Below are 114,381 nucleotides of genomic sequence, written 5' to 3'. Positions count from 1 at the left end.
AAACCGGCTTCGGAAGGGACCGGGGTCATTGCCGGCGGTCCGGTGCGGGCGGTGGTGGAAGTGGCGGGCATCAAAAACGTCCTGACCAAGTGCCTGGGTTCCCACAATCCGCACAACGCGGTGAAGGCAACCATGGTGGCCTTGGGAATGCTGTCGGCCCCGGAAGACGTGGCCGCCCGGCGCAACCGGCCTCTGGCGGAAATACTAGGATAAGGCAGTTGTCAGCTGTCAGCAGTCAGCTATCAGCTGGTTGATGTCGTCGCAGGCTCTAAGCGTGCGCACCTTATAAAGGCTAGGCAACAAGCCAAAACAATTCGTTGTAAATACTTTTGAAGCTTTTAGCTGATCGCTGAAAGCTGAAAGCTGAGAGCTAAAGCCATGTTTCTGGAAATAACCTTAAAAAAGAGTCCCATCGGCCGGCCGCCGAAGCACCGTCTGACCCTGAAGACTTTGGGGTTGACCCGCATGCAGAAAACGGTGCGGCACCGGGAAACCCCTGCCATTATGGGAATGGTGCGCCAGGTGGAGCATTTGCTCCAGGTGCGGCAGGTCCCCGAAGGAGAATAGCAGATGCGCCTTTCGGAATTGCAACCCAGCCCGGGTTCCAAGCATAAAAAGAAACGCGTCGGCCGCGGCCCCGGTTCGGGTTGGGGCAAAACCGCGGCCCGGGGCTTCAAAGGGCAGAACTCCCGCGCCGGGGGCGGCGTCAAACCGGGGTTTGAGGGCGGTCAGATGCCTCTAACCCGGCGGATCCCCAAACGGGGTTTCAACAACATTTTCCGGCAAGCCTGGACCATCGTCAATCTGCGGGACCTGAACCGGTTCCCCGCGGATACGGTGGTGGATGAAGCCGCCTTGAAGTCCGCGGGTCTGGTGAAAAACCAGGTCAAGCGGATCAAGCTGTTGGGCCAGGGCGAAGTGACCGTGCCCCTTGTGGTGAAGATCCAGGCGGTGAGCTCACAGGCTCGGAGCCGGATTGAAGCTGCCGGAGGTCGGGTGGAGGTCCTCTAAGTGTCAGCTTTCTCCAGCATCGCCAAGATCCCGGAGTTGAAGCGCCGCATCCTGTTTACCCTCTTGATACTGGCGGTATACCGGTTGGGCTGCCAGGTCCCCACCCCGGGGATCGACGCCGATGCCCTGATGCGGTTTTTTGCGGCGCAGCGGGGCACCATTTTCGGGCTGTTCGACATGTTCTCCGGTGGCGCTTTAGAGCGCCTGAGCGTCTTTGCGCTGGGGATCATGCCCTACATCAGCGCCTCCATCATCATTGAACTGCTCAAGGTGGTGATCCCCGGCATTGAAAAGCTCTATAAGGAAGGCGAGGCTGGACAGAAGAAGATCAAGCAGTACACCCGCTATGGCACTGTGGTCATCGCGGCCATCCAGGGGATCGGGATCGCCATTGGCCTGGAGTCCATGACCGGCGGGTCCAGCAATATGCCGGTGGTGCTGCACCCCGGCTGGGCCTTCCGCCTGATGACCGTGCTCACCCTGACGTCGGGCACAGCGTTCATCATGTGGCTGGGGGAAATGATTACGGAACGGGGCATCGGCAACGGCATCTCCCTGATCATCTTCGCAGGGATCGTGGCCCGCATGCCTTCCGCCCTGATCCAAACCGTCGAGTTGATCAAGACGGGTGAGATCATGCCCATCCTCATGGTCCTCCTCATGGTGGCGATGGTGGTGGTGGTGGGTTTCATCGTCTTCGTAGAGCGGGGCCAGCGACGAATCCAGGTGCAGTACGCCCGACGGGTGGTGGGGCGCCGCATGTACGGCGGCCAAAGCACCCATTTGCCCTTGAAGGTGAACACCTCAGGCGTTATCCCGCCGATTTTCGCCTCATCGCTTCTCATGTTTCCAGCGACGATTGCCGGCTTCGTCCACAATGAGTGGGTCAAGTGGGTGGCGGATGCCATGTCGCCGGGCGGCGGGGTGCATGATCTCGTCTACGTCGGTCTGATCTTCTTCTTCTGTTATTTCTACACCGCGGTGACTTTCAACCCGGTGGATGTGGCAGATAACCTAAAAAAGTGGGGGGGTTACGTGCCGGGGCTGAGGCCGGGCAAGCCCACCTCGGAATATATTGATCGAATCCTGACCCGCATTACTTTGGGAGGCGCGATCTACGTGTCGGCAGTGTGCGTACTGCCCTCCATTTTGATCCGGAAATTCAATGTGCCTTTTTACTTCGGTGGTACGGCCCTGTTGATCGTGGTGGGGGTGGCCATGGATACCATGAGCCAGATCGAATCGCATTTGCTTACCCGCCACTATGAGGGATTCATGAAAAAGCGTATGAGCCGGGTACGGCGTTGACCTAAAGAAGGAGGAAGCTATGAATCTGATCCTGTTGGGCGGCCCAGGCGCGGGCAAAGGTACACAAGCCAAAAAACTTATCGAGAAATTCCAGATCCCCCAGATCTCCACCGGCGACATCCTCCGGGCGGCAGTGAAGGAAGGGACGGAAATGGGCCGCAAGGCCAAAGAATACATGGATTCCGGGAAACTGGTGCCCGATGAAGTAGTCATCGGCATCATTAAGGATCGTCTAGCGATGGCCGACTGCAAGAAAGGCTTTATCCTGGACGGTTTTCCCCGCACGGTGCCCCAGGCCGAAGCCCTGGATAAGGTACTGGTGAGCTTAGGGACCAAGATCGACCATGTGGTCAGCATCGACGTGGACGAAGAAGCGCTGGTGACCCGGCTCACCGGGCGGCGAACCTGCAAAAGCGCAGACTGCGGCCAGATGTACCACATCAAGTTCACCCCTGCCAAGAAAGAAGGCATCTGCGACAAGTGCGGCAGCGAGCTCTACCAGCGGGACGACGACAACGAGACCACAGTACGGTCCCGGTTGAGCACATATAACCAGGCCACGGCGCCGCTGATCGGCTATTACAGCGCCAAGGGTTTGGTGCGGCCCATTAAGGGTGTGGGCGGCATTGACGACATCTTCAAACAGATTGTGAACATCGTCGCGGGATCTTCCGGCGGCTGCAGCTGCGGCTGCAAGCACTAAAGCTTCTGAGCGTGCCTGGCGCCCTGGCGGTCTCGTTCACGGCCGGGGCGCCAAGACGCAGAGGCGCAAGGGTTTATGATCCTGTTAAAGTCCCTGCAGGAGATCGCCAAGATGGAGGTGGCCAACCGCATCGTGGCCGAAGTCCTGGAGGGGGTTAAAGAAAAAGTCAAACCGGGAGTCGAGACCAGGGAATTGGATGAGGCGGCGGAAGAGATGTGCCGCCAGCGCCAGGTGCAGCCGGCCTTCAAAGGCTACCGTGGCTATCCCCGGTCCATCTGCGTCTCGGTGAACGAAGAGGTGGTCCACGGGATTCCCGGGTCTCGCCGGCTAGCGGCCGGGGACTTGGTGAGCCTGGATTTTGGGGTGAAGTACGACGGCTACTATGGGGATGCCGCTATTACGGTGCCGGTGGGGGAAGTAGACCCCAAGGCCCTGGCCCTCATGGAGGCCACGGAAAAATCCCTGTACGCCGGCATCGCCATGGTCAAAGCGGGTAACCGCCTGTCCGACATCTCCCATGCAGTGCAGGAGGTGGTGGAAGGGGCCGGCTTTGGGGTCGTCCGGGAGTTTGTGGGGCACGGTATTGGCCGGTCGCTCCACGAGGACCCGCAGATCCCCAATTATGGGCCGCCGGGGCGGGGGCCGACCCTGCAGGTGGGCATGACCATGGCCATTGAACCCATGACTTCTCTGGGTTCCTGGCGGGTGCGGATTTTGAAGGATGGCTGGACCGCAGTTACGCAGGATGGGTCTTACGCCGCCCATTTTGAACACAGTGTGGCAGTGACGGAGAATGGCGTCTTGATTTTAAGCCGACTCTAATTTATAATTTATTGTTGGGATTCAGAAATTAAGAGAAATGTCTCCTAACCCCCCCTTTTGCACAGGAGGGGAAGAGACGACGATTACTTTAAAATTGCTTCAAACGATAAAGAATGTAAGGCAATTTCGTTTATTGTAAGGAAAAGCGGACAACCAAGAACGCTCCATAAACTCACTATAAAGACACGGTAGATGCCAAAAGAAGATGCCATCGAAGTTGAAGGGACGGTGATCGAGCCTCTTCCCAATGCTATGTTCCGGGTGGAGTTGCCCAATGGTCACAAGGTGCTGGCTCATATTTCCGGGAAGATGCGGATGCACTATATTAAAATTCTCCCGGGAGACAAAGTTATCCTGGAATTGTCGCCTTACGACCTGAGTCGGGGGCGCATCGTCTACCGGGTCAGATAGGACAAAACTTATGAAGGTGAGAGCCTCAGTGAAACGCATGTGCGCCAAGTGTAAGATTATTCGCCGCAAAGGTGTGGTGCGGGTGATCTGCGAAAATCCCAAGCATAAGCAGCGTCAAGGCTAAGGGGGAGGGAAGGAATTGGCCAGAATCTCCGGGATCGATTTACCCCGAAACAAGAGAATCGAGATCGCCCTGACGTATATTTACGGTATCGGGCGCACCACCGCGACGCGGGTGCTGCAGGAAGCCAAGGTTGAACCCAGCACCAAGACGTCCGAGTTGAACGAGGGCGAAATCACCAGCATTCGGCAGGTGATCGACCAAACCTGCAAAGTGGAAGGGGACCTCCGACGCGAAGTCTCCATGAACATTAAGCGCCTCATGGACCTGGGGAGCTACCGGGGGCTCAGGCACCGCCGGAGCCTGCCAGTGAGGGGGCAGCGGACCCATACCAACGCCCGCACCCGTAAAGGCCCGCGTCGCAGCGTCGTGGGCAAACGGAAGAAGGCTTAAGGAGGGGCGATGGCTAAAGCGCAGACACGCACCAAGAAGAAAAAGGAAAAGAAGAATATCCCGGTGGGAGTTGCACACATTAAGGCCACCTTTAACAACACCCTGGTGACCATCACCGATCCCGGGGGTAATGTCATATCCTGGTCCTCGGCGGGGACCCAGGGCTTCAAGGGCTCCCGGAAGGGCACGCCTTTTGCGGCCCAGCTGGCGGCGCAAGATGCGGCCAGGAAGGCCATGGACCACGGCATGCGGAACGTGGATGTCTTTGTCAAAGGGCCGGGCGCGGGCCGGGAAGCAGCGCTCCGTGCCTTGCAGGCCGCGGGCCTGAGCGTCAACCTGATTCGGGATGTCAGCCCCATTCCCCACAATGGCTGCCGCCCCCCCAAACGTCGTCGGGTTTAAGGAGAGGTATCAACAGTGGCTAGATATGTGGGACCAGCATGCCGGCTTTGCCGCCGGGAGGGGATGCAGCTCTATCTCAAAGGGGATCGCTGTTACACGGATAAATGCGCCATCGAGCGGCGTCACTACCCGCCGGGCCAGCATGGCCAGCGCCGGAGCAAAGTTTCCGATTACGGCCTGCAGCTTCGGGAAAAGCAGAAGGTGAAACGGATTTACGGCGTGTTGGAGAAACAGTTCAGCAGCTATTTTGAAAAGGCCGAACGGCAGAAAGGGGTGACCGGGACCAATCTGTTGGTTTTTCTGGAACGGCGTTTGGACAACATCGTCTACCGGTTAGGGTTTGCCAACTCCCGGACCCAGGCCCGGCAATTGGTGCGCCATAACTATGTCATGGTCAACGGCGCCAAGGTGAATTTGCCTTCCTTCCTGGTAAAGACGGGAGATGTGATTCAAGTAACGGAAAAGGGCCGCAGCCTGCCTTTGATCAAAGATGCCATGGAAGCGGTGGCGCGGCGCGGCTGTCCTCCGTGGCTCGAGTTCAACAAGGATGAGGCCCAGGGTCGGGTGGTCATGTTCCCCACGCGGGAAGATATCACCATGCCGATTCAAGAACATCTCATCGTGGAACTTTATTCAAAATAGCATCATGACCCTTTACGTTCCCAGACTCTCCCCCGACCGCACGGTTCGTACGGGAGGCGGACTTCCGGATATGGCCGACAGGCCGCGGAAGCCCGGGACCTAAAAGGTAAGTAGTTCTCTGAGGAGCCATGATTCACAAAAATTGGACCGATATTATTAAGCCCAAACGGCTGGAAGTCGATAGTGAGACCCATAACCGCTTTTATGGCAAGTTTGCCTGCGAGCCCTTGGAGCGTGGTTTCGGCACCACCTTGGGCAACGCCCTGCGGCGGGTTTTGCTTTCCTCCCTGCGGGGATCGGCCATCACTGCGGTCCGCATCAAGGATGTCTATCACGAATTTTCTGCCATCCCCGGGGTAATGCAAGACGTCACCGAGATCCTGCTTAATTTGAAACAGGTGCGTTTGAAGATACTTTCCGAAGGCACCAAGATGCTGCATATTGAGGCCCGCGGCAAAGGGGAGATTAAAGCCGGAGACATCCAGACGGATGGCATGGTGGAAATCCTCAACCCCGAGCATCACATTGCCACCCTTGCGGCGGACGGCGAACTGGTGATGGAGATGACGGTAAAGACGGGCAAGGGTTTTGTGCCCGCCGAGGCCAATAAAGACGAAGACCAAGCCATCGGCTATGTTCCCCTGGACGCCATTTTTTCGCCCATCCGCAAGGTCAATTACGTGGTGACCCAGGCTCGGGTGGGGCAGCGGACGGACTACGACAAGCTGACGCTGGAGGTCTGGACCGACGGCAGTATCACCCCGGAAAATGCCATCGCCTATGCCGCCAAGATTCTTAAAGAACATCTTACCATGTTCATCAACTTCGAAGAGGAACCCCTGGGGGCCGAAGAGAAGTCTTTGGAAGAGCCGCCGACCTTTAACGAGAATCTTTATCGCAGTGTCAATGAACTGGAACTGTCGGTGCGGGCCGCCAACTGTTTGAGGAATGCCAATATCCGCTATATCGGCGAGCTGGTCCAGAAAACCGAGCAGGAGATGTTGAAGACCAAAAATTTTGGCCGCAAATCTCTCAACGAGATCAAAGAGATCTTGGTAGAGATGGGGCTGCACCTGGGCATGAAGCTGGAAAGCTTTACGCCCCCTGATCAGATGCCGGAAAGGAAGGAAGAGGTCGCATGAGACACTTAAAGGCTGGTCGGCGCCTGGGCCGGACTACGGAGCATCGCCAGGCCATGCTTCGGAATTTGGTGACCGCGCTGTTGGAAAGAGAGCGGGTGGAGACTACCCGGGCCAAGGCCAAGGAAGCCCGCATGTGGGCCGAGAAGGTCATTACCCTGGCCAGACGTGGCGACTTGCACGCCCGGCGCCTGACGATGGCGGTGGTGCGCTCCAAGAAGGTAGTGGCTAAGCTCTTCGGGGAGCTCAAGGAGCGTTTCCAGGACCGTCCCGGGGGGTATACCCGGATCATCCATTTGGGAGTCCGGTTGGGCGATGGCGCCGCCATGTCCATTCTCGAGCTGGTGGATCGCCCCGAAACCCTGCCCAAGGTCAAGAAGAAAAAGGCCGCGGAAGGTTAACCCTTTTCCCGTTTTTCTAGTTTCGTTTTTGGTTTTTTTGTCGGGGGGCCGAGGCGTTTGGTAAATCGTCTCTGGCCCCTTTCCCTTGTATCCAGGTCTGCTCCTTACCAGGCCGTTGGTATAAACCTGCCCTGCCTCCAAGCCCGGTTGTTCTCGCTAACCATCATAAACCCTTAGTGATGCGGCTTGATTCAATAAATTATTATCTTCTATAACATGTTAATTATGTTAAACATCTTTGGGTCGGCTCAGATTTGAGGAAAAAAAGGGGTTGACATCTTGTTTTTCATAGACTAAATTGCAGCCAATTGAATAGGTATTTCTACCTAATTTGGTCTAGGCAAAATTACCTACCCTGAAACCTTGAAAGGAATGCTCTCTATCGGACTACTCTGAGCATTGCCGGCCAAATGACCGGAGCTAAAAATGGCTTTTAGTTCCCTCCCGGATTGTCCCATAACAAAGGAGGTTCTGGATGGTGAATCGATTCTTATGGAGTGCGGCAATCACTCTGGCATTAACCTTTTCCCCTAGCCTGGCTTTTTCAACCCCTACCAAAAGCGTCAAAAAGCGATCCACGAAGACAGAGAAGGTCGCTAAGAAAAGTAAATCTAGTAAAAGTTCGAAAAGCTATAGATCCCGCTCCTCGCGGAGTCATTCCGACGAACGCGAAGTGGTTGAATCCTCCATGGTTTCCAGTCCCTCCCGGAGTGGGGTAACGGAGTCGGCTCCGCTGATGAAAGTCACGCCCCAACGGGATGGCAAATTCTTGCTGGAGCCTCTGACCGCCCCCAAAAAGACCCTTACCACCCCGCTGTCGCAGCCGCCCAAGCAGGAAGACAAGATCGATCGTGGGTCTTCGACCTCCCGTGGCTTTAATACGTTTGAACCCTGGGATTTCTCTCAGCTGGTCTTAACCAAGGCTAACGCTTACCGTCACGCCCGCTATGCCAGGGGTGCGTCCTTGGAAACCAGTTCGGCCACAGATTGCTCCGGGTTTGTGCAGTTCATTTACCATGGGTTCAAGATCGACCTGCCTCGCTCCAGTGCCGAACAGGCCCAGGTGGGAAAGGTAGTGACCCGCCAAATGGATTTTTCCAAGCTGCTGCCGGGAGATCTTCTCTTCTTCAATCGGGGTGGCCACATTGGCCATGCCGGCATCTACCTGGGTGAGGGGAAGATGATCCATGCCTCCAACCACCGCTATGGTGTAACCGTTACCAACCTCAGAGAGCCCTACTACGAAGGTACGTTTGCAGTGGCCAAGCGGGTCTTTGAGGTGAAGTACCCTCAATAGAAGATGATCCCGACGGGGTTCTCTCGAATCGCCGTGACGCGCCCACATTAGTTGCTTAGTGAACTGGTCCAGGCCGGTATGCCTCGCCCAAAGTTTAGGGGAGGGGATAAGATCGGGTCACCTGGGCCAGAATAGTTTTGCCAGTTTGTCGGGCCTGGAGCCACGTAATACCTAGGTTCAAGAAGCTATTCGGGTAATCGCAAGCTTTAGCCTGCCCTGCACAGGCGAGACGCCTGTGCCACCATTTGAATGCACACTGGTATAACCGCCTCTGAATGGCCTTCCTGCAGTAACGCTCTCCTCCCAAAGATAGCCGGCAATGAGAGCAATTCCTTGATTTGCCAATTTATTTTGGGTATAAAGAACTATGGCGGGGAAGGCGACACCGGTTTCCTGGAATCATGCGGATCGAGGAGAAGATGGAGGATAGCGCCTCACTTGCCCAAGAGGAAGTGCGTCTGAAAGAGCGCTACCCCATGCTCCGTTATTTTACGGAGCGGCCTTTCGGCGTCGAGATCGAGTTTTTTGGACTGAAGTACAGCCTCTCCGCCGGCGACCGGGAGGTCATCCCCCCTTACAAGATCAAGAACCGCTCCCCCCAGGGGGTTTTGCTCCCCCAGGTCTTTCAGCAGCGGGGCATCATCCTGAACGGGTTTTCTCCCAATGAACCACCGTACGAAGCCTGGTCCTTTGTGACGGACGACTCCGTCAAAGGGGCCGGGGGCGGCGAACTGGTGAGCCCCATTCTCACGGGAGTTCAGGGGCTGATTCGGATCTTTCAAATTTTCAAGCTGCTGCAAGAGTTTCCAGAAATCCAGGTGAATGAAACCTGCGGTTTCCACGTCCACCACGGGGTAGATCCGGCAACCTTCGGCAACCAGGAACTTTTTCAGTTGATGCGGATCGTGGCGATATTTGAGAATTATATCTATCACCTGCTCCCGGAAGAGCGTCGCCAGGCCGAAACCTGCCGGCCCCTGGAAATTGATCTCTATAAGTGGTTTCGGCACAATGGCTCCGAACGGCGGGCGCCTCTGGTGAAAAATCTCTGGTATTCCCCCGAAAACCGGGATGACGCCAAGACCTCGCGGCATCGAAAGCTCCACCCCACCCGCTACCACGGCCTCAACCTGCATTCCTATTGGTATCGGGGGACCGTGGAATTTCGCTATTATCCTTCCGTGCTGGAGCAGCCGGAAGAGCTGATGCAGTGGATTATTTTTACCCAGTTTCTTATGGAATGGGGCGCCGGGCGGCGGCCGGAACTGGAGTATGTCGCCAAGCCCAATAAATGGCTCAATACGTTATATAAGATCTATCTGGGAGCCGGGATGCTGGACCACATCCGGTTTCCCGGCGGACCGGGAGGAAAGAAGATTAAGCTATGAGCACCTCTGGAGTGCAGACCCATGACTTTTTGGTACGGCTGAAGAAGGCCGAGGAGAGCTTGCCGCCCTTGCTGCTGGACTTGGCCGTGGTGATGCAGCGGATGATCGAGGAGATCGCGCAGCCCCAATTGAAAGACATCGAGGCCTTGCAGGCAGAATTGCGCCAGTTGATCGGCGATCCCCAGCGCCTCCGGGATATTTGCGGCAGCGAGGGCCAGCTTTGCGGCCAGTGCCCCTTTGGGGCGTATCTGCCTTCCGGCTTCCCCTATGCATCGGAGCAGAAGGCCCTGTGCCTGCCCTGGATCGTTATCGTGCATCCGCAGCCTGGTGTCACCCCTGCTGCACGTCAATGAAGCAAGAGTTCAACGTTCAAAGTTCGAAGTTCAAGGTTAATGCAGCGTTGATTTTAAGCCGGCAAGACGACCGTGATTCCCAAAAAGGTGGAGAGCTCCTGGAGCGTCGGCGAGGCCGGGTCCTGCGGGAGGTCCCAGAGCACGAGGAGCATGGCCCCCATGACGCCGTCACCCCAAGAGCAACTGCATTTAACGGTGGGTTCCATGCGCGGGGTTCCCAGGATTTCGGTGAGGCGGGCAATGAAGGCCCGCCCCTGGGTAGAGGCGGGCACGTTTAAAGAGGCCTGGTCACGGTACAGGGTGAGGGAGAATTCTACGGGGTCGTCGCCGGGGGGAGAATCATCCCCGCGGGCGTGGCCTTCAACCATAGCCACTTTGCGGCGCTGCTCCAGGTTATCGATGGCAATGTGCCAGTTTTGAGGCACCGGGGTTCCCACCTATCTCGTTTTTCGTTCTTGGTTTTTCGTTTTTCGTTTTCCGGTGGATTTCTATTTTGGTCTTTAAAACTGTTATATATTAACCAAAAACGAAAAATGAGAAACGAACAACGGTATCAGACCAACTCTTTTAAGCGGGCGGCAAAGCCCGGAAGCTTAAAGGCTTCATCCACCCGACCTAACCCCAGCAGGGCAAAGCCTTTGCCCGTATTGGCCTCATCCAGATCCGGCGCCACCTTCAGAATCTTATCAAAGATCTCCAGAGCCTCGTCATAGTGCTGGAGCTCAGTTAAGGTCGTGGCTTTGTAGACCAGGGCCTCCATATTGGCGGGGTCCTGCATCAAGGTCATGTTGTAGCATTCCAGCGCCTTTTCCGGCCGGCCTGCTTCGCCCAGCATCTTGGCTGCATCCAGATAGGGCTGGCGGGGATCTTCTTCTTTGCCCTTACGGGTTTCAATGTAAGCGTTGAGCACGTGGTCGCTGCCGTCGGAGAAGGCCGGCATACCGTGTCCGGGGAGAAGAAAATCCACCGGATAGGGTACCAGGCGGGCCAGGGAAGCTATTTGCTGGTCCATATCGCCCAGTTGCTTATCGGCATCCGCCAGGATATTTTCGGTGGCGCTGCTGGGGAACACCGTATCCCCGGAAAAAAGGATGCGGTTATGGTGCTCGTAAAGACAGATGTCACCCTTGGTATGACCGGGAGTAGGGATAACCTCCAGGAGATGGGGCCCCACCTGGATGCGCTCACCCCCCCGTAACATCACCACCTGGTCGACGCGGCCGGCTTTCTCCATGATCTGCATAAAGGGCACATTGCGAAAATTGATATAGGGGAGGGTATCCATGTGGGCGTAGACCTTAGGGTTAGACCAGTCAAAGAGCTCACCCATCCCGCCCACGTGATCGAAGTGACAGTGAGTGATGAACAGGTTTTGCAAAAGAGAAATATCGAACTCCTGGCTCATCTCATGGAGCATGCCGTAGAAGTTACCGGCATCGATGAGGGTGCGGCCCTCATCCAGGACGTAGACATTGCAGCTCATGCCGGCTTCTTCCACCCACCAGATACCTTCCAGCTTGGGGTCGTAGTCTCCCAGATGGATCATTAATCCTCCTGATGCTGTTCTATCTTACGTAAAGACACATTGAGGGTTTTTATCTCACGCAAAAGCGCAAGGGGCAGAGGCGCAAAGAAAATGATGTCAATCGACCAGGGATTGCCCCAGGATGTCGCTCATGCGGCGGATCATTTCCTCCCGCCCGGCTGTAGGAAAACGCCAGTCTACCAGGAGCAAGGCGCCTTCTTCTTCGTCCTGGCGGCCGCCGACCTGAATCCGGGGCGGCTCCACCGGCTGGCCCAGCCGGGTGTAAAGGTACTCCAGCAGGCGTTCGCCATCGAAGTCCCGGCTCACTTCCAGAGAGAGATGATCCGGACCCATCACGGCGTAAAAGAAGAGAGGATCGTGATAGGGCCGCTCATAAGGGGGAGTGGCGTGACCTTCGAGAATGAGTCGGTGACGGCGGGCTTCCCGACGCAGGATGCGAAATTTCCAGGATTCAGGCACAGTTGCGGTCCTCGGCAGGGTTGTCAGGATTGTACCCGGTTTAGGCCAGGAAGTCAAACGCCTGAGCCTGTCAGAAGAGCAGGGGTTTGCTTAAATTTTACCGGCAGGTGTTGGGTATGGATGAGGGCCAGGCATGGCGAAGTTGGAGGGCGGATCAAAGTAAACAAACCACGGTCTGCGAGTCAGACCCTTACGCTCGGCTATTCTATGCGGATAGACACATAACAGATGGTGAGGTCCTCTTCCGCACCCGGCTCCTCCAGGGTCGGGAAGGGCAGGTGACTTAAGGAGTCGTGCTTGGCATAAGAGTGCGCCCCGATAGCAGCCTGGATTTCCCGGGCAGTCTTTTCCCTGACCTGGTCGTGCTGCTCCCGCCGTTTTTCGAGATAGAGTTGGATTATCCCCAGAGCCACCACCATGATCAGGGCTCCAAGCAGACAACCAACCATGAGGCCGATTTGGAACTTAGACATAGATAAACCTTATTTGGTATTAAAATACTTAAAGCAAATTATATGCCATAGCAAAAGTCTTATAAAATCAGGCTTATTTGGGAAAGCCTCAAGAAATTATGTAAGACTTTTGAAACAATATGAAAATTATGTCCACAAATTGAATGAGAGCGGACTTGTCATCTGTGCTTTGCTTCACAAATCATCGGGCCGGAGGCTTGACAGTGGGGGGAATTCCAAATAAAATTATTAATTCCACAGGCTTCTTACAAATTCCCATCGCTGCATGGCGAGGTCGTAAGGTAAGGAAGAAACGATGAAAATGTATCTCATGACCCCGGGACCGACTCCTGTCGCTCCGGAAACTCAGCTGGCTATGGCGCAGCCCATCATTCACCACCGTTCGCCCCAATTTATGGAAATCCTGGGCGAAGTGAGGGAAGGGCTGAAATACCTGTTCCAAACGGAGCAGGAAGTGTTGATCTTTACCGCCACCGGCACCGGCGCCATGGAAGGGGCGGTAGCCAACACCCTGTCGGCGGGGGATACCGCCTTAGTGATAGACGGTGGTAAATTCGGCGAACGCTGGACCGAATTGTGTAATGTCTATGGGGTCAAGGTGAATCGCCTCCCCGTGGAATGGGGCCATGCAGTGGACCCCAAGGCCGTGGCCAAGATCCTGGATGCCAACCCGGAGATCAAGGCGGTCTTGGTCCAGGCCAATGAAACCTCCACCGGCGTACAGCACCCGGTGAAAGAACTGGCCGCGGTGACCAAAAGCCGTCCGGGCACCATTTTAGTCGTTGACGCTATTTCGGCCCTGGGCGGCTATGCGCTCCCCATGGACGAATGGGGCATCGACGTGCTGGTGGCCGGGTCGCAGAAGGCCATGATGCTGCCTCCGGGCCTGGCTTTCGCGGCGTTGAGCCCCAAGGCCTGGGAGTTCGTCAAGAAATCCACCCTGCCCAAATATTATTTCGATTTTACCAAGCAGCTCAAATCCCAGGGGAAGAACCAGACACCCTACACTTCGCCGGTATCCCTGGTGTTGGGCTTGCAGGAAGTCCTGGCCAAGATTCGGAAGCTCGGGCTGGAAAAGATCTATGCCCATAACCGGCGGCTGTCCAAAGCCACCAAGGCGGCCATGGCGGCCATGGGGCTCGCCCTTTACTCCAAGGATAATCCTTCGGATGTCTTGACTGCGGTTGAGACTCCGGCCGGGGTGGACGGCCAAAAAGTGGTGAGCGAGTTGCGGAAGCAAGGCATCTGGATCGCGGGCGGCCAGGCCCAAGCCAAGGGCAAGATCATCCGGATCGCCCACATGGGCTTTATCGACACCGTAGATCTCCTGGGAACCCTCGGCGGCCTGGAAATGGTCCTCAATGGGTTGGGCTATAAGGTCGAGCCTGGCGTGGGGATTAAGGCCGCGCAAGAGATTTTGATCAAGGAGGCGGGGGCATGAAAGTCCTGATCAGCGATAACTTACACCAGGCCGGGATTGATATCCTCAAGTCCCATCCCAATATTGACGTGGTGGCCAAGCCGGGTATGAAACCGGAGGAGCTGCTGGCCGAAATTAAGGATGCCGACGCCCTGGTCATCCGGAGCGCCACCAAGGTCACCGCGGATCTCATAGCCGCCTCGCCTCGCTTGAAGGTGGTGGGCCGCGCCGGCACCGGGCTGGATAACGTGGACATCCCCGCTGCCTCCAAACGCGGCATCGTGGTGATGAACACACCCGGGGGCAACACCATCACTACAGCGGAGCATGCCTTGTCGCTCATGATGGCCATGGCCCGGAACATTCCCCAGGCAGCTATTTCCATGCGGGAAGGCAAATGGGAGAAAAAGAAGTTCCAGGGCACCGAACTATTCAATAAGACCTTGGGGATCATCGGCATGGGGCGCATCGGCACCGTGGTGGCCGAACGGGCTCTGGGCCTGCGGATGCGGGTCCTGTGCTACGACCCCTTCATCACCAAGGAATTGGCGGCCAAGATCGGGGCGGAACTGGTCTCTTTAGATGAGCTCCTGGCCCGTTCCGACTTCATCACCATCCACACCCCGAAGACCAAGGACACAGCCAAGCTTTTGAGCAAAGAAGCCATCATGAAGATGAAGCCCGGGGTGCGCCTGATCAACTGCGCCCGGGGCGGTCTCATCGATGAGGTAGCTCTTCTGGAAGCCTTAAAAAACGGTAAGGTGGCCGCTGCCGCCCTGGACGTTTACGAGACCGAACCGCCCCCGGCCGACTGGCCCCTGCGGGAGCTGCCCAATGTGGTCTGCACCCCGCACCTGGGCGCCTCAACCGAAGAGGCCCAGGCCAATGTGGCGGTGGCCGTGTGCGAGCAGATTTTGGAACTGCTCCTCTACGGCACCATCAAGAACGCGGTGAACGCCCCGTCCGTGTCCCAGGAAGCCATGGCCCAACTCAAGCCCTATCTCACGCTGGCCGAGGCGTTGGGCGCGTTTCAGGCGCAGATCTCCGAAGGTCCCGTCACCGCGGTGGCCATTGCCTATGTGGGCGAAGTGGCCCAGTTGGATACCAAGCCTTTAACCCATTCCATCCTGAAGGGCCTGCTCTACCCGGTGGTGGGCGATGAAGTGAATTACGTCAACGCCCCGGCCATGGCGGCCTCCCGGGGTATCCACATCAGCGAAGAAAAGGCGGACGCCACAGAGGATTTCTCCACGTTGATCCGCTTGACCGTCAAGGCCGGCAATGAGGAAAACGTAGTGGCCGGCACCATCTTCGGAAAATACGAGCCGCGCCTGGTGCGGATCAATAAATTCCGGATGGAGGTCGTCCCCGAGGGGCATATGCTGTTCATTTATAATACCGACCGCCCCGGGGTGATCGGGGCCATCGGCACCACCATCGGCAAGCACAGCATCAACATTGCCCGGATGACCGTGGGCCAGGAGAAGGAGCGGGGTCAGAATATTATACTGCTCGCCACCGACACTCCCGTGACCCCGGAATGTCTCGCCGATCTTCGGGCCCTGGAGCATGTGGCCATGGCCTATCAGTTGGAGCTCTAGAGTATAGGGGCAGGCGCTCGCCGGAGGCAAGCATGGGTGAACCCGAAGATAAAGGTTATACCGTCGAGGACCGGCGTTATCTCCATCTGAGCGAGGAAGAGAAGGCTAAAGCCCGGGAACAGGCGGCCAAGGACGCGGCGGCTGAGGAGGCCTTTCAGGAGGCTTCCCAGAAAGCCGCGTCTGAGGCTGGTAAAACCGAAGAGGAACAGCTCCTGCCGGAAATAACCTTCCCTTCCTTCATCTTCTCTTTAAGTTCTACCGCGTTCATCAGTCTGGGCGCGATTCCGGACCCCGAAACCGGGAAGCCGGAAAAAAATCTCCCCCTGGCCAAACAGACCATCGACCTGTTGGGCCTGCTTCGGGAAAAGACCAAGAACAACCTGACCCCGGAGGAAGACCACCTCCTCGATCATCTGCTCCATGATTTGCGGATGGCGTATGTCCGGGAGGTAGGCTGATTACGGGCTCCGGCGGGGACACGGCCCGGCTGCTGTGCCCCGCCAAAGTCAATCTTTATCTCAGGGTAGTAGGTCGCCGTGCCGACGGTTACCATGAATTGGTGACCGTGATGCAGCCCCTGACCCTGGCCGACGAACTGACCGTCACCCTGGGTGGCGAAGGCATCAGGTTGGTATGCGACGCGCCGGATCTGCCCTGCGGGCCAGAGAACCTGGTGTGGCGCGCCGCGTTGCGGTTTCAAGAGGAGACGGGGCGGCAGCAGGGAGTGCTGCTTAACCTCGCCAAGCGAATTCCCGTGGCCGCGGGCCTGGGAGGTGGGAGCAGCGACGCGGCCGGAACCCTGATGGCCTTGAATGATTTGGCAGGTTCGCCCCTTACCCAGGCTCGTCTCCACCATCTGGCCAGCCTTTTGGGGGCTGATGTGCCGTTTTTTCTCAATCGGGAACCGTCAGTGGGGCGTGGCATCGGCACCCAACTCAGCCCCGTGCCCTTGCTCCCTTATTGGTATCTGCTGGCCAACCCGGGGGTCCCCTTATCCACCCGTTGGGTCTATGAAAATCTCGATCTTGCCGGTCTGCCGGACCCGCCGCGCACAGAGACCTGGGACCCTGCGCGGCCGGAGACCTGGGTGCGGAACGATCTGGGTGCGGTGGCTCTAAAGCGCTTTCCTGAACTGGGGGCGTTCTTGGATGACCTTAAGAACGCGGGAGCCTGGACCCAGGGCATTTCCGGGAGCGGGCCCACCCTCTTTGGGCTATTTGTAAGCAAGGAGTCGGCCCAGCAGGCGGGCTTGAAGCTGCGGCGGAGCTTTAAGGGCTGGCTGGCCATAGCCCGGGGCCTCACCGGCCCGGAACCCCAAACCACGTGGGAGAACGACGCATGGACGATCTGATAATCTTTGCCGGTAATGCCAATCGTCCCCTGGCGGAAAAGATCTGCCGGCATCTCGAGATACCACTGGGGGATGCTGCGGTGGGGACCTTCTCCGACGGGGAAATTTCCGTGGAGTTCCATGAAAATGTGCGAGGCAAGGATGTCTATGTCGTGCAACCCACCTCCATGCCCTGTAACGAACATCTGCTTGAACTGCTCATCATGTGTGACGCCCTGAAAAGGGCTTCGGCTCGCTGCATCACGGCGGTGGTCACCTATTACGCCTATGCCCGCCAGGACCGCAAGACCGCGCCCCGGACCCCCATTTCCGCCAAGCTGGTGGCCGATCTCATCACCACCGCCGGGGCTAACCGCATGCTCACCATGGACCTACACACCGGGCAGATTCAGGGCTTTTTCAATATTCCGGTGGATCATCTCTATGCGGCTCCCATAACCCTGGACTATATCCGGGAGAATTTCGGCGGGGACCTGGTGGTGGTGTCGCCTGATGCCGGAGGTGTGGAGCGGGCCCGGGCCTTTGCCAAGCGCCTGAATACCTCTTTAGCCATCATTGATAAACGCCGGGACGCTACGGCCATCAAGGCCATGACCCTCATCGGCAATGTTTGGGGCAAGGAGGCCATCATCCTGGATGATATGGTCACCACCGGCGCCACGCTGACCATGGCCGCGGAGCTCTTGATGCGCCACGGAGTGCGCAAAGTCCATGCCTGTGTCACCCACCCGGTCATGTCCCGCAACGCGGTCAGCAATCTGCAGGGGTCCATGATCCAGACCCTGGCGGTCACCGATACCATTCCTCTCACCCCCGAGGCCGCGAGCCTGGAGAAGATCCGGGTCCTGTCCGTGGCTCCTCTCCTGGGGGAGGCTATCAAGCGGATTCACAACCAGGATTCGGTGAGTTCGCTATTTGTGTGAGATAGCTGTCAGCTATCAGCTATCAGCGGTCAGCTTTTTAAAATCGGTAATTCATCATATTCTTGGTGTTCTAAGGCCATTCCGGTTGATAATCATTCGAGGTGGAGAATCTCGCGTTTTTCAGCAGTAGCTGACTGCTGACCGCTGAAGGCTTCTATGCGATTACTGGTGGGATTGGGGAACCCCGGCCGGGAGTACGCCTGGACCAAACACAATTTGGGTTTCCAGGTGGTGGCCTATCTGTCGGAACTCTGGGGCATACCGCTCAACCGCACCGGTCATGCGGCGCTCTGGGGGCGGGGCCGGGTGGGGCAGGACACGGTTATCCTGGCGCAGCCCACCACCTATATGAATCTCAGCGGTCAGGCGGTATCCCGCCTCCTGTCTTATTTCAAGCTCACTCCCGAGGATTTGGTGGTCATCCATGACGATCTGGATGTGCCGCCCTGGCGCCTCAAGTTGGTGGAGCGCGGCGGTCCCGGTGGCCATAAGGGAGTTTTGGATATCATTGCCACACTCCACACCGAAGAGTTTCTCCGGGTGAAAATGGGTATTGGCCGGCCGCCTGTCCGGATGCCCACGGAAAGATATGTGCTCTGTCCCTTCCCGGCCGCGGATGCGGAAAACGTGGCGGGGTTTATAGAACGGACGGCCCAGGCGGTGGCGACCTTGCTGGCGGAAGGGTTGGCTGCGGCCCAAAATCGCTTTCATGGGGAGGCGGCTAATTCAGGAGAATAGCAGCCTATTTTCTGGTGGCATAGGCGTCTCGCCTGTGCTTATGGATTATAAAAAGAGGGTTTGTTGCAAAAATTAGAAATTCAATTCTTCATGGGAATTGACGTCCAGATAAAAAGAGGATGTCCTTTTTTAATATTGGATAACAAAGCATCATGTCTCTCTTCGGGTTGGTTAAACGGAGATTCAAACAATGAAATCTGTAAAGATTTAATCCGAGTAATTAATGAATTTGAAAAAAAAGGAATTGAAAATTTAGCTATTGGAATTGATTCCCCCAGAATTCCCCTTTCATCTCCAAGGCATCATTACTGGGATGGTAATAGAGGACATTGGAGATCAAGGAGAATGGGAGAGAAGGGTTATGGCAGGCATTGCGAGGTTATCCTTAAAGCCTTAAATCTTGCTAATCCACAATGGACTCCAACGGGGGAAAATTGTCCTGAATGGATGCAATTAGGCTTTAGCTTGTTTGATTGTTTGAGAAAAAGAGAAGGGGTGTTTGAAGTATTTCCTTCAGCTTCGTACTCTATTTTAAAAGGCCGTTCTACTCCTAAAGTAACTATTGATTTTTCTAATTTTGTTCCAGGCCCTAAGGATATGATTGATGCTTGTGTATCTGCAATTACTGTACTTGAATTTATAAAGGGGCGTGGCTGTGAGGTTGGGGGAGGAGATGATCTCGGGAAGATTATTTTGCCAGGCCTATTAGGAGTCGGAGACACACATCCTGTTTTCAGGTGGCCTGATAAATAATCGGAGTCTTAAAGCTTGACCTGCACAGGCGAGACGCCTGTGCCACCGATTCTTTGCAACTTGTCGGTTCAGTTCTGGGATCATTTGATGGTCAAGGAGGAATTGAAGTATGCCGCCCAGAAAGGATGATGACGACCGAGAGCGGCCCAGTTGGCGGGAGATCGATCAACGGCGGGACGGCTCCCGGCATCGGGCCCCGGCCGCGCCCCGGGTCCCGAAAAAACAGGCCGAGAAGGTCCGCAAACAGGTCCTGGCCCAGGCCGAGGCCTTGTTCAAAGGGAAACGCGCCCGGCCCGAATATCAAACCGACTTGAAGAAGTTGGAAGCCAGCCACGGTGGCAAGAAATTTGCGGGGCTGGCAAAAATTTTTCTGGAGGATTATGGCTTGCCGGAAGAGTGGGGTGCCCTGACTCGGTTGCTGGATTACCCTGACGCTGCCGTGGTGGTGGACGTGCTCCAGGCCATGGCGGACCAGGTGGAAAAGCGCAGCCGGGTAGAGCAACAGGGTTTTAAAGGTAAATTGCAAATTTTGGCCTTAACCGGAGCGCATGCGGACATAAGGCGGGTGGCTGAAGAAATTCTGAATAGATTTAATTAAATAATTAATAATATTGACTACTTCTAAGGGAAACCGGAAGTGTAATTTAGGAATCTCCTAATTTCCATTAATATTAATCTATGCTGTTATAATAACTATAATAATATATTTAATTATACTCATACTTTATTTAGGTTTATTGACGGCGGCACAGGAGGTGCTCCCACATGATCAGGATTGATCACCGTGTGGTTCAGGGGGACGGCGATGCGGCGGATCCTCCAATTTCCGAATTAACCAAAATCATCACCGCAGACCCTCATTTGATCGAAATTCTGGATAGGCTGCCTACTTACGCCGAGGCGGATTTACCTATTCTCATCACGGGAGAGCCTGGCACCGGCAAGGAACTGGTGGCTCGGGCCATTTGCGCGCTAGGGCCGGTCCGGCGCAAGACCTGCCAGCGTCTGAACTGCGCCGCCCTGACGGAGTCTTTAGCGTGCAGCGAGCTCTTTGGGCACGTGCAGGGGGCCTTTACGGACGCCCGCCAGGCCCGGCCAGGTAGGTTCAAGTTGGCCCATGGCGGGAACCTGTTCTTGGATGAGATCGGAGACCTGCCCTTATCTATCCAACCCCGGCTCCTCCGGGCAGTGGAGCAGGGCGAGATCGAGCCGGTGGGGGGAGACGGCCCGGTGATGGTGGATGTGCGCCTGATTGCTGCTACCAACCAGGACTTGCCCCGGCTAATTTCCCAGGGTCGCTTCCGTCAGGACCTATACGACCGGCTGGCAGTGCTGGCCATCCACCTGCCCCCTTTACGCGAACGCCTCGACGACATTCCTAAGCTTACCGACCATTTCGCCCGGGAGACGAGTCAACGCTTCGGCCGGGGTGAGCTGAAATTCGTCTACGGAGCCCGGAGCCGCCTGCAAAAACATGCCTGGCCAGGTAATGTGCGGGAACTCAAGAACGTGGTCACCCGGGCGGTGTTATTTAGTAAAGATGGAGTAGTGAGGGCCGAAGATCTGTCTTTTGCGCCGCAGCCGACCAGGGCGCCGAAAATGCCCCAGGCTGAGTCGGAGGGTGTCTTGGCGGCGCGACCGTCACCGGTTCGCTTGAAGGAGCTCCTCGAGGCTGAGAGGGGAAATATTTGCGCGGTATCGCGCCGCCTGCAGGTCTGCAGCAAGACGGTGTACCGTTGGCTCAGGAGCCATGAGATTGACCTGATGCACATCAGGGGCGCAGCGGTATTTGAGTCAGGACTGCGGGCCGGGTAGGGGAGGTGATTCAGTTATCAGTGGCCAGTGGTCAGTAGCCAGTTTTGTAGCAATAATTATAATGGCATCAATAAGTTAAATATCTGGAGGTGGCACGCTTGAAAGGGCACATGAGTTAAGCTCATTTTCTGTGGTGCACAGACCAAAAAAAACCGCCTTTCCGGATAGAAGGCGGTTTTTGGCTTTATTGGGACCCCTCACCCTAACCCTCTCCCACAAGGGGAGAAGGGAAAGAAGGAAAGAGCTTTTGGCAATCGCTATAACTTACAAGACCATTTTGGCGGCGGCCTTGGCCAGTTCCACGATGCGGTCCGGGAAGAAGCCGAAGCCGATGATGATGGCCGCCAGGGCATAGTTGAGCACCTTCATGGGCAGGGCCAGCTGGATAACCGGCAGGCCCGGATCATCGATATAATAGGCGGCGTAGATCACTTTCAAATAGTAATAAAGGGATATCGTTCCGTTAACCGCGGCGATCAACACCAGCCAGAAATAGCCGGAGTTCATGGCTGAAGTGAAGATGAGCAGTTTGCCGGTAAAACCGATGGACGGCGGCACGCCCGCCAGGGCAAAGATCCCCAAAATCAGGCTCATGGAAAGCACAGGGCTGCGGCGGTAGAGTCCGGCCAGTTCGGCGATTTTCAGATCCCGGCCGTCGGTGGCTACTTCCGAGAGCACCATGAACACGGTGAAGTTCATCACCAAGTAGGCCAGGGCATAATAGATCGCGCCGATGTAGCCCGCCTCGGTGATGGTGAGGACGCCAATCAGGAAGACCCCGCCATGGGCGATGGAGGAGTAGGCCAACATACGCTTGAAGTCTTTCTGGACGATGGCCACCAGGTTGCCCAGGGTCATGGAGAGGACGGAGAGGATGACCAGGGCGACGGTGAAGTTATAGCCGGCGGCCGTGCCGAGAACCGCCAGGCGCAGCAACAGGGCCACTGCGGCGGCTTTGGAGGCGGTGGCGATGAACGTCACGACTTGATTAGCCGCACCCTGGTAGACGTCCGGAGCCCAGAAGTGGAACGGGAACACGGAGAGCTTGAAGAAGAAGCCCGCCATGGCCAGGAGCAGCCCGATGATGCCGATGGGGCTGTGCATCAGTTGGGTCATCTTGGGCAGGATATCGACGAGATAAGTAGAGCCCGTGGCGCCGAAGATGTAGCTCAAGCCGAAGAGCATGAAGCCCGAAGACACCGCGCCGATGAAGAGATACTTGATGCCCGCTTCGACATCAATCCCGTCACCCCGCCTGAGCGGCACCAGAATGTACAGGGAATAGGAGGAAAGCTCCAGGGCCACATAGATGGTGAGGAGTTCAACCGACGACACCAGCATCATCATGCCGATGGTGGTGGTAGTGAGAAAGAGGTAGAATTCCGCCTGGTAGCGTTCCTCGATCTGGGCCAGGTTGTGGGAGATGGTCAAGACCAAAAAGAGACCCAGGGCCAGGGCGAACTTGAAGATCTGGCTGAATAGGTCCACCCGGTAGGCCTTGAAGAACAGGTCGCCTTGTTGGAACAGGCAGTAGCCGGTCACCACAACGCCGATGCCTGACAAGGCCAAGGCGATCTGGTAGTCCAACTGCACCTGCACCTGGCGCCTCAAAGTGAGGCAAAAGAACACCAGGGCCATGCCCAGATAATAGAGTTCCGGTCCGAAAAGCATCATGTTCATGGTTACATTCCCTGGAGAAACGGTATGACCGAGGATTTAATCATGCTTACCATCAGCTGCGGGAAGAACCCGAAAAGGAGCAGGGTGCCGATGAGGATCATCCGGGGCAGCGCCAGGAAGGGACTGACGTCTTCAAAGTGCACGAATTTCGGATTTGGTTCGTTAAAGAAGGTGCTCTGGACTACCCGAAGCGCGAACAGGGCGCCCACCACCAGAGCGGCGATGGCGAGCAGGCCCGCGATGGGGAAGACCTTGACGGTGGCGATGAAGACCAGCAGCTCGGCCCAGAAACTGGCCATTCCCGGCACACCGGCGCCACACAGGGCCGCGGTGATGAAGAAGGCCGAAGCCACGGGCATGATCTTGGAGAAGCCCCCCAGTTGATGAATATCCCGGGTGTGGGTGCGATCATAAATGTAGCCCACCGAGGAGAAGAAAAGGGCCGTCATGATGCCGTGGGCGAACATCTGGAAGACCGAGCCGTTGAGACCGTCCACCGTGCCGGTGGCCAATCCCAGGCAGACGATGCCCATGTGGGAGACTGAAGAATAACCGATGACGTATTTAAGATCGGTTTGGGCCAGGCCCACGAAGACGCCGTAGACGATGCCGGCAGTGGCCAAAAGCATCATGAGGTTGGCCCAGTATTGGAAGCCCGCGGGCAGCAGAAACATGGCTACTCGGAGGATGGCAAAGGAGCCCAGTTTCATCAACACGCCCGCATGGAGCATGGATACCGAGGTGGGCGCAGCCACGTGGCCAACGGGCGACCATGTGTGGAGCGGCCAGACTGCCGCCAGGACCCCGAACCCGAAGAACAGGAGGATGAAGGCGACCTTTTGGACCCAGGGGGTGAAGTGGGCCTGGTGCAGCAGAAGCATGTTGAAGGTGTTGAGCCCGGAACTGGCGTAGAGCAGCAGGATGCCGGGGATAATGAGACCACTGCCGGCCATGAGGTACAAGGTCAGCTTCATGGCGGCGTATTCTTTGCGGGTGGAGCCCCAGACCAGGATGAGGATGTACATGGGCACCACGGCGATCTCATAGAACAGGAAGAAGAAGAACAGGTCATAAGACATGAACACGCCGAAGACCCCGGTCACCAGCGCCATCATCCAGATGAAGTATTCTTTGGGGCGGTTCTCCAGTTCCCACATGGTGAGACAGCCGGTGAAGATGACGATCCCGGTGAGGAGGAGCATCGGGGCATTCAAGCCTTCGACGCCCACGAAGTAGGTGATGCCGAAGGTTTTGACCCACTCGTACTTCTCGACGAACTGGAGGCCGCCTAAGGTCTTGTCATAGGCGACAAAGATGAAGATGGCCAGGGCCAGGGAAATACCCCCCGCCACCACGGACACTGCCCGGATGAGGAACTTCTGCTCGTTTTTCAGGCACAGAAGGATGAGCAGGCCCACAAAGGGGGACAGGAGCATACAGCTCAGATACGGGAAGGAAGCAGCATGTTCGGTCATATCAGCGGCCCATCATGAGATAGATCCCGACGCCAGCCAGGACCAGTACCATAAACAGCAGGTTGTATTGTAAGAACGCGGTTTGAATGAAGGACAGAATCCGGCCGCTGCCCACCGTGGAGAAAGCCACCGCGTCCACGCCGCCGTCAACTACCCGCCGGTCGTTGTAAGTGAATATCTTGGAAAAGGTGCCATAAATGATGCGGTTCAAGAACCAGCGCCAGAAGTGGTCCATATACCACTTTTCAATGAAGAAGGTTTGCAGGGCCGGCATTTTGCTGATAAAGCCCACACACTTGGCGTCTTTCATACCCCAATCGACCCAGGCCATCGCGATGCCGCTGACGGCGCAGCCCACCGCGGCCACCAGGAGGAAGTAATCCATGGCGTGATGATGCACTTCGCCTAAGAGCAGCTTCTGCAAGTAGTCATGGCAGAAGCCCAGGATCAGGGTGAAGAAGGCGAGCACCAAAAGGGGGAAGACCATGACCCAGGGAACGCCGTGGGATTCATCGTGGCCGTGTCCATGGCCGCCATGGGCCTCGTCTTCTACATGGACGATATGGCCGGGGACCTGGCTATAGGCCTGGGGTGACTTGGGAAAGAGCATAACGAAGATCACCCGGAAGGAGTAGTACGCGGTCAGGAAGGCCCCGAAGAGGCCCAGGACGAGCCAGAGCTTGTTGTCCAGCGCCCCCAGGGTCCCCAAGATGGCCTCTTTACTGAAGAAGCCGGCAAAGGGGAAGATTCCGGCCAGGGCCAGCGCGGCAATGGTGATGCAGGCCATGGGTATATAGAGCTTGCGTCCGCCGTTGGTGGCCATGGTAAAGAAGTCGTTGGTGCCGAAATGGTGGATGAAAACACCGGAGCACAAGAACAGGAGGGCCTTAAAAGCCGCATGCGTGGTCAGGTGATAGTAGCCGGCGAACAGGGTGCCGGAGGCCAAAGCCGCGGCCGCAAGCCCCATGGCCATGAAGCCAAGCTGACTGATGGTGGAATAGGCCCAGACCTGCTTGATGTCGGTCGCCACCAAGGCGATGGTGGATGACAGGAGCAGGGTCAGAGTGGAGATGGCCAGGATCACGGTCATGGTGGTGGCGGAGGCCGCAAAGAACGGGAAGATCCTGGTCAGGAGGTAGACGCCCGCGGCCACCATGGTAGCGGAGTGCAGCAAGGCGGAAACCGGGGTGGGACCTTCCATGGCGTCAGGCAGCCAGACGTGCAGCGGGAACTGGGCGCTTTTTCCCATGATGCCGCAGAAGATCAGCAGGCCGGAGGTGGTGAGGAGCCAGGGCGGCATCTTCTGGGCCACCGCCGCGGCATTCACCGTGGCGATATCCAGGCTGCCATAGAAAAGGGTGAGGAAGACCAGGCCCATGAAAAAGCCGATGTCCCCGAAGCGGGTAACCACAAAGGCCTTCTTGCCGGCTTCCGAGGCGGAGAATTTTTCGTACCAGAAGCCGATGAGGAGATATGAGGCCAGACCCACCAGTTCCCAGGCGATGTACAACTGCAACAGGCCGCTTGAAATCACCAGGGTAAGCATGGCCAGGGCGAAGAGGGACAGGTCGGCGTAAAACCGCCCGAAGCCCGGGTCGCCGTTCATGTAGCCGATGGAGTAGATCTGCACCAGCCAACTGATGGTGGCCACGATCACGAACATCACCAGGCTGGTGGGGTCAAGCAAGAACCCGAAAGGCACCTTGACGATGTCGGAAACCAGCCAGTCGAAGTTATAGACGATGGGTGCGTGCCCCCCCAGCTTGAAGAAAAAGGTCCAGGCGATGATCACGGGGATGGTGCTGGCGATCAAGGAGATGGCCAGCGACAGCTTGGCATTATCCCGGGTAAAGATCATGATCAGGGCAAAGGCCGACAACGGCAACAGCACCGTCAGGAAACAACCCAGAAGAATCGGATCCCACGAGCACATAATCAACCCCTAAGCTCGGTGGCTTGTTCAACGTTGATGGTTTTCAACTTCCGGTACACGGCCACGATGATGCTCAAGGCGATGGCCGCTTCGGCGGCGGCCACGGCCATGATGAACAGGGTGATGACCTGTCCCACGGCGGGGTGGGGCGCCAGGAAGCGGTTGAAGGCCATGAAATTGATGCTGGCGGCGTTTAAGATCAGCTCCACGGAGATGAGGATGGCGATCAACGAACGCCTGGCCAGAACACCGTAGAGACCGATGGCAAAAAGCACCAGGGCCAGATAGAGGTAAGTCTGCAATTGATTAAACAGCAGCATCTCAAACCCTCGAGTTAAGGTTTACCGCGGCCGCCCCGGGCTGTGACGATGGCGCCCAGCATGGCCACCAGCAGCAGCAGGGAGACTAATTCAAAGATTAAGGCGTAATTGGTAAGCAGGTAATGACCGATGGTGGTGACGGACCAGTCGTTGCTGCGTTCGGCAGCCGCGGTCCAGGTGGTTTTTTTCAATAACAGGCCCAGGAAGACGAAGACCGCGCCCGCGCCCACCGCGGCGCCCAGAACTTTGATCTTGTTCCGGGGCGGACCGGGCAGATACAGGGGCTCGGAGAGCATGATGGCGAAACAGATGGCGATGCAGATAGCCCCCACATAGATGAGGATTTCCATCAGCGCCACAAAGGGACTGTTGAGAAACAGGAAGATACCGGACACACCGAAGAGTGACAGGCACAGGCCCAGGACATTGTGGAAGATGTTCCTGGCTCCCACTGCAATGAGGGCGCCCAGGATGGTGACACCGATCACCATCACAAAGGCCGCGGTGGCCGCAGTCTGGGGCGTGATCAAAGCGCTTAAGAAGCTCATTCTTTGACCTCCTTTTCCGCTTTGGCGGAGGCCTCTTTTGCCTTAGCCTCGGCTTTGGCCTTGGCTTCTTTTTCTTTGGCTTCCTTGGCGAGAGCCTCAGCCGCCACCGCCGCCTCAATGTCCGCAGCCGTGGGAACCGGCGTCACGGCCACCCCGGCGGCCTTTTGCCGCTTTTGCAGCAAGGTCAGATGGTCGATGACACAGTCTTCCCGCTGGTAGCCCGCCAAACGATAGACCTTAGAGAACTCCAGGGCCGTGGTGGGGCAGACTTCGACGCAGAGACCGCAGAGACTGCAATACTGATGCTCGTGGATGTATTTGGTGGCCCGCTTCTGCTTCTCACCCGGAAACTTGGTCCCTTCCACTGTGATCAACTGGGACGGGCAGATACGGGAGCACATTTCGCAGGCGATGCACCGATGCGTCTGGGTCTCGGGGTCGAGGATAAACTGGGGATAGCCCCGGTAATTCGGGGACATCTGGATCTTTGCCCTCGGATACTGGACGGTGACGATGGGTTTGACAAAATAGCGGATGGTGACCGCCATGCCCGCCAGCAGACTCCAAAAACCCACCGCAATTTCTTTGAAGTAACTCATCATCGCTTAGTAACCTTTATTCCGGCAGCTAGACTGGTTGCCAAAGTTTGTTCTTATGCACCCCTCACTGACCTTTTCCCTCAGGGGGCGAGGGAAATAAAGGCAAGCCCGCCTCATCTGAGTTTTAGTACAAAGGCGGTTATGAGTAGATTGACAAAGGCCAGAGGAATCAAAATCTTCCAGGCGAAGGTGATCAACTGGTCGAACCGCACCCGGGGAAAGGTCCAGCGGAACCACATGAACATGAAGACCAGGGCATAGACCTTGATCAGGAACCAAACCGGGCCGGGAAGAATCGGCCCATGCCAACCGCCCAGGAAGAGCACGGTGGCTACGGCCGCGGCGATGAACAAGTTGGTGTATTCCGCCAGGAAGAAGAGGGCGAACCGCATCCCGCTATATTCGGTATGGAAGCCGGCCACCAGTTCCGATTCGGCTTCCGGCAGGTCGAAAGGCGCCCGGTTGGTCTCGGCGGTGGCGCAGATGATATAGAGGATAAAGGCCAGGGGCTGCATCACGATGAACCAGGTGCCGCTCTGGGCCGCAACGATGTCGGAGAGCTTGAACGAACCCACCATGAGGATGATGCTCATGACGGTGACCAGCAGAGGGATTTCGTAGGCCACGTTCTGGGCGACCGACCTGATGGCGCCGAAGACCGAGTACTTATTGTTGGATGACCAGCCGGCCATGAGAATGGCCAGGACAGACAGGGTGGAGAAAGCCAGGATCAGAACGATGCCCACGTTCATGTCCCGGATGATCATGGTTTCAGAAAAGGGAATGACCAGAAAGGAGAGCAACACCGGCAGGAAGACCACGATGGGGGCCAGCCAATAGATCGGCTTGTCCACTTCCTCCGGGGTGATAAGCTCCTTACCCATGAGCTTGAGGGCATCCGCCAGAGACTGGAGGACGCCGTGGGGACCCACTTCCATGGGACCGGGGCGGAGCTGCATATGAGCCGAAACTTTCCGCTCCACCCAGATGAGAAACAAGGCGTTCACCGAGACCAGGGTGATGACCCCGATCAGACCCACGATCAACCGGGCCTCTGCACTACCCAAGAATTGCGCCGCTCGTTCCATAGTTTGCGCTCGGTTAAAAACGGTTTTCGGTTTTCGGTTTTCGGTTTTCGGTCAGATGCACGCTAATTCCACTGACCACTGACCACTGGCCACTGATCACTATTTTTTTTACCGGTCAATTTCCGGGATGACCACGTCAATGGAGCCCAGGATGGCCACCAGATCGGCCACCAGAGTATCCACGGCTAACTCCGAAAAGACGCTCATATTGGCAAAGGACGGGGTCCGGAGCTTGATGCGGTAGGGTTTGACGTCCCCCTTACTGACAATGTACATACCGAATTCACCCCGGGCGGTTTCCACGGCCTGGTAGACCTCGCCCTCCGCTGGCTTGATGCGCTTGGGCACCTTTTCCGCCATGATGGGGCCATTGGGGAGCTTGTCGCAAGCCTGCTCGATGATGCGGCAGCTCTGCTCCATCTCGGCCAAGCGCACCATATAGCGGTCAAAGATATCGCCGCGGGTCCCGGTGGGAATCTCAAAATCGAACTCGGGATAGGCGGAATACGGTTCGCTCTTGCGGATGTCGTAGGCAATGCCGCTGCCCCGGAGGATGGGGCCGGTGAGGCCGTATTTCACGCACTGATCTTTGGTGATGAGGCCGACGTCTTTGGCCCGGTTGATAAAGATGACGTTTTTGGTCACCAGGTTGTCATAGTCGCACCAACGGCTGCGCAGCCGCTTGACGAAGTCCCGGCAGCCGGCGACGAATTCGTCGTCGATATCAGTGGGCACGCCGCCGAACCGGTAGTAGCAATAGGTCAGACGTGAGCCGGTGACCCGGTCCAGAAGGTCCAGGATATGTTCCCGGTCATCAAAGCAATACATGATGGGGGTGAAGGCCCCCAGGTCCAGGAGATAGGCCCCGAACCACAACAGGTGCGATGAGATGCGGTTGAGTTCGTTGGTCATCACCCGGATGAATTCGGCCCGCTCCGGCACCACCAGGCCCAGGAGTTTCTCCACCGCCATGCAGTAGCACTGATTGTAGGCCAGGGCGTGGAGGTAATCGACGCGCCCCAGGTTAGGCAGGAATTGCGCATAATTGCGATTCTCCGCCATGTGCTCGTGGCCGCGGTGGCCGTAGCCGATGACCGGCTCCGCCTTGGTGATGAACTCGCCGTCCATCTCGAGCAGCACCCGCAAGACGCCGTGGGTGCTGGGATGCTGCGGCCCCAGGTTCAGGGTATAGGTCTTTTCTTCTATTCCTAATAGCTCAATCATTGCCCGGCCCCGCCTGGAAATCTTTCAGTAAGGGATGGAAATCGGCATCCTCCGGCAGCAAGAGCCGCTTGAGGTTGGGGTGATTGAAGAAATGGATGCCGAACAGGTCAAAGACCTCACGTTCATACCAATCAGCCCCGGGATAGATTTGGGAGATGGTGTACATGCCTTTTTTCTTGCCCAGGGGCACGTGTACCGCGGTGCGGCAGAGCTCGTCAAAACTGGCGAAGTGGTACACCAGATCGAAAGCCTCCGGAAAATCTACCGCGGTGAAGGATTCCAGGAAGCAGCCGGCGTCCAGCATGGCCTGGGCCACTTCCACCATTTGGGTCGGCTGGGCCGTAACCTCCAGGTGGCAGCCGGTTTTGGCGTAGTCGCCGTCGGCAACGTTCTCCAGACCCAAAGGGGCCAGCGCTTTTTTAAGGGTATCCTTAAGCATCTCTGAACTTCCTGAGCCGGCCCCGTTTGGTGATCTTTTCTTCCAGGAGGAGTATCCCTTCGATCAACCCCTCCGGGCGGGGCGGGCAGCCGGGAACGTAGACGTCCACGGGAATGATGAGATCGGCGCCAGGCACGATGGCGTACTGGTTCGGATAATAGAAGGGGCCGCCGGAAATGGCGCAGTTGCCCATGGCGATGACCCACTTGGGGGCGGGCATCTGCTCGTAGAGCCGGACCACCGCGGGGGCCATTTTTTTGGAGATGGTGCCGGCCACGATCATCAGGTCGCATTGCCGGGGGGAGGGCCGGAAGACCTCGGCGCCGAAACGGGCCAGATCAAACCGGGCCATACCCACGGCCATCATCTCGATGGCGCAGCACGCCAGGCCGAAAGTCATAGGCCACAGCGAGTTGGCCCGGGCCAGGTTGAGGGCCTCTTCCAGAACTCCGAAATGGATTAGGGGTTCACCTGTTTTCGTTTCCAACTGAACACTCCTCTGTTCCAGGCATAGATGATGACCAGGGACAGAATGCCGATGAAGATGGTTACTTCAATAAAGTCTCGCCAGACATAGCCTTTGCCGTAGGCCAACAGGACCGGTAAAAGAAAGAGCACATCCACGTCGAAGGCCAAGAACAACAGGGCAAAGAGATAATAGATCACTGCCACCTGAATCCAGGCGCTGCCGATGGTGGGCATGCCGCATTCGTAGATCGCGTCCCGGGCGGCGCCGTAGCTCCGTGGGGCAATCAATTTGGCAATGATCAGGGGACCCGAGGCGAATAATGCAGCCGCCACCAGGTAGACGAGAACAAACGAGAAATCGCTCAAGGCCTGCGGAATTTCCAACGCCCGACTCCTTGTGCTTTTTGGTACAACCTCGGTTTTTATACCTCAAGCGATGAAAGGTAGTCAAGGAGTTTTTTCCCACAAGGGGAAAAATCTTCTCATACCTCAAGCAATCGAAGAGCGAGAAAAAATTGGTAAACTTTAGGAAAATTTGAACATACTGGAATTTTAGAAGCGGTTCGGCCCCAAGACATGTTAATATAATCAAAAATAAGGAACGATCCGACCCCGGTATCCGGGGTTTTTATTGGGGTCGAGGAAGGGGGCGCGCCACGCCTATGGCCATATGGGAAGATTTGACCATGCCGGGTTTCGAAGCCCTGCTGCACCAGACGCAGACGGTAATTCTGCCGCTGGGGTCGCTGGAGGAGCACGGACCGCATCTGCCTTTAGGCACGGACACCTTTCATGCCATTGAGGTGGCCCGGCGGGTGGCGGAACTCACGCCCGTGGTGGTGGCCCCTCCCGTGTTTTATGGCATGTGCCGCTCCACCCGGGAGCATCCCGGCACGTTGAGCATCTCCGGGGACACCTTGCGGGCCTTGCTGGTGGACGTGGGCCGGGAATTTTACCGCATTGGCTGCCGCAACCTGGTGTTCATCAGCGGCCATGCCGGCGGAACTCATATCAGTGCTATCATTGAAGCTGGCGAACGTCTACTGGCGGAGCTCCCCGAGGTCAGGGTCGCGGTGGTCAATCTGCTGGAGTTGCTCCGGGAGGTTTTGGGTGAGCAACCGGGGTTGGTCCAAACCAAAGGGGACTCTCATGCCGGGGAAGTGGAAACCGCGGTTATGATGGCGGCCTATCCCGGCCTGATCCAGGGGACGGCCCCGGAGGAATGGCCCACTTTTCCCAAGTTTATGCTGGTACGGGATAAGCGGCGGTACTGGGCCGGTGGGGTCTGGGGCAACCCGGCTCCGGCCACCGCGGAGCAAGGGGAGGCGATCCTGCGAGCCGAGGCGGTAAGATTAAGTAAAGTTATCATAGACTTAGAAGGGATGGCTCCAGACTAGTTTTTTTCTTGACATTATTTCGGCATTATACAAAGATACAAGGGAACATAAACGCGTAACGAGACTCGAGAGGGATTATTTTTACATGATTGCGGAAACTATCGAGCATATCGCTGAACGAGTACTTGCTTATGAAGAAGCCGACCTCACTGCCCTCCTCAACCATTTTAAGACGCGCATGGAAGAATTTGAACCAGGTCCAGCCTGGGAACGGGCGGTGATTGCGTACTTCTTGATTAACGGCGTGCGGGTCAAAAATGCTCTCCGGCAAGGCAAGATGAACAGCCGGGAGTTCACCACGGATTCTCGACCAGCGTTGCGGTTGGTCAAAAAACGCTAACCTGCTTCCCCTCCTTAGTATTCAGCCCCAACTCCTGCCCTCCCCCCCGGGAAGGGTGTGGAGTTATTTTCTTGCCTTACCACTATTATCTCTTGAACTTTGGCCCCAAATGCAGGAGCTTATATCGAGCCGTCTGTCATGGCGATTCGCATATCGGCCCTCTATCAGGGCGGGCACTGGGGGCTGCCTCTTTTAAAAAATCTCTCATTTAATGCGACTCGGTATTAACTATGGGAAAAATACCTTGTTTCAAAGCTTACGACGTCCGGGGGCGGGTTCCGGAGGAACTCAATGAAGATCTCGCCTACCGAATTGGCCAGGCTTATGCCACAATGCTCTCGCCGATCCGGGTGGCGGTGGGGCGGGATGTGCGCTATTCCAGCCTGCCGCTGACCGCAGCCCTGATTGCGGGGCTCAACGATGCCGGGGTGGATGTCTGGGATTTGGGGCTCTGCGGAACCGAGCAAATCTATTTCTATACCTCGCATCTTGAGTTGGACGGCGGCATCATGGTCACCGCCAGCCACAACCCGCCCGAATATAACGGCATGAAGTTTGTCCGGGAACAATCCCGGCCCATCAGCGGCGACTGCGGTCTCAAGGAAATTGAGTTGTTGGCGGCAAGTCCGGAACGTTTGCGCACCTCTCCACCCAAAGGTGGGCGGGTGGCCTCCGACTCTCTTTCCGCCTATATCGGCCACCTCTTGAGCTACATCGACCTTAAGGCCTTAAAGCCCCTCAAGGTGGTGGTCAATGCGGGCAACGGCTGCGCCGGGCCGGTGCTGGACGCCTTGGAGCCTCATCTGCCGTTTAAGTTCATCAAGATGCATCATACCCCTGACCCGACTTTTCCTCACGGGGTGCCCAACCCCCTGTTGCCGGAGAATCGGGCCGCCACGGCCCAGGTGGTGCGCGACCACGGAGCCGCGGTGGGCCTGGCCTGGGACGGCGACTTTGACCGCTGCTTTTTCTTTGATGAAGCCGGGACGTTTATCGAGGGCTACTATTTGGTGGGATTGATTGCGCAGGCGCTCCTGCCGCGGCATCCCGGCGCCGCGATCATCCACGACCCCAGGCTTACCTGGAATACCATCGAGATGGTGCAGGAAGCAGGCGGCCGCCCGGTACTGTGTAAAACCGGACACGCCTTCATTAAGGAGCGCATGCGCCTGGAGAACGCCCTTTACGGCGGGGAGATGTCAGGGCATCACTACTTTCGGAGTTTCGCCTATTGTGACAGCGGCATGATCCCGTGGCTCTTAGTGCTGGCGCTCATGTGCCGCACGGGTCAACCCCTGTCGGCGTTGGTGGCGGAACGCATGACCCGCTACCCGGTGAGCGGCGAAATCAACCGCACCGTGGCTGATCCTGATGAGGTTATAGAGCACGTTGAGGCACGATATCAGGCCGAAGCCGGTGTCGTGGACCGCACCGACGGCCTGAGCCTGGAATTTCCCGCCTGGCGCTTCAATCTGCGCAAATCCAATACCGAGCCTGTGCTCCGCCTCAATGTGGAAACCCGGCAAGACCCGGACCTCCTGAAGGACAAGACCGGGGAGCTTCTGGCTCTGATGACCTGAGCAGATGAATTGTGGCGGCGGGTTTAAAACCCGACCCTGCATCAGGCCGGGTAGATATGATTCCCCGGCAGATCCCGGAAGGCATTGCGGGTATCGACGATGAGGCGAGCCCGAGAGGCAATCCAGGGGTAATCATAGGCGGTGTGGTCCGTTACCAGGAGCACCAGGTCGGAGTCTTGTAAGACTTTCTCGGTCAGGGGCGTCGATTTCATGTCAAAGTGGGGATAGTGGCGCAATTTCCCACACTTGGGGATATGGGGATCGTTATAAGAGACTTCGGCGCCCTCTTGTTTGAGCAGGTCTATGATCTTGAGAGACGGCGATTCCCGGCGATCATCCACGTCCTTTTTGTAGGCCAACCCCAAGACTAGGATCTTGGCGCCATTCAGGGGCTTTTGGTGGTCGCTTAAGGCCTTGATAACCCGCTCAACTACGAAATAAGGCATCCCGGTGTTCACATCACCGGCCAGTTCGATGAAGCGAGTGGAAAAATCGTACTCCCGGGCCTTCCAAGTCAGGTAAAAGGGATCAATGGGGATACAATGGCCCCCCAGGCCCGGACCGGGATAAAAGGCCTGAAACCCGAAGGGCTTGGTCTTGGAGGCCTCGATGACTTCGAAGATGTCGATTCCCATCCGCAGGCAGAGCATTTTGAGTTCATTAACCAGCGCAATGTTGACCGACCGATAGATGTTTTCCAACAACTTGCTCATTTCCGCGGCCTGGGTGGAAGATACGGGAATCACCCGTTCGATCACCTGGGAGTAAAGCGCCACCCCATGAGTAAGACAGGCGGGGGTCACGCCACCCACCACCTTGGGAATGGTGCTCACGTGGTAAGTCGGGTTGCCCGGGTCTTCCCGTTCAGGTGAGAAAACCAGGAAAAAATCCTCTCCGACCTTGAAATTGCGGCTCAGGATAGGCAGGAGCAGTTCAGCGGTGGTGCCGGGGTAAGTAGTGGATTCTAAAGAAATGAGCTGGCCCGGCCGCAGGCAGGCGGCGATATGGAGGGTGGTGCTCTCCACGTAGCGCAGGTCCGGCTCCCGCTTGGTGGTCAGGGGAGTGGGCACGCAGATGATCAAGACATCGGGTTCACCCAAACGAGTCTGGTCGTGGGTGGCGGCAAACTGTCCCTGACCCTCCTGGGGCTCAAGCAAGGCCGCCAGCCGGGGGCCCGGAATATGCTTAATATAAGACTCGCCCCGGTTGAGGAGCTCCACTTTGTGGACATCAGTGTCAAAGCCCAGGACCGAAAATCCCATCTCGCAGAAGCGCAAAACCAGGGGCAGCCCCACATAGCCCATGCCGATAATTCCGATTAACGCCTGCTTGTCCTTGATTTTTCTGAGCAAATCCATATCTTGCACCATTCCTTCGTGAGTCGGAGGCGGCCCTTAGGGGCGCGGCAGACGGTGATAATCCAGATACCATTGGATAAAGCGAGGAATCCCGATGTCGATGGGGGTAGTGGGCTCAAAACCCAACTTGGTCCGGGCCCGGGTAATATCCGCATAGGTGGCCGGGACATCGCCGGGTTGGATGGGCAGGAGCTTTTGCTCCGCGGTGACCTTAAGCTCCGACTCCAGAAGGCTGATCACCTTGGCGAGTTCCTCGGCCCGGTGATTTCCTATATTAATGATTTCATAACGGTCCAGGCCGGGAGCCATCAGCGCGGCCACCACGCCCTGGACAACGTCGTCAATATAGGTAAAATCCCGCTGCATCTTGCCGTAATTAAAGACTTTAATGGGTTTGCCCCGGAGCATGGCTGCGGTAAACAACCACATGGCCATATCCGGCCGGCCCCAGGGGCCGTACACCGTAAAGAACCTTAACCCTACGGTGTGGAGGCCGAACAGGTGGGAGTAGGCGTGGGCCATGAGCTCGTTGGCCTTTTTGGTGGCGGCATAGAGGCTGATGGGTGTGTCTACCCGCTGGGTTTCGGTAAAGGGCAGTTCGGTCAGGCCGGCATAGACGCTGGAGCTGGAGGCGTAGACCAGGCGTTCAACCCGGCACCGTTTGGCCATCTCCAGGAGATTGAGAAACCCTTCCACATTGGACTTCTGGTAGGCAAACGGGTTGACCAGGGAGTAGCGCACCCCGGCCTGGGCAGCCAGGTGACAAATCTTTTGTGGTTGGTGGGATTGAAACAGGGCCTCTAAGGCCGGGAGATCGGCCAGGTCGGCGGTGATGGAGATAAAATTAGCGTGCCGGCGCAGCTCCTGGTCCCGGTCATGTTTCAGCGCCGGAGAGTAATAATCGTTGAAGTTGTCCAGCCCCACGACCCGGGCGCCCTGGTCCAGCAAGGCCAGCGCCACGTGGAAACCGATGAACCCGGCGCTGCCGGTGACGAGAAAGGTATGGTTTTTGATCTTTGAGGTCCATTTTGTCATAGTCAAATCTTTAGGCTGCTTGGAACAGTTGCCAGTGGTCAGTTGCAAGTGGTTAGAAAAAAACCTTGAGCAAGTAGGGTGGGCACGGCCCACCAGCACAGGCTGGAAAGCCTGTGCCACCAGAGGCGGGCGGGGACGCCCGCCCTACCGGCGGCGCTACCAGTATTGGCCCCGATGTTGCCGGTAATAAGCCACGGTGCGCTCGATCCCCTCTTTTAGAGTGGTCCGGGGCAGCCAGCCCGAGGCAGCGGTGATCCGGGTGATATCGCTGAGATAATCGCCGGTTTCCACGAAATATCGATCTTTGGGCCACTCCACCTGGCGCACTTCGGTGCCGGGCACCGCGGCGGCCACCAGGTGGGCCATGTCGATTAGCGGGACCCCGGTGCCGGTGCCCAGGTTGTAGACCTGCCCCTCGTTTCCCGGGCTACCTATGAGCGCAATACAGCCTGCGGCCAAGTCTTCATTAAAGATATAATCCCGTCGCTGCAGCCCCTCGCCAAATACGGTGAGAGGATGCCCCTCCAGGGCCAGGCGGATGAACCAGTTGAGAATGCCGTATTTGCTGTGCTTCATTTGCTGCCGGGGACCGTAGGGGTTGGCGATGCGCACACTGACGGTGGCCAGCCCATGGGCTTCTTGATAGAAGCGATAATATTTTTCGCCGGCTAGCTTGTGGATGCCGTAGATGCTCAAGCAATTAAACGGATGGCCTTCATCCACGGGATTGTATTCGATGCGGCCATAGACGAACCGGGAACTGGCAAAAAGCAGTTTGGCCCGGGGGTTCTCCATCCGGCAGGCCTCCAACACCTGAAGGTGCCCCTTGCAATTGATATCCAGGTCCAGGAGGGGGTCGATGTTGCTGTCCACGTAACTCACCTGGCCCGCCAAACTGAAAATATAATCGTAGCCGGGCACCACCCGCCGCATGAGGTCCAGGTCCCGGATATCGCCGGGGATAAACCGGATCTGTTCTATAATCCCCTGGAGATTGAACATGTTGCCCCCATACAGCGGCAACATGGCGTCCAGAATACTCACCATCGCCCCCTGGGCCACGGCCTGATGGGCGATGGTGCTGCCGATCATGCCGGCGCCGCCGGTGATCAACACCCGGGCGCCTTGAAGTGTGTCTAACTGAGAAATAACTCACCCTTTGTGCTTAAGTTATGCGTGCAGCTTACTATTTTATCGGGAAAAAGAAATGGGCGTAAAGAGAAAATTGAATTCCCCGGAAGGTTCATCTCGACCTGGTAGGGGCGGGGTCTCCACGCCCTGGTTCAAAAGTGCCAGGGGATGGGCGGGGAAACCCCGCCCCTACATCCTAATAGGGGTTGCCAATGGTTAAGTGAACAGCATTGTTGTTAGCCCTTGATTTTCAACAGGCGCTGGCCCTGGAGCAGCCAGTGGGCGGGTAGTAAGGGCAGCTCGCGCACGGTCCGGCGCCAAAGATAGAGGGCCACCCAGACGAAGAGGAAATTGGAGAGCCAGGGGGCCAGCGCCGGATTGATCCGCGCGTTAACGGCCAGGCGCCAGGACGCGGTGAAAACCACGTAATAAACCAGAAACACCACCAGGCCCAGGACCAGGCCCCAGGTGCGGCCATGGCGCAGGGGACTTAAACCCAAAGGCATGGCCATCAGGCAGAGCAGCATCGCGCCCACGGGCAGGGCAAACCGCTGGTTCAGTTCCACCAGGGCGCGGTTGGAGGGGTCGGACCCCCGGGGCTTCTGAGCAATGATGGCCCACAATTCCCTTAAGGACATTTCCGACTCGGATTTGCCCCCCTTGAGGGCAAAACTGAACACCTCCAGGGGGAGTTCATAGGTCCTGAACTCCAGGGTCTGCCAGCGATTCGCCCCCTCGCCCCAGCGGATCACGCGACCGTCTTGGAGTTGCATGAGCATGGTTTCCTGCTTCGGGTCGTAGCTCAGGTCCCCGTTCTCGGCATAAATGGTCAGGGGATTTTCCGGGTCTCTGGTATCATAAACAAAAATCCCTTCCAAATGGCCGCCCTTGGCCTCCACCTGATTCACAAAGAGCATCAGGCCGTTAAAGTCGGTATTAAAGGTCTGTTCTTTGATGCCCAAATCGGCCCGCCGCTTGACCACATCCTTGAGCAAATCCTTGGTGGCCTGCTGTCCCCAGGGGGTGGCAAATACGGTGAGGCCAAGGGTCAGGAGTCCCACGGCCAGGGAAAACCCGAGAACCGGCGGCAGCAGTTGGCCGTAGCTCAACCCCGAGGTCTTCATGGCGATCATTTCCTGGTCAACCGTTAACCGGGTCATGGCCAGCAAGATGCCCACCGTGGCCGCCATCGGGAGGGTGAACACGAGCAGGTAGGGTAAGAGGAAGACGCAGGTCTTTAAGACGTCGATGAGGCCAACGCCTTTGACCACGATCATCTGGGTGACCTTCATCATGCGCCCCAAAAACACGATGGCGGTGAAGCCCAGAAGGCTCACGCCAAAGGGCGGCAGGATTTCCAGGACCAAATAGCGGTAAAGGATTTGGGGCATGGTTTAAGAGCAGGTTTCAGGTTTCAGGTTTCAGGTTAATATAAGATAAATTATCAATAAGTTATAGGTTAAGTTTGTTGGGTAAAATGCGAAAGGGACAGATTCTGGTTATCCCAGAAGCCATCCTTATATGGATGGCGACACCATAATCTTATTATTTTCCTTCATAGGCCACCAAAATACAATCCTTATGCGCGCCCACCCGCCGGAAGGCGCCTGGCAACCCCTCGGCCAGCCAGGCCAGATCGTCCTTTTTCAGGAAAAAAAAGGTCACAGGATGGGCCGCGGTGAAGGCCGGCAGTGCGGCTTTGCCGGGAAGGCAGAGGCCTTGCTCCGGGCTCAGGCGCTCGCCGAAGTCCAACTCGGTGCGACAGCCCATGAGATAAAAGATGTGGCCGCTGTAAAAGCTCAGTCCCTGGGAATAAAGCTGCACCCCCACCAGCGCGGCCCCAGGCTGCCACTCGCGTTTGAGGGCCAAACCCAGGTCCTTAAACGACCGCCCTCGGCTCACCTGGTCGATGCCGGTCGGCAGCAGGGCGGCCAGCAGCAGCGCTCCCAACAGCAGCGCCCCCAGGTGGCGCCAGAGCAAGGCGGCCAGGGGCGTTAGGGCAAAAATCAGACAGGCTAAGAGAAGATAAGGGGAGGTGAGGCCGGCTTTGCCCAGGGCTCGGGCCAAGGGCTCGGGAGGCCAGGAGTTAAGGGCCACCAGCGCCACTCCGCTCACGGCCCAGATGATCAAGCCGGTCCTGAGACCCCGGCTGTTGAAGGATAAGCGCCCAGGGCCGGTCAGTTCGACGAGACCGCGGCCAATAATGAGCGCCAGAGGCATAAGCGCCGGCAGAATGTATGGGACGAGCTTGCCCCGGGACAGGGAGAAGAAGACCACGATCACCGCGGCCCAGATGATAAGGAAGCGCTCATCCGGGTCCCTAAAGGGGCGGCCGCGGCCCAGAGCCCAGGGCAAAAGCCAGGTCCAGGGCAGCAGCAACCCCAGCAGCACGGGAATGTAATAGTACAAAGGCTCCGGGTGAATGACCGGGGTCAGGAACCGTCCAAAATGCTGCTCAATGATAAAAAATTGGAAGAACTCCGGAAACCGCCACTGCACGTACACCAACCACGGCAGCGTGATGAGGCCCAGGAGCACCCAGCCGCTGAGATTGATGAGGGGGCGCCAGGGCCAGCGGTTGGCCGCCACCCAAATGATCCAGATGAGGCCCGTGAGCAGCACCGCCACCGGCCCCTTGGTGAGGACCGCCAGGGCCAGGGCCAGATAAGCCCAAAGCCAAATCCGGGGATGTTCTCGGCTCAGGGCCAGGTATCCCAGGCCGATGGCCAGGTTTAAAAAGAGGGCAAAAGGCATGTCCAGGGTAAGGATGCGGCCGAGGACACCGTAGCCGACGCTGGTAGCCAGGACCAGGGCGCTCAGGACCCCCGCCATCGGCCCCCAGAAGGCCCGGCCCAGACCGTAGGCCAGGAACAACCCGGCCAAGGCGCTTAACGCCACCGGCAGACGGGCCGCAGCCGCGTTTTCTCCAAAGATCTTGAAGCTCGCGGCCGTGAGCCAGTAGACCAGGGGCGGTTTTTCCAGATAAGGGAGGAAGTTGAGCCTGGGGATGAGCCAATCTTTGCCGGCCAGCATTTCCCGGGCGATCTCGGCATAGCGGCCTTCGTCCGGGTCCATCAAGTTTGCTGCGCCCAATTGGTAGAAAAACAGCACCAGCCCCACCAGGCCCAGACCCAGAAGGAGTGGCCATTGACGCTTATCCAGATTGGCGGAGGCGGGTTCCAAGATTAATGATAGTCTCACGCCAGGGCGTTTTCTCTGCCAAGACGCCAAGGCGCAATGTACGGCCGGCTGATTTGTTCCCAAGTTCAGATCGGGAACCGATTAAAAAAATTGCTAGATAGCCATTTAGCATAAATAAGAAGATAACACAATTTTCCGCGCTCATTCCTAGTGCGGGGAAGCTTGGAGAGGCGAGGCGGAACTGCTTTTAGGCGACCACGAGGCGAATGAAGTTGCTTATGATTTGCGCCTGACGCAACAATTTATCCAACTCCTGCCGTAATTTCAGCCGTGAGGCAATGCGAGTCAAGAGGCCTTCGCCGAGACCCCGCTCCACAGCCCACCAACCCAGATCCGGTCTCACTCTCATCGGGTCCATGAAGTCGTAAACTTCTGCCCTATATTGCTTTTCCGGACTAAGTGACTATTGTTTATTCAAATGAGTCAGGATCAACTCATTGAAAAATCTCATGATCTATGATTTTGGCGGGCTTGCCTCAAAGACGGCCAACTTGCTGCACAAACCGAGGAATATATGACTGAGCCTACCGAGAGCCTGCCGGAATTCAGCCTTGAGGTCGAGGGCAATAAAGGCAAGGCGGTCCGCCTCAGGATTTCCGGACAGATTGGGCTTGATAATCTCTTTAAGTTTCGGTCAGAACTGGAGAGCTTCCTGAGTCGCATGGACCCCACTTCTCTGACCGTAGACTTAGGCGGGGTGGAGTATGTTGACAGTGCCGCGGCGCTGGCTTTGCTGGATCTGAAGGCGGAGGCCGAAGCCCAATCGATTCCCTGCAGCTTTGAGAAGGCAAGTGAAAAAACCAGGGGGGTGATGGGCCTTATCGACCCCGAGGCCGTCAGCATGGCTCCCCTGCGCTCCGAGGAAGTTACGCCTGATTTCTTTACCCAAATTGGGGATGAGACGCGGGTGCTCCTGGACGACTTTTATACCCTCCAGTCTTTCCTGGGGGATCTGTTGTTCGCCCTGGCCCATTGTTTCCGGCATCCAGGCTCGGTGAGATGGATGGATGTTCTCTTTTACATGAAGCGGGCCGGGGTGGACGCGCTCCCCATCCTCAGTCTGATGAGCATGGGAACCGGGGCGGTCATAGCCTTCCTCTCGGCCCTGCAGCTCAAGCTCGTAGGAGCTACCATATTTGTGGCGGCCCTGATTGCCATCGCGGTGGTTCAAGAGTTGGGGCCCTTGCTGACCGCTATCCTGGTGTCCGGGAGGTCAAGTTCGGCCTTTGCCGCGGAGATCGGCACCATGATGGTGAAGGAAGAGGTGGATGCCCTCAGCGCCATGGGGTTTGACCCTCTGCGGTTCTTAGCCGTGCCCAAGGTTTTAGCCACAGTTGTGGTATTGCCGTTGCTTACCTTGTACTCCATGCTCTTTTGTGTTGCCGGCGGCTTCCTGGTGGGGGTGTATATGCTGGATTTTACGGTTTACACCTATGTCAATGAAACCATGAAGAATATAACGTTATTCGATCTGATTTCCAGCCTGATCAAGTCGGTGGTCTTTGCGGTAGTGGTGGCCAGCATCGGTTGCCAGAGAGGCTTCCAGGTGCGGGGCGGGGCTGCGGCCGTAGGGACTATGACCACGTCGGCGGTGGTGACTTCCCTCTTTATTATTGTAATTATCGAATGTATCTTCGCCATAGTTTTGCACTACATCAGGCCATAACCCTGCACTAAAGGTGAGTGTTCCGGAACCCGGTGAAACGGCAAGCCCCGGGGGCAAGGACCTGGATCAAGTCAGGATGCACCCTTTCAGAGCGAGGATGACGAACCTTGGCAAATAAAAAGACGCCATCGAGTCAGGGGAAAAAACCCGTTATCGTGGTGGACCGGCTTACCGCGGGCTATGGAGAAAATATCATTTTAGAAGACGTCAGCCTCGAGGTCTTCCCTAGCGAAATTCTGGTGATCTTGGGAGGGAGCGGTTGTGGCAAATCAACCCTCATGAAACAAATGATCGGCATTTATCAACCCTTCTCCGGCAAGGTGCTGATCAACGGCATTGATATCAACACGGAGGATGAATCGGAGCAAAGAAAATTACGGCGGCAAATCGGCGTGACCTTTCAGGCCGGCGCCCTGTTCGGTTCCATGACTGTGGGTGAGAATGTCGCTTTGCCCCTGCAGGAGTACACGGGTCTGCCTGAGGACGAAATAGACCGTATCGTCAGGATGAAGCTGGGGATGGTCAACCTGGGAGGTTACGAGAATCATCTGCCCGAGGAGCTGTCGGGTGGCATGCAGAAGCGGGCGGGGCTGGCTCGAGCCATGGCTTTGGACCCCAAGGTCCTTTTTTTCGATGAGCCTTCGGCCGGCTTGGACCCCGTTACTGCTGCTGAAATAGACATCCTCACGAAAAGCATCAATGCCGGGATGGGGATCACTATGGTGGTGGTCACCCATGAACTTCAATCCATCTTCAATATTGCCCACCGGGTTATCATGCTGGACAAAGACGCCCGGGGACTGATTGCTACAGGCGATCCCCGGGAATTGCAAGAGCACTCGGAGGACCCCCGGGTACATAACTTCTTTAATCGTCTGCCTTCCAGGTTAAAGGAAAGGAAAATCTAAGATGGCCAGAAAGAAGTTTTCCAGTTTTCTCTTGGGGCTTTTTGTCACCGGGGGATTCATTATTTTCGCCGCAATATTGATCTGGATAGGGGCCAGTCAATACTTCGAGCGAGGGAAAAGTTATATCTCATATTTTGATGAATCGGTCCAGGGTTTGGAAAAGGATTCGGAAGTTAAATTTAGAGGGGTGAAGGTGGGGCGGGTGGAAGATATCACGATAGCCCCGGACAACCTTAAGGTCGGGGTGGTCATGGTCGTCAATCTCAAATTTGACCCGACCAAAGGTTATGTAGCTCAGTTGCAGTTAACCGGGGTTACCGGAGTCATGTTTGTTAACCTGGTCCCGCTCGATCCGGAAAAGCCCTTTGTATCCCCCGAGCTCACGTTTGTTTCAAAATACCCGGTCATTCCTTCCCAACCTTCGGAAATCAAGAGGATTGTCACGGGGATAGAGGAAGTCGTCGCCAATCTGAAGGAAATAGATGCAAAAGGAATTTCAAAAGAGGCGAAGCTTGGTTTTCAAGAGATGAAAGATTTTTTTGGGGGAGAGAAAACGAAGCGCATCATAGCCGGACTTGAGGTCAGTTCAGGTAATTTGAAAAAGATCTCCACCAGAATTGATAAGGATATTTCCAAGGGGGAAATCAAAAAGATTCTCCTGGAGGCCAGAGAAACCTTCGAGGGCACGCGCACCCTGGTGGCCAAGGCGAAAAAGGACCTGGAGGCTATGATGCTTCCGGAAACCGTGGGGAAATCCCGTCTGGCCCTGGACCGGGTCAATGCTGTGGTGGAGAAACTGGGGCAGACCTCTGAGACCCTGGATCTCTTGGTAGAGAGGATTTATCTCCGGCCTCCGGATCTGCTCTTCGGGAAACCGCCTAAGAAGAGATGGAACGAGTGATGACGTATCTTACGCGCCCTCTGCGCCTCTGCGGTGAAAAAAAATTAACCGCAGAGACGCAGAGGGCGCAGAGGCAAATACGCTTCTACCTGGATTTCTGGTATTGATCGTAAAGGTAGCCGCCTAAAAGCCCCGCGCCACCCCCGATGAGTGCGCCGCTGGCTGCAGAGCCCGCTCCCGCGCCGATGAGGGCTCCACTGCCCGCGCCGACGGCCCCACCGGTCAGGGTCCGTTGTGTAGTAGTATCCATGCCGGCACAGGCGCCGACCAACAGGAAGGCCGCCAAAGTCAAAGTCAGATATTTTTTCATTAGTTTTTCCCCCTTGCGCCAGCTTCAGGCGGGCAGGCATTGGTGCTGCGCCGTAAAACTACTTCGATCACTGAGGTATTAAGTTTGGTGGGATTCTCCTGGTAATAAGCATCGACGTTGGCCACAATTTGGCCCAAACTCTTGGTTTTGAGCTCATCGACCAGGACCTTGGAAATACAAAACTCAAAGCTCCTGCCCTTTTGCGTCTGGGCCTCGGTGACAAAATCGGCCCAGTTGCCTATGCCCCGGATATAAACGAGTTTGTCCTGGTTGGACCACTGGGTCCACTGGGTGCCATTAATAAATTCGGCCCTTTCCAGGGCCGCCGCAGGTCCAGCAGTCAAAGCCAGGGCAAGAGCAAGCGCCAAGAGAGCCCTTTTTCCACAGAATTTCATCGCAATCCTCCCATTAGGTTTTACTAGTGGAAATCATTACCGAATCACAGATGTGGTCAATCTTCAGATTCTTGGAGGTCGCCGCATCAGCCCAAAGATCAACGAGATCACGAAGAGGACGATGAAAACAATGAACAGTAATCGAGCGATCTCAACCGAAAGGACCGCAATGCCAGTAAACCCCAAAAGCGCGGCCACTAATGCCACAATGAGGAATGTAATTGCCCAACCCAGCATAGAATCCTCCTAAAGATCGTATTTATGAATAAGCGAGTATCGGCTTATACAGCCTTTTAGGTCTACTCAACCCCTCGACGTTGCTGCTTCATCTTATCGATAAGATAATTGAAAGACTTGGTTTTGATGACATTGGCGAATTGGCTCCTATAAGTCGAAAGGATACTTACGCCGTCCACAACGACATCATAAAGCTTCCAGCCGCCGGCGGAATGCATCAGGTAAGTGACCGGGATGTTTTCATTAGGCCGTTTGATAACGGTGTCAACCTTGGCCTTTCCTCCGCCCTGGGTGGCCTTCCCGTATTCAATATTTTCCTGCTTTAAGAAATTAAGCACCATCCTGGTGTAAGAATCCTGAAAGAGGTATCGGAAAGTATCGATGAATTCACTGCGTTGGCTGGAACTCAACTGGTCAAAGGTGCCACCCAACACGTCTTTGGCCATCGCGTTGAAATCAAAAGAGCTACTAACAATTTGATGGATTGCCTGACTGCGTGCTGCCCGGCTTAAAGAATCATTGTTTTGGATAGTCATTACTCTATCCAGGATGCCCCGGATATATTCAGTCGGGCCTTGAGCCAGGGCGGGATTTACTCCCAGCCAGAAGCAGGTCAGGACTACCCCACACAGCAGTTTTCTCATCTCATGGTCTCCTCGAAAATTTTGCTCGTTGTTTCCTGCCCTTGATAGGCCTTACGATGGTGCAATAGTTATCTCTAAAAAACGGATAAATTAGAAAAAATCAATTTATGTAATTTAAAATTAAGGTTCAAAATTTCCTTGTCAATAACCCCCCCAGAAAGAATTCAGTCAAGGAATGATGATTCTCCGGAAGCTATTATTTCAGGGCAAGCAAGGTGAGTTTTCAGAGCTCTGCCTTGCCTTCCCAAAATTCGCTCTCTTGACATCAGGAAATTCAGCTCTAATTTTTTGAATTATATTTTACAAAAAAACTATCTCGGGACAGGACTCTGTCCGTCCCCTGACGGGAGGAAGGCAAAAATGAACCGGTCAAGATTTTCCATTCTCGGATTAGTGGCCCTATTCCTGGTGGCGATCTTCTCAATGAACGTCCAGGCACAAGCACCCGAAGTCGGCCAGAAAGCACCCCCACCGGGCGAAGAAAAAGTTCCTTATGCCAAACCCTTCCCCATGGGTCAGGTGGAAATGACTCTGACCACGGTCGCGGCTGGGGTTGGGTATGAGTGGGGCAAGGGCGCACTTACCTACAAAGGCAAGCAATACACCTTTAAAGTTAAGGGCTTGCAGATTTTTGGGGTTGGGATTAAGAAGGCTACCGTCAAGGGAGATGTCTATAATTTATTCGATGTCGGACAATTCCCGGGGCCCTATGCCGCGGTTAAGGCAGGCGCGGCGGTAATCAAAGGCAAGGAAGGCTTGATCGTGCAAAACCATCAAGGCGTTCGCCTGCGCCTGGTGGCCGAGCAGAAAGGCTTGAGTGTGAATATCGGGCCGGAAGGCTTTACCATCGAAATGGAACGGGCTCTCTAGCCAGGTTCTAAGTGGCCTTTAACCGTTTATTAAAGGGAGGACAGCATGAAAGGTAAGTTCAACTTCAAGCTCGGCGCGCTCTGCGCCATCTTGGCTGTGATACTGCTGGTTCCCACCTTTGGCCAGGCCCAAGAGAAGATGGAGGGACAGCTCAAGGCACTCAAAGCCCAAATCCTCAAAAAAATGAAGCTTGCCCCTGACAAAGAAAAGGCTTTTATGGAGGTGGACGATAAATATGCGGCTGAGCGCCAGAAGATTATCGCCGACCTGAAGAAATCCCAAGGGGAATTGAAGACTGTCTTGGCGACAGACAAACCGGATGAGGCGAAGATCAAGGATCTGGTCTCCGCGACCACGGCCGGTCAGGATAAGCTCTTTACTTCCTTCAAGGATCAGCGGGATGCGGAACTGGCCCTGCTGAGTCCGGTGGAACAGGGCAAGTACCTGCTGGCCATGACCAGCTGGCGCCAGGAAATGATGGAAAAGTGTATGAAGGAAGAAGCCGGTAAAAAGAAGAAGAAAAAATAATGAGGGCGAATCGGCCATCGTGCGGAGAAACGGGAATTCCCTGGTCCTACCGATGGCCGTGAATCTCCTGCGGTTCTGGCTTATCGCAGTGAGAAGGCTGGTTGTAACGTCCTGGTAATTATCAAGGAGGTTCCTTATGAAGAGAGTGTGGATAACCTTGGGGTTGACCTTAATGCTGCTGGCTGGGGGCGGTCAAGGCTACCACGGCTTCGGAACCGATCCGGCCTGCGGACAACCGCCGCCGTATCCGCCGCCGCCCTATAACAACCCCTATTATTACCCATCGCCCTATAATTATTACAATTATTATTCCGCGCCATATACGGACCCACTTTCGCAGTTCCTTTATTATGTCGCCCCCCAGATAGGCAGGGAAGGAGTGTACGAAGATTGGGAGCACCGCGGGCGAAAATCCTACAAATATCGAGGGCGTGGATGGAAAAGCTTCGAACGCCGTGGCCACGAACGCGAACACGACTGAAGCAGAATCGGGCAATCCTATAAAAGGTCAGGCTCGCTTTATATGTCTTAACCTTGCAACAGACGCAGGGCTCCTGGCGATCTTATTAGGCCTGGAGCCCATTGTCGTTGGTGGCATCAAGCAATGCCCATCACTTAGCAGAGGAGAATAAACGAAAATGTTCACCAAAAGAATTTTATTCAGTCTGATCACGGCGTTGCTCTTATCTTTGGCGGTAATCTCGGCAGGAGCCCAGGAGAAAAAGGCCGAAGGGGCAGAAGAGAAAAAAGGCAATCCTGCCGGCGCAGTAACCATCAAAGTCACGCAGGTCGCAGCAGGCCTCGGGGTAAGCTGGGGCGACGGCACGCTTAACTTTAAGGGGAAGGGTTACAAATTTAAAGTCAAGGGTTTGAATCTGATCGGCGTAGGCGTTACCTCGATAAATGCCAAAGGGGATGTCTACAATTTACAAAAACTTGACGACTTCCCGGGCACATATTATGGCGTCGAGGCCGGTGCTACGGTGATTAAAGGATCTGGCGGGTTGGTGTTGAAGAATTCCACCGGGGTGGTGCTTAATCTGAAGTCGGAGCGGATGGGGGCGGCCCTTAAACTGGGGAACGAAGGCCTGAGCATCTCCCCGGCCTGGGATTAGCGGTTAAGCTGCTTCGACTGACCTCGCCGTTAGGCTTAGCGCGGGCCGGAGTGAGTCGGGGCCGAGGATGTTTATGGCTGGCCCTTTTGTTCTGCTGGGTTTTCTTGGTTACGCCTCGCCAAGGGCAGAGATACTCTCGTGGTATAACGCATAATAAACCCGAAACTGGGGAACATCCAGGGCAGGCGCAGAAACTTCAAATACATCACCCCCATGGAGAGGCGGTCAAACCAGGAAGACAGGGGCCAGCCTATGTGCACCACCACATGACGGTCAGGAAATTCGGTTTCCATCAGCCGCAATAAGTAAACCATCTCATGAAAGAAGGTGTGTTTGGAGAGTGAAAATCGGAAATGATTGGAGTGGGCCTTGGGAGGCGCACCGGCCCGGGGAGAATAAAAAGTTATATAAACGCTATTCCATTCGCTAATTCCGGGCTCCAGACTTGCCAGACCGGGGGCCCTTTCATCCATCCCGTGTTTCGGCTCTCTCCCGCGGCGGAAAAACAGGTGCACCGACCGCTCTCTGGATTCAATCAGATAGCCGATCATATCCGCCGTGATATCACCTTTGAATTCCTCCTTGATCTCCGGAGCATGCCGCCGGGACACCAACAGACCGATGGTCAGCACAATAGCACTAATTATGGCCCATAAGACGGTGCCATGAATCTTCACCACCGCCAGGAAGCCAAAACAACTGATCAGGATGATCCACAAGATGAGGGTGCCGAGACGGCTGGTGTAATACTCGATCTCGGTAGTTCCCTTGCGGTAACGGTAGAGAACGAGGCAACCCATGTTGATGCAGAAACTGGCCACCAGGCCTACGGCGAACATCTCCGCCAGCAGAGCCTGCTTGCCCCCGGCGATAACCACGATGGCCGTGAAAGAGGCGGCATTCAGGAGATGAATTCTATAGAGCGAATGCCGGCGGTTGGTAACGATAAGCCATTTGAGCCTATAACGCTGCGCTACCCGTTCCAAGAGTTCGCTGGAGGCCACAAATGCGGTATTGACTGCCATGGCCAGGGCAAAGGCGGCTATCACGGCCACCAGGATGCCGAAGGGGACACCATTAACTATGGTGGCATAATGAGATAGCAGATCAAGTTCATGTTTGCTGATATCAAAGGGCGCCGTCAAGGCCAGGGCGCTGAGGAGCGGCGTCATCAACCCCACGGTCAGGGCCAGAAACCAGTAGGCTTTAAGAATGTCCCGCCAACTTCTGACCAGGCCGGCCGTCTGGATCACCGATTCGATGCCGGAAAACGCCAGGATACAGAAGGCGATGTGGGTAACGAAAGTGCCGTAATGGGTCAACCAGGAGCCTTTTTCCAGGCTGCCGGCGGCGCTGGCAAACGCCGCCTGAAGCCGCGGCCAAGCTCCTAACCGCCCGAAGTCAACCAGGCCGGAAGCCACCAGGTTCAACATGACTAAAGCGGTTAAGAGGAAGATCCCAAAGGTAAACCGGGCATTGGCTTTGACACCGGCAATGTTCAGCCCGGCAATTAACCAGATAATCCCCAGGGCCACGAAAAGCTGGAATTCGCCAGACGATTGTGCGAATGACGTGAAGGGGATGAGGTTGCCCACGGCGCTCACTGAAGAGATGCAGGCGGTAAGGATGTAATCCACCAGGATGGAGGCCACGGCAATAAAAGAGACCGTCGGTCCCAGGACAAAATAAGAAAAGGAATAAACCCCGCCCCCGATGATCTTGTGATGTTCCAGGATTTCGGCAATTTCCGCGTAGCGGAAAGACATGAAGCGCATCAACAGATTGGTTAAAACGAGAAAAACCACGGCCCCGATGCCGATAAAGCGGTAAGCCTCGGCAATCCCAAAAAACGGCGAGGTGCATTCATCCATTAAGGTGATGACACCTACGGAAAGCCAGGTCAGCCACAAGCGCCGGTCATGATGATAGGTAAGCAGGTGCCGCCGGGTGAGCAGAAAAATAAAAAAGCCCAATAAAGACACATTGAGCGCTATGAGGACGATGGTTTTCATTTCTGGCTCTCTTTGCCGGAATTAAATTGCAGAGAACGTGATTTTGTCTGACATTACTGAACTATTCCTCCCGACTGTCTTGTTCCTTGCCGCTTTTCTTTTCCCTGGTTTTGGAATTTGCATCTATCTTGTCTTGTTTATCCTCCATCTTGGAGCTTTTATTATTCTGTGCTTGCGTTGTTTCCGGCAAGGAGAGGGGAATTGTCAAGCCCTCGAGTTGGTCTCTCAAGGTTGATCCTCCGGTTACCCCGAAATCCAGGGTGACAACCGCGGAGGGCCTGATAACTACCTTGGCCTTAAAGGCCTCATTGATGGCCTTGATAGCCTCGCTTCTGGCCTTTAAAAAGACCGGCTGATCGGGTTCGTTGATCCAGAAACGAATCCTGAAAATGACTGTGGTATCCTTCACCTCTTCATAAAAAAATTCCACCGGGCGGTCGGGGTTCCGTAACGGCGGGTCCAAAGCTCTCACCGCCTCCAGAGCCAGGTCTTCAACCTGTTGGAGATCAGGCGTGTAATCGATGCCGATGTATAAATCTACCCGGCGGTCCCCGGAAATGTAGTAATTGGTGATCGCGTTACCCAATATGTCCTTATTGGGGACGGTAAATCTCTCACCCTGTCTGCCGCGAATTATGGTGGCGCGGAATTCCACGGACTCAACGAAGCCCAAAATATCGCCGCTCTTGATCCGATCGCCCAGACGGAAGGGATGTTCGAAATGCAAGACTATGCCCGCGATAAAATCGGCGAAGAGATCCTTGGCGGCGAAGCCGAGAGCCACGCCCAGGATGCCGATGCCGGCCAGCATCGAAGCCACGGCCTTATCCAGGTTGAGGGCATCGAGGGCCAGGATTACGCCCAGGGTGATGACGGCCAGGGTGGTCATCCTGGCCATAAGTCTGGCAATGTGTCTGTAACCGGTGAACCTTAATATGAGCCGGTTAGCTAATCTTGCCGCGTAAGCGCTCAAGATCCAAAAAATTATTATAAGGAGGGTGCCTACCACCAGGTTAGGCAGCATCTTGATGGTGGCGATGGCCCAGCCGCTTAGCTTGTCAACGAGTTGGCCTACCGCCTTGTCCAAGTTCAGGTTAATGCCTAGCACATTCAAATTCATATTCATAACCAATGACCTCACAGGTTATCCAACCGCGGGATTAAGTCTGGCCCGAGGCCGGTCCCTTTTTCCTTTCTTTTGCCTTAGGGCATTCGACCAAAACCTTCCGGGATCGCATAAAGAAATAGCCAATTGCCAGGAAGGTGATGATGGGCGAAACCCAACTGGGAATATGGAATCCGAAACTGTCTAACAGCATGATGGTTCCAAGGAAAAATATGGCGTACATGGCCCCGTTTTTGAGGTAAATGTATTTTTTAATTCGTTTAATATTTCCGACCGTCAGTTGGCGTAAGATTAAAGCGCCCAGACCATTGCCGATCAGGATTAGTGGCACGGAAAGCGTAAAAGCAAAGGCCCCCAGGACACCGTCGATGGAAAAAGTGGCGTCAATGACTTCAAGATATAAAATTTTACTTATATCCGTTAAGTTCCCTTTTCCGGAAACTAACTGTTCTTCACGCTGTTGTGCATTTTGCTTAAAACCATGCGTGATAAAAAAGGCGCTTGATCCCACCACTGCTCCAAAGGCCATGAAAGGATTAATTTTGAGCGCAAACCAAACAATGAGAGTGAGAATTATTGAAACTACCGCATAGAACCAGATCCCTTGCGCATGAATGAAACGTTCTCCCTTAAGGCCATACTTTTTCGGCTCCATGAACAGCCAATTAAAAAAAAGAAAAATCAAAAATGTTCCCCCACCGGCCAGCAATATTGGAGATGAATCTTTAATTGCCTTTATAACTCTCGGATCATTGCTGAAGGTGGCGGTGAGAGCGCCAATGGGGCCGAGCGCTGGAGTAGCCATCCAGACGATTAACCAGGGCAGAACTCCTCGAACCACGACGACGGCAAAGAGAAGCCCCCAAAGAAGGAACCAGCGCCTGCCTCTCTGAGACATTGTTACAAGAACATCGGCGTTTATAACCGCATTATCGATACTGGTTACTGATTCGAACAGGCATAAACCTGCTACAGTAAGGAACATTGAAAATAAATTAATTCCATCCCACATAATAACCAACCTGATGTGCCGTCAATTTCGGTTCAGTGGCCTATTCCAAGCCAGGTCTTTGATGCCTGCGATGTCCCTCTAAAAATTAATCATCAGATTCGTTATGTAAACTGCCCCAGATTTATATTTAAAATTCCATAAGTAGCTGGCCACTCTCATCTAGCACAGCTATCCTCCCCATTACAATTAGGCACAAAAAAAATTTTAAAAAATTAATAAGTTAGGCTGGATTTTTCCCGGCAAAGTGCTAATAAAATAAGGTCAAGACCGCAATGCCAAGGGGTGGAGAGCATGCCAAGAAAAAAAAGCAGAGAGGGAACTGAGAAGTTCGAAACGGTGGTCGCCACGCCAGACGGCGCCACCGCCATGCTGCGACTTGATCTGCTGCGGAATTATAAACTGCGCTATTTGCCGAACGACCTGCTAGCCGGTCTGATCATTTTCATGGTGACCATCCCCGCGGCGCTGGCCTACTCTCAAATGGCCGGGCTTAAGCCTATTAACGGCCTTTATGGCTCCCTGCTGGCCATGGCGGTTTATGGCCTCTTCGGCACCTCTCGCCAACTTATTATTGACTGTGAGGCCACGGTGGCAATCCTGGTGGCCTCCTCCCTGGCAACATTCGCCGCAGGTGCAGACCCGGCCCGCTACCTGGCCCTGGCCATGATGCTCGCCATCATGGTAGGGGTCATTCAGGTGGTCGGAGGTATAGCCCGGATAGGGTTCATTTCCGACTTTATTCCTAAATCCGTGGTCATCGGATTTCTCAACGGCATGGCCCTGATCATCATCTTAAGTCAAGTGGGAAAAATTTCCGGGATTGAACTCAAACAGGAAGGTTTTTTCCTGCAGATTTGGGAATTGGGCACCAAGATCTTCACGTATCACCCACTCACCTTATATATGGGGGCAGCCTGCCTCCTGGGATTGTTCCTGTTTCGCTTTATTCCCAAGCTGCCTGAGGCAGTCCTCGTGGTGGGTCTGGCCGCGGTCGCGGTAATGTGGTTGGGATTGGAAAACCAGGGAATCAAGATCGTCGGTTCCGTCCCCGCCGGACTGCCGAATCCTACGCTGCCACAGATAAAGTTCTCCGATATCCTGGATTTGTTGCCCTTCAGCGTGGGCCTGGCCCTCGTCTCTTATATAGACTGCGCGGTCACGGTGCGGGCCTTTGCCATGAAAGGGCGGTATCGGATAGCTCCCAACCAGGAGTTGATAGCTTTGGGTCTGGCCAATGTGGGGGCAGGTTTTTGCCAAGGGTTCGCGATCGGGGGCAGTCAGTCGCGCACCGTGGTGAATGATCAATACGGCGGGCGCACCCAGTTCGCGGGGTTCTCCGCCGCCATCATGCTCGGCCTGTTTTTGCTCTATTTCACCGATATCCTCAAGCATCTCCCGATCGTGGCGCTCTCGGCGATCATTGTCGTAGCGGGAATCAGGCTTTTCAGCTTTAAAGAAGTTATAACCGCGTGGCGAACGCGGCCGGCTTCGGCCTACTTCAGCATTGCCACCACCGCCGCGGTTCTGATCGCCGGTCTCATGATCGGCATCTTGGTGGCGGTGGTTTTCGCCATCATTCTCGTCCTGCACCGGCTGGCCCGGCCCCATGAAACCATCACCCGGCCGCCGATTGTGCCGGGTCTCATGATCTACCGGTTTGGCGGGCCGCTCTACTTTTTTAACGCCGCTCATTTCTCCCACCGGGTTCAGGAACTGATCGATTCGGCCCGGCCCCAGGTCACCTTCTTCCTCGTCAATGCCGAGGCCATTGTAGATATGGATGTGAACGCCGTCGAGATGCTGGATGAGCTTCACGGCGACCTTAAAAGTCGAGGCATTGTCCTGGGCATTTGCAACGCCAAAGGGCATTTCCGGAAGGTGCTTCAGGGTAGCCGGCTTCACACCCGGGCTGGCTTTGACCTTTACAATTCAGTCGTAGACGTGTTGAATGAGCTCAGGAAGGGACAACCTGAAAAAGATAACAAATCAGAGGATGAAATTCCTACTGAAAAAAATAACAAATCCGAGAGCGCAGATAACAAATCAAAGGTTGAAGTTCCCAGTTCTTGAGGTTCCGGCGGGAAGAGTCATTCGGGAGCCAATCCGTTTTTTTAGGATTCCCTTTCGGGGCCTTCAAAAGCTCCCCAGGGTTTGGAGTCGTCACGTCACACGAAGATGGCAGCGAGGATCTCGGCCGCGGAACAGTCAATAGCCAGCGATCGAATATTGGCGATTGATGTTGGATAGGCAGGGTCACAATGACCCTGCCTTGTGTGGACTATTGTTTCTTCCTTCTGAGTCGGGTTCCTGCCAAGCCTGCTAAACCAGTGCCGAAGAGAAGGAGAGTGGCTGGAGCGGGCACCACTAAAAAGCCGCGAATCTCACCACCAGGACGGAAAGTGGAATGAATGTTAAAATAGGCCTTTCCAGCCGCTAAGGCAGCGTCAAGCGACGCTTCAGCGCCTGCCGGAGTCCCTCCTTGGGCAGCAATGAAGGCGGGGTTCCATGACGAGGCCAGGGTCAGGTCAAAGGTGTGCTCGTAAGTCCCACTCGTCACTCCCAGAGGGAAGCCAGCGAAAGTTGGTGTCTGGGTAGCGACTCCTGCGGTACCGGTAAACGGTGAGTCCGTAGCGGCATGGATGTGCGCCGCGGTCGTAGGTCCGATCAAATCACTGAAGGTTGCATGGATCTCCAGGGTGTGGGCAGCGGAATCGAAGATGACCGTGGTGAAGCCGGTTCCGGGCGATGCGTTGGGCGGAGATTCGCTCGGGCCGTCTAGATTCGCTGTGTAGGTGATAGGGAGGGTGAGGCCCTGAGAGGGCAGACCCAGGACTGTGACAGCCAGGGTCAGGAATGCGCTTAGAAAGAATTTCATAGCTATCCTCCTTTGGTTGCATGGTTTTGTCTTAGCAAGCCCTCATGGCTTTCCGTCCCCAGCTTGCGACGGGGTTGGCTTTTTTACTGTGAGTTTACGATAATCATGGTTACCAAAGATTACAAGAATTTGTACAAAACTAAGCTTTTTTTCGAGCCGGGTATTTATTAACGAGGATACCAGATATCTTTAACGGTTTCCTCCGGGGAAAAAGTGTATGCCTTGGGACAGAAAAGCAGGGAACGTGGGATGACAGCTACCTACTATTCTTGAAAACCTTATCAGTGAGCTTAAGACCTTTTATATTCAGCCCATAACGCAATTTTCGTAAAGAATCCGATAAGTTCCTGTTTATGGCACGTTATCATCAATGCCATTCAATGTAATTTTTATAAATAAGCAGATTTATAAGAAGGTAAAGGCCAACGCCCAGGGCCGTGTAACCGAAGACGAGATAGGTGATCCGGTACCAGCGCGGCGGTCCCGGGACTATGGCATCTTCCAGTCGCCCCTCCTCCTGGAGCCGGGCGATCCACAGGGGTTTTTCTTCCCGCTCCTTTTCCACAAAGCCGATGATCATTAGGATGCCGACCGTGTTGTGGATGGACGTGGCCCCGGTGCTGCCCCTGCCTTTTTCATCCTAAAAGTTTGCGGTGCGATGATAACTTAGGCAGTCTTCCCCAAGTCGGCCAGGTTTGCTGAAATACTAATGACCTAATAAGTCAAAGAACAAGGGAAACGTTCCCAATAGTCCCAGGCCCACCAGGATTAAGGTCACCCTATATATTTTGCCAAAGTCTGCCGACTGGTCCTTCCATCTGCTGGCAAGTACTCCCCAGGCGACCAACCATAGTACCAAGGTCACTATGGTTTTGCCGCCCAAGGGGCCAACCGGGTTGTAAAAATTTAGCAGACCGCCGATGGCCTTGCTGCCCTGCGCCAACGAGGTTGTTAACCCCAAAAAGAAGCACCCGATGCCGGCCGCCAACATCGCGGCGACGATGGAGCCGTTAGTTTCCGACTGCTGATTCGCCATGGTAGGCTCCTCCGCTCAATGAATCGGGGCCGCTTTATTGATAAAGGCTCCAAAAAGACCGGCGACCGCAGCCGCGAAAAAGGCGATGGAGAAAAGGACGATCACGGCACGACGAACCTGATCGTCCTTGGCTAACCTGGCGCCATAACGGGTCACCATGTAGGCCACTGTGGTGGCCAGAATGGGCGCCAGCCAGGCCACGTGCTCCTTCCACTCCATCCCAAATTTGTGCCATTGCGCCAGCTCGGGTTTGGAAAGCAGGAACGAGCGGGGAAACATGCTCAGGTCGGCTCCTGCCGGAGGTTTAGCTCGATACATGGGATAGACGATCCAGGTGCCGATGATAACCGTGAGCCAGGCTACCACCGCCATAAACCAGGTACCGACAATCAAGCGGCGCACCCGCTTTTTAATACCGGCTTCGGTGGACCATTTGGAACTCAAGTTTATCAGTTCGGCCAGACCGCCCCCATAGGCCAACAAAAAAAGCGAGCCCAGCATCATGCCGTGAATAACTGCCCAGATCTCTCGCCCTGTGAGGGTTAGTGGCATAATCCCTCCTTTATCCTCCCGGGCAGGTCAATCATGAATTTGTAGAACCGGAGCGGCATGGCAAAAATTTGGTTAACAAAAAAACCATTTGAAATAGCTTTTAGTGCCATTCGATGTAGTTGCGGTAAACGATAATGCTGAGCAGCAGATACAGGCCGACGGCCAGGGCTGTGTAACCGAAGATAAAATATGCTATCCGGTACCACTGCGGCGGCCCTGGGACTATAGCCTCCTCCAGCCTCCCATCCTCTTGGAGCCGAGCGATCCACAGCGGTTTTTCCTCCCGCTCCTTCTCCAATTCCACGCTGCCGGCAAACATGCACTCATTCATGGGAAACATGCCCCGGCGCAAATGGCCGATGGTAAAGTGGATGATGAAAATATAAAGCATGGCCAGCAGGGCTTCGGCCCGGTGGAGCAGAACCAGAACATTTAAGACCCAGCCGGGCATGATACGGCTGGCTGCCAGCGGATACATGAGTGGTATGCCGGTTATGGCCAGAAGCGGTAGGCCCCAAAAGACCGCCCAGTAATCGAACTTTTCCCAGTAGGTCCAGCGGTCGAAAGCCGGAGGGGGCCCCAGCCCGAAGAACCAGCGGATCTTCTGTCCCAGGTGGACCACGTCCGCCGGCCGTGGGACCAGTGAATCCGCATCAAACAGGCTCTTGTGCCAGGTCTTCCATTCCACCTTGGCCAGGACATAGGCGATATGAATCACAAAGCCGATAATCATCAGGATGCCCACGGTATTGTGGACCGTGGTGGCGCCGCCATAGCCACCGAAAATGTTGACGACGGCCTTGCCCCAGTTAGTGGTATATAACAGGCGCCCCAGGCCGGTGACCGCCTGGATCAGGAAGGTCACCATGATAAAGACGTGAAAGAGGCGGTCAAAGATATTGAACCGGACAATCCGCACCTGGTTATTCATTTTCCGGCTCCTTGGGTTCCGGCTTCTCGGGAGGGGATTCGGCCTTGGGCTCGGGCTCGGGCTCGAGCTCAATCTCAGGTTTAGGCTCCGGCTCCGGCTTCCTTTTCTCGCGAATGGCGTGGTAAGACTCTTTACCCACCCAGATCAGGGTGTGGAGGCCGAAGAACACCATGGTGCCCACGATCAACAGGTACATGAACCAGTTGGTGTAATACAGGGACGCAAAGGTCTTCCGAGTGGCGGGGTCACTGGCCTTGGGCTCGTGGACCTTAAAGGTGGCAAAAGAGACATTGGCCCCTTCATGACACTTGGCGCAGACGTAGGCATGGCGCCGAATGGGGTTCATGGGGGAAAAGTAGAAGTTGATGCCGGCGATGGGTTCTGCGCCGTGGCACTGGCGGCAGGTAAGGTTGCCCCGGGTGGTGTGGCTGTGGCCGGCCTCGTTCACGTGGCATTCCTCGCACCGCCGCTGTTCGTAGAACTGGATGCCGGCATGGGAGTCTTCCAGGCGGGAGCGGACACCGGGCTCAATGGCCGCCCGGGGCCGGTAGGGGGTAACGGGCGAGTAGCGCCGCTGCACTTCCGGCACTCCTACATAAGGGCGCACGCGCCGGGGTTTGACCTCATGTTCCTCGTAGTAGCCGGTGCTGAGTTCCTTATCTTTGTACCGGCGGATGGGCGAGGTCACCTCTTCCTGGGCCGGGGCTGCTGAGGGCCACAGTATCAGGACCCCCAGCAGTCCCAAGGTAACCTGGAGAACGGCTTTCGGGAGCAGCCTCCGGAGGTGCATAGCCGTCTCCTTATTTCTTTTCGCCTTCTTTGGGAGGCGCCTTGGGGGCCTCAGCCGGTGGTTTGGGAGCCTCTGCTTTGGGGGCCGGAGCTGGTGCCGGGGCCTCTGCCTTCTTGGGAACCTCCTTTGGAACCTCCACCGCCTTCTGGGACAGTCCCACCGGTTTGGGTAGCACGGTCAGGGCATCATAAGCTGCCTGCAACTGCTTCAGATCCTGATTCTTATGCTTGTGGCAGGTCTGGCAGGAGTTGGGGATCACTGGATTGGCCAGGGTATCTTTGGGCAACAAGGTCACGAACACGTGGCTGTGGATATCGCCGGATTCCCCGCTGGTGGCGATTTTGGGCATATGGCAGCCCACGCAGTTGGCAAAGGAATGAATGGAGTGGGCCTGATTGTTGTTCATCTGCACGTGGCAGGTGAGACATTGCTTGGAGCCCGCGCTCACTGTTTGGGACCGGGTGGGCGGCATGCCGATCTGGTGCACGTAATGGCAGGAAGTGCAGGTCACCCCTTCTTTGGCGTGTATCGATAGGGACCAGTCAATATACTGCTGGTGGTGGCCCTGGGAGAACTCATTGGCATACAAGTGCTTGACGTCGCCCGCGGCAAACGAGGTGGATTTGAAATAAGCCTCCAGGGCTTTCCCCGGCTCATAACCCACGGCCCATTCGACGCCTTTTTGCTTGGTGGCCTTGCCCCGATTGTGGCAGGAGCCGCAGATTTGCACCGCCACCCCCATGGTGAGTTTGGCCGGATTGACGATGGTGGTCCGCTTCTCGAAGACCGCGGTCTTGGGGAGAGCCGCGTGCCAGGAGCCCTTGCCGTGACAGGCCTCGCAGCTCACGCCGGGTTCAATAAAAGTTTTCTTCTCTAAATTCACTCCGGTGGCATGGCAGCCGCCGCAGTCATTAAACCAGAGCTTTTTCTCCCACTTGTCTTCGTTGTAATTGACCCAGCGGTGGGACTCCAGATTGTATTGAATGGGGGCAAAGACGAGGTTTCCATCCTTTTCCACCAGGTACCGCTGCTTCCACTGGCTGCCGACGGTGTACTTGATGTCTTCCACCTTGGGAATATAAAACTTGTCCACCGGAATCTTAAGCTTGGCTTTGATTTTTTCCAGATCAGCCCGGATTACCGCAGGATCGATCTCAGTGACGATGGCGTCCCGGTTCTTCTGGGCGTCCTGCATCATCCGGCTGTGCAGGGTCATCTTCCAGGAGTCGTAATGCTCCAGATGACAGAGTTTGCAGGTATCCGAGCCTACGTATTCCTTGGGCTTGGATTTCAGGGCCTCTACGTTAATCGGGGACTCGCCGCAAGCGCTTATGACCAGCAGCATCATACCCGTCACCAAGAATCTCACCACCCCGTAGCCGTCCATGCCGCCTCCTGTCGGTGAAGCAAGAAATGGAGATATATCCTATTGACTTAGTTAGTTAAATTCGTCAGTTATTATACCCTTCTTGAATATTTTTTTTATAAAATAATGCCTCTTGAATCTTTTATCAAGTCTTTTAGTAAGTTTCTTTTCCGGCGCAAATGCCCTTGAAAGAGGAGCTCTTCATTCTGCTCCTGAATCGCCTGATTGGCCGGTTTTGGCCATTGCCCTCATTTTTCGGGAGCTGTATGGCTCTTCTCCTGATAATTGTTAATGGCCAGCGTCAAGGCCTCGGCTCCCAGATTGGAGCAATGCAGCTTGTTCGGCGGCAGGCCGCCCAGGGTTTCGGCCACCAGTTTATTGGTAATCTTTTTGGCCTCCTCCAGGTGCTTGCCTTTTGCCATCTCGCTCACCATACTGGATACGGCAATCGCAGCCACACAGCCGAAGGTCTGGAATTTTACGTCCTCCAAACGGTTGTCCTTGACCTTGATGTAGAAAGTCATCATATCGCCACAGACAGGGTTGCCTACCTCGCCAATCCCGTCGGCATCTTCGATAACCCCGGCATTACGGGGATTGTTGAAATGGTCCATTACGGTTGCGCTATACATTTTAGACTCCTTGATCGGAAAGGCAGGGTTCGCCCATTTCCATCACATCGGCCAGGGTAATGGCGTTTAATTTGTCAAACATAGCTTGCGCCGCCTCTTTCCAAAGATGACGCGTCAAACAGGTTGAAGAACGCTCACAAGAGTCGTCATGGTCTGAACACTCCGCGAAACTCGCGCCCTCTTCCAGTAACGCCACGATTTCCCCCACCGTAATTTCCTCCGGGGGCTTGGCCAGGGCATGACCACCTTTGGGGCCTCGCACACTTTGAATATAATGAGCCTTCTTCAAAGGAATGATGATTTGCTCCAGATATTTCACGGAGATCCCTTGCCGTTTGGCGACGTTGGCCAGGTGAATGGGGCCATCATGATAATGCTGGGCCATATCTACCATAAGACGGGTGCCATAGCGGCTTCTGGTGGAGAGCTTCATTTTTAGGCTCCTGCTCCTGCGGCCATTTTCTTCCGCCAGACCGGCGAGAAAGACCGGAGATTTTCTACTGCCAGGGGCAGGTGCGAAAGGACATGGTTTACCTCTTCCTCCCGGTTAGAGCGACTCAGGGTAAATACCAGGGAGCCCTGGGCCACTTCCGGATTGATGCCGATGGCGCCCAAAACCGGCGAGGTCTTGAGGGCCTTGGAGGCGCAGGCCGAACCGGTATTGGCATAGATTCCCTGGCTACTCAACCTGAAAACCAAGGCCTCACCCTCAATGCCTTCGAAGCAGAAACTGGCATGGCCTGGCAGTCTATTATCCGGATGGCCGGTATAAAAGACGTTGGGGACATTCTGCAGGATTCCTGCGACCAAAAGATCCCTCAGCTTCGCCAGGTAGACGGCTTTCTCATCCAATTCCTGAAACGCTAGCTCCGCCGCCCTTCCGAAGCCCACAATGCCGGGAATATTCTCGGTGCCGCCCCGCCTGCCGTTTTCTTGAATGCCGCCGTTGAGCTGGGGCACCAGCCGCAGTTTGTTGCGAAAATACAAAGCCCCGATGCCTTTGGGCGCTCCCAGGGCCGGACCTGAAATAGTTAACAGGTCCACGCCCAGCTCTTTTACATCCACCGGCACCTGGCCCACGGTAGCCACGGCATCAGTGTGAAAAGGGACCCCTGCCGCCCGGCACACCGCCACCAGCTCGGAGATATCCTGGAGGGTGCCGATCTCGTTACTGCCGTGGCCGATGGAAACCATGACCGTGGCCGGGGTGAGGGCCTTCTTAAGACGTTCCGGATCAACCCGGCCGTACCGGTCAACGGGCAGAAAGGTTACTTCAAAATCGAAAAACTTCTCCAGGAACCTCGCCGAATTAAGTACCGAGTGGTGTTCGATGCCCGAAACGATCAGGTGTTTGCCTCGCTTCAGAAAATTAGCCAGGGCCATGCCTTTGATGGCCAGATTATTGGCTTCCGCACCCGAGGAGGTGAAGATAATCTCTTCATTGCGGGCGCCGATGAGCCGGGCCACCTTGCCGCGCTGCTCTTCCATGACCGCTTTGATTTCAGATCCGAGGTCATACACGGCAGAAGGATTCCCAAACCGTTCGACAAAGAAAGGCAACATGGCTTCCAAAACTTCGGGGCGAACCGGCGTGGCCGCCGCGTGATCCATATAGGCTCTTTTCATGGCGCATCCTCAGGATAGCTTCTTAATGTAGAGCTTATAGCAATCGTCGCAGGCATCTTCGCAGATGCCCATAAACTCTTGCCCGTTTTTGGCGCACCAAGCCGGGATGTCTTCCAGGGCGCCGTCATAGTCGGTCAAAATTTCCAACACCTGACCCTGCTTCAGGTCTTTCATTAATTCCATCGGCTCCAGAAGGTGCATGGGACAAGCGCGATAGACTAAATCAGCCGTGGCATCGGCCGGGCAATGATCCATAAATTTCATGACCTTCCTCCAGAGTAAATACCGTACCAACATAATCTATATCAATTTTGTATAAATTATAACCTGCAATTATATGAAGTCAAGAGGAGGGACAAAAAATTTAAGAGGTGAACCGAAAAAATTATGGCGGGCTGTCTTGGGCGTTCTCCGCGTCCTCTGCGTCTCTGCGGTGAAAATTAATTAACCGCAGAGACGCAGAGACAAACATGTCAAAGTATTTTATGAAGCTATGTTATGGATAAATATGATCTCTATCACGAGCCTTCCTTTGGGTCCTTGGCCGGTCCTTCGGATGCGTCGATCTCCGGGGCAAAACGTACCCCCTCCCCGAGCCCCACGGTTACCAGCATCTCATTGGTGCGGCTGACCAGCCGCTGGAGCCAGGAGGCGGCCGTCTGCAGGCGGCAATCTTCCTTGCATTCGCGCAAGACCAGACCGGTAGCTCCAAATTCAAAAGGAGCCAGGAGGTCCTCCTGCTGAAGCAGCTTCAGGCAGTCCCACCACACCGTGTCCGGAGCCTTGAGTTGCTCCCGGCTGGTCAGGCCACGCATACAGGCGTAGGTTATCTCCCGGGGACCATTGATCAAGACGTGCGCAACTCGCTGGCGCATGGCCGGCGGCTCTAGGCGCCGGATATTGATGGCGTAGGCCGGGCACTGGGATGCGCAGAAGCCACAGGCAATGCAGGTTTCCTCGGGAAATACCGCCTGACTTTCCATATGCGGGACCAAAAAGGGGCAACATCGCACGCAGGTGAGGCAACGGATACACTTGTGGCCAATCACCTCTGCCCCCCGGCCGCAGTGCAGGCAGCGCCGGGCCTCGATCAGAGCATCTTGTTCCTCATAGACCAGTTCGGCGCTGTCAAAATCCTTGAGGCGGTCCGCCACCGGGCGCTCTTTGAGAGGGCGCGTGGGGACACGGCAGATCCTGGAGGCCTGCTCCTTCGGCAACCTCGGGTTCGGCCGGGGACAGTCTTCCGACACGGTGATGTACCGGCCGCTGCGGAGAAAATGGTCGATGGCCCCGGCAGCCTTCCGGCCGCTGGCCGCGGCCGCCACGGCCAGAGTAGGCCCGGTAAAGATTTCCCCTGCGAGAAATATCCCAGCCCCAAAAACCCCGGGGAGCGAGGTGGCCATGGTCTGCCGATCCACCCGCAACCCTGGTCCCGCCAATTCCAGCCCTTCTTGCAGCGCCGCGTCCAGTTCGGCCTCCTGCCCGATGGCAAAGATCACCGTATCGGCTTCCAGGCGCTGGGTCCGAGTCTCATCGTAGGTGGGGGCAAACCGGCCCAGGTCATCGAAAAGCGACGTACAGGCCATCAATTCAATGCCCTGCACCCGTCCCCCCTCGGCCTGCACCACTTTGGGGGCCCATTGATAAATGAGGTCGATCACTTCGTCCTTGGTGCGCTCGGTTTCCACCGGCGAGGCAAAGAGCTGGCCGGGAGCTTCCAGGCAGATCATCAACACTTCCGGAGCCCCCAGCCGTTTTACGGCCCGGGCGGCATCCATGGCCACGTTGCCGCACCCCACAACCAACACTTTCTGGCCCAGAGGCGGCTTTTGCCCCTGGGCCACCTGGCGCAAAAAGGGAAGGGCCAGATGCACCCCGTCGGCGTGCATCCCGGGAACCGGCAGACTTCGGCCCTTCTGCAAGCCGATGGCCAGCATAATGGCGTCATAGCCCTGTTCTTTTAAGTCCTGGAGGGAAAAATCCTGCCCCCAGGTCTGGCCGGTGCGGAACTCTGCTCCCAGGGCCTCCAATTCTTTCAGGTCTTCCCACACCACAGCTTTGGGGAGGCGAAACTTGGGCACCACCTGCATGGGCATGCCCCCGGGCTCTGATTCCCGTTCGAACAGCGTCACGGGATAACCCTGGTGCAGCAAATCCCGTGCGGCCGCCAGGCCGGCCGGGCCGCTGCCGACAATGGCCACGCGCTGGGGCCGGGTCAGGGAGGCTCGCTTGTACCGGCTCCGCCGGTATTCCCGGGTATGGTCCATGACAAAGCGCTTTAAAGCGCGAATAGCCAGGGGACCCTCCACATATTGCCGCCGGCAGGCATCTTCGCATGGATGGGCACATATATAAGCACAGACGGAAGCAATCACATTGTTAGCCTTGATCACTTCCATAGCTTCTTCATAACGGCCTTGGAAGATCAGGCCGACATAGCGCCTGGCATCAGTGCCTACCGGGCATGCTGCAGCGCATGGCGGGTGCAATTCTTCCGGGCTCTTGGACTGCATCGTCTCTCCCTCTCTGAAATGGCGAAAAAGGTTTCTTCACTTCTTCGTTATAATAATACTTACCGTTTTTTTTTCCAGCCTCTGTTCTTAAAAAGGCTTATATCTTTAGTTAATTTTCAACCATCGGAGCTAGAGGACAGACGATTGCCGAGAACCACGAGAGGTAATTTTTCGCACCCTGGGTTATCCCTGGCCAGTGTGAAAGCAAAAAGAGGTTAACCGGAAATGGATAACCTCTTTTACTTATTGCCTATTTTTGGTGCCCCCGACTGGACTCGAACCAGCGGCACATGGATTAGGAATCCATTGCTCTATCCATAACTGAGCTACGGGGGCTCTGGGACATTTGGAGGACGCTGCCGTTTCATTAGTATATCGGCCATATGCGCAAAAGGCCGGAACTCTTTTGCCGGCAATGCCGTGGCCTTTGGACACGACGGGCGCTGAACTCCCCAATGGCAACGTCAATCCGGGCGTTATGGCTATAATATGCCAACTTATCTTTAGGCGCAAGGGTTGACCGCCGGGTTAAAAATCTTCCCCTAACCTGAAATTACCCCGGGCCCCCCGATCCCAAAATATAGCCGGCTCCATAAAAATCAACACTTCCTGAATGGTTATCATTAGCCTTTGACGCTTGAGGGATAAGAGGTTTTTTGGGGCAAAAAGACTGGTGCAGTTTGAACTGGAAAGCTGTGGCTTCCTTGAAAGAGGGGATGGCCTGTGGTATGATGCAAAAATTTTGGAAGAGACCCCTGGGAGTTAGCGGTAATGCGATATCGGATTCGGATCCTGGCCTTTGGATTGTTGATCTTCCTGCTCAGCGCGGGGAGCGCCGGTGCGGTCATGGAGATGGAGATGTTTAAGCAGGAACGCTTCCAGGGAGGGCCATGGAGCATCCGCGCCGAAAAACTTACCTACGATGCCGCCAACCATATCTATACCGCTGAAGGCCGCGTCGAGATCCGCCAGGGCGACCGGCGGATAAACGCGGAACAGGTGGAGGTCAATGAGACCACGAAAATCGCCCGGGTCAAGGGCAATGTGGTCCTGGTCCTGGGAGAAGATATCTTTACTGGCCAGGAGGGCCAGTTCAACCTGGCGACGCGTTGTGGCGAAATGCAGGGGGCGCGCCTCTTTCTGGCCAAGAACCACTTTCATGTGGATAGCCCCCTGATGCGCAAGACCGGCGAAAATACCTATTACGCGGAGGAGGCTAAGGTCACCACCTGCGATGCCGACCAACCCGTGTGGAGCTTTTCGGCGAGCAAACTCTCCGTGGTCCTGGAGGGGTATGCTGCGGGCCGGAACGGCTTGATGCGCCTGGCCGGGATTCCGGTGCTCTACTTGCCGGTGGCCGTCCTGCCCGTGATGACGAGCCGGCAAAGCGGCTTCTTGATTCCTTCCTTTGGGCAGCACCGGGCGGGCGGTTCGGTGGTGGAAGCCCCCTTTTATTGGGCCATCAACAACTACGCTGACGTCATGCTTTACCAGACCGTGCTCTCGAACCGGGGGTACATGCAGGGAGCGGAATTCCGCAGCCGGGGACATAACGAGGCCGCGGCCAATTTCCGGTTCTTCTATATTAATGACAGCTATGCGCCCTACAATGAAAACGGCACCACCAACCGGCGTTACTGGGCTTCGGGCATGGTCAACCAGCCCATAGGAGAATGGGAGGCCAGGGGGACCCTGGACCGGGTAAGCGATTCCAATTACCTCGCCGACTTCAATTTCGGCTATATGGGCCTAAACCGCTATTCCCGGGACTTGCTCATGGAGTTTGGCCGGGATCTGGAGCAACAGGAGGTAAATACCCGGGTTTCCAGCTTCTTGCTGGCCCGCAACTTCTCTGTGGCCAATTTCACCCTCTATACCCAGTACTATGAGAAACTGGTCAACAACGACCCCAACCTGTTCAACCGGGTGCCGGGAGTGTCGTTCAATTCAGTGCCGCTGCGCCTGGGCGGTCTGCCGCTTTATTTTGGCCTGAACTCCACGTATAATTACTTTTATCAGAACCATGGCATGACCGGGGACCGAACGGAGGTGCATCCTCAGCTCTGGCTGCAGGGTCAACCGTTGCCGGGTATATCGTTCAGTTCCCGGGTGGGGTTCCGGGAGACTCTGTTTCGGGTGGATCACAGCGTTCCCGATGGCCCGCCGGAGCAATACATCCCACGCAATTTATACGATTCCAAAGTGGCTCTGTCCGGGGCCTGGGATAAGGATTATGGCCGGGGCGAAGGGTCTAGCCATTTTTTCAGACATATTCTGCGTCCCGATGTGACTTATTGGAATATCCCCAGGTATAACCCCAAGCGCTATCCCGACTTCGATCCGTTTGACCAGGGCTGGCTGGCCCAGGCCGACCGCAACTTGCCGATCCGGGATGGGGAAGATCCCATCGGCGGGGTCAACGCTTTAACTTATGGGATTACCAACAACTTCCTGTGGCGCAGTCAGAACCAGCAAGGTCAGGCCATGGTGCGGGATACGTTCTGGCTCCGTCTGAGCCAGAGCGCCTTTTTTGACAGGACCGGCATGGGCTTGGACGGTAATCCCGTATTTCACCAGCGCTTTTCCGACTTTTGGGGGGAAATGCAGTTCTACCCCGTGCAACAAGTCGCCTTGGGGAGCAATATAGGCCTCAATCCATACGAAAAAAGCTTTGACCGGGCGGATTTCAAGGTAACCTTTTTGGACCAGAAGAGTCAGAATTATGTGAGCGCTAATTATATTTTTGTCAGGAACTTCGCCAAACAAATCAATGTCGAGACCTATCTCAACCTGCTCAGTTCTGTGAAAACCTGGCTCACGTATGGTCACACCTTTGCGACCAACAACCAACTGGAGAAACGCTATGGCGTGGTCTTGCAACGCCAGTGTTGGGGGGTAGTCCTGTCGTACACCGACCGGCCGAATGATCAGAGGATTGGTTTCACCGTATTCATTCCGGGGTTGGGAGAGAAGATGAAGCGCTCGCCGGTGCGGTTCCCCAATGAAAGTAAGAACCAGGAAGGTCCTGATCTGTTTTAAGCCGAACCAGAAGCACACCATCGAGGAGGTTATTAATTCATGAAACTGGCAATAATCGGCACAGGCTATGTGGGTCTGGTGACCGGAGCCTGCTTTGCCGAAATGGGCAATGAAGTTATCTGTGTGGATACGGATGCAGCCAAGATTGAAGCCTTGGAACAGGGCCGCATTCCCATCTATGAGCCGGGTCTGGAGGCTTACGTCAAGCGTAATTATCAGGAACACCGTTTGTTTTTCACGACCGAGTTAGGGCCGGCGATTCAAAAAAGCCTGGTCTGTTTCATTGCGGTGGGGACACCCCAGGACAAAGACGGCTCCGCCGACCTGTCCATGGTGCTCCAGGTAGCCAAAGAGATCGGCCGCCATATGAACGGCTACAAGGTGATCGTGGACAAATCCACGGTGCCCGTTGGCACGGCCCGTCAGGTACGCCAGGTCATCCAGGCAGAATTGCAGGCCAGAGGCGAAGTCTTTGAATTCGACGTGGTTTCCAACCCGGAGTTCCTCAAGGAAGGCACTGCGATTGATGATTGCATGAAGCCGGACCGGGTCGTGGTGGGATGCGACGAGGTGCGGGTGGCTGAGTTAATGAAAGAGTTGTACGCTTCGTTTACGCGTACCAACCGGCCCATCATCATCATGGATGTGGTGAGCGCCGAGCTTACCAAGTACGCCGCCAACGCCTTCCTGGCCACCAAAATTTCCTTTATCAATGAGTTGGCCAATATCTGCAGCCGCACCGGCGCCAATATCGCCAAGGTAAGGCAGGGGATTGGGTCTGACCCCCGCATCGGCGCCCTCTTTCTTTTTCCCGGACTGGGATACGGCGGTTCTTGTTTTCCCAAGGATATGCAGGCCTTGATCCATACGGCCCGGGCCTATGATTATACCCCGCGGCTGTTAGAGGCCGCGGAGGATATCAACCAGGATCAACGGCGGATCTTTGTGGACGTCATTCGCACCCACTTTAGAGAGGATCTCAAAGGAAAAGTTTTCGCCATCTGGGGGCTGTCCTTCAAGCCTCAGACGGACGACATTCGAGAGGCCCCGGCGCTGACGATCATGGCCCGTCTGTTGGAAGCGGGCGCCCGAGTTCAGGCTTACGACCCGGAAGCCATGGCCGCCACCCGGCAATACTTGGGGGACAACAAGGATGTGTCCTATGCGTCCTCTACCTACGAGGCCCTTGAAGGCGCGGACGCCCTGATTATCTGCACTGAATGGTCTAAATTCCGGGAGCCCGATTTCGAGCGGATGCGCTCCTTGATGAAGGCCTCGGTGATCTTTGACGGCCGCAACCTGTACAATCCGGTCAAATTGGCCAATTTGGGTTTCAAATATTTCCATATCGGCCAAGAAGTCGAATCGTAGTCGGTAGGGCGGGCGTCCCCGCCCGCCTCTCACCCGGCGTATTTCATGGCGGCGGCCGGGGACGGCCGCCTGACCTGAGCGGGTGGGAAGGAACTGAGCCATGCCTCCCGAATCGCAGCATAAGTCCGAAATCCTAGCCGAGCGTCTCCGCCAGGTGGACCTGGAAGGCTTTTCAAGCCTTAAGGTGCTGGTGGCCGGGGACTTCATGCTGGATGAGTATCTTTGGGGGAAAGTGGAGCGCATCTCCCCCGAGGCTCCGGTAGCGGTGGTGGAGGTGGAGCGGGAAACCCACACCCTGGGTGGCGCCGGCAATGTGGTCAACAACCTGGTGGCCCTGGGCGCCCAGGTTGAGGTCTTGGGTCTGGTGGGCGATGACAATCCCGGCCGCTTGCTGAAGCAGGAGATGCTTCGGCTGGGGGTGGGCGTAGAGGGCCTGTTTACGGACGCCGGGCGGCGCACTTCCCGGAAAACCAGGGTCCTGGGCGCCTCCCAGCAAGTAGTGCGCATTGATCGGGAAACCCGCACTCCGGCCCCTTTAGCCTTCGAGCAGGCCGCCCGGGAGTTTTTAAGCGCCCGTCTGCCGGGGCTTCACGCCCTGGTCCTGTCCGATTATGCCAAAGGGGTGCTCACCCCGCCGGTCTTGCAGGAACTCATTGCCCAAGGGCGCAGGCTAGGCTATCCGGTGGTGGTTGACCCCAAGGGCGCCGACTTCTCCTTGTATGCCGGGGCCACGGTGATCACCCCCAACCGCAAGGAAATGGAACTGGCTGCGGGCGCTTCCCTATTCGCGTGGGATGACCTGGTGACCGCCGGGGCCCGGCTGCGCGAGGGTCTCGCCCTGAAATACCTGCTCATCACCTTGGGGGCGGATGGCATGCTCCTGTTTGCAGGCGGCGGACCGGCGCTGCATATCCCCACCCGGGCCCGGGAAGTGTTTGACGTCTCCGGCGCCGGCGACACGGTGGCCGCACTCATGGCCCTGGGTTTGGCCCAATGGGGTGACCCGATTCTTTCGGCCGCCCTGGCCAACGTCGCGGCCGGGGTGGTGGTGGGTAAGGTGGGCACCGCCCCCATCTTCCGGGCCGAACTGGCTCAGGAGTTGGGCCAGGGTGGGACCCGGCTGGAAGAGAAAATCAGGCCGCTCTCCGAACTGCGCCTGCTGGTGTCCCAACTCCAGGCCCAGGGCAAGAAAGTGGTATTTACCAACGGCTGTTTCGACCTGCTCCACGGCGGCCATATCGAGTTTCTGGAGGCTTCCCGGCGTCTGGGAGACATCTTGGTGGTGGCGGTGGATTCGGACGCCTCAGTGCGGCAGGTGAAAGGGGAGGGCCGGCCGGTCATCGGAGAGGCCCAGCGGCTCCGCATCCTGGCAGCTCTTACCGCGGTGGATTACGTCACTCTCTTTGACAGCGCCCAATTGCCGGAACTCCTGGCAGCGCTCAAGCCCGATGTCCTTACCAAGGGCAGCAATTACCCCGAAGAACAGGTCGCCGGCCGCGAAGTCGTCACAGGCTACGGCGGCCAGGTCTCCTTGGTCCCCATCACCGAGCCCACCTCAGTCTCGGACCTTATTAATCGGATTCGGGGCGGGGAGAAATAATGCTTTGGGGAGAGGGCTAAGGGAAAAGGCCCTTGCATTTACAAAAAATCCCCCAAAACCCTAGCCGCAGTCCCTTCAGGGAATTCCAAAAGTTAAGAGACAATTCTTTGTCATTCTGAGTGTAGCGAAGAATCTATCTTTTAAAGCAACAGAGATTCTTCACTCCGCTACGCTCTGTTCAGAATGACATAAAATATTCTCTTATTATTGATTGCAACCTCACATAAAAGGCTGGTTGAACCTGCGGCTCAACCAGCCTTTCTTATCTTGAGTATTCTTGATCTTAAAACCGAAAATAGAAAACGGTATTACATGGCCTTGGGTGGGGTGTGAGTCTTAGGCTTTTCCGGTTGGGGCGCGGGTTTCCGGGCGGGTTGGCTGGGCGCCGAGCGCGGGTAGCTCACCGGCAAGGATTCCAGGTAGCGGCCGTAAGCCCAGCCGATGGTATTGGTCCGGGAATCCCGGACTTGCAGCCAGCCGCCGGGGCCGGAACCCAGCACCTCCACCTGTTGGTTGAACCCCAGGGTGGTGAGAACCCGGTTGCCGGTACTGGGTCCGGCGCGCAGGGCCAGGCTATTGACGTTCACATAGTAATAGGGCGGTCCCGACCGGATGGACAGCGCCGCGGCCGGAAGCCAGCCCGTCGTGCCGGAGCGGAAAGACCTGACCCGCCACCAGCCGCGGCTGTCCTGGTCGAGTCTATCCACCCGGTCACCCCGGTGGAGCAGCTCCAGGGCGGTGCAGTTATAATCGGCGCAATTGCGCAGGTACACGTTTCTCAGGGAAACATAGAAAGACGCCGGTACCGGACCGTAACTCAGCAGATCGCTGGAAATCCAGCCGATGCCGCCGGTGCGGTCCAACTGCACCCGGACCCACCCGAAATCATTGCGGTCCAGGACGACCACCCGATCGCCGCTGTAGACCTCTGTGACAATGCCGCAGTCATAGCCCGGGCAATCCCGTAAGTAGGTCACGGTGGGAACCACGTAGTTGTAAGTGGGAGACACCGGATAACCGCCGGTGGTGACGGGTGGCTGACATCCGGAGAGCAGGGCTAAGGCTAACATGCCGAGTAATAATCCGGGCACGATGCGGGCAAATCTCATGCTTCCTCCTATTGTTCCGCCTCTTCAAGGGAGCGGATGCGCCAATTTCCCATCTCTTTGGCAAACCGCACCTGATAGGTTTGGGTATAGCTGGTCAGTTCTTGGTTGCGCCGATTCCTGGTGTCAATGTACCACGTGACCCAGGCTAGGGCGTTATCAGGGTCCAGAGGCTGCACCTTGTCAACGGTAAATACCAGGTTGGTAAAATCAAAATTTTCCCAGGCTTTCAACGTCTCGGCCCGTTTAGCGTCCAACTGAGGATAGGTAACGGAGTAGACGCTCATAAACTGGACGATATCCTTGCGCATCTGGGCTTCCCGCAAGGTCGAGAGCACTTTTTGCATCTGCTCTTTGAGTTCCGGCGCGGCGGCAGGAGCCTGTTCGGGGGCCGGGACCGCAGGCGCAGCAGGGGCCGGGACCGCAGGGGCGGGAGCCGGGGCTTCGGCTTTGGGGACCGGCGGCGGCGCGGGCGGGGGTGATGTGTCTCGGCTGAAGAGCAAGATCAGCAAGATGATGATAACTACGCCCGTGCCCACCAACAGGCCGATGAGCCAGGTTGGCGTCCCGCCGGATGGAGCCGGGGCAGGGGAGGGCGCCTTCGGCGGCAGCATGGGTTCCTGTTCGGGTCCCAAGACATCGAGTGCGGCCTGAGCCCCTTTCAAGGGAGCGTCACACTCGTGGCAAAATTCCTGGCGAGGCGAGACGCGCACCCCGCATTGAGGGCAAAAGGTATCCCCCTCTTCCGGATGCAGCAGGAAACTGCCGCAGGTGCTGCAATAACGCTGTCCAGGTTCATACGGATTCTGACAATGGGGGCATTGAGGCACGGTCGACCTCCCGAGCAGCAAAATTGGATCGCTGAATCACTCTAAAATTAGCCCATGAAATCGCAAAACCCCGGAGAAGTCAATTAATTATTTCTTAAATCCTCCCTGATGAGAGATCTGATAGGTTTTTTACATCTTACCGTGTCGGAAGGTGGGGTGAAGGCCGGTCTTATGCCAGCCAGGTGCCTCGTCCATAAGGGGGAAAATGTATTTTCAGTTGAGGACCACCCCGGTTTATTCTATAATCGGGGGGAAATGTTCCGTTCTCAAAGGAAAATTCGGTGACCGCGGCTTTGCAGAAGCTCAAGAAATGGTTCACCCGCAGGGGCCGGCCGCGGTCCTACCCCGCCTCTTTGGGTCCTCCGCCCGCCCTCCTTGAACGGTATCTGCAGTATAAGCGCCTCCTCGGAGCAAACAGCGCCATTTTAACCACCGTCGCCGACCTCCAGGTCAAAATGGACGAGGGATTCCTGTTTGACATGTACTACGTCCGACAGGCCTGTGACCGGCTGGGCCATGAGATTGAGGTAATGGTGGAGTCTCTGAATGCCATGGCCGGAGGCCGTTATAGCGCCTTGGACGCCGCTCGCCAACGGGTGGCCCATCTGGTGGCGGAAGAGCTGGCCGGACCCACCTTGAAGCCGGTTCCCCTGGCGCTGCCCCTGGGAGAGGTGCGGGAAGGTTTTTTTTGTGGGGGCAAAGCCGAGAAATTGGGCGAACTCACCCGCCTGGGGTTGCGGGTCCCCGTGGGTTTCGGAATCAGCGCCTATGCCCAGAAGCTCTTTTTCGAAACCGGCCACTTGGTGGAGTTTATCCGAAAGGCCATTACCCATTCCCATATCCGCGACTTGGAAAGCCTGCGGGAGGCAGGAGATGAGATCCGCAAAGAAATTATGGAGCAGCCGTTGCCGCCGGAGCTTTCCCGGGCTATCCAGGAGCGCCTGGTGGAGCTGACTGCGCCCCGGGTGGCGGTGCGCAGCTCCGCTCTCCAGGAAGATAGCTTCTTCAGTTTTGCCGGGCAATTCGAAAGCGTACTCAATGTTCCTCGGGATCTGGTGGAACACCGTTATAAGGAAGTTATTGCGTCCCAGTTCACCCCTCGGGCCTTGTACTATTGCCATACCAGCGGTTTTTCCTACCAGGAACTGGCCATGGGGGTCCTGGTCATGGAGATGGTGCCGGCCAAGACTGCAGGGGTGCTCTATACCGATGATCCCCGGGGCGGGGAGGGCGCTATTATCAATGCCGTCTGCGGGCTGGGTTCTCTGGCGGTGGGCGGCGTGGTGGAGCCGGACGTCTATCGGATTGAGGCAGGCGGGATTGCGGGCCTCCACGTGGGCGATAAGTCCCACATGCACGTTGCCGCGCCGGAAGGCGGGATTAAAGATGTGATCACCCCGGAGGAACTTCAGGGGGCTTGTCTGGGGGAAGACCAGGCCCTGGAACTGGCCGCGCTGGGTGACCGGGTCAAGGAGCACTTTGGTCCGCCCCAGGATATTGAATGGGCTCTCGATGCCCAGGGTAGGTTTTACCTGCTGCAAGCCCGGCCCTTGCGGGTCAGCCGTCAGCTCAAGGCCGACTACCTGCCGCCCCAGATCAAGGGGGCCGAGGTGCTTCTGGCCGATGGCATCATCGCCTCCCGGGGCGCGGCCGCGGGCCCGGTCTATCTGCTCCAAGGCGAGGCTCTGGATAACATCCCCCAGGATGCGGTGCTGGTAACTCCCCGGGCCTTGCCGGAATACGCCGTGGTAGTGGGCCGGGTGGCGGCCATGATCAGTGAGGCCGGGAGCGCCACCAGCCACCTGGCCACGGTGCTGCGGGAGGCCAGGATTCCCGCCATCTTTGGGGCCAAAGGGGCCGGCGCCCGTCTCACGCCCGGTGAGGTGGTCACCGTGGACGCCTACTATGGCAACATTTACGCCGGCCGGGTGGAGGAACTGCTCAAGGTGCTGCGGGGCGGCGATGAGGCGGTGCGCCAGACCCGGGCCTACAAGGTGCTGGAGCGGGTTTTAAAGCACATCATTCCCCTCAATCTCCTGGACCCCCGAGGGGAAAACTTTCGCCCCGAGGCTTGCCGGACCTATCATGATATCACCCGGTTCGGTCATGAAAAGGCCATGGAAGAGCTTTTCCAGGTGTCAACAGCGCGGGTGGATGAAGACGGGGCCCGGCACCTGGTTAGCTCCATCCCGGTGGAACTGAACATCATTGACCTGGGCGGAGGGCTTGCCCCCGAGGCCGCGGACCTGGTCAAAGTCCGGCCCGAGCATCTCCAGTCCCGGCCCATGCTGGCCTACTGGCGCGGGGTGGCTGCCGTGGGCTGGACCGGGCCCAAACCCGTAGACCTGGCCGGGTTTATGTCCGTGGTCATGAGCACCGCTACCAACACCAACATCCAGGAGCGGCTGCACGAAAAGAATTTTGCCATCATCACCAATGATTATATGAACCTGTCCAACCGGTTGGGCTTTCATTTCGCCACCATTGAGGCCTTTCTGGGCGCTCCGGGGGAGAGCTATGTAAGTTTCACCTTTTATGGCGGTGGCGCCGAGCTGCCGCGCCGTATGCGCCGGGTCAGCTTTCTGACCAGGATTTTGGAGGACCTGGATTTCCGGGTGGAACCCAAGGAGGATTCCATTACGGCCCGCATCGACGGCTATGATGCCGACATCCTGGAGCAGAAGCTGGAAGTTCTGGGCCGCCTGATGATGGTTGCCAAGCAGTTGGATATGGTGATGCTCTCCGAGGATGCGGTGGAGCAGCATTACCGCGATTTTTCCGAGAAACATATTTGAGCGGGTTGAAGCGAGAGGCCGAACTGCCCAGGGCACGAGGGTTTTTGTCGCTTCGCACCCCCGATGATGCGGCCGCACCGGTGCTCTTTAGGGCGACGCGGCGAGTCGAGGAGGTTATAAGATGGGACGGATTCTGGCCGTCGATGACGAATTGGATATGTTAGCCCTGCTCAAAATGATCATTGAGGGCTATTCTGACCATCAGGTCACGGTCACCAACAATCCCCTCGAGGCGTCCGAACTCTTGGAAAAGGAAACCTTTGACCTGATTCTTACGGACCTCAAAATGCCGGGCATGGATGGCCTGGAGGTGTTGGCCCAGGCCAAAAAGCAAGATGAAAATGCTCTGGTTATGGTGATCACCGCTTACGGGTCGCTCGAGTCGGCGGAGGAGGCCATGGCCAAAGGGGCTTTTGATTATATTACGAAGCCGTTCCGCAAGGAGCAGATTCTCCTGGCCATTGACAAGGCCATGCGCTGGCGGGACATGGTGCAGCAAAACAAAGCCCTTAAACAACAGCTTGAGGGCAACTAGCCTCCTCGTCTCAGAAATATTTTGACCTGTTTTTGTGGGGGCGCACCTGAGTACGCCTTAACCGGGCGGACACCTGGGCCGCCCGTATGCAAAAGCGAAATTATAAAAGGAAAATTCTGATGGAATGGATAATCGTCATAGCAGTAGTGGTCATTTTGATTATTTTCCGCGGCGGTGGATGCTGAGGGAAATAAGCGAGCGGCTTGGTAAGCCGCAGTTAACCGGTGGTTTCGCCTGTCTCGTGACCTCTTCACGGTGACCGGCGCAAAAGCAAGGCAAAAAGGATCACTTAATGAATCACGGGGAGCGAGGTATCACTGGCCGACAAGTCTGGCAAAAGTTAATGGAAGGCAACTTTCGGTTTGTCCAGGGGCTCTTCCAAGGGCGAAATCTCATGGACTTGCGGCGCACTTTGACGCTAGGCCAGCAGCCGGAAGCCGCGATACTTTGCTGCTCCGATTCACGGGTGCCCGCGGAGATCATCTTTGATCAGAGCCTGGGAGATCTCTTCGTGGTGCGCACCGCTGGTCTGGTGCTGGACCCCACAAGCATCGGCAGTCTGGAGTACGCAGTGGCGCATCTCCACGTGCCCCTTCTCGTTATCAAGGGCCATGAGTGCTGCGGCGCGGTTACCGCGGCGGTAGAGCATCCCGAGGCGGCCCACGACCATATCGTGGCCATTGTGGAACAGATCGCACCCGCGGTGGCCCAGGCTCGCCAGAACGGCAACCACGGCGAAGACCTGGTAGAAGCCGCCACCGACCTCCATCTCAAATTACTGGAAGCGACCTTGCTCCGGATCAGCCCCGTTATCCGGAAAGCGGTGGACGCCGGGCGCTTGGAGGTCATGGTCGCCAAGTATTACCTCCATGCGGGGCAGGTTCAACCCCTGGCCTCGACGTTTTAAGACCTCTCCCGGATGGTGGTTTAGCAGTCATCGGCAGGGATTTTATCCGCAATGACCTAAGTAATTGAACATAAACGCCCTTTGCGTTCTCTGCGCCTCTGCGGCGAAAAATGATTAACCGCAGAGACACTGAGGGCGCAGAAGATAAATAGGTCAAATTATTTATGACGCTATGTATAGCTTAACAGACAAGCAACGCCTCGCCGCATAAGCCTGGCGAACTTCCTGTCAGGCTGAGACCTAAGACCACGGGGACGCGCTGAACTCAGGTCGCGCCTAAAACTTTTTAAGGAGAGGAATCCTATGCGTGGAATAAAGCCCCGAACCCTAACCCTCATCGCCATCCTCCTCCTGTTTCTGCCCGGCTGGGCCGGCGGGACTACCGGGGGTGCCGCGGCCAAAGGCGCGGCGCAGGCCCCGGCGCCGCCTGATCCGGACAAAATCCTTCGGGATATGACCAATTTCCTTAAATCCCAGAGACAGTTTTCTTTCCGGGCTGAAGTCACCGATGACCAGGTCTATAGCGGCAGGAAAAAACTGCAATATTCCTTGGACCTCAAGGTGGCGGTGCGGCGGCCCGATAAAATCAGGATCGACGGCCAGGGCGATCTGGAAAACCAGGAGGTCTTCTATGACGGCCTGACCCTAACCCTTTACAACAAGGACCATAACCTCTATGCCATCGCCCCTATGCCACCCACCATTGATGAGGCCCTGTCCAAGGCCTACCGTAATTTTGGCCTCCAGGTGGCGCTGGCCGATCTCGTCTGCACCAACGCCTACGACCTGATGATGAAAAACGTCACCCACACCCTTTATGTCGGACTGCATCGGGTGCGCGGAGTGCTTTGCCATCATTTGGCCTTCGATCAGGAGGATATGCAGTGGCAAATCTGGATCGAAGCCAACGGTAAACCTCTACCCCGCAAGCTCCTGATTAACCAAAAGAAGCTTCTGGGTGAACCTCAATGGACGGCCCATCTGACCGACTGGAACCTGTCTCCGCAACTGCCTGCCAACATGTTCACCTTTGTGCCGCCAACCGGGTCCCAGCAGATCGACTTTTTGCCTCCAGCCAAAGCCGCAGAGCCCAAGCCCACACCCCGGAGCACCAAGCAAGGAGAGAAACCATGAAAAGACCGAACCTGTATGGCTGGCTGGCGATCGTGTCGGTTGTGGCCCTGCTCATCGCCTCGCCTTTATACCCCACCGGCGCCCTGGCCCGGGGTGGTGGTGGCGGCCACCGTGGCGGCCACGGTGGCGGTCATAGCGGCATGCATGGCGGTGGCGGACACCACGGCGCCTTTGGGGGCGGCGGCTTCCGGGGCGGTGGCGGACACGGCGAGCACGGCGGCGGAGGCGGACACCACGGGGACCATGGCAATCATGGAGATCATGGGAACCACGGGGACCATGGAGACCATGGGGACCACGGAGATCAAAGAAACGTTAACGTCAATAGGAACTACAACCGGAACGTCAACGTCGAACATGGCTGGGGTGGTTATGGCGGCCCGGGTTATGGTCCGGGTTGGGGACCCGGCTGGGGCGCAGCAGCCGGTCTGGCCACCGGGCTGACCCTGGGAGCGGTGGTGAGGTCACTCCCCCAAAATTCCCAACCGGTGGTGATCAATAACCAGACGTATTATATGTCCGACGGCCAATACCTGCAGCCGTGTTATCAAGGGTCGCAGCTACAGTACTGTGTGGTGCAAAACCCCAATCAGTAACCATCAGAGGATTTCTCCGGCAGGCGCAGGCTTCGGCTGGGGGCAACCTGGCGCTTGCGTCTGACCGGATTAGCCTGACGCTCTAGATATCCAGGGCTCGAAAAAGATATGATTGAGAACCTGCTGCTCCCCAGGAGACTGATTCGGTGAGTACGACCTTACTCCTATTATGCTTGATCTTCTTCATCAGTGTGTTGGTTTCCGGGGGGTTACTCCTGATTCGCCGGTGGTTCGGCCAGCACCTGCAAAAAGACCCTCTGCACACCTCTATATTTAGTTTTTTTACCACCCTTTACGCCTTTTTCATCGGCTTTTCCATTGTCACTTTGTGGTCGACGTTCCTCACTACCCAAGTAAATGTCAACCGGGAGGCCGACGGCCTCATGGTGGCCCACTATGCTGCCCGAAGTCTGCCCCAATCCGAGGCCTTTCGCCAGTCCCTGCAATCCTATGTCAAGACGGTGCTCGAAAACGAATGGCCGCAAATGGAAAAGGATTCCATGAGCCAGGCAGCCAGTCAGCGTTTCGATGAGGTCTGGGAAAAATATTTTGCACTCAGTGGCGATTCGGACAAACTCCGGGCAATTTTTAATAGTCTTGCGGAAGCCGGCCGGCAGCGCCTTTCCCGTGCCACCACGGTGAAAGGCAATCTCTATCCCACGGTCTGGATTATTCTTTTCTTTGGCTTTGGATCGGTAGTTTTCGGATTATTCCTCTTGAATCGGCAGCCAACGGCTGTATCCCTGATCTTTGAGTTCATGGTCATATTTATGGTCTTGACGTGCCTGTTTTTTATTTACGATATCAACACGCCGTTTTCCGGATTTATTACGGTGCGGCCAGACGCTTTTCAGGTGATCTATCACAAGATGCTGAGTTTGCCGTAGATTCACACCAGGCCTGGAAAAACCAGAGGAGCCGGGGATAATTCCCCGGCTCCTCTTGCTTCTATCTGAAGCGACATTCAGGCTAATATGAAGGTACTTGTGGGGGGCCGCCTGCTTCGCCTTCCGGCGCCTTGGTGAACGGCACTACCAGCACGGGCACCGGCAGGGCGCGGCGGGCCACTTCCCGGACCACCCGCTCGGTGGTGGAGCCCAGGAGATGCCGGCCCATAAAGCCATGGCCATGGGTGCCCAACACCAGGAATTTCACTCCCCTGGCCTGGTCCAGAAAGTCGATGATAGCACCGGAAGGATCTTTTTCTCCTTCCAGCAGATGGGTGTGAACTTCTACTCCGACTTTCTCGCCCCGCTGCACCGCTTCTTTAAGCACATTTTCGGCATAGACCTCCTGATCCTCCTTCAGGTGCCGGTCGATAAAGGCGAAGTACCCGGCTTTCCGCAGTTGGACCACATGGAGAACTTCCAGCGGCAACTCCAATAAACGGGCCATATTAAGAGCCCTCTGCATGGCTTCCCAACTGGCGGCGGACCCATCCACCGCCACGGCAATCGATTTGGCTTTTTCTGTGGCCATTAGTGGTGGCCTCCTTTCCCGAAGATGACTCCCACCAGCAACCCGGCCCCCAGGGCGACAACCACCGCCATGATGCCGTAAAAGACTGCGGAGTTTTTGGAGGTTTGGGTCAGCCAGTTTTCCAGGCCCACCTTTTTGATCTCGATCACATCCTTGCCGTACCCCACTAATTGCCCATCCTTGAAGCAATAGGATTCAACCAGGTAGCGCCCTTCCGTGGCCGCGGGGGGAAAGCGGAAATAGTGCTTGAAGAGCTTGCCCTCGGAGACCTCCAGGCGTTTGGGGTCTTCCACGATGCTAAAGAGGTTGCCCCTCTCCTTGATTTTGAGCAACCCCTGCCAGACGACCTTCTCGTCCTCGGGGGCCGCGTCGCCCCGGATGAGGTGCATCTTCATCTTGGGACGCATTGCGTCGTATCCCAATCCCAACGCTTGCGCGGTTTCCTTGGAGATGATCTGGCTGATGGGTTTGCCGGTATGGAGCTTATAGATGAAAGGGGCGCCGGTGACTTCGTACTGCTTGACAGTCATCCAGAAAGGTCCGACCCGGCCTTTCATGGAAAGCTTGACTGCCTCCTCTTTTTCGGCAGTGAGCTTAATGACCACATCGGAACCGGGGACCGGGTTAACCCCGAAGAAATAGATTTCATCCCCGTGGTAAGTGAGACCGATTTCCACAACGTTTTTCGAAGCCGACGTGACCACCTTCTGTTCCGCGTCAGGGGTTACGGCCAGGGCTTGGGCCCCCCAGAGGCATACCAGGCAGCCGGTCAGGAGCAGGGTTAAGATTTTTTTCATCTTAGTGTCCCCCTCCCGCGGTCGCCAGACTCACCAGGTCGGTGGGGGTGATTACCAGGTCCAAGAAGATCTTGACGGTCAAGACCAGCACGATGATAGCCAACAGGATGCGAATCTGCTCGCCCTTGAGGCGTTTGCCTGCCACCGCCCCGAACTGAGCCCCGATGGTGGAGCCGCCCAGGAGGATCAAGGCCAGCAGGAGGTCAACAGTGTGGTTCACAAAGGCCTGCTGGAGGGTGACGTTGGCTGAGGTAAGGACGATCTGAAACAGGTCGGTGCCAATGGCGGCGATGGTAGGCATGCCGATGATATAGATCATGGCCGGCACCATGATAAAGCCGCCGCCCACCCCCAGGATGGCCGCCATGATGCCCACGATGGTGCCGATGGAAAAGGGAAAGATGGCCGACGTACTCAGCCCGGAACGATGGAAATTCATCTTTAAGGGCAGTTTGTTGAAAATTCGGGTGAGGCCCGATTCACTCACCGGAGTCTCCACCACGGCTTCCGCGGCCGCGCCCTTGCTGCGGCGGATGGTGCGCAGGCTCTCCACGAACATGGCGCCCCCCACCAGGCCCAACATGAGCACATAAACCACCTTCATGACGAACTCGAAGTTGCCCAGGGCCCGGAGGACCTTGACCAACTGCACTCCGATGGTGCCGCCGAAGATGCCCCCGGCCAGAATCACCAGACCCATCTTGAAGTCCACATTCCCCAGTTTCCAATGGGCAAAGGCCCCTGAAGAGGCTGCGGCCACGATCTGGTTGGAGTCGGAAGCTGCCGCCACTGCCGGCGGGATACCGATCATCATCATCAACGGCGTGAGCAGGAAGCCCCCGCCGACCCCGAACAGCCCGGAGAGGAAACCGACCAGGCCTCCAATCCCCAGAACAAGGAAAAAATTAATGCTCATACCCGCAATGGGAAGATAAATATCCATCCTGCCTACTCCCTCCCAATAAATTCAGAATGCGGAAAGTATGTTAAATATCTCACAAGGTGTCAAGTCTTTTTCTGAGTCAAAATCCCTGTTGCATTTTGCATCAAGGCATGGCAAAATAATAAAAATAGATGGTGGTTATGCAGGTTAACATATAGCTATGAGCAATTTTTATTTTATAAAGGTAAAACCTCGCGGGTATTCCAGAGAGAAAAATACTGTTGCAAAAATAAAACAGAGGCCCCCAAAAACCGCTGATATCGACATCGTGCTCGAGGCCCGAGATCATCGTCTTACCCCGGAGGAATGAAGCTCTTGTACCTAAATATTCGCCAGAAAGTGATCTTGGGATTTGCCGCCTGCGTCCTGGCCATCGGCTTCATTGGCGGCTTCTCCTATCACTATCTCCACGCCATCGAGTTGAAGCAGCACGTGGTCCAGATTGCCGATGATTTGCGGGAGATCGTCTTGGAGATTCGCCGTTACGAGAAGAACTATCTCCTCTATGGCCTGAATGAGGATTTCAAAGAAAACCAGCGCTATACCCAAAAGGCCCTTGAGGTCCTGGCCACCATCGACGTAAAAAACCTCAAGGTGGCTTCCCAAATGGAGACCTTCAAGAAGGATTTGATCGCCTATCAGGAATTAATGGAGCAACTGGCCAAATCCGGGGAACGGGGCCAACCGGAAAGTCGCGGTCTGGAAGAGCAACTGCGCACCTGTGGAAAGGCCCTGGTGGACCTGTCGGTGAAATTGGTGGCCTTTGAGCGCTTGCGCATTCTGGAAATCATCACTACCCTGAAGACCCAGCTCCTCATCTCCCTGATCGTCTTTCTGGCCTTCATGGGGTTTCTCATCTATATTGTCAGCCGCAAGATCATTTTACCCCTGCGGGTGATTGAGAATACCACCGGACGTATTGCCCGGGGGGACTTCAAGCCGCTGCCGGTGCTGGATACCCGGGACGAAACCCAACGGGTGGTGGAAGCCTTCAACCGCATGGTGGCGGAATTGGAACGGCGCCAGGATCAACTGGTCCAGGGTAAAAAGATGTCCTCCTTGGGGGTCTTGACCGCCGGGATTGCCCATCAGTTGAACAATCCCCTCAATAATATTTCCACCTCCTGCCAGATCATCCTGGAGGAATTGGACGAGGCCGACCTGGATTTCGTCAGGAAAATGTTGACCAACGTGGAGCAGGAGGTTTACCGGGCCCGGGATATTGTCAAGGGGCTCCTGGAGTTTTCCCGGGTGCGGGAATTCTCCCTTAAGCCCACTCCCTTGGAAGACGTGGTCAAGCGGTCCATCCGGCTGATTTCCAGCCAGGTGCCTCCCGGGATTGATCTCGTGGATGATATTCCCCAGGACCTGATTTTGGAATTGGATGCCCAGCGGATGCAGGAGGTCTTCTTGAATCTCCTGATGAACGCCACCCAGGCCATCAAAGAGACCCCCGGGGAGATTCGCATCGCGGCCACAGCCGACCCGGCCAGGCAGGAGGCCGTCATCACCATCGAAGATACCGGGGTGGGTATCCCCAAGGACGAATTGGACCGGGTCTTTGACCCCTTCTACACCACCAAAGAAGTTGGCGTCGGCACCGGGTTGGGATTGTCCATTGTTTATGGGATAATCGAGAAACACCACGGCCACATCAATGTGGACAGCAAAGAAGGGGAGGGCACCAGGTTCACTATCCTTATGCCGTATAACCCCCAGGTCAAGCCGGAGAGGTCCTCATGACGAGACGCAGTAAGATCCTCATCGTCGAAGATGAATTAATCGCCCGGGAAAACCTGGACCATGTGCTCACGAAAGAAGGGTATGACACCGTGGCGGTGGAAAGTGGCATCCGGGCCTTTAAGGAACTGGAAAGACAGGAGTTTGACCTGGTTATGACGGATCTGCGCATGCAGCAAGTGGACGGCTTGCAGGTGCTGGAGCGCACCAAGGAGCTTTATCCCGACACTGAAGTGATTATGATCACCGGGTTTGCCACGGTGTCCACTGCGGTTGAGGCCATGCAGAAGGGGGCCTATCACTACCTACCCAAGCCTTACAAGATTGACGAAGTGCGCATCCTGGTGAGCAGGGCCCTGGAAAAGCACTCCCTGCGCCAGGAAGTCACCGACCTGAAACGTCAGGTGCGGAGCCAGAAGGCGGTGCCTTTCCTGGTCGGGAAAAGTCCCAAGATCGAACTGCTGAAAAAGACCATCGAACAGATTGCCGGGAGCGACGCCACGGTGCTCATTCTGGGGGAGACCGGCACCGGCAAGGAACTGGTGGCCAAGGCCATCCATCATCTCAGCCCCAGGGCCGATAACCGCTTCCTGGCCATCAACTGCGGCGCCTTCAGTGAGGAGTTGCTGGCCAACGAACTCTTCGGCCACGAAAAAGAAGCCTTCACCGGCGCTCGGGGGGTTAAAAAGGGCCTGTTGGAAGCGGCCTCGGGCGGCACTATCCTGCTGGATGAAATCGGCGACATGCCCACGTCCATGCAGGTCAAGCTGCTGAGAGTCCTCCAGGATAAAACCCTGATGCGGGTGGGCGGCACCACCGAAATCCCCGTGGATATCCGGGTCCTGGCCGCTACCAACAAAGACCTGAAAGGCGCGGTGACCGCGGGCAATTTTCGGCAGGACCTGTTTTACCGCATCAACGTGGTCACCCTGCAAGTGCCCACCCTGGTGGAGCGCAAGGACGATATCCCCTTGTTATGCCAGCACTTTCTAGAGAAATTCTCTGAGGTGCAGGGGAAGAAGATCGACAAGATCGCAGACGAGGTCACGGAATTGTTGTGTAATTACGAATTTCCCGGGAATATCCGAGAGTTGGAAAACATCATGGAGCGGGCCGTGACCCTGTGCAGCGGCTCGGTCATCGAGATGCAGCACCTGCCGCTGGATTTCCAACAGCCCCATTTCCAGGTGCAGCGCCATCAGCGGCGGGAGTTCGCTACTCTGGAAGAAAATGAAAAGGAGTATATTTCCTGGGTAGTCAAGCAGGTGAACGGGAATAAGACCAGGGCCGCGGAAATTTTGGGGATCGACCGGGTGTCCCTGTGGCGCAAGCTCAAGCGCTATGATCTAAGTAACGGCGACGCCGCCTGAAAAGATTTTCAACCTTCTCATCCGGCAATACGTTTAAGGCCAGGAAAAGTTGCTGCAAATCTGTCAGCCCGAGACAAGGAAATCGGTTCCATGACTATTTTTCAGAATAAGTTATAAAATATGTTGTAGAAAAGCCCAAAAAGTTCTAACCTTTCAGACAGGTGCCCTCCGGAACTTTCCTCACTATAAGGAAAAACCATTAAATCGGAAGATTTCATACGGTTTGACCTTTAGCCGTATGATCTTTTTTGGTTAGGCAGATAATGCAGAATCCCGGAACTATTTTGGTGGTGGAAAATGGGGAGATTTTACGGCCCCTGATCTGCGAAATCTTGAGAAAAGAGGGCTATAACGTCTTAGAGGCTCAAGATGGTGATGAAGCCTTGCTGGTTTGGCAACGGTACCAGGAGCCGATAGATTTGGTGTTGACTGACGTGGTCATGCCGAACATGAGCGGCAAGGAGTTGGTGGAACATCTGCGGTTATTACAACCTGAGATCAAAGTCATCTATATGTCAGGATATGAATCAAGTATCCTCTCGTCCGGCAATAAATTTGGCTCTGACGCCGTTTTCCTGCAAAAGCCCTTCCGGCCGGCTGAATTAGGCGAAAAGGTCCGGGAAATATTACAGTCCTAAGACCTCCAGTTCAATTTCACCCCAACATTACTCTTTTGGCAGCAGCACCAGGTCAACCAGAGGCTCGATCGCATCGGCTAAAACGATCTCCACTCCGGCCTTCACTTCTTCTTCCAGGTTCACGATATCCACTTCGTTCTGCTTAGGGAAAACTACCACCTGAACCCCGGCCCGCTGGGCGGCCAGGACTTTTTCCCGGACGCCGCTTATCGGCAGGATGCGGCCGGACAGGGTCAACTCCCCGCTTAAGGCCACGTCCCGCCGGGCCGGCCGCCTGGTGAGCAGCGAGAGCAAGGCCATGGCGATGGTGATCCCGGAGGAGGGTCCTTCCTTGGGAATGGCCCCGGAGGGCAGGTGGATGTGGATGTCACTGTCGGTGAAAAAGTCCGGGTCGAGGCCGAACTGCTCGGCGTGGCTGCGGATATAGCTCAACGCGGTCTGGGCCGACTCTTGTAAAACGGAGCCCAGGGAGCCCGTGAGGATCAACTGTTTGTGGCCTCGCATGCGGGTGGCTTCCACGAAGATGATTTCGCCGCCGAACTCGGTCCAGACTAGTCCCGTGGTCACCCCCACCTGATTACCGGCCTCGGCTACCTGGTGGCTGAATTTCCGGGGGCCCAGGAACTTTTCCACCAGGTCCTCGTCGACGTTGAGCGCGCAAGTGCCCTTGCCCTGGACGCAGATGCGGGCCAGTTTGCGGCAGACCATGGCCATCTCCCGGTCCAGGTTGCGCAAACCCGCTTCCTGGGTATAGCCGCGGATGATCTTGGCAATGGCCCCATCGGAAAAATCTATCCCCAGGTGACCCAGGGCGTGCTCCCGAAGCTGGCGGGGAATGAGAAAGTTTTTGGCGATCTGGACCTTTTCGTGCTCGGTATAGCCGGGAAAATAGATGACCTCCAGGCGATCCAGGAGCGGCGCCGGCAGGCTCTCCACCACATTGGCGGTGGTAATGAACATGACCCCGGACAGGTCAAAGGGCGCGTCCACGTAGTGGTCCACAAAGTTGTTGTTCTGCTGGGGGTCCAGAATTTCCAGGAGCACCGAGGCCGGGTCGCCCCGAAAGTCCTGGCCGATCTTGTCGATCTCGTCCAGCATGAACACGGGGTTATTGACCTCCAGGCGCTTAAGTTCGTTGATGATGCGCCCGGGCATGGCCCCCACGTAGGTGCGGCGGTGGCCTCGCAGCTCGGCTTCGTCCCGGAGGCCGGCCAGGGAGAGACGCACAAACTTGCGCTCCAGGGCCTCGGCGATGGCCTGGCCGATGGAGGTTTTGCCGGTGCCGGGAGGGCCGGCGAAACACAGGACGGGACCCCGGTTCATCTGCACGTGACGCTTTTTGTCGATGATCTCCCGCACTGTGGACCGCAACTCGTCCAGTTTGATGGGCTTGGATAAGTAGTGGGCCGCGCCCTTTTTCAAGGCGTCCACCGCAGAGCTCACCGTGGCATAGCCGGTGACCATGACGATTTCGGTATGGGGCGCGATCTGCTTGACGGATTCCAGGAGTTGAATGCCGTCCATCTTCTCCATCTTCAGGTCGGTGAGGATGACGTCGAACTCCTGGGCTCTGACCTTTTCCAGGGCTTCCATGCCGTTGGCCGCGGTCGCCACCTGATGGCCTTCTTTGCGCAGAATATATTCCAAATTGGTCCGGGCGATTTCCTCGTCGTCCACCACCAAAATTTGGGACGTCTGCACGCTGCACAGGGTGCGCACCGCCAGATATTCCAGGATGCGTTCTTTGACATGCTTCAGCCCAAAGTGTTGGGCCGCCAGGATGCGCTCGGCCCTCTTCAGGTCCAGGTTATCTTCCGTGAAGCGGTTCCAGGGGAGGGAAATCAGGTAATCTAAGTAGTTGATGCCGATGGAGTATTCGGCCACGGACGGATCGGTTTTCTCAACCCGTTCCAACTCTTTCATGGCAATGGCGGCCACCGCTTCCGGCAATTGGGCCTTGTGCACGGCAGTGCGCAATTCCACCAACTCCTGGGCTGGCTTGGGGCGTTCCTCTTCGGTCGCTTTCCGGAAAAAAACCATGACGAGATCCCTTCCTGAGGTTAAGACAAACCCCGATAATTATAAGAAATAATCGCCAAAACAGCAATGCCTTGCCTGAGGAGCGGTTTTTTATTTTTTTGATTTTCCTATGAAAATTCTTATCGCCCCTGGACCGATGGGGACAGTGTTGCTTTTTGCAATCCTTACCCCTCAGTGTTGCAATAATGTATATCATATTGATTATATTGATAAATAAAATATATAAATTCTGGTTGTTGCATAGTGCAATACCAAGAAGCCGTGGAGTCTAAAATTCTATTGGTTGAATATCCTATAAAAACAGCTAGTTATAAAAATAATCGGTTTTGGCAAGGTTCTTGTATGTATCTAAAGGCAAGAACCACTCCCCCCGATCCAGGTGGGCAAAAGGAAACAGAGGGGAAGGTCAAAAATTATGATGAACTTCAAGAATAACCGAGGCAAAGGCGGTAACTCGGGTGATGGTAATTCCATCAGCCCAGGTCCCGGAGTGTCGGGCCAGGGGGACGGCAGTTCGGCCGCCTCCAACAACCGGCACGAGGTCAAGCGGAAGATTCTGGTGGTGGGCAAAACCTTTGCCTTTACCAACGGGGTGATCGATTATGCCCTTAATCTCTCTCAGCGTCTGGGGTACGACATTATCGCCATGAACGTCAACCCTGCCCTGGCCCAGACCGGCAAGTTCTTTTCCCCTTACAACCAGCATCTCCGCGGTAAATTCACCGACCGGGCCCGCCTGGCCTGGTCCCCGGTTGAGTCCGAACTGGCCAGCCAGGGAATCCACGGCGAGCACGTGGTGAAATTTGAGAGTCTCGTTGGGGCCATCAAGGATCTGAACCATGCCATCAAACGCATCGACTTCGTCATTACCGATGCGGGCATCAAGGACGAGGAAATCACGGGGGAGATTCCTCTCCCCGTTTTCAGCATCTCAGGATATCAAGGAGAACAGATCATGGCTAATGAACAGCACGAAAATGCGGGCAGAAGCAAGTTGCTCGGCAAGACCATCGGCTTGGGACTGGGGGTCGCGGCCCTCTATGCGGCAGTGTTCATCAACTCTGACACCGTCATGAAATACTTCACCAAGGGCGGCATCTATGCGGCGCTGCCCATTGTCACAGTGTTCGCGATCTCGTTTGTGCATGGCGCGTTTGCCTCCAACCTGTGGTCGCTGCTGGGTATCGAAGCCACAAAGAAGGTCCAGCCCCGGGTGGCTCCGACGCGGCCGGCGCAAAGAAAGCGTCCCCGCCCGCAGATTCATTTGAATGCCTAACCCGTATCTTCTTAAAATATCTTGACCGGATGATCTGAAAGGAGGCAAAACCATGCATGACATCGCCAGCAACCTTAATTTTATAGATTTGAACGTGTGGAATATTTCATTCCTATTTGTCGTAGGTTTCATCGGCGGCCTGGTGAGCGGCTTCATCGGCTCCGGCGGCGCTTTTGTGCTGACCCCCGGTATGATGAGCCTTGGCGTCCCCGGGACTATTGCCGTGGCCAGCAATATGTGTCATAAATTCCCTAAGGCTATGGTTGGAGCCTACAAGCGGTGGAAGTACGGCCAGGTGGACATCAAGTTGGGTCTGGTCATGGCGGCTTCCGCCGGCGGCGGGGTGCAGGTGGGCATCAAAATTCAGGAGTGGATTCTGGAGAAGTGGGGCCAATCCGGGTCTAACCTTTATGTCAGCCTGTCCTTCGTGGTTATCCTGGTGGTGGTGGGCGGTTATGTCTTCTATGATGCCATGAAGGCTTCCAAAGGCAGCGGAGAAGACAAGGCTGGGGCTCTGGCCAAGTGGCTGCAGTCCATCAATCTGCCTCCCATGATGCACTTTAAGACGGCCAACGTACGTATTTCCATGTGGTTTACCATCCCCATCGGCTTTGCCACCGGTTTGATGGCGGCCACCATCGCGGTGGGCGGCTTCATCGGGGTTCCCGGCATGATCTACGGCTTAGGGGCTGGCGGGCTGGTCTCCTCAGCCACCGAGCTGGTCATCGCCTTCGTCATGGGATTTTTTGGCACCATCAAATGGGCTATGCACGGTCAGGTGGATATCCGCCTTACCCTGATCATCCTGGCCGGGTCCCTGTTGGGCGTGCAGTTGGGGGCCATCGGCACCACCTGCGTCAAAGAAAGCATGATCAAGTTCGTCATGGGAACCATCATGATTATCGTGGCCGTGAGCCGGGGCTTGGCGATACCGCAGTATCTGACCGAACTGAAGCTGATCTCCGTGGGCGAGTCCACCCTGTCTTTCCTCAGCAGCGCCAGCTTCATCATCATGTGCATTGCCCTGGGAGTCGGCTCCTTCATCATCCTGGGGGCCATGTATAAAGCCAAACGGGCCGAGGCCTTGGCTAAAAAAGTCGAATTTTCCGTGGAATATGGCAAAGTATAACCGCCTCCTGGTGGGCATGGACGGCTCCGAGACCAGCTTCCATGCCCTTAAGGAGTCTTTCCAAATATCCAAGAATTGGGTCACCGTGCTCACGGTGGCCCCTTCTTATGCCGGTGATCTAAGGATCATGGGGGTCTCCGGCATCCGGGAAAAACTCCGGGAGCCCTGCGATACCGCCCTGGCCCTGGCTCAGGAGATGGCCGAGGCCGCCGGCGCCCTGATCCGCCCGCTCTGCGTTGTGGGTGAACCCTATGAAAGCCTGGTGGCCGAGGCCGAAACCGGCAGCCGGGACCTTATTGTCATGGGCGTCAAAGGCCACAGCTTCGTTGAGCGGGCTCTTCTGGGGAGCGTCACCCGCCGGGTCATCGGCTATACCAGCAAAGACGTCCTCGTGATTCCGCTCAATACCAGCATCGGCTGGGACCGCATCCTGGTGGCCAGTGACTGCTCTTTAGGGAGCGAGGTGGCCCTCTCCCGAGCTTTGGACCTGGCCGCGGAATACGGCAGCGAGTTAACTATCGTTACGGCCATGGATCTGCCGATCCGGGCTCAGGGGGAGGCCCTGGGAGTGAGTGACGAAGTGATGCGCCGGTGCCAGGATCATGTGGCCGAGGCCCAACGCCGCGGGGAGGCCCTGAATCTCAACGTTCACGGCGTGGTCCTCCAGGGGCAGGCCTACCAGGTCATCACCAAACTGGCCCGGCAAGAAAAGATGAATCTCATCGTCATGGGCTCCCACGGCCATACCGGCCTGACCCGGCTCCTGATGGGCGGCGTCACCGAGCGGGTCCTCGGCCACGCCCCCTGCCCGGTGCTGGTGGTGAAGAGGAAGGAATAGAAGAGGTTTTTGGGGGAGGATGCTAACTGCTCTCGGGAGAAATAATAAAAACGCCGAAAATTCACTATAGCCGTTACATATCCTCAGTATGATCCCATTCAACTCGAATGCAGCACTTTTAATTTCGCTTCAATCAATTGTTCCTGGGATAGCCGTAGTAAGTCCTTGAGTTTTTTCATGAGGTAGTGTTCGTACCGGTCCATTTTTCCGTCAACATAGACGATTCTCCACAATATTTCAATGACTTCAGCTTTTTCCTCGTTTGAATAATTCTCATTAATCAGGTTGGAAAATTGCCATAAATCGACACTTTGTTTCAATTCCCTTTCGGCTTCCGCAACTATTGCTCCGGCATGCTCCCGGGATAGGCCGTATTTTTCATGTAAAATCGACAAAATTGTTTCCATCTCCATTGGAGTAAATGTTTCGTCTATGCGCGCCATCTCAATAAACAATGCACAAACTGCTACCAGTATATCGTGACGCGGTTTCTGATTAACGGTCTCTGAATTCAGCCCTGTGACTTTTCCGAAAAATCGCTTCACCAAATCGCGCATTCCACATCCCCTAGTTTTTACCAAAATAATATAAAATGAGAGTTTGCCCTGAAAAGACTATGGGGTTTGTTATTCAGAGAATATCAAAAATTTTTCAAGAAAATCCGCTAAGCAATTTTCATGACAATGGACTCAATCTGTAATTTTCCCGGGAATTCCCGGCTTGGCCCACTGATAAAAAAGAAAACGAGCATGAAGGGGAAACACCCGGATACAGCCGTGGGATGCGGGGTATCCAGGAACTATTCCTTCATGAATGAAATAAGCATTGCCAATATTCAGTGCATGATCCATGGGCGCCTGATCATATAGAGTGGAGTTATGAGTTTCATCCATATGGCTTACCACGAATTTTTTTAAAGGCGTCGAATTCGACGTTCCGGAAGAAATTGGATAACAGTATTGCAAATTTCCCCATTCATAAAGGCCGAGATATTGCTGGCGGCGATCTATCAGAATGTATTTTTCATGATTGGCCGCACCAGGCAAAAATTCTGGCAGAATTTTCGGCTCAATGGAATAGTCAAGGGGCACGAATATTATGTTCTTATCGGTGCTGATGTTACCGGAACCATTCACGACTAATAGATAGTGCGTTCTATTAAGGAGAGCAATCCTGTCCTGAACAATAAGAGACTTTTTCTTTAAAGAAGGTATGGAATGGACAAATGTCATTATGCTTTCACCAGTCTCCAGTATAACTTCTACGCATGGCACGCCATAAACAATAGTTATATCCCCTGTCGTCATCCTTCTCTGTTCAGCCAATTCATTATAAATAGGATTACTTTGTTCCATGTCTTGAGCTCTAACTGATGGACTCCAAAGTAACAATGAAATTGCTGCACCACTTAATAAAAGTATTGCTTTCATAAGTTTCCGCTTATTTTGTATTGATGCTAATAGGCTTAGCCTTGGCCACATCCATTTCCCGATGGAATACAGAGCGGTGAGAGTCAGCATGGAAAAATCCCAGGAAGATGCTGGCCAATTAAAAAACTTACGGTTCAGCTTGGTTTCAAGAAACTCTTTCAATTTGGCGTTATCTAGCGTGCGGCTTCCAAAGTTGGAGGTGATGTGCTCCGGCGACAGGGGCCGCAGCTCAAACCTGACACAGGCCGCATAGCAGCAATAAGCATTAACGCCAGGCATGTTGTGTCCCAAACCTTTTGCATAAGAATATAAGAAAGATAAGAATAGACGGGCGCCTGCGCAACCTTGGCCGGTGGGAATAATCTCCAGGGGGGATGGCTTTCTTTCAGAGCATCAACGAAACATCAGAATGAAAACTAACTGCTAAATCTGTGCGAGCTCAATCCAAATAAAAGGTATTTGATATGGTTCGCATATCACGCTGATTCGCATTCAAATGGTGGCACAGGCGTCTCGCCTGTGCAGGCGTAGGCCAGAGCCTGCGCCTATTAAAATTTGCTCTTTGAACGCAACTCGGCGGAAATAGGGTGAGCCGTTAGGCCACCCTTTCTCATTTATAGGGGGCTGGGTGGGGAGTTTGAGGGGAGGACGGGGGACACGCGTCCCCCGGTCTTCCCCTCAATGGCTTTTCAGCCCGTGGCGGCTGCTTGGGAGCGCAGGCATTTGAGGCCGTAGTCTTCGGTCTTGAAGGCCTGGAAGACTCGTTCCATGACCGCGTCTGAGGCCAGGGCCAGGTCAAGTTGGCGGCAGAAGGCGATGAGCAGTCCGGCCAATTCCAGGGTCTGCTCGGTCTCCATCAGGGAGAGTTTGACCAGGCGCCCCTGGACCAAATCGCCCTTGGTCTGGGCCTTGAAACCCAGGTCATCCAGGATTTGCTTGACCAGGCGCGCCCGGCGCTCCCGGCGGTCGATTTGCGCGGCGCCGCCCTTGAACTGGAAACTGATGTAATTATCGTTTTTTTCTTCGGAAATATAGGCGTCCACAATGCCGAAATGGTAGCCGATGCGGGAGTTAAAATTAAGGTAGTTCTCGGTGACGATGGCGAAACTCTTGCCCCCCAGGCCCCGCTCCCCCTTGGCGGTGTCGTACATGGTGTTGGCAAAGACCGAAATGAAGCCCTTAAGGTCAGGGGCCACCTGGCCGGCCCAGGTCACCCCTGGGTGGTGAAAGCCCCGGAGCAGCGCCAGAAAGGGGCGGCTGACGATATCGGCTTCGGTGACCTGCTCTTTACCAGTGACCTTGAGGCCGCCGCCTAAGTCCAGAATGAACAGGTTTATGGGGAGGTCGGTTAAGAGGCGGCTGACTTGGTGGGAATCCAGGGCCTTTTCCATGTCCGGCATGAACATGGCGTCCATGGCCTTTTCGTGGCTGAACCGGGTGATATCGTGCAGGGTGCGGCAGTTCTTGGCTTGAAACTCCGGGCTCTCCGGGTCCAGGAGGTTGAGGCGGGTGATGGATTGCAAAATTCGGCGCAATTTTTGGTAAACCGGGTCGGCCCGCCATTCTTCATCGGGGTGCACCTTACGCTGCAAAAGCTCCGGGATGATGCCGGGATAAATCAGGGCGGCGTCCGCGTCCACGGTGACCAACTGGCCGGAGTGCAGGACCTTGGTGGCCCCACCTACCTCAACCAGGGTGGGAATCCGGAACTCCCGGGCCAGGATGGTCATGTGATCGGTGGGGCTCCCCACTTCGGTGATGATGGCGGCAATGCGGTCCATGACCAGCACCAGGCGGGCCGAAGGCTGGCGGGCCACCACCACCGCGCCCGGTGGGATACCGGCCACGTCTTCATCATGGAGAAAATGGTGGACCCGGCCCGCGGCCGCGCCTCCCACCGCCCGGATGCCATAGTGCAGAAGCGGCGGCGACTGAGGCTCCGGGAGAGGCTCCCGGGCCTGGTCGGCAAAGGCCGGGGTGCTGACGCGCAGCGGCCGGGATTGCAGAATGATGATGTTGCCCGCCTCGCCCACGGTCCACTCGATATCCTGGGGCGCCCCGAATTGTTCCTCCAACTCCACGGCAATATTGGCCAGGGTTCGGACTTGGTGGTCAGTGAGGCAGGGTGCCCGGGCTTGATCGGGCGGCAGGGTAATCTCTTCAACCCCTCCTTCCGGGCCGCAGACCAGGGCCACGGGTTTGGGGACTACCCGACGCTTGGTGATGGGGTAGGGGGCTTGGCGGCTAACGGTGAAGAGGTCCGGGGACACGGTGCCGTCCACCGCGTACTTGCCCAGGCCCCAGACCGCGGAAATCATGACGGTTTCGTCCTGAGGGGCATGGGGGTCCAGGGAAAACATGACGCCGCTGGCCCGGGCTGGGACCATGGCCAGGACGCCCACGGCCATGGGCAGGGCGTTGACGGAAAATTGCTGGTACTTCCAATAAAAAATGGCCCGGGAAGTGAACTTGCTGGCCACGATTTCCTTGTAGTGCTCGGGCAAAGAGGCTGCGTCCACATTGAGCAGGGTGGCGAACTGGCCGGCAAAGGAGAATTCGGTGTCCTCGCCTACGGCGCTGGAGCGTACCGCCAGCCAGCGTGTCGGCAGGTCCTCGCCCGCCTTGACGATGGCTTCTGCCAGATCCGGGGGTAGGGGGGCCTGGCGCACCATATTTTGCAATTCTCGGCTGATGGTCTTCAAGGTGTCCAGGTCCTGGATGCTGGCCTCGGAAAGCTTGACTTCGATGTCTTTAGCGAGGCTCGAGGATTCCAGAAAGCGCTTGTAAGCCGCGGCGGTAATGGCGAAACCCTGAGGCACCGGCAGGCCGATGCGGTTGCCGATCTCCCCCAAATTGGCCATCTTGCCACCCACCGCCGGGGCCAAAGTCTGATCCAAAGCCGATAACGGCAGGATAAACGGGGTATCCGGGATGCTGGGTACGGCCTCCAGGACCTCGAGCATCTCTTGGGCGAGGCGCTCAGCAATGGGGACCAGGTCGCTATAGCGATTTTTCGTCAGGAGATTGAGGGAGGTGACCATGCTGCTTATCTGCTTCCCCAACTTGTCTACCTGGGCATAGAGATAACTGGAGTCAAAAACGTAATCGCCGGAAAGCTTTTCTTCCATGTCCGCCATGGTTTCCAGGGCCTGATTGTTGTTATCCAGGAGACGGCGGAAATGGTTAAATTTTTCCTGCAAGACGACCCGTTCGTCCGCTTCTTCTTTAAGGAATCGCCGCAGGAATTTGAACATAGTAGTCAGTAGTCAGTAGTCAGTAGCCAGCCGTCCGTACGTCCAAGAAGGCTGATCATGGCTTTTTCATCGAACCTATTAGACCATTCAGGGTCCGTCCAACTTCGGAGGCGCGCTGCATTAATTTGTCTGCATCGGATTCTTTTAGATAATTCAGGTGACGAGCAATAAGGATTTGGGTCTCCAATTCTGAGAGTGAACCTCTGGCGTTGCCTAAAAAAACCCGGAATTCTCCTTTGGTTAGCCGTCCTTGTCCTTCGGCAATGTTACTCGGAATCGATACCGCCGACCGCCTCAATTGACTCAGGAGGCCGAAAATTTCCTCTTTCGGAAAAGCCTGGGTCAACCGGTAAATCTCCATGACCAGTTCCATAGCCTTATTCCAAACCACCAAATCCCGATATGACTGTCCCATTGGCAATCCCCCACTGGCAACTGACTACTGACTACTGGCTACTGACTACTGACTACTGCCTCTTCAGTTCCGCCAGCTCACCCTGCATCCGCTTCCACTCCAGAGCCCTTTTCATGGTGATGAGGATGGTCTCCTTGCGGAAAGGCTTGGTGATAAAATCATAGGCGCCCTTCTGGATGGCCTCTTCGGCGGTTTCGATGGTGCCGTAAGCCGTAATCACAATAATGGGCAGGGTGACGTCGATACCTTTGACGATGCCGATGAGGTCGATGCCGTCCACCAAGGGCATCTTGAGATCGGTGATCACCAGATCATAATGGTCTTCCTGGAGGATTTTGCTCACTTCCAGGGGATTATTGGTCGTGGTGACCTCATAGCCGGTCTTATCCATCAGGATGGTTTTCAGTAACCTGAGCATATTGGGTTCATCGTCAACGACCAGTATCCTCTCCGGCATCGTAGCCTCCTGTGGCAAAAGTTCAAGGTTCAAGGTTCAAAGTTTGAAGTTCAAGGGCTATTGAATTACTGCTTACTCCCTTATGAGATAGTTGCTGTGGCGGGCGGGGACGCCCGCCCTACCAGCTTTTATGAGACGCCCGCGGCCGGTTCGGCCTGGCCTTCCGGGCCGGCCGCCTCGGCCTCGGGGCCGGTAATAATGGGCAGATAAACGGTAAAGGTGGTGCCATGCTTCTCGGGATATTCATCCGCGGGGAAGCTGGTGAACATGATGTTCCCCCCGAATTTGGTGATAATGCCGTAACTCATGGACAGACCCAGGCCGGTGCCTTTGCCCGTCCCCTTGGTGGTGAAAAAGGGGTCGAAGATCTTGGCTTGGGCTTCCCGGGGGATGCCATTCCCGGTATCAGTGAATTCGATGGCCAGGCGGTTGCCGTCCGGGGTCAGGTTTGTGCTGACCTTGAGCAATCCGCCACCCGTCATGGCGTCCCTGGCATTGTTAATCATATTAATGAAAACCTGGCGCAATTCCTGAGGGTCACCTTGGGCCAGGGGCAGCCCGATGGCCAGGCTGGTTTCCAGGCGGACTTTTTTGGTCAGCAAGGTATTTTTCACCACTGCCAGGGTCTTTTCCATGATGGAATTGATATCGGCTTTGGTTTCGGTACGTTCCGGGGTGCGGGCGAAGGTAAGGAGATTTTCGATGATTTTTTTGCAGCGCAGGCCTTCGTCCTCAATGACCTGGAGGGTTTCGTGCACCTCGGGCAAAGATCCAGTCTGTTCCAGCAGATGTTCGGTGAACCCCAGGATCACGGTCATGGGATTATTGATCTCATGGGCCACGCCCGCGGCCAGGGTGCCGATGGAGGCCAGTTTTTCCATGTTGATCATCCGGTCTTCAATAGCTTTGCGGGCCGTGATGTTCCGGGAAATGATCTCGTAGGCAAAGATATCGCCCTGTTCATCTTTAACGCCCACGATGCTGGTGGAAAACCAAAATTCCTTTTCGGCGATAGTGACCCGGTGACGTTTGCTTTGCACCCGGCCGGTTGCCTGGACGTCTCTAATCCATTCCAGCTGGAATTCCGCCGACTTATGGTCAAAAACATCATTCAGGGTGAGTCCGATAAAAACTTGCGGATTGATTTTGACCTCAGGATCGAACGGGCCCGCGGCTTGGGAGAAGAAGGTGGCCGCAAAGCGGTTGATGGACAGGATATGGCCGCCGGCGTCCACGGAATAGATCAAGTCCGCGGCGTTTTCTACCAAACCCTGGTAGCGGGCCTCGGATTTTTGCAATTTTAGCTTCTGGCGGTTCACTTCTTCTTCCAGGCTGGAGGAGAATTGCTGCTCATAGCGGAAATTGAGCATGACGATAGTGCCAGATAGGACCACCAGACCGATGATGACTTGCAGGTAGAACTGCCGCGTATAAAGGGTATGGATCACCCCTTCCACTTCGCTGGCCGGGGCCACCACCGCCACGGACCAGGAAGCCATGGGTTTGTTGTCCTGAACCACATTTTGGTCTTCCAGCTTCACCGGGGCGTAGGCCATAAGCTTTGGAATCTCTCCGGCCATGCCCCGGTGCCACCCGGAGATATAGGTGCCCAGGCCTTCTTGTCCTGTTAGCATCTTCTCCCGTTGGATCTGGTTGATGGCGTCAAAGGAGATGGCGGACATGCGTTCCTTGCGCACCACAAAGGCATTTTTGCCGACGAAGTCCCGTTCGGGGTGATTGAGAAAGATGCCATCACTGTCCATGATCCAGGCATAACCGGTCTTGCCGCTGCGGAGCCCCTGGGTAAACTTCTTGGCCAGGGCGTGAGCGTCGATATAGAAGGCCAGCACCCCCGCGAAGGACCCCGAGGGATGGGGATGGGTATCGTCCACCGACATCCCGTAGGTGGGCACGGCCATGACGGTGATGAGTCGGCCCACGAAATGGGGAATATTCGTGGATACCGGCATCACTAAAACCTGGCCCTTGTGTTCCGGTTCGGCGGCCCACGAGAGGTAAGCGGCGTCTTTGAAGGAGCCGGTGGTAATTTGATCAACTCCCCGGCTGTCCACCTGGTAAGCCCGGTTGCCGTCCGGGGTGATACGCACAATCTCCACCACCCCTTCTTCCCGGACGGATGCCAGGGTGGCCCGCATGCGGTTGGCCCAGGACAGCGGCTCTATGTATTGAATAGAAGGAGAGAAATTGAGGGTGCTCAACTCCCGTTTGAGAAAGTTAATATCCTGTTCCAAGAGGCTGGCGGTATGTTTAGCCAACACCAGTTGCTGCTGGTTGAAATCTTCCTTGACGATTTCCTTCATCTGGTTGGCGGACTTCAACCCCAGATAGATGCTAATCCCCAGCAGGACGAAATTGACGCTCAACAACAAGGCCAGAGCATAGCGAGAGGCGAGAAACGGGAAGCGGCGCATAGTCTCTTTATTTCTCCACATGATGCTACACAGAGTCCCAATGGGCCATATTAATCCGAAATCAACGCCGGGTCCAGTTGCTTACTATATTTGGTAAGTTTTCTCAACAAATAATTAAGAGACGCGGGTTATTCTTTACTGGAAAATCTTGAGCCACCGGGCTGTGCGGACCTTACCCCGCGGCGTCGAGGCCCGAGCCCTGAGTAATTCATGCAGCTTGAATTTTATCATAATTTAGCTTAGTTAACCAGTATCTTCAAGGTCGTGTGAGGGGGGATATTCCCGTCAAGCCTTTCCTGGTTCCGCGGCTGTTTTGGCTGACAGCTTAGATGGTCGAACCGAATGGTTTGAGTTCTCAAGTAGGACACATGAATGGGGAAATGAGGAAGGGTCGCTCCGGAACTGCGGATGCGGCCCTCCCTCTATATGAGAACCGGCGCTCGCTGCTTCTTGGGCACCAAGACCGGCAGGGCTGTCATGGGTCAGGCGAAATAAAACTTGTTAAATAATTCACAAGTCATTTTTTCTCTTTTAATGGAGCGCGGAGCAAAAGTCAAGGCAATAATGGGGCACGCTTTTTAATTTGAGTTTCCCTTTAGACAAAAATTTTGAATACGTGTAATCAATCACAAACGTATTAATTCGGGGCTCGGCAGCACCAGTACTAAACTACAAAGGCGGCCCCTCAATCAAGAGGCCGCCTTTTTTATGGAACTTAACTTACCTATAGGAAGATCAATCCTGGGCCTTGACCACCAGGACCGAGCAGGGTGAATAGGTTACCACCTGGGAGGCGGTGCTGCCAACGAAGGAACTGGTCTTGCCCGCCAGCCCCCGGCTGCCGATAACGATGAGGTCGGCTTTTTGAACTTTAGCCACCTGGACGATCTCATCCGCCGGGGAAGCTCCGGTGGCCAGGAGCACCTCGCCCACGGTGCCGCATTTCCGGGCGACTTCCGCAGCTTGCTCCAGGGCCGCCTCAGCTTGAGCCTTCATTTTATCGTAGATGTATCTCCCTTCTCCCAGTTCGGGAATTTCCACTGCCACCGCCACCAACACCAGGGAAGAGGGTGGTTGAGATTTTGCCAGGTCGCAGGCGGTTTCCACTGCCTTTAGGGAGTAAGCTGACCCATCTACAGGAACCAGGATTTTCATGATTAGGCCCCTCCTTTCATAGCCATCTTCTCAGCCTTTTCTTTCTGGAAGCCGTTCCACAGCTTGACCATGATCACCACGCACATACCCAGGGCGGCGCACATAACCACCCAGGCGGCGGTAGTAGTCATATTGAATTGCTTCAGGGCCACGGAGGAGCCGGCCAGGATGATCATAATGGCAAAGAGCAGCCGGATGCCGTAGCCCCGGATGTACTTAACCGCAGTCACGCCCACCTGGGCCCCGATGGCAGCGCCGAAGAGCATCAGAACCGCGGCGATGATTTCCACCCGGCCCTTAATGCCGTACGTGAAGCAGCCATACGCCCCGGAGAACAGCACCGAGAACAGGTCGGTGCCCACCGCGATGGCAGTGGGGCAGCCGATGAGATAAATCAAGGCCGGCATGCGGATGAAGCCGCCGCCTACGCCCAGGAGGCCGGAGAGCCAGCCGGTAAAGAGAAATACCCCGCTCACCGTCCAAAAGGAGATGGTGATGCCCGAGGCCGGGAAGTGAATCATCGGCGGCAGGTTCCAGGACTTTCGTACCGGGGGCGCCAATCCCGCCCGGGCCGCTTCGGCCACTTTGGCCGCCTGGGCCGCGGCCCGCTTGTCCTTGGTGGCGTAATCATAAAGCATGTAGATGCCCAGCCCGAAAAGCAGGAACATATATAAATAACGCACCACCGGGCCGGCGATGCCCAGCTTGGTCAGCCACATAACGTTCTGGGCCCCGATCTCCACCCCGATGACCGAGCCCACGATGGACATGAGCCCCAATTTCATGTCCACGTTGCCCATCTTGCGGTGTTTGGCCGTGGCCACGATGGATTTGCCGAAGATGTGGGCCAGGTCGGTGCCGATGGCGTAAGCCATGGGAAAGCCGAAAATATTCAGCGCCGGGGTCACCACCCAGGCGCCGCCCACCCCGAAGAAGCCGCCCAGCACCCCTACCGAAAAGCCGATGGCCACCAGGATGAGGGCATTGAATTGCATCTCGGCGATGGGTAAATATACATTAAACATATCAAGCATTGCGCAGTTCCTCCCCTCCGGGTGTTATTCGTGGTGCTCGATCTTGTGGACTTCCATGCCGATCATCTTCAGGATGACGTCGGTTACCAGGGCGATGATCAAGCCGATCAGGCCCATGAGCACGGTGACGATGATGGCGTAGAGCCACATATTGTCGTTATACTTGCTGGCGAAGAAGTAATTGATGCCGGTCAATTTCGCCACATCGATTTTCTTCTCCAAGGCTTCGGCCTTCTCCGCTGCCGCCCACACCAGGGCGCTAGGAACGGACAAGAGCAAGAAATTAAAGATGATAACCAAAAAGGATTTCAACGTTGTTCACCTCCCTCCGATATGTCACAATTTAAGAGGACAGCCACCTGGCTATTCGTCCATTATCAGCTCAAACTTTGGGGGTTTCAGTTTAGCAATGCTTGTGCCAACATGGGGCAAAATTACCGGTTAATTAAGTAGCCGGAAACAGGTGGGATTCTAGTTGTCATGGAACTTTTGCCCCTCTGTGCGAAATAATTAGCTGTCAAATATTTTTACAGTTTGTAAAAACTTGGTTTATTGCCCTGATTTTGCTAAAAATTATCGATAATTATTTAATAAGTGAAAAATTGCACAATTGCGGTTATTATTTAACACCCTTTAAACTTATTTTCAATCAAAATATAGAAATTGATTTTCCCTTATGGATTAAGTCAAGGTACATTGGAAGACTATGGGCCTGCTCGATTTTTTCCACCGCTTCTTGAAGAGAACTAATACTGCTCCCAAACTAAAAGCGATCTGGAGCGGGTTCCAGCAGGTTTTGGCCAGCAACAACGAAATCCAGGGTATTATCGGCGGCCTGGAGGAGATGCTGGCAAGCCCGAATGCCCCGGACCTGTCTTTTCTCAACTCCAGGGTCTGGGTCCTGGACCAGCATTTTGCCGGCATGGTGGCGGCGCTCCAAAAGATCTCCGGGGGCAAATACTCTGATTTGGAGGAGGCCCGGGTCCGGGTCAAAGAGGCCATCCACCAACGCTTGCAAGAAGCCTCCACCTCCGTCGCGCCGGACCCTATGCGGCTTAAGGCCGTGACCGAGCTGATTATCCCCTTAAACCTGGTGGACCGGCGCAGTCCCACGTTTCGCCCGGAGCACTGCCGCACCTATAACGACATCACCCGTTTTGCCCACGAGAAAGCCATCCAGGTGATGTTTGGTCTCATGGACGATGTGGCCCAGGGCAGCGTCCCCGCCCTGAAACTTCTGAAGCTCAAAACCTCGCTGCCTCTCAACCTCCACCTGGTGGACTTAGGCGATGGTCTGGCCAGCCACGACACCCCGGTGCCGCCCGAAGACATCATCTCCCGGCCCATGCGGGCCTTATGGGCAGGCATCAGCTATCCCGGCATCACCTGGGCCGGGCCGGTGCCGGTGGATGTGGGCGGCTTTTTGCAGGTGCTGGGCCAATCGGCTATTAATCCCCCTCAGAATTTCTGGGACAAGACTTACGCCATCGTGGCGGCCAACTACGTCAATTACGCCTGCCGCCTGGGGTATCATTTTCAAAGCGTGGACAGCTACATAGGCGACGCGCCCTCGGATAACTATATCAACTTCACCTTCAAGGGCGGGGCCGCGGATGATGTCCGGCGCATTCGGCGTATCCGGCTCATCGCCTTGATCCTGGAACGTTTGGGCTTTAATATGGAAATCTTTGGCGATGTTATCCGGGCCCGCTTCCGCCGACATCCGGCATCTGAGACGGAGGACCGTTTGAATCTCGTCGGCCGTCTCATGGCCTACGTGCGCCAGATGGACATGCTCATGAAAGATGACAACACCAGCCAGGTCTTGGCGGAACGTTTTCTGGCCGGCCACTATGAGAGACCGGGAGAGGAGGAGACCGGAGACGCCGGCAATGAGCCGGTGGGTTCAAGCAACCAATCCGGTTAAAGCGCGATATGGAAAATATTCTGGACATATTCCCGCCGTTAATCTGTCCCGCCCGATGGGATAAACTGATGGTCTGCACCGACGGCTCGGCCGGGGCGAATAACGCCGTGGCCGGTACTCTGGATTTGGCCAAGGTCTGCGGCAGCCAGGTCTTTGTGGTCCAGGTCCTGGAAATTGTGCCGGAATTTCAGGCGGTGATGCCTGACGTCAGGAGCATTCTGGCACAAGAGGCCAAAAGGAACATGGAGGTCATTGAGGCCGAGGCCGCCAAACTGGGGGTGCCCGTCCAGCTTTTGTTGCCTGAAGGCCAGCAGCCCTATGCCGCCATCGTGGCGGAAGTCGAAAAAATTGCCCCCGACCTGGTGATCCTGGGCCGGCGAGGCAAACACGGCCTGGCCGACATCCTTATGGGCAGCGTCACCGCCCGGGTCATCGGCCACAGCCCGGTGAACGTCCTGGTGGTGCCCAAAGGCGGCGCCATTGGGTTTCAGCGGATCTTGGTCGCGTCCGACGGCTCGCCTCACAGCGAGGTAACCTGGGACCTTGCCCTGGCCATGGCCAAACAGGCGGCGAGCCAGTTGATTGCCGTCGCGGTGGCCCCGGAAGAAGGGGATATCATTGAAGCCCAAGCCCTGGTCCATAAGCTGCTCACCGCCGCCAACCGCGCCGGCATGCCGCTGAAGGGAGTGTCGCCCCAGGGAGTCGCCCCGGATGCCGGCATCATCCACCAAGCCATCAAAAATGAGGTTGATCTGATCATCATGGGGAGCCACGGCCGCACCGGTCTGAAAAGGCTCCTTATGGGGAGCGTTACCGAACGGGTTATCGGCCAATCTCCCTGTCCTGTCTTGGTAGTAAAGCAGTGAGCGGTAAGCGGTGAGCAGTAAGGAGGAAGTAATCCGGTAGCACAGGCTTTCCAGCCTGTGCTCAACACCCGTGAGCGGGGTGCCCTACACTTGACGAACTCTTCCAAGCCGTAAGCTGAGAGTAGTTCGCTCAGTTTCTGCTCACTGCTCACTGCTTACTTACTTTTTAATTGGAGGAAAATCTATGACTACAACCAGCCCAGCAACCCTGTTTCCCAAAATCCTGGTGTGCACTGACGGCTCCCCTGACAGCGAAGGGGCCATTGCCGCCGTCCTCCAATTAGCTCAAACCACCGGAAGCAAAATCTTTCTGTTGGAAGTGCTCTATTTTCTGGCGGGTTATGAACTGCAATCGCCGGATGCCTTGATGCCCCCGGTGGTCAATCTGGAATTGATGCAGGCCCAGGAAACCGCGGTGCAAGAGCGTTTGGAGCGGCAGAAAGCCGAGGCGGCCAAGCAGGGGGTAACCCTGGAGACCCGGACCCGCACCGGTTCCTCGGCTTATGAAGGCATCATGGAAGAAGCCCAAGAGCTAAAGCCTGATTTGATTATCATGGGCCGTCACGGCTATACCGGCTTGACCCGATTGCTCATGGGCAGCACCACCGCCCGGGTCATCGGCCACAGTCCCTGCCACGTGCTGGTGGTGCCTCAAGGAGTTACCTTAAATTTTCAACGTCTCCTGATCGCCAGTGACGGCTCACCCTTCAGCGAGGCCGCCTGGCAAGAAACTCTCGCCCTGGCCCAAGCCATGGGCAGCGCCCTGATCGCCGTTTCAGTGGCCCCAGACGAGCGGGATATACCCGCGGCTACCCAGGCGGTCCAAAACTTGGAGCAGGCCGCCCAAAAGCAGGGCCTCACCCTGGACACCATGATTCTCACGGGGCGGCCGGATGAAGCCATCGTCAATGCCGCCATTTTCAAGGAAGCCAGCCTCATCGTCGTGGGCAGCCACGGCCGCACCGGCTTAAAGCGGCTCCTGATGGGATCCGTGGCTGAACGGGTCATCGGCCACGCCAAATGCCCGGTCCTGGTAGTAAAGAAAAAATAGCTTATTGGACAAGCGAAAAAACCACCTGCGGTCAGCATTGTTCCCAAACGGGAGCTTGGAACGAGGCAAGGATGATTTTAACAATCTCAGATTGCTGATAATGGCAAGATGGGCATGGCCGGTTAACTTTTCCTGAACCTCCTCAACCCCACGAGGCCCAGGAGGCCGGAACCCAGGAGTACCACCGTACCGGGTACGGGCGCGGTGAACAATCTGAGCTCTTGGAAATTTGTAATTGTAAATGGGTCAGGAGCTACACCGGCTCCCGAGAAATCGATTTGTAACAAACCTGTCCCTCCACCAACATAATTATGAGTTATGAAGTCGCAACGAATATGCGCAGTAAGCCCCTCCCCATCGACACGTGCATCCTCAAAAAAGCCGCTCAACACCGGATAGGCGCTGGGGCTCACATAATCAATTTTGATAAAACCACCACTATCGAAAAAATAGTCTGTGCTAAAACCACCAGGGACGGTGCCAATGCGAGGACCTGTCTCAAAAGTGATATTGACGGCACCCAGGCCTTCCGACACTTCGTAGAAACGAACGGGCTGGCCATAAAAATGGGGATCAAACATCACCCAATAATCAACCATCATTCCTACATTGGGAAGATCCCCAACCAGCGTGTGATTCTCACCGGCAAAAGAAATAGAACCGGAAAAGAGCTCTGCGTGGAAATCAACTGCCTGTGGCACTGATGATAAGGAATATGCTGCCAGAGGGAAAGCTCCACATAACGCGATCGTTAAGGCCAAAATTACCATTTTCTTTCTCATGATTGCCTCCTCGCCTGGTTTAGCTCGCCATTGATGGGACTATGTACTTAAATTCAGAACAAAAAGCCGAATTGCCCCTTCCAGGCAACCCGGCTATCTCCAACCAAAAGACCCGTGGCTTTCCGTCGCCGTCTCACGGCGGTTTTGGCTTTGTCTGTGCTTACTATTTAAGCATAATTCGATAAACTAATCAATAAATGATTGATTAAATTTTAGCTGAAAGTTAATGATGCTCAGGATAATAAATTTTACTATTATTAGGGGTGGCTCCCCTGACTTAGAGCCCGTAAGGCGGGAAAGCCTAACGCATCCCGCCTTCAGTTGGCTAACCCAATTGCCTGCGTAAAAAGATAGAGGCGGTAAGTTTACAAAATAATTATATAAAAAAAATTCCTTGAGACAAAGCCGCCTTAATCCTCTCCGGCAGCTCTCGCACCCGCCAGTCAGCGCCGATGGCCACCAGGGTGGCCGTGCCCTCGGCCAGCGGTTCCCGGCCGGTTTTCGGTAGGAAAATCGTGGACCGTGCGCCGAGCTTTAGGCAGGTGAAGGTCGGGAACCCCCCGCCATTACTTTTCTAACCGAATCATACCGCCAACCGCTTGTTCTTGATGATGGCGGAGCCTTCCTGCAATTTGGCCGCCTTTTTGACCTCAGTAGCAATAGAAGCAATCTGCCCATAAGATCTGGCATTGATATCTTCCGTGCAGACTATGCCGATGGAGATGGATAAGAGATTATAGTTTTCTTCATTACCCCGGCGATTCTTGGCAACATAAAACCCTTTCTGATGATCATTCGTGCCGTGCCAGAGATGCAGTTGCGCTGCGAAGTTTTGAATAATGGTCTCACACACTGATACGGATATTTGGGGGCGTAAGATCATGATGAAGTCATCACCCCCGATATGGCCCACAAAATTGAAATCGTCTTTTTCAGTCTCGACATAATCCCGGAGGATTTGAGCCACGCCTTTGATAACCACATCGCCTCGTTCAAACCCGTAATGATCATTAAAAGGTTTGAAATTGTCCAGGTCCAGATAGCAGATGTCAAAGTGCACTTTCTGAGAAAGACGCTGTTCAATTTCCCTCTGGATGAATTCGTTTCCAGGCAGTCCACTGAGTGGATTGGCGCCCCGGGCCAAGAGGATGCTTTTTTCGGTTAAGGCATCAAGAATGCTCAAAACCGATACGGTGCCGACGTATTTCCCATTTTTGGTTACGCAGATGTCATCATACAAGAAATTGTTTTTGCGTATCTGGATCATTTGAGCCACATTCTGAATGGTGGCGTTGGCTTCGACCATGAGGAATTTCCGTTCCATCAGGTGCTCAACTTTCTTGCGGTCATTGAGAGCAAAGCCATAGCCATACCGGCCCAGCATTTGATTCTCCAGGAACCTTTGGCGATGCAGCATGCCTCTTACCCGGTCATCTTCCACCACGGGTAACCCTCTTAACTCGGGTTGAGAAGTAAACCGATGGAATGCCCTGATGACCGATTCCGAAGGGAGAATCGGCTCTATTCTTTGGGCAATCTCTCCCATAAAGTTTTGTTCGAGATTCAATGAGGGATCATTCGTCCCCGTGGCCAGTCGCAGCGGCAGGCTGACCGGACTGGTCTTTAACTGGGGGCTAGGCCGGCCGAGATAAAATCCTTGCAGCAACTCGATGCCCATATCTAAAATTATGGTTAATTCTTCTTCCCTTTCGATCCCCTCGGCCACAATTTTGATGCCCATCCGATGGCAGGCAGTGGCGATGGCATCCACGAGATTATATTTAATCGGGACCTGGTCTATATTTGCAATAAAGTGACAATCAATTTTTACTAGTTCCGGTTCGATAAGAGAGAGCATCTTTAAGCCGCCATAGCCGGCTCCAAAGTCATCTATAGCGATCTTATAGCCCCGGTTGCGATATCGTTTTATCGTGGTCTTAAATAATTCCATATCATTAATGGCGCTTTCTTCTGTTATCTCAAGAATTATCTTGTTCTTGGAAATGCCATGTTCTTCCGCCAGTTCGTCGGTTAGCCCAACCAGGTGATCCGGATTCATCAAGGTTTCAGGACAAATATTAATACAAATATATGCGTTGGTTTGTTTTAATCCCTGTAACGCTGAATGTTTCAAAGCGTTTGCCCGGCAAATCACATCAAGATGCGAAATGAAATTACACTGAATCGCACTTTTAAACAAATCAGGGATGCTTTTAAAAAATTTATTATTATTAATCCGAGTCAAAGCTTCATACGCATAGACGGTGCCATCGTTACTAGAATAAATCGGCTGAAAATGGATCGTTAGCTGATCATTATCAATTAAACTTATGATCTTATCTTTTAAAAGAAAATAATCATGAAAATCCAAATAACTATCATCATGGTTAAATAACAATCTCAAGGCGTTATTCATCGGTAAAATCCTCTTTAAAGCATTATCTGTCCGAGGAAGCCTGAGCCTTGACCAGAAGTTTATAGTCTATCTGAGAGGCTAATTGATACAAATCCCAGGTCCGCCGTAAAACAAAATTATTTGCTATAAACATGAAAGAAATGCCATATTGCTCCCTAAATGTTCAGGTATTATTGAGCTAAAAATAAAGTATGGTTAGAATTGACGTACGCCACAAATCAGGGGGGCTGACAGAAAGCCTGATGCGGAGGCTGATGGTGAGGGAGGCGCGTTAACTTGAGCAGGGATTGCCGGAAATAACTGACCTCATACAAAGGTCATAACTGTTGAACATCTCAACTCTTTCTATTTAACCAAGTTTCATGTTCCTTGTGACAAAGCCGCCTTAATCCTCTCCGGCAGCTCTCGCACCCGCCAGTCGGCGCCGATGGCCACCAGGGTGGCCGTGCCCTCGGCCAGCAGTTCCCGGCCGGTTTCCGGGTAGAACTCAAAGCGAAACAGGATGGCCTTGGCGCGCACCTCCTGGATACGGGTTTCGATGTGCAGCAGGGCGCCGTATTGGCTGGGACGACGGAAGCGGCCCCAGGCCTCCACGATGGGCAGGCCGAAGCCCTCCCGGACATTTTTAAAAGTCTCTTCAGGGGGGAGACCCGCAGCCCGCAGGAATTCTTCGATGGCCCGGTGGCAGTAGCGGAAATAGCTGACAAAATAGACGATGCCGTAGGGGTCCGTGTCTCCGAAACGCACTCGCACCTGGGTGCGATGGACCCCTTCTGCCAAAGGCGGGTTCTTTTGCATGATCACTGCCCCGAGCTTTCCTCCAGCCTGTCTTGGTTTAGGCTATAAACAGGGTTTTCAACTTAATCAATAGGCCCAGGTCACCCTTAATCCGAAATTGACCGCCGAGGAAGGCCTGGGTGCCGTCCAGTTCCCCCTTGGAGATGGCCAGCCACACTTCCGCCGGGGTCTTAATGATAAGACTGGGTTTGTCCGCCGGTCCTTCATGAAAAGTGGCTTGCCCGTCGGCAATCACCAGGTGGGCGGTGAAGTTTTCGGCTCCATTCACCTCAAACTGATATATGGCCGTGAGACCTGCTGCGGCGGCCGGGTTCAAGGCTCCGGGCATCTGTGTCATGAGTTCCAAAAGGGTGCCGGAACCCGCCGCGGGGGACTCCGCCTTGGGAGGGGGAGCCGCCGCCGGGGCGGTCTTCTGCCGCATTTTGGCTTTCGGCGGGGGTGCCGTCATATCCGGGGTTTGGCGGGACCGGGTCTGTCCCACGTAGGTCTCGAAGCTTTTAAAGAGCCCCTGTTCTTGCCAGTGCTCGTAGTCTGCCGCCATAAGATCCCGGTTTTCTTTGACCAGGTTGCTCATAAATTGCCAGAAAGCCAAATCCTGGTCCGTAGGCGGATAACGCCGTTTCTCCTTGACGGCCTGAACCAAATCCCTGGCCAGGTCGGCAGCCCGGGCCTCCACTGCCTCCCGGCCCAAAAATTCCCCCGGGCCCACAGCGATGGCGGTCAACTTCCCCACAGGAAAGGCGCCAAAGGCCCGCATAACCTGGCCCAGGTAATCGGCTACCCAGGTTTCGCCATGGCCCGCAGAGACGCTCAACGCCAACCCCGGTTTCCAGTCGCCCCGGGGCCGGTGGCCATAGCCCAGGGACCGGTCCAGAAAAGTCTTCATTTGGGCGGTGACATTGAAAAAATAGACCGGCGAGGCCAGGATCACGGCGTCGGCCTCCAGGACCGAACGGACTACCGAGTTATAGTCATCCCTGACCCAGCAGGCCCCCGTTTCCAGGCAGGTGGCGCACCCGGTGCAAAAGCCTATCTGGTGTTTACTCAGAAAAATCTCTTCCAGTTCCACCCCGGCCTGGGACAGGTGCTGCCCCAGCATAGCCAGCATCTGAGAGGTGTTGCCGAAGCCTTCGTGCGGGGAGCCGTTGATAGCCACCACATGGTAGTGCTCGGTCATGTCTTTCTCCTCTTGCTCTTTTTCAAATTTCTCCCGGACACGAAAAGCCCGCTGGGGCGGTCATAATATTGACCGAAGGCCCCGTGACAGTATACATATATTTCAGGCCCCTGGGACCACAAACTTTACGTATTAAGGGAGAAATTTGACTAATACTATCCGGTTGCAAGAAGTTCCCCTGGTGCAGATCGATATGGATGAAGCTGCCCTGGAATTGGTGGCGGCAGCCGATCTGGACCGTCTGAGGAATTCCCTTAAAGAAGTGGGACTGCTGAACCCTCCCTGGCTGAAGCCGCACGCCAAAGGCGGGCGTTGGCAGGTGGTTACCGGGACCAGGCGCGTTATGGCCGCCGCAGATTTGGGCTGGCAGGAGATTACCGCCCGCCTGCTGCCCGGGGACGCTCCCGATTTTTACTGCCTGCAGGTTTACCTGATGGATAATGCTTTTACCCGGGGGTTCAACCTCTGGGAGCAGGCCGCTCTGGCCGCCCGGCTGCTTGCACATTGCGACCAAGAAACGCTCGCCGGCACGTACCTGCCGTATATGGGCCTGCCCCCCTCCTTGGCGTTCTTATCGCGTCTCCTGAAGGCGGCTACTCTTAAACCGCCCTGGCCGCGCTTGGCGGCTCAAGGCCGTTTGGCCCTCACTGCCGCGGCGCAGCTTTCGGAATGGGACCCCGAGGACCGGGCTGCGGCCTGGCCGTTTCTTTCGGGGCTACGGTTTAGCCAGAGTAAGCAGGAAGAATTTCTGGAACAGGTGGCGCTCCTGGCCCGGCGGGAAGGCGTTTCAGCCGCGGCTATCCTGGCCCGAACTGAACTGCGTCTGCCTCTGGCCGACCCGGAGCGTTCCCCCCAGGAGAAAACCGAGACCGTGCGGCAGCAGTTGTACCGCTGGTTTTATCCCCGTCTGAGCGCGGCCCGGGAGGCCTTCGAGACCACCCTGGGAAATCTGGGGTGGAAGGGGACCCCCCGCGTTCGCCTGTATCCTCCCGCCGCGTTTGAAGGCCCGGATTTTCGCCTGGAAATCAAATTTCGGGATGCCCCGGAACTGCGCCAACTCCTGGATGAAATTGGCCGATTGACCCGGCAGGAAGATTTCACCGACCTGACCCGCAGTTAAGTTGACTAACCTGGTAGCACAGGCTTTCCAGCCTGTGTTCGTTTAGGCTAAAGTCTGCGACTAAATAATGTCCGGCAATTTTGCAAGGAGCTCAGAGGTTTTTGTAAAAAGTTCTTGTCCCCCTCACTCTAGAAAACTTGCATTGATATTCTTGGCAATTTTGCTAATGCTGATATAACTTATATAAAATATACACAAAAATGTCAGACGGGAGGAAAGCCGGATGCTCGTATTCATCAGCGATCTGCATTTTGTGGATGGCTCCGCCGGGGAGCATAATATCCCCTATCGGGCCTTAGAGTATTTTTTCGATGACCTGGCAGCCATTGCCAACAAGCCCAGCAATGACATAAAGGAAATCACGCTCGTCTTGCTTGGGGACATCTTTGATCTCTTACGTACCGAAAACTGGTTCGATTATCCGGTGGACGAGAGACCTTGGGGCGCCAACGAGCCTGCCATCGAGGTCCACGCCCAAACGCTCTTTGATGCCATTGTGAACCACAATGAAAACCAGGAGGATGACAAGCAGCAAAAATGGCGGACTTTTCAGCGATTCCGGCAGGGCCTGGCCGACTTACCGAACCGCTGTAACCTTGATGCCGACGTCCGGCTGTTCTACCTGCCCGGCAATCATGACCGCCTGGTCAACCGGTACAGCAGCCTCAGGCAGAAAGTCTGCGACTGCCTGGGCATCCCGCCGGTCTGGCATGATCCTAAGAATTTTTTTCCCAATACCTATGAGGACCTGGCTTACGGCGTTTTTGCCCGCCATGGACATGAATATGACAAGTATAACTACGAAGGGGGGATCGCCTATACCTGGGATGATTATCAGCGGGTCCCCATCGGCGACCCCATCACCACCGAACTGGTGGCCCGGCTGCCCTATGTCCTGGCCCGGCGTTTGGCAGCCGTCTCCTGGCTCACTTCTCAGGAAAAGGCACGCATCAAGAGAAATTTTTAGGAAATTGAGAATGTCCGGCCGCTGTCCGCCACCATTGAGTGGCTCCTCTATCAGGTGCGCCAGGACCGGCGCCTGAAAGAGATTGTTGAAGACACGGTCCAGGAGGTTATTGACTACTTTGATAATCTGGATTTTGTGAAGGGCTGGTATGACCGTCACGACAAATGGACCTCGTGGCGGGACGACGCCGACAAGATCCAGGCCTTTCTCTTTCTCTTGCGGAATTTCAAACTCTACCGCACCGAAAAGTTATGGGATTTGGCCATGCAGGCCACGGATTACTTCGTCAAGGACGACCTCCTGGAGGCCGCGCCCCAGGAGTATGTACACCTCGATTCCAACATCCGCTATGTGGTTTATGGGCATACCCACGACCCCCTGGTCTCGGCGGTCCGCAGCATCCCGGGTACTCCTTATCCCCTGGACCAGGTCTATCTCAACACCGGCACCTGGCGAGGGCGCTATTTCAAATCCACCCAGGACAACTCCTTTATCCCCTGGAAGAACATGACTTACGTCATCTTCTACCGGGAAGGGGAGCGGGGAAATCCTGTTCCCGTGTTCGAAACCTGGACCGGGAGTCTGAAGACCGTTTAGTTAGTTCTCATCTGAAAACGTTTAAATACAACCGGCCTTCAAAGTCCCCCTTTGGAAAACGGGATGATCTAGGAGCAATGCAGTTCATTTAAGCATCGGCGATTTTAATTCGGATGTAGGGGCGGGGTTTCCCCGCCCAGCCCGTGGCCCCTTTGAAACCAGGGCGGGGGGACCCCGCCCCTACAAGTGCTTAAGTGAACACCATTGGATTTAGGTGGATTTTCGCGCAGTTATAATTCCCCCCCAACCCCCCTTTGGAAAAGGTGGGAGAGTTTAAAGCCTTTTTCGGATGAGAATTATCCATCGAACCTTTTCGAGCCGCATGGATTTAAAGCATCATGAGTTAATGGCCGATGAGGCTTCCAGGATATTGAATTCTTGTTGGGAGGTGAGGAGCATGGAGAAAAAGCAAGAAGAAGTGCGGTCCATGGAATCCCGTCTGGACGAAATGAGTAAGAGGATCAGCAAGTTAAAAGAGCGGCTGGGGACGGCCAAAGGCGAAGTCAAGGCAGAACTGGAACGGCGTATCGACGCGGCCACTACCGGTCAGGAAGAGCAACGGCAGCGGTTGCAACAACTCAAGGACACGGGTCTGGAGAAGTGGGACAGCCTCAAGGACCAGGCCGGAAAGGCCTGGGACGGCCTGGAAAAATCTTTGCAGGACCTGGCTGCCAAGCTCAAAAAGTAACCCATGCAGCAACTCCCTCAGGGATGAAAATCCCCCCTGCCCCCTTTTTCAAAGGGAGTTAAAGTCCCCCTTTGGCAAAGGGGGATTTAGAGCCAATGCTGTTCACTTAAGCATTGGCGATTTCTGATCGGCTGTAGGGGCGGGGTTTCCCCGCCCAACCCGTGGCACATTAAGCCAGGGGCGGGGAGACCCCGCCCCTACAAATGTTTAAGTGAACAGCATTGGATTTAGGGGGATTTCAAGGCGTTATATAAATCCCCCCTGCCCCCCTTTTCCAAAGGGGGGTGATTATTTCCTTTCAAGTCATTTCAAAGTGAACCC

General features: G+C 55.6%; 118 protein-coding genes, 1 tRNA gene and 1 riboswitch (1 of these 120 only partly in view). Of the genes, 59 read left to right on the top strand and 60 right to left on the bottom strand.

Annotation, left to right across the window (positions count from 1 at the left end):
* The 16 genes from rpsE to WC600_14050 all read left to right on the top strand — a co-directional run.
* Window positions 1-213: the 3' end of a 30S ribosomal protein S5 gene (gene rpsE, locus WC600_14125; GenBank protein ID MFA4903869.1), read on the top strand. 282 nt of this gene lie to the left of the window's left edge; the window shows 213 of its 495 coding nt (coding positions 283-495); its start codon lies off the left edge, out of view; it ends in the stop codon at window positions 211-213.
* A gap of 165 nt (window positions 214-378) precedes the next feature.
* Window positions 379-567, top strand: coding sequence for a 50S ribosomal protein L30 (rpmD, locus tag WC600_14120; protein MFA4903868.1), 189 nt, complete (start codon window positions 379-381; stop codon window positions 565-567).
* A gap of 3 nt (window positions 568-570) precedes the next feature.
* Window positions 571-1,011, top strand: coding sequence for a 50S ribosomal protein L15 (rplO, locus tag WC600_14115; GenBank protein ID MFA4903867.1), 441 nt, complete (start codon window positions 571-573; stop codon window positions 1,009-1,011).
* A complete protein-coding gene (secY, locus tag WC600_14110) occupies window positions 1,012-2,319 on the top strand; it encodes a preprotein translocase subunit SecY (protein MFA4903866.1) in 1,308 nt (435 codons plus the stop codon).
* Between the two features lie 19 nt (window positions 2,320-2,338).
* Window positions 2,339-3,022: an adenylate kinase gene (locus tag WC600_14105; protein ID MFA4903865.1), complete on the top strand. Its 684-nt coding sequence runs from the start codon at window positions 2,339-2,341 to the stop codon at window positions 3,020-3,022.
* 75 nt (window positions 3,023-3,097) lie between these two features.
* Window positions 3,098-3,844 carry a type I methionyl aminopeptidase gene (gene map / locus WC600_14100; protein MFA4903864.1) on the top strand — a complete coding sequence of 249 codons (747 nt, stop codon included), beginning with the start codon at window positions 3,098-3,100 and terminating at the stop codon, window positions 3,842-3,844.
* Window positions 3,845-4,036: 192 nt separating this feature from the next.
* Window positions 4,037-4,255 carry a translation initiation factor IF-1 gene (gene infA / locus WC600_14095; GenBank protein ID MFA4903863.1) on the top strand — a complete coding sequence of 73 codons (219 nt, stop codon included), beginning with the start codon at window positions 4,037-4,039 and terminating at the stop codon, window positions 4,253-4,255.
* A 10-nt stretch (window positions 4,256-4,265) separates the two neighbouring features.
* Window positions 4,266-4,379 carry a 50S ribosomal protein L36 gene (gene rpmJ, locus WC600_14090; GenBank protein MFA4903862.1) on the top strand — a complete coding sequence of 38 codons (114 nt, stop codon included), beginning with the start codon at window positions 4,266-4,268 and terminating at the stop codon, window positions 4,377-4,379.
* 15 nt (window positions 4,380-4,394) lie between these two features.
* On the top strand, window positions 4,395-4,769 hold the full coding sequence (gene rpsM / locus WC600_14085; GenBank protein MFA4903861.1) for a 30S ribosomal protein S13: 375 nt from the start codon (window positions 4,395-4,397) through the stop codon (window positions 4,767-4,769).
* A 9-nt stretch (window positions 4,770-4,778) separates the two neighbouring features.
* On the top strand, window positions 4,779-5,171 hold the full coding sequence (gene rpsK / locus WC600_14080; GenBank protein MFA4903860.1) for a 30S ribosomal protein S11: 393 nt from the start codon (window positions 4,779-4,781) through the stop codon (window positions 5,169-5,171).
* Window positions 5,172-5,186: 15 nt separating this feature from the next.
* Window positions 5,187-5,813 carry a 30S ribosomal protein S4 gene (gene rpsD / locus WC600_14075; GenBank protein ID MFA4903859.1) on the top strand — a complete coding sequence of 209 codons (627 nt, stop codon included), beginning with the start codon at window positions 5,187-5,189 and terminating at the stop codon, window positions 5,811-5,813.
* A 128-nt stretch (window positions 5,814-5,941) separates the two neighbouring features.
* The gene (locus WC600_14070; GenBank protein ID MFA4903858.1) at window positions 5,942-6,955 is read left to right on the top strand and encodes a DNA-directed RNA polymerase subunit alpha; all 1,014 of its coding nucleotides are present in this window, start codon (window positions 5,942-5,944) and stop codon (window positions 6,953-6,955) included.
* The gene (gene rplQ, locus WC600_14065; protein MFA4903857.1) at window positions 6,952-7,353 is read left to right on the top strand and encodes a 50S ribosomal protein L17; all 402 of its coding nucleotides are present in this window, start codon (window positions 6,952-6,954) and stop codon (window positions 7,351-7,353) included. The genes WC600_14070 and rplQ overlap by 4 nt, the downstream gene beginning before the upstream one ends.
* Before the next feature lie 736 nt (window positions 7,354-8,089).
* Window positions 8,090-8,650, top strand: a complete 561-nt coding sequence (locus tag WC600_14060; GenBank protein ID MFA4903856.1) for a C40 family peptidase — start codon at window positions 8,090-8,092, stop codon at window positions 8,648-8,650.
* Between the two features lie 419 nt (window positions 8,651-9,069).
* On the top strand, window positions 9,070-10,038 hold the full coding sequence (locus tag WC600_14055; GenBank protein MFA4903855.1) for an amidoligase family protein: 969 nt from the start codon (window positions 9,070-9,072) through the stop codon (window positions 10,036-10,038).
* Complete coding sequence (locus tag WC600_14050) at window positions 10,035-10,391, top strand: hypothetical protein (protein MFA4903854.1); 357 nt, start codon at window positions 10,035-10,037, stop codon at window positions 10,389-10,391. The genes WC600_14055 and WC600_14050 overlap by 4 nt, the downstream gene beginning before the upstream one ends.
* A gap of 53 nt (window positions 10,392-10,444) precedes the next feature.
* On the opposite strand, the gene WC600_14045 is transcribed toward WC600_14050, so the two are convergent.
* From WC600_14045 to WC600_14030, 4 genes are all read right to left on the bottom strand, one after another.
* Complete coding sequence (locus WC600_14045) at window positions 10,445-10,816, bottom strand: hypothetical protein (GenBank protein ID MFA4903853.1); 372 nt, start codon at window positions 10,814-10,816, stop codon at window positions 10,445-10,447.
* 128 nt (window positions 10,817-10,944) lie between these two features.
* On the bottom strand, window positions 10,945-11,937 hold the full coding sequence (locus WC600_14040) for an MBL fold metallo-hydrolase (protein ID MFA4903852.1): 993 nt from the start codon (window positions 11,935-11,937) through the stop codon (window positions 10,945-10,947).
* A gap of 96 nt (window positions 11,938-12,033) precedes the next feature.
* On the bottom strand, window positions 12,034-12,396 hold the full coding sequence (locus WC600_14035) for a hypothetical protein (protein ID MFA4903851.1): 363 nt from the start codon (window positions 12,394-12,396) through the stop codon (window positions 12,034-12,036).
* Between the two features lie 200 nt (window positions 12,397-12,596).
* Window positions 12,597-12,869: a hypothetical protein gene (locus WC600_14030; GenBank protein MFA4903850.1), complete on the bottom strand. Its 273-nt coding sequence runs from the start codon at window positions 12,867-12,869 to the stop codon at window positions 12,597-12,599.
* 295 nt (window positions 12,870-13,164) lie between these two features.
* Between WC600_14030 and WC600_14025 the strand changes: the two genes are divergently transcribed.
* The 9 genes from WC600_14025 (at window position 13,165) to WC600_13985 (ending at window position 21,470) form a co-directional block, all read left to right on the top strand.
* The gene (locus tag WC600_14025; GenBank protein MFA4903849.1) at window positions 13,165-14,310 is read left to right on the top strand and encodes an alanine--glyoxylate aminotransferase family protein; all 1,146 of its coding nucleotides are present in this window, start codon (window positions 13,165-13,167) and stop codon (window positions 14,308-14,310) included.
* On the top strand, window positions 14,307-15,890 hold the full coding sequence (serA, locus tag WC600_14020; protein MFA4903848.1) for a phosphoglycerate dehydrogenase: 1,584 nt from the start codon (window positions 14,307-14,309) through the stop codon (window positions 15,888-15,890). Before WC600_14025 ends, serA begins: the two co-directional genes overlap by 4 nt.
* A 32-nt stretch (window positions 15,891-15,922) precedes the next feature.
* Complete coding sequence (locus tag WC600_14015) at window positions 15,923-16,348, top strand: DUF1844 domain-containing protein (protein MFA4903847.1); 426 nt, start codon at window positions 15,923-15,925, stop codon at window positions 16,346-16,348.
* Window positions 16,345-17,241: a 4-(cytidine 5'-diphospho)-2-C-methyl-D-erythritol kinase gene (locus tag WC600_14010; protein MFA4903846.1), complete on the top strand. Its 897-nt coding sequence runs from the start codon at window positions 16,345-16,347 to the stop codon at window positions 17,239-17,241. Before WC600_14015 ends, WC600_14010 begins: the two co-directional genes overlap by 4 nt.
* Window positions 17,229-18,164, top strand: a complete 936-nt coding sequence (locus WC600_14005; GenBank protein ID MFA4903845.1) for a ribose-phosphate pyrophosphokinase — start codon at window positions 17,229-17,231, stop codon at window positions 18,162-18,164. The genes WC600_14010 and WC600_14005 overlap by 13 nt, the downstream gene beginning before the upstream one ends.
* A gap of 156 nt (window positions 18,165-18,320) precedes the next feature.
* Window positions 18,321-18,902 (top strand): aminoacyl-tRNA hydrolase, encoded by a 582-nt coding sequence (pth, locus tag WC600_14000; GenBank protein ID MFA4903844.1) that lies wholly within the window; start codon window positions 18,321-18,323, stop codon window positions 18,900-18,902.
* 63 nt (window positions 18,903-18,965) lie between these two features.
* Window positions 18,966-19,655 (top strand): hypothetical protein, encoded by a 690-nt coding sequence (locus WC600_13995; protein ID MFA4903843.1) that lies wholly within the window; start codon window positions 18,966-18,968, stop codon window positions 19,653-19,655.
* A gap of 109 nt (window positions 19,656-19,764) precedes the next feature.
* Complete coding sequence (locus WC600_13990) at window positions 19,765-20,253, top strand: hypothetical protein (protein MFA4903842.1); 489 nt, start codon at window positions 19,765-19,767, stop codon at window positions 20,251-20,253.
* 167 nt (window positions 20,254-20,420) lie between these two features.
* Entirely contained in the window at window positions 20,421-21,470 is a 1,050-nt protein-coding gene (locus WC600_13985; protein ID MFA4903841.1) for a sigma-54 dependent transcriptional regulator, read from the top strand.
* A gap of 264 nt (window positions 21,471-21,734) precedes the next feature.
* Here the strand turns inward: WC600_13985 and WC600_13980 are convergent, their stop codons facing one another.
* From WC600_13980 to WC600_13930, 11 genes are all read right to left on the bottom strand, one after another.
* Window positions 21,735-23,150: an NADH-quinone oxidoreductase subunit N gene (locus WC600_13980; GenBank protein MFA4903840.1), complete on the bottom strand. Its 1,416-nt coding sequence runs from the start codon at window positions 23,148-23,150 to the stop codon at window positions 21,735-21,737.
* 2 nt (window positions 23,151-23,152) lie between these two features.
* Window positions 23,153-24,625 carry an NADH-quinone oxidoreductase subunit M gene (locus WC600_13975; GenBank protein MFA4903839.1) on the bottom strand — a complete coding sequence of 491 codons (1,473 nt, stop codon included), beginning with the start codon at window positions 24,623-24,625 and terminating at the stop codon, window positions 23,153-23,155.
* Window position 24,626: 1 nt separating this feature from the next.
* Window positions 24,627-26,558 carry an NADH-quinone oxidoreductase subunit L gene (locus tag WC600_13970; protein ID MFA4903838.1) on the bottom strand — a complete coding sequence of 644 codons (1,932 nt, stop codon included), beginning with the start codon at window positions 26,556-26,558 and terminating at the stop codon, window positions 24,627-24,629.
* A gap of 2 nt (window positions 26,559-26,560) precedes the next feature.
* A complete protein-coding gene (gene nuoK / locus WC600_13965; GenBank protein MFA4903837.1) occupies window positions 26,561-26,878 on the bottom strand; it encodes an NADH-quinone oxidoreductase subunit NuoK in 318 nt (105 codons plus the stop codon).
* 14 nt (window positions 26,879-26,892) lie between these two features.
* Window positions 26,893-27,426, bottom strand: coding sequence for an NADH-quinone oxidoreductase subunit J (locus tag WC600_13960; protein MFA4903836.1), 534 nt, complete (start codon window positions 27,424-27,426; stop codon window positions 26,893-26,895).
* The gene (locus WC600_13955; protein ID MFA4903835.1) at window positions 27,423-28,028 is read right to left on the bottom strand and encodes an NADH-quinone oxidoreductase subunit I; all 606 of its coding nucleotides are present in this window, start codon (window positions 28,026-28,028) and stop codon (window positions 27,423-27,425) included. Before WC600_13955 ends, WC600_13960 begins: the two co-directional genes overlap by 4 nt.
* A 110-nt stretch (window positions 28,029-28,138) precedes the next feature.
* Window positions 28,139-29,113, bottom strand: coding sequence for an NADH-quinone oxidoreductase subunit NuoH (gene nuoH, locus WC600_13950; protein MFA4903834.1), 975 nt, complete (start codon window positions 29,111-29,113; stop codon window positions 28,139-28,141).
* 108 nt (window positions 29,114-29,221) lie between these two features.
* The gene (locus tag WC600_13945) at window positions 29,222-30,337 is read right to left on the bottom strand and encodes an NADH-quinone oxidoreductase subunit D (GenBank protein MFA4903833.1); all 1,116 of its coding nucleotides are present in this window, start codon (window positions 30,335-30,337) and stop codon (window positions 29,222-29,224) included.
* Window positions 30,330-30,776, bottom strand: coding sequence for an NADH-quinone oxidoreductase subunit C (locus tag WC600_13940; protein MFA4903832.1), 447 nt, complete (start codon window positions 30,774-30,776; stop codon window positions 30,330-30,332). The genes WC600_13945 and WC600_13940 overlap by 8 nt, the downstream gene beginning before the upstream one ends.
* Window positions 30,769-31,263, bottom strand: a complete 495-nt coding sequence (gene nuoB, locus WC600_13935) for an NADH-quinone oxidoreductase subunit NuoB (protein ID MFA4903831.1) — start codon at window positions 31,261-31,263, stop codon at window positions 30,769-30,771. Before nuoB ends, WC600_13940 begins: the two co-directional genes overlap by 8 nt.
* Entirely contained in the window at window positions 31,236-31,628 is a 393-nt protein-coding gene (locus tag WC600_13930; protein ID MFA4903830.1) for an NADH-quinone oxidoreductase subunit A, read from the bottom strand. The genes nuoB and WC600_13930 overlap by 28 nt, the downstream gene beginning before the upstream one ends.
* Before the next feature lie 278 nt (window positions 31,629-31,906).
* Between WC600_13930 and WC600_13925 the strand changes: the two genes are divergently transcribed.
* The 3 genes from WC600_13925 (at window position 31,907) to WC600_13915 (ending at window position 34,561) form a co-directional block, all read left to right on the top strand.
* Window positions 31,907-32,641: a creatininase family protein gene (locus WC600_13925; GenBank protein ID MFA4903829.1), complete on the top strand. Its 735-nt coding sequence runs from the start codon at window positions 31,907-31,909 to the stop codon at window positions 32,639-32,641.
* 85 nt (window positions 32,642-32,726) lie between these two features.
* Entirely contained in the window at window positions 32,727-32,981 is a 255-nt protein-coding gene (locus tag WC600_13920) for a hypothetical protein (protein ID MFA4903828.1), read from the top strand.
* A 230-nt stretch (window positions 32,982-33,211) separates the two neighbouring features.
* Entirely contained in the window at window positions 33,212-34,561 is a 1,350-nt protein-coding gene (locus WC600_13915; GenBank protein MFA4903827.1) for a phosphomannomutase CpsG, read from the top strand.
* A 41-nt stretch (window positions 34,562-34,602) separates the two neighbouring features.
* On the opposite strand, the gene WC600_13910 is transcribed toward WC600_13915, so the two are convergent.
* The 6 genes from WC600_13910 to WC600_13885 form a co-directional block, all read right to left on the bottom strand.
* Entirely contained in the window at window positions 34,603-35,919 is a 1,317-nt protein-coding gene (locus WC600_13910) for a nucleotide sugar dehydrogenase (protein ID MFA4903826.1), read from the bottom strand.
* Window positions 35,920-35,955: 36 nt separating this feature from the next.
* Window positions 35,956-36,954 (bottom strand): NAD-dependent epimerase/dehydratase family protein, encoded by a 999-nt coding sequence (locus WC600_13905; protein ID MFA4903825.1) that lies wholly within the window; start codon window positions 36,952-36,954, stop codon window positions 35,956-35,958.
* 156 nt (window positions 36,955-37,110) lie between these two features.
* Window positions 37,111-38,070 (bottom strand): NAD-dependent epimerase/dehydratase family protein, encoded by a 960-nt coding sequence (locus WC600_13900; protein ID MFA4903824.1) that lies wholly within the window; start codon window positions 38,068-38,070, stop codon window positions 37,111-37,113.
* A 251-nt stretch (window positions 38,071-38,321) separates the two neighbouring features.
* Window positions 38,322-39,476, bottom strand: coding sequence for an LPS export ABC transporter permease LptF (gene lptF, locus WC600_13895; GenBank protein MFA4903823.1), 1,155 nt, complete (start codon window positions 39,474-39,476; stop codon window positions 38,322-38,324).
* 154 nt (window positions 39,477-39,630) lie between these two features.
* A complete protein-coding gene (locus WC600_13890) occupies window positions 39,631-41,286 on the bottom strand; it encodes a glycosyltransferase family 39 protein (GenBank protein MFA4903822.1) in 1,656 nt (551 codons plus the stop codon).
* Between the two features lie 187 nt (window positions 41,287-41,473).
* Window positions 41,474-41,644 (bottom strand): hypothetical protein, encoded by a 171-nt coding sequence (locus WC600_13885; protein MFA4903821.1) that lies wholly within the window; start codon window positions 41,642-41,644, stop codon window positions 41,474-41,476.
* A 156-nt stretch (window positions 41,645-41,800) separates the two neighbouring features.
* On the opposite strand from WC600_13885, the gene WC600_13880 reads away from it, so the two are divergent.
* From WC600_13880 to WC600_13870, 3 genes are all read left to right on the top strand, one after another.
* Entirely contained in the window at window positions 41,801-42,952 is a 1,152-nt protein-coding gene (locus tag WC600_13880) for an ABC transporter permease (protein MFA4903820.1), read from the top strand.
* A gap of 107 nt (window positions 42,953-43,059) precedes the next feature.
* On the top strand, window positions 43,060-43,860 hold the full coding sequence (locus WC600_13875) for an ATP-binding cassette domain-containing protein (protein ID MFA4903819.1): 801 nt from the start codon (window positions 43,060-43,062) through the stop codon (window positions 43,858-43,860).
* A gap of 1 nt (window position 43,861) precedes the next feature.
* A complete protein-coding gene (locus tag WC600_13870) occupies window positions 43,862-44,761 on the top strand; it encodes an MlaD family protein (protein MFA4903818.1) in 900 nt (299 codons plus the stop codon).
* An 85-nt stretch (window positions 44,762-44,846) separates the two neighbouring features.
* On the opposite strand, the gene WC600_13865 is transcribed toward WC600_13870, so the two are convergent.
* The 4 genes from WC600_13865 to WC600_13850 form a co-directional block, all read right to left on the bottom strand.
* On the bottom strand, window positions 44,847-45,071 hold the full coding sequence (locus WC600_13865; protein MFA4903817.1) for a YMGG-like glycine zipper-containing protein: 225 nt from the start codon (window positions 45,069-45,071) through the stop codon (window positions 44,847-44,849).
* A complete protein-coding gene (locus tag WC600_13860; protein MFA4903816.1) occupies window positions 45,071-45,466 on the bottom strand; it encodes a hypothetical protein in 396 nt (131 codons plus the stop codon). The genes WC600_13865 and WC600_13860 overlap by 1 nt, the downstream gene beginning before the upstream one ends.
* A 63-nt stretch (window positions 45,467-45,529) precedes the next feature.
* Window positions 45,530-45,703 carry a DUF1328 domain-containing protein gene (locus WC600_13855; GenBank protein ID MFA4903815.1) on the bottom strand — a complete coding sequence of 58 codons (174 nt, stop codon included), beginning with the start codon at window positions 45,701-45,703 and terminating at the stop codon, window positions 45,530-45,532.
* Window positions 45,704-45,765: 62 nt separating this feature from the next.
* Window positions 45,766-46,347 (bottom strand): ABC transporter substrate-binding protein, encoded by a 582-nt coding sequence (locus WC600_13850; protein MFA4903814.1) that lies wholly within the window; start codon window positions 46,345-46,347, stop codon window positions 45,766-45,768.
* 360 nt (window positions 46,348-46,707) lie between these two features.
* Here WC600_13850 and WC600_13845 point away from each other — a divergent pair, with 360 nt between their 5' ends.
* The 4 genes from WC600_13845 (at window position 46,708) to WC600_13830 (ending at window position 48,860) form a co-directional block, all read left to right on the top strand.
* Window positions 46,708-47,217: a hypothetical protein gene (locus WC600_13845; GenBank protein ID MFA4903813.1), complete on the top strand. Its 510-nt coding sequence runs from the start codon at window positions 46,708-46,710 to the stop codon at window positions 47,215-47,217.
* A gap of 45 nt (window positions 47,218-47,262) precedes the next feature.
* Entirely contained in the window at window positions 47,263-47,745 is a 483-nt protein-coding gene (locus WC600_13840) for a hypothetical protein (protein MFA4903812.1), read from the top strand.
* A 136-nt stretch (window positions 47,746-47,881) separates the two neighbouring features.
* The gene (locus WC600_13835; protein ID MFA4903811.1) at window positions 47,882-48,226 is read left to right on the top strand and encodes a hypothetical protein; all 345 of its coding nucleotides are present in this window, start codon (window positions 47,882-47,884) and stop codon (window positions 48,224-48,226) included.
* Window positions 48,227-48,383: 157 nt separating this feature from the next.
* Window positions 48,384-48,860, top strand: coding sequence for a hypothetical protein (locus tag WC600_13830; GenBank protein ID MFA4903810.1), 477 nt, complete (start codon window positions 48,384-48,386; stop codon window positions 48,858-48,860).
* A gap of 71 nt (window positions 48,861-48,931) precedes the next feature.
* Here the strand turns inward: WC600_13830 and WC600_13825 are convergent, their stop codons facing one another.
* The 3 genes from WC600_13825 to WC600_13815 form a co-directional block, all read right to left on the bottom strand.
* Window positions 48,932-50,872, bottom strand: coding sequence for an APC family permease (locus WC600_13825; GenBank protein MFA4903809.1), 1,941 nt, complete (start codon window positions 50,870-50,872; stop codon window positions 48,932-48,934).
* Between the two features lie 61 nt (window positions 50,873-50,933).
* Window positions 50,934-51,998 (bottom strand): mechanosensitive ion channel family protein, encoded by a 1,065-nt coding sequence (locus tag WC600_13820; GenBank protein MFA4903808.1) that lies wholly within the window; start codon window positions 51,996-51,998, stop codon window positions 50,934-50,936.
* A 34-nt stretch (window positions 51,999-52,032) separates the two neighbouring features.
* Window positions 52,033-53,010 (bottom strand): DUF475 domain-containing protein, encoded by a 978-nt coding sequence (locus tag WC600_13815; GenBank protein ID MFA4903807.1) that lies wholly within the window; start codon window positions 53,008-53,010, stop codon window positions 52,033-52,035.
* A gap of 291 nt (window positions 53,011-53,301) precedes the next feature.
* On the opposite strand from WC600_13815, the gene WC600_13810 reads away from it, so the two are divergent.
* Entirely contained in the window at window positions 53,302-55,080 is a 1,779-nt protein-coding gene (locus WC600_13810) for a SulP family inorganic anion transporter (protein ID MFA4903806.1), read from the top strand.
* Between the two features lie 208 nt (window positions 55,081-55,288).
* On the opposite strand, the gene WC600_13805 is transcribed toward WC600_13810, so the two are convergent.
* The 13 genes from WC600_13805 to WC600_13745 form a co-directional block, all read right to left on the bottom strand.
* Window positions 55,289-55,885, bottom strand: coding sequence for a CHRD domain-containing protein (locus WC600_13805; GenBank protein ID MFA4903805.1), 597 nt, complete (start codon window positions 55,883-55,885; stop codon window positions 55,289-55,291).
* Window positions 55,886-56,252: 367 nt separating this feature from the next.
* The gene (locus tag WC600_13800; protein MFA4903804.1) at window positions 56,253-56,465 is read right to left on the bottom strand and encodes a hypothetical protein; all 213 of its coding nucleotides are present in this window, start codon (window positions 56,463-56,465) and stop codon (window positions 56,253-56,255) included.
* Window positions 56,466-56,591: 126 nt separating this feature from the next.
* Window positions 56,592-56,921, bottom strand: a complete 330-nt coding sequence (locus tag WC600_13795) for a hypothetical protein (GenBank protein MFA4903803.1) — start codon at window positions 56,919-56,921, stop codon at window positions 56,592-56,594.
* A gap of 15 nt (window positions 56,922-56,936) precedes the next feature.
* Complete coding sequence (locus WC600_13790; protein ID MFA4903802.1) at window positions 56,937-57,473, bottom strand: hypothetical protein; 537 nt, start codon at window positions 57,471-57,473, stop codon at window positions 56,937-56,939.
* A gap of 100 nt (window positions 57,474-57,573) precedes the next feature.
* Window positions 57,574-58,404 carry a hypothetical protein gene (locus WC600_13785; protein ID MFA4903801.1) on the bottom strand — a complete coding sequence of 277 codons (831 nt, stop codon included), beginning with the start codon at window positions 58,402-58,404 and terminating at the stop codon, window positions 57,574-57,576.
* Window positions 58,397-59,194 carry a hypothetical protein gene (locus WC600_13780; GenBank protein ID MFA4903800.1) on the bottom strand — a complete coding sequence of 266 codons (798 nt, stop codon included), beginning with the start codon at window positions 59,192-59,194 and terminating at the stop codon, window positions 58,397-58,399. The genes WC600_13785 and WC600_13780 overlap by 8 nt, the downstream gene beginning before the upstream one ends.
* A gap of 10 nt (window positions 59,195-59,204) precedes the next feature.
* Window positions 59,205-60,581 (bottom strand): multiheme c-type cytochrome, encoded by a 1,377-nt coding sequence (locus WC600_13775; protein ID MFA4903799.1) that lies wholly within the window; start codon window positions 60,579-60,581, stop codon window positions 59,205-59,207.
* Between the two features lie 227 nt (window positions 60,582-60,808).
* The gene (nifU, locus tag WC600_13770; protein ID MFA4903798.1) at window positions 60,809-61,192 is read right to left on the bottom strand and encodes a Fe-S cluster assembly scaffold protein NifU; all 384 of its coding nucleotides are present in this window, start codon (window positions 61,190-61,192) and stop codon (window positions 60,809-60,811) included.
* A gap of 1 nt (window position 61,193) precedes the next feature.
* A complete protein-coding gene (locus WC600_13765) occupies window positions 61,194-61,625 on the bottom strand; it encodes an Rrf2 family transcriptional regulator (GenBank protein MFA4903797.1) in 432 nt (143 codons plus the stop codon).
* Between the two features lie 2 nt (window positions 61,626-61,627).
* A complete protein-coding gene (locus WC600_13760; GenBank protein ID MFA4903796.1) occupies window positions 61,628-62,818 on the bottom strand; it encodes a cysteine desulfurase family protein in 1,191 nt (396 codons plus the stop codon).
* Window positions 62,819-62,827: 9 nt separating this feature from the next.
* Entirely contained in the window at window positions 62,828-63,082 is a 255-nt protein-coding gene (locus WC600_13755) for a sulfurtransferase TusA family protein (GenBank protein MFA4903795.1), read from the bottom strand.
* 254 nt (window positions 63,083-63,336) lie between these two features.
* Window positions 63,337-65,331 carry an FAD-dependent oxidoreductase gene (locus tag WC600_13750; protein ID MFA4903794.1) on the bottom strand — a complete coding sequence of 665 codons (1,995 nt, stop codon included), beginning with the start codon at window positions 65,329-65,331 and terminating at the stop codon, window positions 63,337-63,339.
* Between the two features lie 257 nt (window positions 65,332-65,588).
* A tRNA-Arg gene (locus WC600_13745) sits at window positions 65,589-65,667 on the bottom strand.
* A gap of 435 nt (window positions 65,668-66,102) precedes the next feature.
* Here WC600_13745 and lptD point away from each other — a divergent pair.
* The 3 genes from lptD to rfaE1 all read left to right on the top strand — a co-directional run bounded on the left by lptD (window position 66,103) and on the right by rfaE1 (window position 71,341).
* Window positions 66,103-68,370, top strand: a complete 2,268-nt coding sequence (gene lptD, locus WC600_13740; protein ID MFA4903793.1) for an LPS assembly protein LptD — start codon at window positions 66,103-66,105, stop codon at window positions 68,368-68,370.
* 39 nt (window positions 68,371-68,409) lie between these two features.
* Window positions 68,410-69,741, top strand: coding sequence for a UDP-glucose/GDP-mannose dehydrogenase family protein (locus WC600_13735; GenBank protein ID MFA4903792.1), 1,332 nt, complete (start codon window positions 68,410-68,412; stop codon window positions 69,739-69,741).
* A 100-nt stretch (window positions 69,742-69,841) separates the two neighbouring features.
* On the top strand, window positions 69,842-71,341 hold the full coding sequence (gene rfaE1 / locus WC600_13730) for a D-glycero-beta-D-manno-heptose-7-phosphate kinase (GenBank protein MFA4903791.1): 1,500 nt from the start codon (window positions 69,842-69,844) through the stop codon (window positions 71,339-71,341).
* A 308-nt stretch (window positions 71,342-71,649) separates the two neighbouring features.
* On the opposite strand, the gene WC600_13725 is transcribed toward rfaE1, so the two are convergent.
* Window positions 71,650-72,450 (bottom strand): SH3 domain-containing protein, encoded by an 801-nt coding sequence (locus WC600_13725; GenBank protein MFA4903790.1) that lies wholly within the window; start codon window positions 72,448-72,450, stop codon window positions 71,650-71,652.
* Window positions 72,451-72,458: 8 nt separating this feature from the next.
* Window positions 72,459-73,277, bottom strand: coding sequence for a zinc ribbon domain-containing protein (locus WC600_13720; GenBank protein MFA4903789.1), 819 nt, complete (start codon window positions 73,275-73,277; stop codon window positions 72,459-72,461).
* A 281-nt stretch (window positions 73,278-73,558) separates the two neighbouring features.
* Between WC600_13720 and WC600_13715 the strand changes: the two genes are divergently transcribed.
* The 6 genes from WC600_13715 to WC600_13690 all read left to right on the top strand — a co-directional run bounded on the left by WC600_13715 (window position 73,559) and on the right by WC600_13690 (window position 80,131).
* Window positions 73,559-76,072, top strand: coding sequence for a PEP/pyruvate-binding domain-containing protein (locus tag WC600_13715; protein MFA4903788.1), 2,514 nt, complete (start codon window positions 73,559-73,561; stop codon window positions 76,070-76,072).
* 121 nt (window positions 76,073-76,193) lie between these two features.
* Window positions 76,194-76,607: a response regulator gene (locus tag WC600_13710; GenBank protein ID MFA4903787.1), complete on the top strand. Its 414-nt coding sequence runs from the start codon at window positions 76,194-76,196 to the stop codon at window positions 76,605-76,607.
* Between the two features lie 292 nt (window positions 76,608-76,899).
* Window positions 76,900-77,514 (top strand): carbonic anhydrase, encoded by a 615-nt coding sequence (locus WC600_13705; GenBank protein MFA4903786.1) that lies wholly within the window; start codon window positions 76,900-76,902, stop codon window positions 77,512-77,514.
* Window positions 77,515-77,817: 303 nt separating this feature from the next.
* A complete protein-coding gene (locus tag WC600_13700) occupies window positions 77,818-78,648 on the top strand; it encodes a DUF2092 domain-containing protein (protein ID MFA4903785.1) in 831 nt (276 codons plus the stop codon).
* The gene (locus WC600_13695; protein ID MFA4903784.1) at window positions 78,645-79,244 is read left to right on the top strand and encodes a DUF6515 family protein; all 600 of its coding nucleotides are present in this window, start codon (window positions 78,645-78,647) and stop codon (window positions 79,242-79,244) included. The genes WC600_13700 and WC600_13695 overlap by 4 nt, the downstream gene beginning before the upstream one ends.
* A 146-nt stretch (window positions 79,245-79,390) precedes the next feature.
* Window positions 79,391-80,131, top strand: a complete 741-nt coding sequence (locus WC600_13690) for a DUF4239 domain-containing protein (protein ID MFA4903783.1) — start codon at window positions 79,391-79,393, stop codon at window positions 80,129-80,131.
* A gap of 82 nt (window positions 80,132-80,213) precedes the next feature.
* Here WC600_13690 and WC600_13685 read toward each other — a convergent pair whose 3' ends face one another.
* From WC600_13685 to WC600_13675, 3 genes are read right to left on the bottom strand one after another with little or no spacing between them, the layout of a single operon-like run.
* The gene (locus WC600_13685; protein MFA4903782.1) at window positions 80,214-80,723 is read right to left on the bottom strand and encodes a universal stress protein; all 510 of its coding nucleotides are present in this window, start codon (window positions 80,721-80,723) and stop codon (window positions 80,214-80,216) included.
* Window positions 80,723-81,520 (bottom strand): TIGR02186 family protein, encoded by a 798-nt coding sequence (locus WC600_13680; GenBank protein MFA4903781.1) that lies wholly within the window; start codon window positions 81,518-81,520, stop codon window positions 80,723-80,725. The genes WC600_13685 and WC600_13680 overlap by 1 nt, the downstream gene beginning before the upstream one ends.
* Window position 81,521: 1 nt before the next feature.
* Window positions 81,522-82,463 carry a sulfite exporter TauE/SafE family protein gene (locus WC600_13675; protein ID MFA4903780.1) on the bottom strand — a complete coding sequence of 314 codons (942 nt, stop codon included), beginning with the start codon at window positions 82,461-82,463 and terminating at the stop codon, window positions 81,522-81,524.
* Between the two features lie 306 nt (window positions 82,464-82,769).
* Here WC600_13675 and WC600_13670 point away from each other — a divergent pair, with 306 nt between their 5' ends.
* The 3 genes from WC600_13670 (at window position 82,770) to WC600_13660 (ending at window position 86,211) form a co-directional block, all read left to right on the top strand.
* The gene (locus tag WC600_13670; GenBank protein MFA4903779.1) at window positions 82,770-84,206 is read left to right on the top strand and encodes an ATP-binding protein; all 1,437 of its coding nucleotides are present in this window, start codon (window positions 82,770-82,772) and stop codon (window positions 84,204-84,206) included.
* Window positions 84,203-85,573, top strand: a complete 1,371-nt coding sequence (locus WC600_13665) for a sigma-54 dependent transcriptional regulator (protein MFA4903778.1) — start codon at window positions 84,203-84,205, stop codon at window positions 85,571-85,573. The genes WC600_13670 and WC600_13665 overlap by 4 nt, the downstream gene beginning before the upstream one ends.
* A 263-nt stretch (window positions 85,574-85,836) precedes the next feature.
* The gene (locus WC600_13660; GenBank protein ID MFA4903777.1) at window positions 85,837-86,211 is read left to right on the top strand and encodes a response regulator; all 375 of its coding nucleotides are present in this window, start codon (window positions 85,837-85,839) and stop codon (window positions 86,209-86,211) included.
* Window positions 86,212-86,238: 27 nt separating this feature from the next.
* On the opposite strand, the gene lon is transcribed toward WC600_13660, so the two are convergent.
* Window positions 86,239-88,251 (bottom strand): endopeptidase La, encoded by a 2,013-nt coding sequence (gene lon, locus WC600_13655; GenBank protein ID MFA4903776.1) that lies wholly within the window; start codon window positions 88,249-88,251, stop codon window positions 86,239-86,241.
* A gap of 243 nt (window positions 88,252-88,494) precedes the next feature.
* On the opposite strand from lon, the gene WC600_13650 reads away from it, so the two are divergent.
* The 4 genes from WC600_13650 to WC600_13635 are packed head-to-tail and all read left to right on the top strand — an operon-like array spanning window position 88,495 to window position 91,494.
* Window positions 88,495-88,686, top strand: coding sequence for a hypothetical protein (locus tag WC600_13650; GenBank protein MFA4903775.1), 192 nt, complete (start codon window positions 88,495-88,497; stop codon window positions 88,684-88,686).
* A complete protein-coding gene (locus tag WC600_13645) occupies window positions 88,667-89,527 on the top strand; it encodes a hypothetical protein (protein MFA4903774.1) in 861 nt (286 codons plus the stop codon). Before WC600_13650 ends, WC600_13645 begins: the two co-directional genes overlap by 20 nt.
* Before the next feature lie 52 nt (window positions 89,528-89,579).
* Window positions 89,580-90,656 carry a sulfite exporter TauE/SafE family protein gene (locus tag WC600_13640; protein ID MFA4903773.1) on the top strand — a complete coding sequence of 359 codons (1,077 nt, stop codon included), beginning with the start codon at window positions 89,580-89,582 and terminating at the stop codon, window positions 90,654-90,656.
* Window positions 90,643-91,494: a universal stress protein gene (locus WC600_13635; GenBank protein MFA4903772.1), complete on the top strand. Its 852-nt coding sequence runs from the start codon at window positions 90,643-90,645 to the stop codon at window positions 91,492-91,494. Before WC600_13640 ends, WC600_13635 begins: the two co-directional genes overlap by 14 nt.
* 98 nt (window positions 91,495-91,592) lie before the next feature.
* On the opposite strand, the gene WC600_13630 is transcribed toward WC600_13635, so the two are convergent.
* The 9 genes from WC600_13630 to WC600_13590 all read right to left on the bottom strand — a co-directional run bounded on the left by WC600_13630 (window position 91,593) and on the right by WC600_13590 (window position 101,983).
* A complete protein-coding gene (locus tag WC600_13630) occupies window positions 91,593-92,051 on the bottom strand; it encodes a TerB family tellurite resistance protein (GenBank protein MFA4903771.1) in 459 nt (152 codons plus the stop codon).
* Window positions 92,052-92,183: 132 nt separating this feature from the next.
* Entirely contained in the window at window positions 92,184-93,203 is a 1,020-nt protein-coding gene (locus tag WC600_13625) for a L,D-transpeptidase (GenBank protein MFA4903770.1), read from the bottom strand.
* Window positions 93,204-93,613: 410 nt separating this feature from the next.
* A complete protein-coding gene (locus WC600_13620; protein ID MFA4903769.1) occupies window positions 93,614-96,178 on the bottom strand; it encodes a PEP/pyruvate-binding domain-containing protein in 2,565 nt (854 codons plus the stop codon).
* Between the two features lie 55 nt (window positions 96,179-96,233).
* Window positions 96,234-96,593, bottom strand: coding sequence for a four helix bundle protein (locus WC600_13615; protein MFA4903768.1), 360 nt, complete (start codon window positions 96,591-96,593; stop codon window positions 96,234-96,236).
* 52 nt (window positions 96,594-96,645) lie between these two features.
* On the bottom strand, window positions 96,646-97,050 hold the full coding sequence (locus tag WC600_13610; GenBank protein MFA4903767.1) for a response regulator: 405 nt from the start codon (window positions 97,048-97,050) through the stop codon (window positions 96,646-96,648).
* A 128-nt stretch (window positions 97,051-97,178) separates the two neighbouring features.
* Window positions 97,179-99,482: an ATP-binding protein gene (locus WC600_13605; protein ID MFA4903766.1), complete on the bottom strand. Its 2,304-nt coding sequence runs from the start codon at window positions 99,480-99,482 to the stop codon at window positions 97,179-97,181.
* Between the two features lie 735 nt (window positions 99,483-100,217).
* On the bottom strand, window positions 100,218-100,637 hold the full coding sequence (locus WC600_13600; GenBank protein ID MFA4903765.1) for a universal stress protein: 420 nt from the start codon (window positions 100,635-100,637) through the stop codon (window positions 100,218-100,220).
* A 2-nt stretch (window positions 100,638-100,639) separates the two neighbouring features.
* Complete coding sequence (locus tag WC600_13595; protein MFA4903764.1) at window positions 100,640-101,671, bottom strand: sulfite exporter TauE/SafE family protein; 1,032 nt, start codon at window positions 101,669-101,671, stop codon at window positions 100,640-100,642.
* Between the two features lie 24 nt (window positions 101,672-101,695).
* Entirely contained in the window at window positions 101,696-101,983 is a 288-nt protein-coding gene (locus WC600_13590; protein MFA4903763.1) for a hypothetical protein, read from the bottom strand.
* 394 nt (window positions 101,984-102,377) lie between these two features.
* Between WC600_13590 and WC600_13585 the strand changes: the two genes are divergently transcribed.
* The 3 genes from WC600_13585 to WC600_13575 all read left to right on the top strand — a co-directional run bounded on the left by WC600_13585 (window position 102,378) and on the right by WC600_13575 (window position 105,515).
* Entirely contained in the window at window positions 102,378-103,598 is a 1,221-nt protein-coding gene (locus tag WC600_13585) for a hypothetical protein (GenBank protein MFA4903762.1), read from the top strand.
* Between the two features lie 8 nt (window positions 103,599-103,606).
* Window positions 103,607-104,464, top strand: a complete 858-nt coding sequence (locus WC600_13580) for a universal stress protein (protein ID MFA4903761.1) — start codon at window positions 103,607-103,609, stop codon at window positions 104,462-104,464.
* 184 nt (window positions 104,465-104,648) lie between these two features.
* The gene (locus WC600_13575; protein MFA4903760.1) at window positions 104,649-105,515 is read left to right on the top strand and encodes a universal stress protein; all 867 of its coding nucleotides are present in this window, start codon (window positions 104,649-104,651) and stop codon (window positions 105,513-105,515) included.
* A gap of 122 nt (window positions 105,516-105,637) precedes the next feature.
* Here the strand turns inward: WC600_13575 and WC600_13570 are convergent, their stop codons facing one another.
* From WC600_13570 to WC600_13555, 4 genes are all read right to left on the bottom strand, one after another.
* Entirely contained in the window at window positions 105,638-106,297 is a 660-nt protein-coding gene (locus tag WC600_13570) for a PEP-CTERM sorting domain-containing protein (protein ID MFA4903759.1), read from the bottom strand.
* Window positions 106,298-106,377: 80 nt separating this feature from the next.
* A riboswitch (cyclic di-GMP riboswitch) is annotated at window positions 106,378-106,456 on the bottom strand.
* Window positions 106,457-106,880: 424 nt separating this feature from the next.
* Complete coding sequence (locus tag WC600_13565) at window positions 106,881-108,713, bottom strand: bifunctional diguanylate cyclase/phosphodiesterase (GenBank protein ID MFA4903758.1); 1,833 nt, start codon at window positions 108,711-108,713, stop codon at window positions 106,881-106,883.
* Between the two features lie 360 nt (window positions 108,714-109,073).
* Window positions 109,074-109,511, bottom strand: coding sequence for an acyl-CoA thioesterase (locus WC600_13560; protein MFA4903757.1), 438 nt, complete (start codon window positions 109,509-109,511; stop codon window positions 109,074-109,076).
* A 37-nt stretch (window positions 109,512-109,548) separates the two neighbouring features.
* Window positions 109,549-110,688 (bottom strand): NAD(P)H-dependent oxidoreductase, encoded by a 1,140-nt coding sequence (locus tag WC600_13555; protein ID MFA4903756.1) that lies wholly within the window; start codon window positions 110,686-110,688, stop codon window positions 109,549-109,551.
* 145 nt (window positions 110,689-110,833) lie between these two features.
* Here WC600_13555 and WC600_13550 point away from each other — a divergent pair, with 145 nt between their 5' ends.
* From WC600_13550 to WC600_13535, 4 genes are all read left to right on the top strand, one after another.
* Complete coding sequence (locus tag WC600_13550) at window positions 110,834-111,808, top strand: ParB/RepB/Spo0J family partition protein (protein MFA4903755.1); 975 nt, start codon at window positions 110,834-110,836, stop codon at window positions 111,806-111,808.
* A 223-nt stretch (window positions 111,809-112,031) separates the two neighbouring features.
* Window positions 112,032-112,775, top strand: coding sequence for a metallophosphoesterase (locus WC600_13545; GenBank protein ID MFA4903754.1), 744 nt, complete (start codon window positions 112,032-112,034; stop codon window positions 112,773-112,775).
* Between the two features lie 54 nt (window positions 112,776-112,829).
* Window positions 112,830-113,372, top strand: a complete 543-nt coding sequence (locus tag WC600_13540) for a hypothetical protein (GenBank protein MFA4903753.1) — start codon at window positions 112,830-112,832, stop codon at window positions 113,370-113,372.
* Between the two features lie 397 nt (window positions 113,373-113,769).
* On the top strand, window positions 113,770-114,060 hold the full coding sequence (locus WC600_13535; GenBank protein MFA4903752.1) for a hypothetical protein: 291 nt from the start codon (window positions 113,770-113,772) through the stop codon (window positions 114,058-114,060).
* Window positions 114,061-114,381 lie beyond the last annotated feature (321 nt).

It is taken from the genome of Desulfobaccales bacterium, assembly GCA_041648175.1.
Classification (GTDB): Bacteria; Desulfobacterota; Desulfobaccia; order Desulfobaccales; family 0-14-0-80-60-11; genus 0-14-0-80-60-11.
The sequence above is the reverse complement of the archived record's forward strand: the minus strand, read 5'-3'. Positions and strand labels throughout refer to the sequence as shown.

Coding starts and splice junctions, on each gene's coding strand:
- WC600_13845 (MFA4903813.1), top strand. CDS start 46,708: ATGAACCGGTCAAGATTTTCCATTCTCGGATTAGTGGCCCTATTCCTG.
- WC600_13830 (MFA4903810.1), top strand. CDS start 48,384: ATGTTCACCAAAAGAATTTTATTCAGTCTGATCACGGCGTTGCTCTTA.
- WC600_13880 (MFA4903820.1), top strand. CDS start 41,801: ATGACTGAGCCTACCGAGAGCCTGCCGGAATTCAGCCTTGAGGTCGAG.
- WC600_13610 (MFA4903767.1), bottom strand. CDS start 97,050: ATGCCGGAGAGGATACTGGTCGTTGACGATGAACCCAATATGCTCAGG.
- WC600_13780 (MFA4903800.1), bottom strand. CDS start 59,194: ATGCACCTCCGGAGGCTGCTCCCGAAAGCCGTTCTCCAGGTTACCTTG.
- WC600_13985 (MFA4903841.1), top strand. CDS start 20,421: ATGATCAGGATTGATCACCGTGTGGTTCAGGGGGACGGCGATGCGGCG.
- WC600_14070 (MFA4903858.1), top strand. CDS start 5,942: ATGATTCACAAAAATTGGACCGATATTATTAAGCCCAAACGGCTGGAA.
- WC600_13635 (MFA4903772.1), top strand. CDS start 90,643: ATGGCAAAGTATAACCGCCTCCTGGTGGGCATGGACGGCTCCGAGACC.
- WC600_13855 (MFA4903815.1), bottom strand. CDS start 45,703: ATGCTGGGTTGGGCAATTACATTCCTCATTGTGGCATTAGTGGCCGCG.
- WC600_13545 (MFA4903754.1), top strand. CDS start 112,032: ATGCTCGTATTCATCAGCGATCTGCATTTTGTGGATGGCTCCGCCGGG.
- serA (MFA4903848.1), top strand. CDS start 14,307: ATGAAAGTCCTGATCAGCGATAACTTACACCAGGCCGGGATTGATATC.
- WC600_13565 (MFA4903758.1), bottom strand. CDS start 108,713: ATGAATAACGCCTTGAGATTGTTATTTAACCATGATGATAGTTATTTG.
- WC600_13750 (MFA4903794.1), bottom strand. CDS start 65,331: ATGCAGTCCAAGAGCCCGGAAGAATTGCACCCGCCATGCGCTGCAGCA.
- WC600_13910 (MFA4903826.1), bottom strand. CDS start 35,919: ATGGATTTGCTCAGAAAAATCAAGGACAAGCAGGCGTTAATCGGAATT.
- nifU (MFA4903798.1), bottom strand. CDS start 61,192: ATGTATAGCGCAACCGTAATGGACCATTTCAACAATCCCCGTAATGCC.
- WC600_13630 (MFA4903771.1), bottom strand. CDS start 92,051: ATGCGCGATTTGGTGAAGCGATTTTTCGGAAAAGTCACAGGGCTGAAT.
- WC600_13945 (MFA4903833.1), bottom strand. CDS start 30,337: ATGATTGAGCTATTAGGAATAGAAGAAAAGACCTATACCCTGAACCTG.
- WC600_13595 (MFA4903764.1), bottom strand. CDS start 101,671: ATGCTTGATATGTTTAATGTATATTTACCCATCGCCGAGATGCAATTC.
- WC600_13640 (MFA4903773.1), top strand. CDS start 89,580: ATGCATGACATCGCCAGCAACCTTAATTTTATAGATTTGAACGTGTGG.
- WC600_13685 (MFA4903782.1), bottom strand. CDS start 80,723: ATGGCCACAGAAAAAGCCAAATCGATTGCCGTGGCGGTGGATGGGTCC.
- WC600_13980 (MFA4903840.1), bottom strand. CDS start 23,150: ATGAACATGATGCTTTTCGGACCGGAACTCTATTATCTGGGCATGGCC.
- WC600_13795 (MFA4903803.1), bottom strand. CDS start 56,921: ATGGCGAATCAGCAGTCGGAAACTAACGGCTCCATCGTCGCCGCGATG.
- WC600_13975 (MFA4903839.1), bottom strand. CDS start 24,625: ATGACCGAACATGCTGCTTCCTTCCCGTATCTGAGCTGTATGCTCCTG.
- WC600_13990 (MFA4903842.1), top strand. CDS start 19,765: ATGCCGCCCAGAAAGGATGATGACGACCGAGAGCGGCCCAGTTGGCGG.
- rplQ (MFA4903857.1), top strand. CDS start 6,952: ATGAGACACTTAAAGGCTGGTCGGCGCCTGGGCCGGACTACGGAGCAT.
- WC600_13865 (MFA4903817.1), bottom strand. CDS start 45,071: ATGAAAAAATATCTGACTTTGACTTTGGCGGCCTTCCTGTTGGTCGGC.
- WC600_14040 (MFA4903852.1), bottom strand. CDS start 11,937: ATGATCCATCTGGGAGACTACGACCCCAAGCTGGAAGGTATCTGGTGG.
- WC600_13825 (MFA4903809.1), bottom strand. CDS start 50,872: ATGAAAACCATCGTCCTCATAGCGCTCAATGTGTCTTTATTGGGCTTT.
- nuoK (MFA4903837.1), bottom strand. CDS start 26,878: ATGCTGCTGTTTAATCAATTGCAGACTTACCTCTATCTGGCCCTGGTG.
- WC600_13670 (MFA4903779.1), top strand. CDS start 82,770: ATGAAGCTCTTGTACCTAAATATTCGCCAGAAAGTGATCTTGGGATTT.
- WC600_13760 (MFA4903796.1), bottom strand. CDS start 62,818: ATGAAAAGAGCCTATATGGATCACGCGGCGGCCACGCCGGTTCGCCCC.
- WC600_13905 (MFA4903825.1), bottom strand. CDS start 36,954: ATGACAAAATGGACCTCAAAGATCAAAAACCATACCTTTCTCGTCACC.
- WC600_13710 (MFA4903787.1), top strand. CDS start 76,194: ATGGGACGGATTCTGGCCGTCGATGACGAATTGGATATGTTAGCCCTG.
- WC600_13605 (MFA4903766.1), bottom strand. CDS start 99,482: ATGCGCCGCTTCCCGTTTCTCGCCTCTCGCTATGCTCTGGCCTTGTTG.
- rfaE1 (MFA4903791.1), top strand. CDS start 69,842: ATGCCTCCCGAATCGCAGCATAAGTCCGAAATCCTAGCCGAGCGTCTC.
- WC600_13870 (MFA4903818.1), top strand. CDS start 43,862: ATGGCCAGAAAGAAGTTTTCCAGTTTTCTCTTGGGGCTTTTTGTCACC.
- WC600_13615 (MFA4903768.1), bottom strand. CDS start 96,593: ATGGGACAGTCATATCGGGATTTGGTGGTTTGGAATAAGGCTATGGAA.
- WC600_13785 (MFA4903801.1), bottom strand. CDS start 58,404: ATGAATAACCAGGTGCGGATTGTCCGGTTCAATATCTTTGACCGCCTC.
- WC600_13755 (MFA4903795.1), bottom strand. CDS start 63,082: ATGAAATTTATGGATCATTGCCCGGCCGATGCCACGGCTGATTTAGTC.
- WC600_13575 (MFA4903760.1), top strand. CDS start 104,649: ATGACTACAACCAGCCCAGCAACCCTGTTTCCCAAAATCCTGGTGTGC.
- WC600_13820 (MFA4903808.1), bottom strand. CDS start 51,998: ATGAATATGAATTTGAATGTGCTAGGCATTAACCTGAACTTGGACAAG.
- WC600_14060 (MFA4903856.1), top strand. CDS start 8,090: ATGAAAGTCACGCCCCAACGGGATGGCAAATTCTTGCTGGAGCCTCTG.
- WC600_13955 (MFA4903835.1), bottom strand. CDS start 28,028: ATGATGAGTTACTTCAAAGAAATTGCGGTGGGTTTTTGGAGTCTGCTG.
- WC600_13920 (MFA4903828.1), top strand. CDS start 32,727: ATGATTGCGGAAACTATCGAGCATATCGCTGAACGAGTACTTGCTTAT.
- WC600_13625 (MFA4903770.1), bottom strand. CDS start 93,203: ATGCCTGGCGTTAATGCTTATTGCTGCTATGCGGCCTGTGTCAGGTTT.
- WC600_13585 (MFA4903762.1), top strand. CDS start 102,378: ATGGGCCTGCTCGATTTTTTCCACCGCTTCTTGAAGAGAACTAATACT.
- WC600_13620 (MFA4903769.1), bottom strand. CDS start 96,178: ATGTTCAAATTCCTGCGGCGATTCCTTAAAGAAGAAGCGGACGAACGG.
- WC600_14025 (MFA4903849.1), top strand. CDS start 13,165: ATGAAAATGTATCTCATGACCCCGGGACCGACTCCTGTCGCTCCGGAA.
- WC600_13940 (MFA4903832.1), bottom strand. CDS start 30,776: ATGCTTAAGGATACCCTTAAAAAAGCGCTGGCCCCTTTGGGTCTGGAG.
- WC600_14030 (MFA4903850.1), bottom strand. CDS start 12,869: ATGTCTAAGTTCCAAATCGGCCTCATGGTTGGTTGTCTGCTTGGAGCC.
- WC600_13665 (MFA4903778.1), top strand. CDS start 84,203: ATGACGAGACGCAGTAAGATCCTCATCGTCGAAGATGAATTAATCGCC.
- WC600_13800 (MFA4903804.1), bottom strand. CDS start 56,465: ATGATCATCGGCTTTGTGGAAAAGGAGCGGGAAGAAAAACCCCTGTGG.
- lon (MFA4903776.1), bottom strand. CDS start 88,251: ATGGTTTTTTTCCGGAAAGCGACCGAAGAGGAACGCCCCAAGCCAGCC.
- map (MFA4903864.1), top strand. CDS start 3,098: ATGATCCTGTTAAAGTCCCTGCAGGAGATCGCCAAGATGGAGGTGGCC.
- WC600_13735 (MFA4903792.1), top strand. CDS start 68,410: ATGAAACTGGCAATAATCGGCACAGGCTATGTGGGTCTGGTGACCGGA.
- WC600_13535 (MFA4903752.1), top strand. CDS start 113,770: ATGGAGAAAAAGCAAGAAGAAGTGCGGTCCATGGAATCCCGTCTGGAC.
- WC600_13775 (MFA4903799.1), bottom strand. CDS start 60,581: ATGGACGGCTACGGGGTGGTGAGATTCTTGGTGACGGGTATGATGCTG.
- rplO (MFA4903867.1), top strand. CDS start 571: ATGCGCCTTTCGGAATTGCAACCCAGCCCGGGTTCCAAGCATAAAAAG.
- lptF (MFA4903823.1), bottom strand. CDS start 39,476: ATGCCCCAAATCCTTTACCGCTATTTGGTCCTGGAAATCCTGCCGCCC.
- WC600_13645 (MFA4903774.1), top strand. CDS start 88,667: ATGATGAACTTCAAGAATAACCGAGGCAAAGGCGGTAACTCGGGTGAT.
- WC600_13860 (MFA4903816.1), bottom strand. CDS start 45,466: ATGAAATTCTGTGGAAAAAGGGCTCTCTTGGCGCTTGCTCTTGCCCTG.
- WC600_13725 (MFA4903790.1), bottom strand. CDS start 72,450: ATGAGATTTGCCCGCATCGTGCCCGGATTATTACTCGGCATGTTAGCC.
- infA (MFA4903863.1), top strand. CDS start 4,037: ATGCCAAAAGAAGATGCCATCGAAGTTGAAGGGACGGTGATCGAGCCT.
- lptD (MFA4903793.1), top strand. CDS start 66,103: ATGCGATATCGGATTCGGATCCTGGCCTTTGGATTGTTGATCTTCCTG.
- WC600_13580 (MFA4903761.1), top strand. CDS start 103,607: ATGGAAAATATTCTGGACATATTCCCGCCGTTAATCTGTCCCGCCCGA.
- WC600_13815 (MFA4903807.1), bottom strand. CDS start 53,010: ATGTGGGATGGAATTAATTTATTTTCAATGTTCCTTACTGTAGCAGGT.
- WC600_13840 (MFA4903812.1), top strand. CDS start 47,263: ATGAAAGGTAAGTTCAACTTCAAGCTCGGCGCGCTCTGCGCCATCTTG.
- rpmJ (MFA4903862.1), top strand. CDS start 4,266: ATGAAGGTGAGAGCCTCAGTGAAACGCATGTGCGCCAAGTGTAAGATT.
- WC600_13790 (MFA4903802.1), bottom strand. CDS start 57,473: ATGCCACTAACCCTCACAGGGCGAGAGATCTGGGCAGTTATTCACGGC.
- WC600_13695 (MFA4903784.1), top strand. CDS start 78,645: ATGAAAAGACCGAACCTGTATGGCTGGCTGGCGATCGTGTCGGTTGTG.
- WC600_14015 (MFA4903847.1), top strand. CDS start 15,923: ATGGGTGAACCCGAAGATAAAGGTTATACCGTCGAGGACCGGCGTTAT.
- WC600_13960 (MFA4903836.1), bottom strand. CDS start 27,426: ATGAGCTTCTTAAGCGCTTTGATCACGCCCCAGACTGCGGCCACCGCG.
- WC600_13555 (MFA4903756.1), bottom strand. CDS start 110,688: ATGACCGAGCACTACCATGTGGTGGCTATCAACGGCTCCCCGCACGAA.
- WC600_13705 (MFA4903786.1), top strand. CDS start 76,900: ATGAATCACGGGGAGCGAGGTATCACTGGCCGACAAGTCTGGCAAAAG.
- WC600_13885 (MFA4903821.1), bottom strand. CDS start 41,644: ATGGACCCGATGAGAGTGAGACCGGATCTGGGTTGGTGGGCTGTGGAG.
- WC600_13680 (MFA4903781.1), bottom strand. CDS start 81,520: ATGAAAAAAATCTTAACCCTGCTCCTGACCGGCTGCCTGGTATGCCTC.
- WC600_14050 (MFA4903854.1), top strand. CDS start 10,035: ATGAGCACCTCTGGAGTGCAGACCCATGACTTTTTGGTACGGCTGAAG.
- pth (MFA4903844.1), top strand. CDS start 18,321: ATGCGATTACTGGTGGGATTGGGGAACCCCGGCCGGGAGTACGCCTGG.
- WC600_13915 (MFA4903827.1), top strand. CDS start 33,212: ATGGGAAAAATACCTTGTTTCAAAGCTTACGACGTCCGGGGGCGGGTT.
- rpsK (MFA4903860.1), top strand. CDS start 4,779: ATGGCTAAAGCGCAGACACGCACCAAGAAGAAAAAGGAAAAGAAGAAT.
- WC600_14105 (MFA4903865.1), top strand. CDS start 2,339: ATGAATCTGATCCTGTTGGGCGGCCCAGGCGCGGGCAAAGGTACACAA.
- WC600_13560 (MFA4903757.1), bottom strand. CDS start 109,511: ATGCAAAAGAACCCGCCTTTGGCAGAAGGGGTCCATCGCACCCAGGTG.
- WC600_13600 (MFA4903765.1), bottom strand. CDS start 100,637: ATGAAAATCCTGGTTCCTGTAGATGGGTCAGCTTACTCCCTAAAGGCA.
- WC600_13675 (MFA4903780.1), bottom strand. CDS start 82,463: ATGGATATTTATCTTCCCATTGCGGGTATGAGCATTAATTTTTTCCTT.
- WC600_13835 (MFA4903811.1), top strand. CDS start 47,882: ATGAAGAGAGTGTGGATAACCTTGGGGTTGACCTTAATGCTGCTGGCT.
- nuoH (MFA4903834.1), bottom strand. CDS start 29,113: ATGGAACGAGCGGCGCAATTCTTGGGTAGTGCAGAGGCCCGGTTGATC.
- WC600_13700 (MFA4903785.1), top strand. CDS start 77,818: ATGCGTGGAATAAAGCCCCGAACCCTAACCCTCATCGCCATCCTCCTC.
- WC600_13660 (MFA4903777.1), top strand. CDS start 85,837: ATGCAGAATCCCGGAACTATTTTGGTGGTGGAAAATGGGGAGATTTTA.
- WC600_14005 (MFA4903845.1), top strand. CDS start 17,229: ATGGACGATCTGATAATCTTTGCCGGTAATGCCAATCGTCCCCTGGCG.
- WC600_14055 (MFA4903855.1), top strand. CDS start 9,070: ATGGAGGATAGCGCCTCACTTGCCCAAGAGGAAGTGCGTCTGAAAGAG.
- WC600_13970 (MFA4903838.1), bottom strand. CDS start 26,558: ATGTGCTCGTGGGATCCGATTCTTCTGGGTTGTTTCCTGACGGTGCTG.
- WC600_13805 (MFA4903805.1), bottom strand. CDS start 55,885: ATGAAATTCTTTCTAAGCGCATTCCTGACCCTGGCTGTCACAGTCCTG.
- WC600_13925 (MFA4903829.1), top strand. CDS start 31,907: ATGGCCATATGGGAAGATTTGACCATGCCGGGTTTCGAAGCCCTGCTG.
- rpmD (MFA4903868.1), top strand. CDS start 379: ATGTTTCTGGAAATAACCTTAAAAAAGAGTCCCATCGGCCGGCCGCCG.
- WC600_13570 (MFA4903759.1), bottom strand. CDS start 106,297: ATGAGAAAGAAAATGGTAATTTTGGCCTTAACGATCGCGTTATGTGGA.
- WC600_13765 (MFA4903797.1), bottom strand. CDS start 61,625: ATGAAGCTCTCCACCAGAAGCCGCTATGGCACCCGTCTTATGGTAGAT.
- WC600_13850 (MFA4903814.1), bottom strand. CDS start 46,347: ATGAGAAAACTGCTGTGTGGGGTAGTCCTGACCTGCTTCTGGCTGGGA.
- WC600_13810 (MFA4903806.1), top strand. CDS start 53,302: ATGCCAAGAAAAAAAAGCAGAGAGGGAACTGAGAAGTTCGAAACGGTG.